The organism is Rhizobium sp. WCS2018Hpa-16 (genome assembly GCF_031843705.1).
GTDB lineage: Bacteria > Pseudomonadota > Alphaproteobacteria > Rhizobiales > Rhizobiaceae > Agrobacterium > Agrobacterium tumefaciens_C.
Genome location: NZ_JAVTIX010000002.1, coordinates 572,456 through 686,422, shown reverse-complemented (window position 1 = coordinate 686,422; position 113,967 = coordinate 572,456). Strand labels below are relative to the sequence as shown.

The 113,967-nt window shown below is 57.5% G+C and carries 112 protein-coding genes (2 of these 112 only partly in view); 52 read left to right on the top strand and 60 right to left on the bottom strand.

The genetic code is table 11. The features are described from left to right. From RQI55_RS09400 to RQI55_RS09390, 3 genes are all read right to left on the bottom strand, one after another. Window positions 1–262, bottom strand: partial view of a putative zinc-binding metallopeptidase gene (locus RQI55_RS09400; protein ID WP_311272509.1) — the beginning only. Its footprint begins 872 nt before the window's first position; the window shows 262 of its 1,134 coding nt (coding positions 1–262); the start codon lies at window positions 260–262; its stop codon lies off the left edge, out of view. Between the two features lie 145 nt (window positions 263–407). Then, window positions 408–599, bottom strand: a complete 192-nt coding sequence (locus RQI55_RS09395; protein WP_311272508.1) for a CsbD family protein — start codon at window positions 597–599, stop codon at window positions 408–410. An 82-nt stretch (window positions 600–681) separates the two neighbouring features. Beyond that, window positions 682–1,284, bottom strand: a complete 603-nt coding sequence (locus RQI55_RS09390; RefSeq protein WP_042618432.1) for a YqgE/AlgH family protein — start codon at window positions 1,282–1,284, stop codon at window positions 682–684. A 135-nt stretch (window positions 1,285–1,419) separates the two neighbouring features. Here RQI55_RS09390 and RQI55_RS09385 point away from each other — a divergent pair, with 135 nt between their 5' ends. The 5 genes from RQI55_RS09385 (at window position 1,420) to RQI55_RS09365 (ending at window position 5,708) form a co-directional block, all read left to right on the top strand. After that, the gene (locus RQI55_RS09385) at window positions 1,420–2,268 is read left to right on the top strand and encodes a protein-disulfide reductase DsbD domain-containing protein (protein WP_311272507.1); all 849 of its coding nucleotides are present in this window, start codon (window positions 1,420–1,422) and stop codon (window positions 2,266–2,268) included. Between the two features lie 79 nt (window positions 2,269–2,347). Further along, window positions 2,348–2,833 carry a peroxiredoxin gene (locus RQI55_RS09380; protein WP_042618183.1) on the top strand — a complete coding sequence of 162 codons (486 nt, stop codon included), beginning with the start codon at window positions 2,348–2,350 and terminating at the stop codon, window positions 2,831–2,833. Window positions 2,834–3,178: 345 nt separating this feature from the next. Continuing rightward, window positions 3,179–3,922: an ABC transporter ATP-binding protein gene (locus RQI55_RS09375; protein ID WP_311272505.1), complete on the top strand. Its 744-nt coding sequence runs from the start codon at window positions 3,179–3,181 to the stop codon at window positions 3,920–3,922. Beyond that, window positions 3,919–4,791, top strand: a complete 873-nt coding sequence (locus RQI55_RS09370) for a metal ABC transporter permease (protein WP_243256523.1) — start codon at window positions 3,919–3,921, stop codon at window positions 4,789–4,791. Before RQI55_RS09375 ends, RQI55_RS09370 begins: the two co-directional genes overlap by 4 nt. A gap of 17 nt (window positions 4,792–4,808) precedes the next feature. Beyond that, window positions 4,809–5,708 carry a metal ABC transporter solute-binding protein, Zn/Mn family gene (locus RQI55_RS09365; RefSeq protein ID WP_409233705.1) on the top strand — a complete coding sequence of 300 codons (900 nt, stop codon included), beginning with the start codon at window positions 4,809–4,811 and terminating at the stop codon, window positions 5,706–5,708. A 55-nt stretch (window positions 5,709–5,763) separates the two neighbouring features. On the opposite strand, the gene RQI55_RS09360 is transcribed toward RQI55_RS09365, so the two are convergent. The 12 genes from RQI55_RS09360 to coxB all read right to left on the bottom strand — a co-directional run bounded on the left by RQI55_RS09360 (window position 5,764) and on the right by coxB (window position 15,349). After that, entirely contained in the window at window positions 5,764–6,072 is a 309-nt protein-coding gene (locus tag RQI55_RS09360; protein WP_243256524.1) for a Dabb family protein, read from the bottom strand. A 120-nt stretch (window positions 6,073–6,192) separates the two neighbouring features. Next, window positions 6,193–6,633, bottom strand: a complete 441-nt coding sequence (gene rnhA, locus RQI55_RS09355; RefSeq protein ID WP_042618178.1) for a ribonuclease HI — start codon at window positions 6,631–6,633, stop codon at window positions 6,193–6,195. Further along, window positions 6,630–7,598 (bottom strand): homoserine kinase, encoded by a 969-nt coding sequence (locus tag RQI55_RS09350; RefSeq protein WP_311272504.1) that lies wholly within the window; start codon window positions 7,596–7,598, stop codon window positions 6,630–6,632. Before RQI55_RS09350 ends, rnhA begins: the two co-directional genes overlap by 4 nt. A gap of 39 nt (window positions 7,599–7,637) precedes the next feature. Further along, entirely contained in the window at window positions 7,638–8,684 is a 1,047-nt protein-coding gene (gene ispH / locus RQI55_RS09345; RefSeq protein ID WP_042618176.1) for a 4-hydroxy-3-methylbut-2-enyl diphosphate reductase, read from the bottom strand. A gap of 29 nt (window positions 8,685–8,713) precedes the next feature. After that, complete coding sequence (locus RQI55_RS09340; protein ID WP_243256994.1) at window positions 8,714–9,424, bottom strand: SURF1 family protein; 711 nt, start codon at window positions 9,422–9,424, stop codon at window positions 8,714–8,716. A 31-nt stretch (window positions 9,425–9,455) separates the two neighbouring features. Then, window positions 9,456–9,842 carry a DUF983 domain-containing protein gene (locus RQI55_RS09335; protein WP_243256526.1) on the bottom strand — a complete coding sequence of 129 codons (387 nt, stop codon included), beginning with the start codon at window positions 9,840–9,842 and terminating at the stop codon, window positions 9,456–9,458. A gap of 84 nt (window positions 9,843–9,926) precedes the next feature. Continuing rightward, window positions 9,927–10,802, bottom strand: a complete 876-nt coding sequence (locus RQI55_RS09330; protein WP_243256527.1) for a cytochrome c oxidase subunit 3 — start codon at window positions 10,800–10,802, stop codon at window positions 9,927–9,929. Between the two features lie 104 nt (window positions 10,803–10,906). Beyond that, on the bottom strand, window positions 10,907–11,509 hold the full coding sequence (locus RQI55_RS09325; RefSeq protein ID WP_243256528.1) for a cytochrome c oxidase assembly protein: 603 nt from the start codon (window positions 11,507–11,509) through the stop codon (window positions 10,907–10,909). Window positions 11,510–11,537: 28 nt separating this feature from the next. After that, window positions 11,538–11,669 carry a hypothetical protein gene (locus RQI55_RS09320; protein WP_274604068.1) on the bottom strand — a complete coding sequence of 44 codons (132 nt, stop codon included), beginning with the start codon at window positions 11,667–11,669 and terminating at the stop codon, window positions 11,538–11,540. Further along, window positions 11,669–12,622: a heme o synthase gene (locus RQI55_RS09315; RefSeq protein WP_311272565.1), complete on the bottom strand. Its 954-nt coding sequence runs from the start codon at window positions 12,620–12,622 to the stop codon at window positions 11,669–11,671. The genes RQI55_RS09320 and RQI55_RS09315 overlap by 1 nt, the downstream gene beginning before the upstream one ends. Window positions 12,623–12,740: 118 nt before the next feature. After that, window positions 12,741–14,435: a cytochrome c oxidase subunit I gene (gene ctaD, locus RQI55_RS09310; RefSeq protein ID WP_042618171.1), complete on the bottom strand. Its 1,695-nt coding sequence runs from the start codon at window positions 14,433–14,435 to the stop codon at window positions 12,741–12,743. A gap of 17 nt (window positions 14,436–14,452) precedes the next feature. After that, complete coding sequence (gene coxB, locus RQI55_RS09305) at window positions 14,453–15,349, bottom strand: cytochrome c oxidase subunit II (protein WP_243256529.1); 897 nt, start codon at window positions 15,347–15,349, stop codon at window positions 14,453–14,455. 324 nt (window positions 15,350–15,673) lie between these two features. Between coxB and RQI55_RS09300 the strand changes: the two genes are divergently transcribed. The 4 genes from RQI55_RS09300 to RQI55_RS09285 all read left to right on the top strand — a co-directional run bounded on the left by RQI55_RS09300 (window position 15,674) and on the right by RQI55_RS09285 (window position 18,973). Continuing rightward, window positions 15,674–16,195: an invasion associated locus B family protein gene (locus RQI55_RS09300; protein WP_042618169.1), complete on the top strand. Its 522-nt coding sequence runs from the start codon at window positions 15,674–15,676 to the stop codon at window positions 16,193–16,195. A gap of 104 nt (window positions 16,196–16,299) precedes the next feature. After that, window positions 16,300–17,715: a metalloprotease TldD gene (gene tldD, locus RQI55_RS09295; protein WP_311272503.1), complete on the top strand. Its 1,416-nt coding sequence runs from the start codon at window positions 16,300–16,302 to the stop codon at window positions 17,713–17,715. 144 nt (window positions 17,716–17,859) lie between these two features. Continuing rightward, window positions 17,860–18,297 (top strand): VOC family protein, encoded by a 438-nt coding sequence (locus RQI55_RS09290; protein WP_243256531.1) that lies wholly within the window; start codon window positions 17,860–17,862, stop codon window positions 18,295–18,297. Window positions 18,298–18,313: 16 nt separating this feature from the next. After that, window positions 18,314–18,973, top strand: a complete 660-nt coding sequence (locus RQI55_RS09285; protein WP_311272502.1) for an HAD family phosphatase — start codon at window positions 18,314–18,316, stop codon at window positions 18,971–18,973. A 2-nt stretch (window positions 18,974–18,975) separates the two neighbouring features. Here RQI55_RS09285 and pdxH read toward each other — a convergent pair whose 3' ends face one another. Beyond that, window positions 18,976–19,596, bottom strand: a complete 621-nt coding sequence (pdxH, locus tag RQI55_RS09280; RefSeq protein ID WP_243256533.1) for a pyridoxamine 5'-phosphate oxidase — start codon at window positions 19,594–19,596, stop codon at window positions 18,976–18,978. A 54-nt stretch (window positions 19,597–19,650) separates the two neighbouring features. On the opposite strand from pdxH, the gene RQI55_RS09275 reads away from it, so the two are divergent. The 4 genes from RQI55_RS09275 (at window position 19,651) to RQI55_RS09260 (ending at window position 23,161) form a co-directional block, all read left to right on the top strand. Then, window positions 19,651–20,103: an RT0821/Lpp0805 family surface protein gene (locus RQI55_RS09275; protein ID WP_243256534.1), complete on the top strand. Its 453-nt coding sequence runs from the start codon at window positions 19,651–19,653 to the stop codon at window positions 20,101–20,103. A gap of 218 nt (window positions 20,104–20,321) precedes the next feature. Continuing rightward, window positions 20,322–21,419, top strand: a complete 1,098-nt coding sequence (locus RQI55_RS09270; RefSeq protein WP_192063548.1) for a DnaJ C-terminal domain-containing protein — start codon at window positions 20,322–20,324, stop codon at window positions 21,417–21,419. 174 nt (window positions 21,420–21,593) lie between these two features. Beyond that, the gene (gene fabI / locus RQI55_RS09265) at window positions 21,594–22,412 is read left to right on the top strand and encodes an enoyl-ACP reductase FabI (protein ID WP_243256535.1); all 819 of its coding nucleotides are present in this window, start codon (window positions 21,594–21,596) and stop codon (window positions 22,410–22,412) included. Between the two features lie 146 nt (window positions 22,413–22,558). Beyond that, window positions 22,559–23,161: a histidine phosphatase family protein gene (locus tag RQI55_RS09260; protein ID WP_243256536.1), complete on the top strand. Its 603-nt coding sequence runs from the start codon at window positions 22,559–22,561 to the stop codon at window positions 23,159–23,161. A gap of 12 nt (window positions 23,162–23,173) precedes the next feature. Here the strand turns inward: RQI55_RS09260 and RQI55_RS09255 are convergent, their stop codons facing one another. Next, window positions 23,174–23,434, bottom strand: a complete 261-nt coding sequence (locus RQI55_RS09255) for a DUF1344 domain-containing protein (protein WP_042618162.1) — start codon at window positions 23,432–23,434, stop codon at window positions 23,174–23,176. A 287-nt stretch (window positions 23,435–23,721) separates the two neighbouring features. Between RQI55_RS09255 and RQI55_RS09250 the strand changes: the two genes are divergently transcribed. From RQI55_RS09250 to ribB, 3 genes are all read left to right on the top strand, one after another. Next, window positions 23,722–26,859, top strand: coding sequence for an EAL domain-containing protein (locus RQI55_RS09250; protein WP_243256537.1), 3,138 nt, complete (start codon window positions 23,722–23,724; stop codon window positions 26,857–26,859). 153 nt (window positions 26,860–27,012) lie between these two features. Beyond that, window positions 27,013–28,110, top strand: a complete 1,098-nt coding sequence (gene aroC / locus RQI55_RS09245) for a chorismate synthase (RefSeq protein WP_243256538.1) — start codon at window positions 27,013–27,015, stop codon at window positions 28,108–28,110. A gap of 9 nt (window positions 28,111–28,119) precedes the next feature. Beyond that, window positions 28,120–29,220 carry a 3,4-dihydroxy-2-butanone-4-phosphate synthase gene (gene ribB / locus RQI55_RS09240; RefSeq protein WP_192063543.1) on the top strand — a complete coding sequence of 367 codons (1,101 nt, stop codon included), beginning with the start codon at window positions 28,120–28,122 and terminating at the stop codon, window positions 29,218–29,220. Between the two features lie 46 nt (window positions 29,221–29,266). Here the strand turns inward: ribB and RQI55_RS09235 are convergent, their stop codons facing one another. Next, the gene (locus RQI55_RS09235; protein WP_243256539.1) at window positions 29,267–30,121 is read right to left on the bottom strand and encodes an alpha/beta fold hydrolase; all 855 of its coding nucleotides are present in this window, start codon (window positions 30,119–30,121) and stop codon (window positions 29,267–29,269) included. 161 nt (window positions 30,122–30,282) lie between these two features. Here RQI55_RS09235 and RQI55_RS09230 point away from each other — a divergent pair, with 161 nt between their 5' ends. After that, complete coding sequence (locus RQI55_RS09230; RefSeq protein ID WP_243256540.1) at window positions 30,283–30,831, top strand: TetR/AcrR family transcriptional regulator; 549 nt, start codon at window positions 30,283–30,285, stop codon at window positions 30,829–30,831. Here the strand turns inward: RQI55_RS09230 and RQI55_RS09225 are convergent. Continuing rightward, window positions 30,828–32,012: a winged helix-turn-helix domain-containing protein gene (locus RQI55_RS09225; protein ID WP_243256541.1), complete on the bottom strand. Its 1,185-nt coding sequence runs from the start codon at window positions 32,010–32,012 to the stop codon at window positions 30,828–30,830. The two genes, RQI55_RS09230 and RQI55_RS09225, sit on opposite strands and share 4 nt — an antisense overlap. Before the next feature lie 112 nt (window positions 32,013–32,124). On the opposite strand from RQI55_RS09225, the gene RQI55_RS09220 reads away from it, so the two are divergent. The 7 genes from RQI55_RS09220 to dxs all read left to right on the top strand — a co-directional run bounded on the left by RQI55_RS09220 (window position 32,125) and on the right by dxs (window position 38,279). After that, window positions 32,125–32,805 (top strand): energy-coupling factor ABC transporter ATP-binding protein, encoded by a 681-nt coding sequence (locus tag RQI55_RS09220; RefSeq protein ID WP_243256542.1) that lies wholly within the window; start codon window positions 32,125–32,127, stop codon window positions 32,803–32,805. Further along, window positions 32,802–33,422, top strand: a complete 621-nt coding sequence (locus tag RQI55_RS09215; protein ID WP_311272501.1) for an energy-coupling factor transporter transmembrane protein EcfT — start codon at window positions 32,802–32,804, stop codon at window positions 33,420–33,422. Before RQI55_RS09220 ends, RQI55_RS09215 begins: the two co-directional genes overlap by 4 nt. Before the next feature lie 18 nt (window positions 33,423–33,440). Next, the gene (locus RQI55_RS09210) at window positions 33,441–34,004 is read left to right on the top strand and encodes a biotin transporter BioY (RefSeq protein ID WP_192063854.1); all 564 of its coding nucleotides are present in this window, start codon (window positions 33,441–33,443) and stop codon (window positions 34,002–34,004) included. Between the two features lie 33 nt (window positions 34,005–34,037). Continuing rightward, a complete protein-coding gene (locus RQI55_RS09205; protein ID WP_243256544.1) occupies window positions 34,038–34,973 on the top strand; it encodes a histone deacetylase family protein in 936 nt (311 codons plus the stop codon). Between the two features lie 2 nt (window positions 34,974–34,975). Continuing rightward, the gene (locus RQI55_RS09200) at window positions 34,976–35,230 is read left to right on the top strand and encodes an exodeoxyribonuclease VII small subunit (RefSeq protein ID WP_042618153.1); all 255 of its coding nucleotides are present in this window, start codon (window positions 34,976–34,978) and stop codon (window positions 35,228–35,230) included. Between the two features lie 116 nt (window positions 35,231–35,346). Further along, the gene (locus RQI55_RS09195) at window positions 35,347–36,270 is read left to right on the top strand and encodes a pirin family protein (RefSeq protein ID WP_243256545.1); all 924 of its coding nucleotides are present in this window, start codon (window positions 35,347–35,349) and stop codon (window positions 36,268–36,270) included. 92 nt (window positions 36,271–36,362) lie between these two features. Further along, window positions 36,363–38,279 (top strand): 1-deoxy-D-xylulose-5-phosphate synthase, encoded by a 1,917-nt coding sequence (gene dxs, locus RQI55_RS09190; RefSeq protein ID WP_243256546.1) that lies wholly within the window; start codon window positions 36,363–36,365, stop codon window positions 38,277–38,279. A gap of 104 nt (window positions 38,280–38,383) precedes the next feature. Here dxs and RQI55_RS09185 read toward each other — a convergent pair whose 3' ends face one another. Next, on the bottom strand, window positions 38,384–40,408 hold the full coding sequence (locus tag RQI55_RS09185; protein ID WP_243256547.1) for a methyl-accepting chemotaxis protein: 2,025 nt from the start codon (window positions 40,406–40,408) through the stop codon (window positions 38,384–38,386). Between the two features lie 248 nt (window positions 40,409–40,656). Between RQI55_RS09185 and RQI55_RS09180 the strand changes: the two genes are divergently transcribed. Together RQI55_RS09180 and RQI55_RS09175 are read left to right on the top strand one after the other, a co-directional pair. Continuing rightward, the gene (locus RQI55_RS09180; RefSeq protein ID WP_042618426.1) at window positions 40,657–41,409 is read left to right on the top strand and encodes a TlyA family RNA methyltransferase; all 753 of its coding nucleotides are present in this window, start codon (window positions 40,657–40,659) and stop codon (window positions 41,407–41,409) included. Next, a complete protein-coding gene (locus RQI55_RS09175; RefSeq protein WP_243256548.1) occupies window positions 41,406–42,656 on the top strand; it encodes a class I SAM-dependent RNA methyltransferase in 1,251 nt (416 codons plus the stop codon). The genes RQI55_RS09180 and RQI55_RS09175 overlap by 4 nt, the downstream gene beginning before the upstream one ends. Window positions 42,657–42,659: 3 nt before the next feature. Here RQI55_RS09175 and RQI55_RS09170 read toward each other — a convergent pair whose 3' ends face one another. From RQI55_RS09170 to RQI55_RS09160, 3 genes are all read right to left on the bottom strand, one after another. Then, the gene (locus tag RQI55_RS09170; protein ID WP_243256549.1) at window positions 42,660–42,980 is read right to left on the bottom strand and encodes a hypothetical protein; all 321 of its coding nucleotides are present in this window, start codon (window positions 42,978–42,980) and stop codon (window positions 42,660–42,662) included. 95 nt (window positions 42,981–43,075) lie between these two features. Further along, window positions 43,076–43,834 carry a crotonase/enoyl-CoA hydratase family protein gene (locus RQI55_RS09165; protein WP_243256550.1) on the bottom strand — a complete coding sequence of 253 codons (759 nt, stop codon included), beginning with the start codon at window positions 43,832–43,834 and terminating at the stop codon, window positions 43,076–43,078. A 12-nt stretch (window positions 43,835–43,846) separates the two neighbouring features. Next, window positions 43,847–45,631, bottom strand: coding sequence for an acyl-CoA dehydrogenase (locus RQI55_RS09160; protein ID WP_311272500.1), 1,785 nt, complete (start codon window positions 45,629–45,631; stop codon window positions 43,847–43,849). A gap of 249 nt (window positions 45,632–45,880) precedes the next feature. On the opposite strand from RQI55_RS09160, the gene RQI55_RS09155 reads away from it, so the two are divergent. Next, window positions 45,881–46,876, top strand: coding sequence for a transporter (locus RQI55_RS09155; RefSeq protein ID WP_042618145.1), 996 nt, complete (start codon window positions 45,881–45,883; stop codon window positions 46,874–46,876). Between the two features lie 59 nt (window positions 46,877–46,935). Here RQI55_RS09155 and RQI55_RS09150 read toward each other — a convergent pair whose 3' ends face one another. The 4 genes from RQI55_RS09150 to RQI55_RS09135 all read right to left on the bottom strand — a co-directional run bounded on the left by RQI55_RS09150 (window position 46,936) and on the right by RQI55_RS09135 (window position 50,564). Beyond that, window positions 46,936–47,433: a BA14K family protein gene (locus RQI55_RS09150; RefSeq protein WP_192063852.1), complete on the bottom strand. Its 498-nt coding sequence runs from the start codon at window positions 47,431–47,433 to the stop codon at window positions 46,936–46,938. A gap of 224 nt (window positions 47,434–47,657) precedes the next feature. Continuing rightward, window positions 47,658–48,128, bottom strand: coding sequence for a BA14K family protein (locus tag RQI55_RS09145; RefSeq protein WP_243256552.1), 471 nt, complete (start codon window positions 48,126–48,128; stop codon window positions 47,658–47,660). A gap of 106 nt (window positions 48,129–48,234) precedes the next feature. After that, a complete protein-coding gene (locus RQI55_RS09140) occupies window positions 48,235–49,308 on the bottom strand; it encodes a hybrid-cluster NAD(P)-dependent oxidoreductase (protein WP_243256996.1) in 1,074 nt (357 codons plus the stop codon). A gap of 11 nt (window positions 49,309–49,319) precedes the next feature. Further along, the gene (locus RQI55_RS09135; protein WP_243256553.1) at window positions 49,320–50,564 is read right to left on the bottom strand and encodes an aromatic ring-hydroxylating dioxygenase subunit alpha; all 1,245 of its coding nucleotides are present in this window, start codon (window positions 50,562–50,564) and stop codon (window positions 49,320–49,322) included. Window positions 50,565–50,887: 323 nt separating this feature from the next. Between RQI55_RS09135 and RQI55_RS09130 the strand changes: the two genes are divergently transcribed. The 4 genes from RQI55_RS09130 to RQI55_RS09115 all read left to right on the top strand — a co-directional run bounded on the left by RQI55_RS09130 (window position 50,888) and on the right by RQI55_RS09115 (window position 55,041). Continuing rightward, window positions 50,888–51,496 carry a DUF6656 family protein gene (locus RQI55_RS09130; RefSeq protein WP_042618141.1) on the top strand — a complete coding sequence of 203 codons (609 nt, stop codon included), beginning with the start codon at window positions 50,888–50,890 and terminating at the stop codon, window positions 51,494–51,496. Between the two features lie 106 nt (window positions 51,497–51,602). Next, a complete protein-coding gene (locus tag RQI55_RS09125; RefSeq protein WP_243256554.1) occupies window positions 51,603–52,592 on the top strand; it encodes an L-threonylcarbamoyladenylate synthase in 990 nt (329 codons plus the stop codon). 9 nt (window positions 52,593–52,601) lie between these two features. Further along, window positions 52,602–54,029, top strand: a complete 1,428-nt coding sequence (locus tag RQI55_RS09120) for an FAD-binding oxidoreductase (protein ID WP_243256555.1) — start codon at window positions 52,602–52,604, stop codon at window positions 54,027–54,029. 445 nt (window positions 54,030–54,474) lie between these two features. After that, window positions 54,475–55,041 (top strand): DUF6101 family protein, encoded by a 567-nt coding sequence (locus tag RQI55_RS09115; RefSeq protein ID WP_042618424.1) that lies wholly within the window; start codon window positions 54,475–54,477, stop codon window positions 55,039–55,041. 60 nt (window positions 55,042–55,101) lie between these two features. Here RQI55_RS09115 and ubiA read toward each other — a convergent pair whose 3' ends face one another. Next, window positions 55,102–56,055 carry a 4-hydroxybenzoate octaprenyltransferase gene (gene ubiA, locus RQI55_RS09110; protein WP_243256556.1) on the bottom strand — a complete coding sequence of 318 codons (954 nt, stop codon included), beginning with the start codon at window positions 56,053–56,055 and terminating at the stop codon, window positions 55,102–55,104. A gap of 70 nt (window positions 56,056–56,125) precedes the next feature. Then, window positions 56,126–58,438: a Tex family protein gene (locus tag RQI55_RS09105; RefSeq protein ID WP_243256557.1), complete on the bottom strand. Its 2,313-nt coding sequence runs from the start codon at window positions 58,436–58,438 to the stop codon at window positions 56,126–56,128. Window positions 58,439–58,668: 230 nt separating this feature from the next. Here RQI55_RS09105 and purD point away from each other — a divergent pair, with 230 nt between their 5' ends. The 3 genes from purD (at window position 58,669) to RQI55_RS09090 (ending at window position 62,507) form a co-directional block, all read left to right on the top strand. Then, window positions 58,669–59,943 carry a phosphoribosylamine--glycine ligase gene (gene purD, locus RQI55_RS09100; protein WP_243256558.1) on the top strand — a complete coding sequence of 425 codons (1,275 nt, stop codon included), beginning with the start codon at window positions 58,669–58,671 and terminating at the stop codon, window positions 59,941–59,943. 115 nt (window positions 59,944–60,058) lie between these two features. Beyond that, window positions 60,059–60,505 (top strand): plant virulence effector HPE1-like domain-containing protein, encoded by a 447-nt coding sequence (locus RQI55_RS09095; RefSeq protein ID WP_243256559.1) that lies wholly within the window; start codon window positions 60,059–60,061, stop codon window positions 60,503–60,505. A 169-nt stretch (window positions 60,506–60,674) separates the two neighbouring features. After that, complete coding sequence (locus RQI55_RS09090) at window positions 60,675–62,507, top strand: methyl-accepting chemotaxis protein (protein ID WP_243256560.1); 1,833 nt, start codon at window positions 60,675–60,677, stop codon at window positions 62,505–62,507. Between the two features lie 56 nt (window positions 62,508–62,563). Here RQI55_RS09090 and RQI55_RS09085 read toward each other — a convergent pair whose 3' ends face one another. Both RQI55_RS09085 and glyS read right to left on the bottom strand, forming a co-directional pair. After that, window positions 62,564–63,049: a DUF523 domain-containing protein gene (locus RQI55_RS09085; RefSeq protein WP_243256561.1), complete on the bottom strand. Its 486-nt coding sequence runs from the start codon at window positions 63,047–63,049 to the stop codon at window positions 62,564–62,566. A 14-nt stretch (window positions 63,050–63,063) separates the two neighbouring features. Beyond that, window positions 63,064–65,406 (bottom strand): glycine--tRNA ligase subunit beta, encoded by a 2,343-nt coding sequence (gene glyS, locus RQI55_RS09080; RefSeq protein WP_311272499.1) that lies wholly within the window; start codon window positions 65,404–65,406, stop codon window positions 63,064–63,066. 201 nt (window positions 65,407–65,607) lie between these two features. Between glyS and RQI55_RS09075 the strand changes: the two genes are divergently transcribed. The 5 genes from RQI55_RS09075 (at window position 65,608) to RQI55_RS09055 (ending at window position 72,768) form a co-directional block, all read left to right on the top strand. Then, window positions 65,608–66,564: a glycine--tRNA ligase subunit alpha gene (locus RQI55_RS09075; RefSeq protein ID WP_042618133.1), complete on the top strand. Its 957-nt coding sequence runs from the start codon at window positions 65,608–65,610 to the stop codon at window positions 66,562–66,564. Between the two features lie 85 nt (window positions 66,565–66,649). Further along, window positions 66,650–67,201 carry a LemA family protein gene (locus tag RQI55_RS09070; RefSeq protein ID WP_311272498.1) on the top strand — a complete coding sequence of 184 codons (552 nt, stop codon included), beginning with the start codon at window positions 66,650–66,652 and terminating at the stop codon, window positions 67,199–67,201. 42 nt (window positions 67,202–67,243) lie between these two features. Next, the gene (locus tag RQI55_RS09065; protein ID WP_311272497.1) at window positions 67,244–68,506 is read left to right on the top strand and encodes a 3-phosphoshikimate 1-carboxyvinyltransferase; all 1,263 of its coding nucleotides are present in this window, start codon (window positions 67,244–67,246) and stop codon (window positions 68,504–68,506) included. Window positions 68,507–68,527: 21 nt separating this feature from the next. Further along, window positions 68,528–70,444 (top strand): DUF2207 domain-containing protein, encoded by a 1,917-nt coding sequence (locus RQI55_RS09060; protein WP_311272496.1) that lies wholly within the window; start codon window positions 68,528–68,530, stop codon window positions 70,442–70,444. A gap of 365 nt (window positions 70,445–70,809) precedes the next feature. Then, window positions 70,810–72,768 (top strand): methyl-accepting chemotaxis protein, encoded by a 1,959-nt coding sequence (locus RQI55_RS09055; protein WP_311272495.1) that lies wholly within the window; start codon window positions 70,810–70,812, stop codon window positions 72,766–72,768. 89 nt (window positions 72,769–72,857) lie between these two features. Here the strand turns inward: RQI55_RS09055 and RQI55_RS09050 are convergent, their stop codons facing one another. The 4 genes from RQI55_RS09050 to RQI55_RS09035 all read right to left on the bottom strand — a co-directional run bounded on the left by RQI55_RS09050 (window position 72,858) and on the right by RQI55_RS09035 (window position 75,055). Next, window positions 72,858–73,052, bottom strand: a complete 195-nt coding sequence (locus RQI55_RS09050; protein WP_243256567.1) for a hypothetical protein — start codon at window positions 73,050–73,052, stop codon at window positions 72,858–72,860. A gap of 14 nt (window positions 73,053–73,066) precedes the next feature. Then, complete coding sequence (locus RQI55_RS09045; protein ID WP_311272494.1) at window positions 73,067–73,924, bottom strand: S49 family peptidase; 858 nt, start codon at window positions 73,922–73,924, stop codon at window positions 73,067–73,069. A 95-nt stretch (window positions 73,925–74,019) separates the two neighbouring features. Further along, entirely contained in the window at window positions 74,020–74,865 is an 846-nt protein-coding gene (locus RQI55_RS09040; RefSeq protein ID WP_409233715.1) for a tRNA1(Val) (adenine(37)-N6)-methyltransferase, read from the bottom strand. Continuing rightward, window positions 74,825–75,055, bottom strand: a complete 231-nt coding sequence (locus RQI55_RS09035) for a DUF2007 domain-containing protein (protein WP_243256569.1) — start codon at window positions 75,053–75,055, stop codon at window positions 74,825–74,827. The genes RQI55_RS09040 and RQI55_RS09035 overlap by 41 nt, the downstream gene beginning before the upstream one ends. 115 nt (window positions 75,056–75,170) lie before the next feature. Between RQI55_RS09035 and RQI55_RS09030 the strand changes: the two genes are divergently transcribed. From RQI55_RS09030 to moaB, 4 genes are all read left to right on the top strand, one after another. Next, complete coding sequence (locus RQI55_RS09030) at window positions 75,171–76,187, top strand: polyprenyl synthetase family protein (RefSeq protein WP_192063512.1); 1,017 nt, start codon at window positions 75,171–75,173, stop codon at window positions 76,185–76,187. Window positions 76,188–76,466: 279 nt separating this feature from the next. After that, window positions 76,467–78,302, top strand: coding sequence for a tetratricopeptide repeat protein (locus RQI55_RS09025; protein ID WP_243256570.1), 1,836 nt, complete (start codon window positions 76,467–76,469; stop codon window positions 78,300–78,302). A 6-nt stretch (window positions 78,303–78,308) separates the two neighbouring features. After that, window positions 78,309–79,205, top strand: coding sequence for a 4-(cytidine 5'-diphospho)-2-C-methyl-D-erythritol kinase (locus tag RQI55_RS09020; protein WP_243256571.1), 897 nt, complete (start codon window positions 78,309–78,311; stop codon window positions 79,203–79,205). Continuing rightward, a complete protein-coding gene (gene moaB / locus RQI55_RS09015) occupies window positions 79,195–79,776 on the top strand; it encodes a molybdenum cofactor biosynthesis protein B (protein ID WP_243256572.1) in 582 nt (193 codons plus the stop codon). Before RQI55_RS09020 ends, moaB begins: the two co-directional genes overlap by 11 nt. Here moaB and RQI55_RS09010 read toward each other — a convergent pair. After that, complete coding sequence (locus RQI55_RS09010) at window positions 79,742–80,275, bottom strand: glycosyltransferase family 2 protein (RefSeq protein WP_243256573.1); 534 nt, start codon at window positions 80,273–80,275, stop codon at window positions 79,742–79,744. The two genes, moaB and RQI55_RS09010, sit on opposite strands and share 35 nt — an antisense overlap. 184 nt (window positions 80,276–80,459) lie before the next feature. Between RQI55_RS09010 and RQI55_RS09005 the strand changes: the two genes are divergently transcribed. Both RQI55_RS09005 and RQI55_RS09000 read left to right on the top strand, forming a co-directional pair. Then, window positions 80,460–81,617 carry a PA0069 family radical SAM protein gene (locus RQI55_RS09005; RefSeq protein WP_243256574.1) on the top strand — a complete coding sequence of 386 codons (1,158 nt, stop codon included), beginning with the start codon at window positions 80,460–80,462 and terminating at the stop codon, window positions 81,615–81,617. A gap of 251 nt (window positions 81,618–81,868) precedes the next feature. Continuing rightward, on the top strand, window positions 81,869–82,522 hold the full coding sequence (locus tag RQI55_RS09000; protein ID WP_243256575.1) for a ribonuclease HII: 654 nt from the start codon (window positions 81,869–81,871) through the stop codon (window positions 82,520–82,522). 415 nt (window positions 82,523–82,937) lie between these two features. On the opposite strand, the gene RQI55_RS08995 is transcribed toward RQI55_RS09000, so the two are convergent. From RQI55_RS08995 to RQI55_RS08940, 12 genes are all read right to left on the bottom strand, one after another. Continuing rightward, window positions 82,938–83,423, bottom strand: a complete 486-nt coding sequence (locus tag RQI55_RS08995) for a F0F1 ATP synthase subunit B (RefSeq protein WP_243256576.1) — start codon at window positions 83,421–83,423, stop codon at window positions 82,938–82,940. 1 nt (window position 83,424) lies between these two features. Continuing rightward, entirely contained in the window at window positions 83,425–84,063 is a 639-nt protein-coding gene (locus RQI55_RS08990) for a F0F1 ATP synthase subunit B (protein WP_311272493.1), read from the bottom strand. Between the two features lie 77 nt (window positions 84,064–84,140). Then, a complete protein-coding gene (locus tag RQI55_RS08985) occupies window positions 84,141–84,368 on the bottom strand; it encodes a F0F1 ATP synthase subunit C (RefSeq protein ID WP_027673924.1) in 228 nt (75 codons plus the stop codon). 71 nt (window positions 84,369–84,439) lie between these two features. Then, entirely contained in the window at window positions 84,440–85,189 is a 750-nt protein-coding gene (locus RQI55_RS08980; protein WP_311272492.1) for a F0F1 ATP synthase subunit A, read from the bottom strand. 64 nt (window positions 85,190–85,253) lie between these two features. After that, window positions 85,254–85,619, bottom strand: coding sequence for an AtpZ/AtpI family protein (locus tag RQI55_RS08975; protein ID WP_311272491.1), 366 nt, complete (start codon window positions 85,617–85,619; stop codon window positions 85,254–85,256). 269 nt (window positions 85,620–85,888) lie between these two features. After that, a complete protein-coding gene (locus RQI55_RS08970; protein WP_311272490.1) occupies window positions 85,889–87,058 on the bottom strand; it encodes a cell wall hydrolase in 1,170 nt (389 codons plus the stop codon). A gap of 180 nt (window positions 87,059–87,238) precedes the next feature. Further along, the gene (locus tag RQI55_RS08965; RefSeq protein ID WP_236727956.1) at window positions 87,239–89,077 is read right to left on the bottom strand and encodes a potassium transporter Kup; all 1,839 of its coding nucleotides are present in this window, start codon (window positions 89,075–89,077) and stop codon (window positions 87,239–87,241) included. Between the two features lie 93 nt (window positions 89,078–89,170). Then, window positions 89,171–90,148, bottom strand: a complete 978-nt coding sequence (locus tag RQI55_RS08960; protein WP_042618115.1) for a magnesium transporter CorA family protein — start codon at window positions 90,146–90,148, stop codon at window positions 89,171–89,173. Between the two features lie 392 nt (window positions 90,149–90,540). Then, window positions 90,541–91,674, bottom strand: a complete 1,134-nt coding sequence (locus RQI55_RS08955) for an Mrp/NBP35 family ATP-binding protein (protein WP_311272563.1) — start codon at window positions 91,672–91,674, stop codon at window positions 90,541–90,543. A gap of 95 nt (window positions 91,675–91,769) precedes the next feature. Further along, window positions 91,770–92,993: an ABC transporter substrate-binding protein gene (locus tag RQI55_RS08950; protein WP_311272489.1), complete on the bottom strand. Its 1,224-nt coding sequence runs from the start codon at window positions 92,991–92,993 to the stop codon at window positions 91,770–91,772. Between the two features lie 83 nt (window positions 92,994–93,076). Then, a complete protein-coding gene (locus tag RQI55_RS08945; RefSeq protein WP_042618114.1) occupies window positions 93,077–93,817 on the bottom strand; it encodes a LuxR family transcriptional regulator in 741 nt (246 codons plus the stop codon). Window positions 93,818–93,989: 172 nt separating this feature from the next. After that, window positions 93,990–94,787, bottom strand: a complete 798-nt coding sequence (locus RQI55_RS08940) for an IclR family transcriptional regulator (RefSeq protein ID WP_311272488.1) — start codon at window positions 94,785–94,787, stop codon at window positions 93,990–93,992. A gap of 121 nt (window positions 94,788–94,908) precedes the next feature. On the opposite strand from RQI55_RS08940, the gene RQI55_RS08935 reads away from it, so the two are divergent. Genes RQI55_RS08935 through RQI55_RS08920 form a run of 4 tightly spaced genes read left to right on the top strand, consistent with a single transcriptional unit; the run spans window position 94,909 to window position 98,127 of the window. Then, window positions 94,909–95,679: an SDR family oxidoreductase gene (locus RQI55_RS08935; protein ID WP_311272487.1), complete on the top strand. Its 771-nt coding sequence runs from the start codon at window positions 94,909–94,911 to the stop codon at window positions 95,677–95,679. After that, the gene (locus tag RQI55_RS08930; protein ID WP_311272486.1) at window positions 95,679–96,596 is read left to right on the top strand and encodes a 2-dehydro-3-deoxygalactonokinase; all 918 of its coding nucleotides are present in this window, start codon (window positions 95,679–95,681) and stop codon (window positions 96,594–96,596) included. Before RQI55_RS08935 ends, RQI55_RS08930 begins: the two co-directional genes overlap by 1 nt. Before the next feature lie 10 nt (window positions 96,597–96,606). Continuing rightward, window positions 96,607–97,236 (top strand): 2-dehydro-3-deoxy-6-phosphogalactonate aldolase, encoded by a 630-nt coding sequence (locus tag RQI55_RS08925; RefSeq protein ID WP_042618110.1) that lies wholly within the window; start codon window positions 96,607–96,609, stop codon window positions 97,234–97,236. A gap of 3 nt (window positions 97,237–97,239) precedes the next feature. Next, entirely contained in the window at window positions 97,240–98,127 is an 888-nt protein-coding gene (locus RQI55_RS08920) for an SMP-30/gluconolactonase/LRE family protein (RefSeq protein ID WP_311272485.1), read from the top strand. 49 nt (window positions 98,128–98,176) lie between these two features. On the opposite strand, the gene RQI55_RS08915 is transcribed toward RQI55_RS08920, so the two are convergent. After that, on the bottom strand, window positions 98,177–99,538 hold the full coding sequence (locus RQI55_RS08915; protein WP_042618108.1) for a bifunctional diguanylate cyclase/phosphodiesterase: 1,362 nt from the start codon (window positions 99,536–99,538) through the stop codon (window positions 98,177–98,179). Between the two features lie 130 nt (window positions 99,539–99,668). Further along, window positions 99,669–101,333, bottom strand: coding sequence for a response regulator (locus RQI55_RS08910; RefSeq protein WP_311272484.1), 1,665 nt, complete (start codon window positions 101,331–101,333; stop codon window positions 99,669–99,671). A 335-nt stretch (window positions 101,334–101,668) separates the two neighbouring features. On the opposite strand from RQI55_RS08910, the gene mutL reads away from it, so the two are divergent. The 3 genes from mutL (at window position 101,669) to RQI55_RS08895 (ending at window position 104,422) form a co-directional block, all read left to right on the top strand. Then, window positions 101,669–103,486: a DNA mismatch repair endonuclease MutL gene (mutL, locus tag RQI55_RS08905; RefSeq protein ID WP_311272483.1), complete on the top strand. Its 1,818-nt coding sequence runs from the start codon at window positions 101,669–101,671 to the stop codon at window positions 103,484–103,486. 72 nt (window positions 103,487–103,558) lie between these two features. Beyond that, on the top strand, window positions 103,559–103,795 hold the full coding sequence (locus RQI55_RS08900) for a DUF2093 domain-containing protein (RefSeq protein ID WP_243256588.1): 237 nt from the start codon (window positions 103,559–103,561) through the stop codon (window positions 103,793–103,795). Window positions 103,796–103,924: 129 nt separating this feature from the next. Further along, complete coding sequence (locus RQI55_RS08895; RefSeq protein ID WP_311272482.1) at window positions 103,925–104,422, top strand: ferritin-like domain-containing protein; 498 nt, start codon at window positions 103,925–103,927, stop codon at window positions 104,420–104,422. A 49-nt stretch (window positions 104,423–104,471) separates the two neighbouring features. Here RQI55_RS08895 and RQI55_RS08890 read toward each other — a convergent pair whose 3' ends face one another. The 10 genes from RQI55_RS08890 to RQI55_RS08845 form a co-directional block, all read right to left on the bottom strand. Next, window positions 104,472–104,795, bottom strand: coding sequence for a hypothetical protein (locus RQI55_RS08890; protein ID WP_311272481.1), 324 nt, complete (start codon window positions 104,793–104,795; stop codon window positions 104,472–104,474). Between the two features lie 115 nt (window positions 104,796–104,910). Beyond that, window positions 104,911–105,942 (bottom strand): tetraacyldisaccharide 4'-kinase, encoded by a 1,032-nt coding sequence (gene lpxK, locus RQI55_RS08885; protein WP_311272480.1) that lies wholly within the window; start codon window positions 105,940–105,942, stop codon window positions 104,911–104,913. A 94-nt stretch (window positions 105,943–106,036) separates the two neighbouring features. Beyond that, window positions 106,037–106,777, bottom strand: coding sequence for an HAD family hydrolase (locus tag RQI55_RS08880; RefSeq protein WP_243256592.1), 741 nt, complete (start codon window positions 106,775–106,777; stop codon window positions 106,037–106,039). Window positions 106,778–106,779: 2 nt separating this feature from the next. Further along, window positions 106,780–108,096 (bottom strand): lipid IV(A) 3-deoxy-D-manno-octulosonic acid transferase, encoded by a 1,317-nt coding sequence (waaA, locus tag RQI55_RS08875; RefSeq protein WP_243256593.1) that lies wholly within the window; start codon window positions 108,094–108,096, stop codon window positions 106,780–106,782. A gap of 309 nt (window positions 108,097–108,405) precedes the next feature. Then, a complete protein-coding gene (locus RQI55_RS08870) occupies window positions 108,406–108,642 on the bottom strand; it encodes a DUF4170 domain-containing protein (protein ID WP_042618099.1) in 237 nt (78 codons plus the stop codon). 68 nt (window positions 108,643–108,710) lie between these two features. Continuing rightward, window positions 108,711–109,514, bottom strand: a complete 804-nt coding sequence (locus tag RQI55_RS08865; protein ID WP_243256594.1) for a 3'(2'),5'-bisphosphate nucleotidase CysQ — start codon at window positions 109,512–109,514, stop codon at window positions 108,711–108,713. 96 nt (window positions 109,515–109,610) lie between these two features. Beyond that, a complete protein-coding gene (locus RQI55_RS08860) occupies window positions 109,611–110,957 on the bottom strand; it encodes a TldD/PmbA family protein (protein ID WP_243256595.1) in 1,347 nt (448 codons plus the stop codon). Window positions 110,958–111,047: 90 nt separating this feature from the next. Continuing rightward, complete coding sequence (locus RQI55_RS08855; RefSeq protein WP_197980137.1) at window positions 111,048–111,878, bottom strand: patatin-like phospholipase family protein; 831 nt, start codon at window positions 111,876–111,878, stop codon at window positions 111,048–111,050. Window positions 111,879–112,070: 192 nt separating this feature from the next. Beyond that, the gene (gene rsmD, locus RQI55_RS08850; RefSeq protein ID WP_243256596.1) at window positions 112,071–112,628 is read right to left on the bottom strand and encodes a 16S rRNA (guanine(966)-N(2))-methyltransferase RsmD; all 558 of its coding nucleotides are present in this window, start codon (window positions 112,626–112,628) and stop codon (window positions 112,071–112,073) included. Next, window positions 112,609–113,967: the 3' portion of a pseudouridine synthase gene (locus tag RQI55_RS08845; RefSeq protein WP_243256597.1), read on the bottom strand. 633 nt of this gene lie beyond the right edge of the window; only the last 1,359 of its 1,992 coding nucleotides appear in the window; its start codon lies beyond the right edge, outside the window; its stop codon occupies window positions 112,609–112,611. The genes rsmD and RQI55_RS08845 overlap by 20 nt, the downstream gene beginning before the upstream one ends.

Sequence of the window (113,967 nt, the reverse complement as noted above, 5' to 3'; positions counted from 1 at the left end):
GGTTATGGCTGCAAGCCGGACAGAAGTTGCTGTTACTGTCCGATGGTACCGACCAGTTGCAGATATCGTTGACTTCATTGGCGCAAAAACGGATCTGCTTTTCCGGATTGGAAACAAGCGACCAGTTCGGCTCACCGGCGGGCTCGATGGCTTCCATGGTCAGTGTCTGCGGGACGAACACCAGCCGATGGCCGCATTTGACGCATGAGCGGTTGTCGAAATGAACGGGCTGTCCGCACGCAGCGCAGGAAAATAGGCGCATAGGTCGCTCCTGGAAACGACGGCTTTGGGCCAGGGGCCGAGCCGCTTTGAGTGATGAGATGCTGACGATGAAAAAGCGCACGTGCTTTGAAAACACATGCGCCCATCGATAGAGTGTTCAACACTAGGGTTGAAATGCTGGCAAATTAAGCCCGGTCAATCGCGCCTTTGACGGCATCCTTGGCTTTTCCGATAGTGGACTGGATCTTGCCCTTGGTTTCCTGCGCAGCACCTTCGGCGCGCAATTGGTCGTTGCCGGTTGCGTTGCCCAGGCCCTGCTTGACCTTGCCTGCAACTTCGTTGGCCGTGCCAGAGATTTTATCGGATGTGCTACCCATAATATTTCTCCCTAAATTCTAAGCCAGACATTCAGCTGGCTGCGCAGGTAAAAACGTTGGGATCACAATTTTGTTCCCGCACTCAGGCGTGACCGGCTTCAGCGGATAACATACGCGGATCAACGCCCATCAGGCCCAGCGCCCGCTCATATTTGTTGTTGAGGGAGCGATCAAAGATCAAGTCCTCGGAGGCCGGGCAATTCAGCCAGCCATTGCTGGAAATTTCGTTCTCCAATTGGCCAGGCCCCCACCCTGCATATCCCAAAAGCAAGGTCGCCTTCTTCGGACCTTCGCCGCTGCTGATGGCTCGGACGATATCCAGCGTTGAGGTCAAGGAAATATCCTCGCTGACGGGAATGCTGGAATCACCGCTGTAGTCATCCGAATGCAGAACGAAGCCTCTGCCAGCTTCAACAGGTCCGCCGCACAAGACGGGGAACTGCCGCGTCTGGTCGGGCAGCATGATGGCATCAGTCTGGCTCAGCATGTTGAGATGCAGCAGCACATCGGTGAAGGTGATCTGTTGTGGGCGGTTGATGATGAAGCCCATGGCACCTGCGCTGGAGTGCGCGCAGATATAAACCACCGACCGCTCGAAAACACCGCCTTCCAGCCCCGGCATTGCGATGAGAAAATGGCCTTCCAGAAACCCGGTTTCATCCTTGTTCATCAGGGTGGCAAACATCGCGGTAGCCTCCTGTGCGAGATGCGCTGGCGTGCCCACAAAGATGCTGCATAGACGAGGATCAATCAACCGAAAATGATAACCTGCGTAAAATCGTAACTTTCCACTTCGGGGATGTTGGGTTAGACCGGACGCATGAACGCCAAGCTCTCCCTCTTCGCCCGCGCATCACTGCCGCTATTTGCTCTCACGCTTGCACTGGCATTACAGCCAGCCACCGCAAAAGCCGATATTACGGAGTGGCAGCAAAGCGAAGGTGGACGCATGCGGGTCGTAAGTCTGCCCGCCGATGCCGATGGCCGCATTCAGGCGGCTTTGCAGATCGAGCTCAAGCCGGGCTGGATCACCTACTGGCGCGAACCGGGGGAATCGGGCATCCCGCCCAAGATAACACTCGAGGATGCGAGCAAGGCGCGCCTCACATCACTGTCCTTTCCAGTGCCAAAGCTCATCAAGAACGAAGAGATCGAGGATATCGGATATGATGCGCCTGTTTCCCTGCCTTTCGAGCTCCAATCTCAACCGGGCATCGACAGCGGAAATGTGCGCCTCACGGCATTTATCGGCGTTTGCCTGAATATCTGCATTCCCTTCGAGGCGAGTTTCGACATCGACATGGGCAAGGGCGAGACCGCAACCGAGGAAGAAACCGAGGCTGTTGCGGAGGCCAAGACAAGCTTGCCAATGCCAGCGACAGACGACTTCAAAGTCCAGAGTTTCCACATCACGCCGGACAAGACCCTGCTGGGCGTGGAGTTGCGACTGCCGGAAGGCGCACCGAAAGAGACGGAAATTTTCGTGGCCGGTCCATCTGGCTACGCCTATTTCGAGCCGCAGAACATGGTGCGCGACAAGCGTAAGCTGGCCTTTTACATGAACATCAAGGGGCTGCCAAAGTCCTATAATCCGAAGGGCCAGCAGTGGACGATCCTGGTCAAATCCGGTGATCAGGTCATGGAAGCGCCACTGGATTTTCCTCCGTGAGGACAACCCAAAAATCGATGGAGACTTTGTAAATTCATCGACTATAGTCGCGCCGGATCATTGCCACAGGAGCGATATTATGACCATCAAAATCGGCGACAAACTCCCCTCTGCGACATTCAAGGAAAAGGCGGCCGACGGCCCGGTTGAAACCACCACCGACGCGCTTTTCAGTGGCAAGAAGGTTGTCGTTTTTGCCGTTCCCGGCGCGTTCACACCGACCTGCTCGCTTAACCACCTGCCTGGCTATCTCGAAAACCGTGATGCCATTCTTGCCCGTGGCGTGGATGATATTGCCGTCGTGTCCGTCAATGACTGGCATGTCATGGGTGCATGGGCACAATCGTCTGGCGGACAGGGCAAAATCCACTTCCTGGCTGATTGGGACGCATCTTTCACCAAGGCGCTCGGCCTTGATATCGACTTGTCCGCAGGCGCGCTCGGCGTACGCTCCAAGCGCTACTCCATGCTCGTTGAAGACGGCGTGGTGAAGTCTCTGAACGTCGAAGAAAATCCAGGCCAGGCCACGGTCTCCTCTGCAGCGACCATGATCGAACAGCTTTAATAGCCTATTGGATACCCATCCCCGGCCCCGCGCCGGGGATGTTTTCAACGACGTCCTTTCCACGTTTCGCATATTTGCGATCAGGCGTGTGCCATGACACCGCCGAGCAGCCCATGTTGCCTGCCCCCCCGATCTGGAACGTCGCACCACGCTAAAAGTCAGGACATTTTTCCGCCGCATTTGTTATATCATTACAGTTACTATATAACATTATCGTGAGCATGAAATGCTGGATCACTTCGCCCTCCACCGCCTGCTACGGCAATCCGTCGCTACCCGCCTTATCCTCGTTTGCACCCTGATCGCTCCTCTCTGGCTTGCCATCCGCTGGGCGGCATCGCTGTCATGAGCGGGGCTGCGGTACTCACACTCGATAATCTGACCGTGGCCTATGATCGCCATCCGGCGGTGCACCACGTTTCCGGCCAGTTTCTGGACGGCAGCCTCACAGCCATTGCTGGCCCGAATGGCGCGGGCAAATCGACGCTGCTGAAAGCCATGATCGGCGATCTGAAGGCCGCTGAGGGTCGTATAGCGCACAGCTTGACCCGTGCCGATTTTGGCTACCTGCCGCAAGCAGCCGAGATAAACCGGCGTTTTCCAATCTCTGTTCTCGAGACCGTTACGCTTGGCGTGTGGAAAACCGCAGGAGCCTTCGGCAGCATCGGCAGAGCAATCGAGAAACAGGCTCAAGAGGCGCTGGCGACGGTTGGACTTTCCGGCTTTGAGGCGCGGTCTATCGGCGCTTTGTCTGCCGGTCAGTTTCAGCGGGTACTCTTTGCTCGGCTGCTGATGCAGGATGCGCGGGTTATTCTTCTGGACGAACCCTTTACCGCCATCGATGCACGCACAACCCGCGACCTTCTTGAAATCGTTACGCGCTGGCATGGCGAGGGCAGAACGGTGATTGCCGTCTTGCATGATTTCGAGCAGGTGCGCGCGCATTTTCCCCACACATTGCTGATTGCGCGCGAATTGATTGGCTGGGGGCCTACAGAGGAGGTCATGTCGCACAACAATCTCCTGCGTGCCCGCACCATGGCCGAACGATGGGATGACAACAGCGAAATTTGCGAGGCTGCACAATGACCGCCTACGACATCTTTCTCGCTCCATTCCAGGATTACGGCTTCATGCGGCGCGCGCTGGTCGCGTGCTTTTGCCTCGCAGCCGGTGCCAGCCCCATTGGCGTATTTCTGATGCTGCGCCGCATGAGCCTGATGGGTGATGCACTTAGCCACGCCATTCTGCCGGGCGCCGCCATCGGCTACCTCATCGCTGGTTCCCTGTCGCTGACCGCGATGGGCGTCGGCGGGCTGGTTGCAGGCCTTTCCGTTGCGCTTTTATCGGGCATCGTCAGCCGCATCACGCCGTTGCAGGAGGATGCCAGTTTCGCGAGCTTCTATCTGGCCTCACTGGCACTGGGCGTACTGATCGTTTCCCTGCATGGCTCCAATGTCGATCTTCTGCATGTCCTGTTCGGCACGATCCTCGCAATCGATGCGCCCGCGCTCTACCAGATCGGCGCCATCACCTCGCTCACACTGGTCGTTCTCGCCATCATCTACCGTCCTTTGGTAACCGAATGCTTCGACCCCGGCTTTCTGAGAGCCGTCGGCGGGCGTGGCCATCTTTACCACGTCGTGTTTCTGGTGCTCGTCGTTATCAATCTGGTGGCGAGCTTTCAGGCTCTCGGCACGCTGATGGCAGTGGGACTGATGATGCTGCCAGCGGCTACCGCGCAATTATGGACCCGCAACCTACCCACCATGCTGGTTCTTGCAGCTTTGAGCGCAGCCGTTTCCGGCTATCTCGGTCTCGTCGTTTCCTACCATTTCGAGCTGGCCTCGGGGCCCACCATCATCATGGCTGCGACCTGCCTTTACGGCCTCTCCATCTTGACCGCACCGGCGGGGCTTGCCGGGCGCTATTTCACCCGCCCTCATCTGAAGGGCTAACCCCAGGAGACTACCCCATGTTGTCCCGCAAATATCTCATGACTGCCGCTGCACTGCCCGCACTTTTAGCGTTCTCCTCCCCCGTTTCTGCCGCCGAGTTGAAGGCCGTCGCCTCGTTTACGGTGCTGGCAGATATCGTCAAACAGGTGGGCGGCACGCATGTAACCGTGACCAGCCTCGTGAAGCCAGATGGCGACCCGCATGAATTCGAGCCTTCGCCATCAGACGCCAAGCACCTGAAAGCGGCGGATGTCGTTTTCGTCAGCGGTCTTGGCCTTGAAGGATGGATGGACCGGCTGATCTCCGCCTCCGGCTACAAGAGCACTCCGGTTACGGTTTCGCAGGGTATTACGACCCGCAGCATGGAAGAGGACGGCAAGACCGTAACCGATCCGCATGTGTGGAACAGCCCCGTCAACGTAAAGGTTTGGGTAAAGAATATCGAAACGGCATTGGCAGCGGCAGATCCTGCGGACGCTGCGGCCTTCAAGGCCAATGCCGATACCTATCTGAAAAAGCTGGATGGCCTTGATGCATTCGCCCACGAGAAGTTCGACACCATTCCGGCAGATCGCCGCAAGGTGCTGACCAGCCATGATGCCTTCGGCTACTTCGGGCGCGATTACAAGGTCACGTTCCTGTCGCCGCTGGGTGTTTCCACCGAAACCGAGGCGTCTGCGGGCAGTGTTGCCAAGCTGATCGAGCAGATCAAATCAGAGAACGTCAAAACCTATTTCTTTGAAAACTCGAACGATCCGCGCCTGGTGAAGCAGGTGGCAAAGGCCACGGGTGCCAAGCCCGGCGGCGAGCTTTACGTAGAGGCCTTGTCCAAAGCCAATGGCCCTGCCCCAACCTATGAGAAGATGTTCCGCTACAATGTCGAACAGTTGGCGGCAGCCATCAACAAATCAAGCTAAACACGCCCATGAAGTGGGGCGCAGATCTCATCGGTCTGCGCCTTTTCGATATGTGTCAGGTCGCCATGTCGAAAACGAGCAGGCCAGCTGCGCCGCCGTCCACAAGACCCATCAATCGCTGGCCAACATCAATATGTTGGGGATGGGCCAGATACTCGTCGCGCGCCTCAATGCTATCAAGCGTGACAATGAAGCCATCCATGAAGCCGCCATTGAGGCCCTCTGAGGATACATTCTGGCCGCATTTCACATCCGTGATGCCGGGGATGACATCCTTCAGCGCTGTGATGGCCTCATAGATGCCCTGCTTTTCAGCCGTTGCAGTCGCCGACTTGAAGCGTATGAATACGCAGTGCATGATCATGGAATGTCCCTCGCCTGGTTTGTATTTTCGCAGGAAGATAGGTGAGCACGCGCAATGCGCAAGTGCGAATGCGTGTGGGTGCGAAACGCAGTGGGGTTCGAACGCGCGTTCGCTTCACGGCTAGCGGCGCTTGAAGGGCTCCATGCCTCTCCTGGCAAGCTCGTCGGCGCGTTCATTTTCAGGGTGCCCGGCATGGCCTTTGACCCAGTGAAGCGTGACCTTGTGGCGTTCGCGCGCAAGCTCCAGCGCCTGCCAAAGCTCCACATTCTTGACGGGCTTGTTATCAGCGGTTTTCCAGCCTTTTTTCTTCCAGCCGAAAATCCATTTGGTAATGCCATCCTTCACATAGGCGCTGTCCGTATAGAGATCGACCTCGCAGGGTGATTTCAATGCATTGAGCGAGGAGATGGCGGCCATCAGTTCCATGCGGTTGTTGGTCGTTTCCGCCTCGCCGCCACAGAGCTCCTTCTCCGTCTCACCATAACGCAGAACCGCCCCCCAGCCGCCTGGGCCGGGATTGCCGGAACAGGCACCATCCGTGTAAATCTCAACATGCTTCATTGCGTAACCAGACCATATTCGCCGACATTGGAAATGGTGCGGTGGAAGCGCAACTTTTGCAGATATTCCAGCGGATCCTTCTTGACCACGAGCGCGCCTTCCGGCGTCGTCAGCCAGTCATAGAGGCGCGTCAGGAAAAACCGCAGCGCTGAACCCCGCGCCAGCAATGGCAGTGCGGTAAGTTCCGCCTCGCTCATGGGCCGCACGGACTGGTAGCCTTCCAGCAGCGCCTTGCCCTTGGTGACGTTATAGGCACCATCCTTCTCAAAGCACCAGGCATTGAGGCAGATCGAGACGTCATAGGCCAGAATATCATTGCAGGCGAAGTAGAAATCGATCAGCCCTGAGAGATCGTCGCCCAGGAAAAAGACATTGTCCTGAAAGAGATCGGCATGGATAACGCCATCTGGCAGATCCTGCGGCCAATGGACCGCCAGAAAATCAAGATCCGTGCGGATTTCCTGCTGCAGGCCGGGCTCGACCTCATCGGCACGGGCTTCAGACTTCTCCCACAGAACCTTCCACCCTTCGACAGACAGCGCATTGGGCCGCTTCAGCTCAAAGCCCTCGCCCGCCAGATGCAGGGCCGCCAGCGCCTTGCCAACTTCGCGGCAATGGCGGGCTTCAGGCTTGCGCAGCCACATGCCTTCCAGAAACGAGATGAGCGCGGCGGGGCGACCGGACAGTTCGCCCAGCAATTCCCCATCATGGCGCGGCAATGGCAGGGGGCAGGACAGCCCCTTTTCGAAGAGATGCTGCTTGAGGCCGAGGAAAAACGGCAGGTCGGCTTTCTCGACGCGCTTTTCATACAGCGTCAGGATCAGCGGGTCCTGCGTGGTGTGCAACAGGAAGTTCGTGTTTTCGACACCTTCGGCAATGCCCTTATAGGACGTCAGCTCGCCGACATCATATTCCGTCAGGAACTGCTTCAGATCGTCTTCGCTGATATCCGTATAGACTGCCAATTTGTGATCTCTTATGCGTAAAAATGGATTGTTGGCTTATCAAGGCTGCGATGCTGGCTTTGGTGGCAACGCATCGCTGGCGGTGCCATTAACGAAGGCCATATCCTGCGTTGTCAGCTCGATTTCGCGCAATTCCTTATTGACCAGAAAATGCTCGGTTTCCTCAACGGTCACCGCCAGATCAAGCGTGGTATCGTAGCGTGCCTTGAAGGCCTGGATAATCTCATCCACGATCACCTCAGGCGCAGATGCCCCCGCAGATAGCCCAACCGTTTCGACAGGCCCGATCTCGTCCCAATCAATTTCAGCAGCGCGCTGCACCAGAACTGAGCGTTTGGCACCAGCACGAAGGGCAACTTCAACCAGACGCTTGGAATTGGACGAGTTTGGCGCGCCGACCACGATGAAAAGATCGCAGCCGGGTGCTGCCTGTTTCACCGCATCCTGCCGGTTGGTGGTGGCGTAGCAGATACTGTCTGCTGCCGGGGCCTGCATGGCCGGGAAGCGTTCCTGAAGCTTGGCGATGACGCCAGCCGTATCGTCAACCGAGAGCGTTGTCTGTGTGACGAAGCCCAGGTTTTGCGTGTCTTCAGGCTCGTAGCGTGCGGCATCCTCGATGGTCTCGACCAGAGACACGGTGCCTTCAGGCAGCTGTCCCATGGTGCCGATGACTTCAGGATGACCGGCGTGGCCGATCAGGATGACGTGACGGCCAAGCCGCTGGTGGCGCATGGCCTGCTTGTGGACCTTCGACACCAATGGACATGTCGCATCCAGATAAAACAGGTTTCTGGCCTGCGCATCCGCCGGCACGGATTTCGGCACGCCATGGGCGGAAAAGACCACGGGCTGCTGGCGATGTTCGGCCGGAATCTCGTGCAGCTCCTCGACGAAAATCGCACCCTTGGCTTCAAGCCCTTCTACCACATAGCGGTTATGGACGATTTCATGGCGGACATAAACTGGCGCACCATAGGCCTTCAATGCCAGTACAACGATCTGAATGGCGCGATCAACGCCTGCGCAAAAGCCGCGTGGGCCGCAGAGCCTGATCGTCAGAGGCGGTTTGGAAACGGCGATATTCATTCCTTCTCCTTAAGCCTCCCGCTTGTTCATCAACCCGATTTTCTCAAGCCCCGGACATAGGCAAAACCGACAACAATGACAAGGGCGAGCGCCAATCCGTACCACGTAATCACATATTGAAGGTGATTATTTGGCAGATCAATCAGCGTTACGCCGCCCTTCGGCCAACCGCCGGGGTTGGGTGCGGCATTGACATCCACAAAAAACGGCAGGACTTGCGCCGGCTCTAGGCCCGCACGGCTCGTCATCGCCGTCAGGTCTTTCCAGTAGTAGATGTTTTTGGCCAGATCATTGTCCGGCAGCAGGCTGGAAGGCTTTGAGCCCAGCCGCGACCGCGCAAGGCCTTCAATATTGACGCTACCCGCAACCTCGCCCTCCTTGCGCGTGGCAGGCTCCTTCATGTCATAGGGCGCAAAGCCGCGATTGACGAAGATGGTGCGCTCATCGGCCAGCTTCAGCGGCGTATAGATATAATAGCCGGTCTGGCCCTGGAAGGTCGCGAAGAAATGTTGTTCCTTGGTGTGATCGAACGTGCCGGACAGTTGCACGGTTCGGTATTCTATATCACCGCCAGATGCTGCCAGCTTTTCGATGTCGGCCAGCGGAAGGGGTGGTGCCTGGGTGCGCTGCTGAATATCAGCAAGCAGCCCTTCCTTCCAATACATGCGCTTGACCTGCCATGTGCCCAGCGCCAGCAAAAGGACGAGCGCCAGAAGCACCAGCGGCGCTGCAAACCACATGCGACGATGACTGGCTTGAAGAAGGTTTTTGTCAGTCACTGTCAATCTGGCCTTCACTGGCTTTATAGCGATATTGCAAGGCGATCATCACGCCTTTCATCTTCTTCAAAAGAACAAGGGACAGAATGATGGCCGTGGGTATCCAGATCAAGGCATGGAGCCACACCGGCGGCGCAAAGCTGGCATCGAACCAGAGCGCCAGCCCGATGATCAGGAAACCGACAATCAGCATGACAAGGACCGCAGGTCCCTCACCCGCGTCGGCAAAACTGTAATCAAGGCCGCACGCGCTGCATTTCGGTTTCAGCTTCAGAAAGCCAGCGAACAGCCCGCCCATTCCGCAACGCGGGCAGCAGCTTTGCAGGCCAGCCTTTACCGGGTCGACCGGTGGGTATTGCGGCTCGTCGTCTTGGGTCATCATATCCTCCTCGACATGATTGTCCGTCTCACACAAAAACAAAGGGCGGCACGCGCCGCCCTTTGATCAACTTCTTATGTCGTTTCAGTGTGCGAGCGGTGCGCCCCAGCCACCCCAGACATAGATGGCGAAAAACAGGAACAGCCAGACCACGTCAACAAAGTGCCAATACCAAGCAGCAGCCTCGAAGCCGAAATGCTGCTTGGCCGTGAAGCCGCCAGCGATGGCGCGGATGAGGCAGACCATCAGGAAGACCGTGCCGATGAAGACGTGGAAGCCATGGAAGCCTGTCGACATGAAGAACGTCGCGCCGTAAATCGAGTTTTTGAAGTCAAACGGTGCTTCCATGTACTCATAGACCTGCACGAAGGAGAAGAACGCTCCCAGTGCAACTGTCAGTGCAAGTCCGCTGATGAGGCCCTTGCGATCATTGTGCAGCAGCGCGTGGTGCGCCCAGGTTACGCAGGTGCCGGACAGAAGCAGAATGACGGTGTTGTAGAGCGGCAAATGCCATGGATCGAGAACCTCGATGCCCTTTGGCGGCCACTGCCCACCGGTGTACTCGACACGCGCAGCCTGAATGGCCTCATGCGGGTAGAGGCTCGCGTCGAAATAGGCCCAGAACCAAGCCACGAAGAACATGACTTCGGACGCGATAAACATGATCATACCATAGCGCAGGTGCAGCGAGACGACGCGGGTATGGTGGCCTTCATTGCCTTCCTTCACCGTGTCAGCCCACCATGCGTACATGGTGTAAAGCACGATTGCGAGGCCGATATAGAACAGCCAGGGGTTTGCCCATTCCATGCCGAACATCTTCATGGAGCCGCCAGAAAGATAGCGCATGTAACAGACGCCACCAAAGGTCAGCACAAATGCGCCGATCGAGGCCAGAAGCGGCCATGGGCTGGGGTCTATGATATGGTAGTCGTGGTTCTTCTGATGTGTGTCTGCCATGTGATCGATCCCCGCAGGCTCTTCCCTAGTCTCACTCGATTAAGCAGCCCTCTGAACAAAGGCTACCCATGCAGCACGACCGAAACCGGCCGTGCCTCCCTCTCTCAAAGTTTCGCCTCGTCACGTTCAGCCTTTACCGGCAAGGACGCAACTGGTTTTTCCGTCTTGGACGGATAGAATGTGTAGGACAACGTCAATGTATGAACGTTTCTCGTTTCCCGAGCGTTGACGATCTCAGGGTCTATGAAGAACACCACCGGCATTTCCAAAGTTTCACCGGGCTGAAGTGTTGTCTCGGTAAAGCAGAAGCACTGGACCTTGTTGAAATAGGCTCCAGCTTCCATTGGCGTGACGTTGAAAACCGCCGACCCGGTGGTTGCGACAGCCGAACGGTTCGTCGCTCTGAACATGACCTGCACAGTCTCGCCAATCTTTGGCTCAACCATCTTGTCGACAGGGTGAAAATCCCAGTTCAAGCCGTTCGACGTATTGGAGTCGAACGTCACCTTCATCTTCTTGTCGAGAATGAAATCGGAATATTGTTCGACACGCTGAGTGGTGCCGTTATAGCCAGTGACCTGGCAGAAAAGGCGGTAAAGCGGCACCGATGCATAGGCCATGCCGACCATGCAGCAGACGAAAATCAGGCACAGAACAAGGATCGAGGCATTGCTCGTCTTCGCCGCGCGTGTGTCACTCACTGCCATGTCGCCTCCCCCTCCTGCCGCTCAGCGGTCAAAAATCGCCGATTTTTATGATGGTGATGATGTAGAAGAGAACCACGAGAGCGGCCAGAACAATTCCGAGTGCGATGTTGCGTCCGCGTCTCGACTTTTTCTGTGCCTCATTGAGCTTAATTGTTTCCATCAGGCGGCTCCTCCCACCAACGTCAGAAACGATGGCACCAGATGATCGGCCAGAAGGCCGGAGAAAATCGCAAACAGATAGAACACTGAATAGGCAAACATCTTCTTGGCCTGAACCATGCGCTCATCGCCATCCGGCATGCGCCGGACCGAGATGGAACACCAGATGAAGACGGCGCTCAGGACAGCGGCGAATATGCCGTAACCCGTGCCAGCAAGCCCGGTGAAATAGGGCGCGACCGCAGCGACCGCCGTCAGCAGCGAATAGGCGATCATCTGGTTTTTGGTTGAACGTTCACCCGCCACATTCGGCATCATGGGGATGCCGACAGAGCCATAATCGCGCATCTTGAAGAGAGCCAGTGCCCAGAAATGTGCAGGCGTCCACAGGTAGATGATCATGAACAGGATCGTGCTGTCGAGCGACACGCCACCGGTGACGCAGGCCCAGCCGAGCATGGGCGGGAATGCGCCAGCCGCTCCACCGATAACGATGTTTTGCGGTGTCGAACGCTTCAGCCACATGGTGTAGACGACGGCGTAGAAGAAAATCGTAAAGGCCAGAAGACCCGCGGCAAACCAGTTGACGGCAAGACCGAGGATGGCGACGGAAAAGACAGACAGCGTCATGCCGAAAGCCAGCGCTTCACGCGGCGCAATCCGGCCCGATGGAATAGGTCGCTTGGCGGTACGCGTCATCACGGCATCGATATCGGCGTCGTACCACATGTTCAGCGCGCCGGACGCGCCAGCACCCACGGCGATACAGAGAATGGCGATAACGGCCAGCACCGGATTGATGCTGCCTGGTGCGAGCACGAGGCCGGCGAAACCGGTGAAGACCACCAGCGACATGACGCGGGGCTTCAGCAGTTCAAAGAAATCGCGCGCACCCGCTTCAGACAGCCTGAGGCCATCCATATCCAGCGTATCGCTGTTGTCGATAACGGTCATATTTCCTGCTTTCATAGGAAACGCCGCGCAGAATGGCGGCGCTCCTTGATGTCTTTCGTCCAAGTGTGAAACTGACATTTATCATGTTCAGCTAAACGACACCCTTGGACAAAATGCCTCAGCGGATACGGGGAAGCTGTTCCCACTGGTGATATGGCGGCGGCGAAGACAGCTGCCATTCCAGTGTTGTTGCACCTTCACCCCAAGGATTGTCACCCGCAACGCGCTTCTTGGCAAAGGCTTCCCAAACACCGGCGAGGAAGATCAATACCGCGACGGCCGAGATGTAAGAGCCGTAGGACGATACAGCGTTCCAACCGGCATATGCGTCAGGATAATCGATGTAACGACGCGGCATGCCAGCAAGACCGAGGAAGTGCTGCGGGAAGAAGATGAGGTTCACACCGACGAACATGACCCAGAAGTGGAGGTTGCCGATCTTCTCGCTGTACATGTAGCCCGTGATCTTCGGGAACCAATAGTACCAGCCAGCGAAGATAGCGAAGACAGCGCCCAGAGACAGAACGTAATGGAAGTGCGCAACCACATAGTAAGTGTCATGCAGCGAACGGTCGAGACCTGCATTGGCAAGCTGAACGCCGGTCACACCACCCACAGTGAAGAGGAAGATGAAGCCGATTGCCCAGATCATCGGTGTCGAGAAGGTCAGAGAGCCGCCCCACATCGTGGCGATCCAGGAGAAGATCTTTATGCCTGTCGGAACCGCGATGACCATGGTTGCGAAGACGAAGTAGCGCTGCGCTTCCAGCGACAGGCCGACCGTGTACATGTGGTGCGCCCACACGATGAAGCCGACTGCGCCGATGGCGACCATGGCGTAGGCCATGCCGAGATAACCGAAGATCGGCTTCTTGGAGAATGTCGATACGATGTGGCTGATGATGCCGAAGCCGGGCAGGATCAGAATGTAAACTTCAGGGTGACCGAAGAACCAGAACAGGTGCTGGTAAAGGATTGGATCACCGCCGCCTTCCGGCGAGAAGAATGTCGTTCCGAAGTTACGGTCGGTCAGCAGCATGGTGATGCCGCCTGCCAGAACTGGCAAGGACAAGAGCAGAAGGAAAGCCGTGACCAGAACGGACCAGGCAAACAACGGCATCTTGTGCAGGGTCATGCCCGGCGCACGCATGTTGAGGATCGTGGTGATGAAGTTGATAGCACCCAGGATGGACGAAGCACCCGCAACGTGAAGCGCGAAGATCGCGAGATCCACCGCAGGCCCCGGCATACCGCTCGTCGAAAGCGGCGGATACATAGTCCAGCCGCCACCCACACCATAGGCACCTGCAGGTCCCTCAACGAAGAGCGAAAGCAGAAGAAGGATGAAGGCAGGAACGATCAGCCAGAAGGAAATGTTGTTCAGACGCGGGAACGCCATGTCAGGTGCACCGATCATGATCGGGACCATCCAGTTGGCAAATCCGCCAATCATGGCAGGCATGACCATGAAGAAGATCATGATGAGCGCATGCGCAGTGGTGAACACATTGTACATGTGCTTGCCGCCATCAATGGCAGCATCGCCTTCGAAACCATAGACCATGGTCGCGAGACCGTGGAAAATCTGAATGCCCGGTTCCTGCAATTCCATGCGCATGACAACGGAAAGTCCACCACCGAGAATACCGGCAATGATTGCGAAGATCAGGTAAAGCGTGCCGATATCCTTGTGGTTGGTCGATAGAAACCAGCGCTGAAAGAAAGTCGGCTTGTGCGCGTGGTGCGCGTGGTCGTCATGATGAACGTCATGGACGTGAGATTGGTGATTGTCGTGTGCGGATGGTCCAGCCATTGTGCCCACTCCCTACGTTACTTGGTTTCGTTTTCGGCAAGCTGAACGGTGCGCGATGCACCATCCACCGACGCCATGAGCGCCCGGTTCGCACCACCAAGATCTGAGGCGGCAGCAGCATACCAGGTTGCGTATTGCTCGTCGGAAACCACTCGTATGGCGATTGGCATGTAAGCGTGATCCTTGCCGCAAAGCTCGGAGCACTGGCCGTAATACAGGCCTTCTTTTTCAGGCTTGAACCACGTTTCGTTCAGGCGACCCGGCACGGCATCGATCTTGACGCCGAAAGCGGGCATTGCGAAGGCGTGAATAACGTCTGTTGGAGCTGCGGTAACGAGCAGGCGTACTGTTTTGCCAACAGGAACAACCATTTCGTTATCGACAGCCAAAAGGCGTGGATAGCGGGCCACATCAACCTTGCCAGCACTCGCACGGTCGGCTTCCTTCAGCATGTAGCTATCGAAAGCCAGGGGCTCGGCACCTTCGGCGGCTGTATACTCATAATTCCACTGCCACTGGGTCGCCGTCGCCTTCAGCGTGATATCCGGATTTTCCGGCTGGGTCAGCTGGGCGTTCAACAGGTTGAACGACGGGAACGCCAGGAACATGAGGATGAGAACCGGAGCCAGCGTCCAGACAATCTCAATCGCCGTGTTATGGCTGGTCTTGGAAGGGACCGGATTTGCCGATGCGCGGAATTTGACCGCGACGATAATCAACAATGCAAGCACAAACAGCGTGACAGGAACAATGAACCAAAGCGTATATTGTTCGAACCAGCGAATTTCATGCATGATGGGCGTTGCCGCCTCCTGCAAACCCATCTGCCACTCTTTCGGCTGATCGGCGCTTGCGCCGCCAGCCGTGAGCAGACAGATACCGCCCACCAAGCTTGCGTAAATTCTGTTAGTCACGGTACCTCTCCCTCACGCGTTTGATCATGATCAATCTCAAACGCAGAATCCATGCATATAGAGTAGACTTCAAATCATAGTTTGCCTGTCGCCGCAATATCGCCTTGGTTTGCAACCGAACCATTTTTAGCTCTATCCTGCTTCATCTTACCAGCGAAGCGCCGCCACCACCACTTGCAACGGTTGGTTTGCGATAAAGACTGCGATCAATGCGCCGCAAAGTCCTATTTTGGCCGTACTCGCTTGGAATTGAGGGTGGCGGCTCTTTTCTTTCCGCTGCGGGACGTCAAAATAGCCACACTGATTCGAATTCCTGAGGTATCCATGCGTCTGTCTCCGATTGCGCGCGGTTTTATTATCGCCGCCGGTCTTTCCCTTATCGTTCCGGCTGCGGGTTTTGCCCAGCAACAGCAGCCCGGCACGCCCAAATCGACGCATGGTGCGTGGTCCGTCATCTGTGACAAGCCTGCGGGCGCATCTGAAGAGCAATGCGCTCTGATGCAGAACGTGATTGCGGATGACCGTCCGGAGGTTGGCCTTTCAGTTGTCATTCTGAAGACGGCGGATCGCAAATCCCGCATTCTGCGCATTCTTGCCCCGCTCGGCGTTCTGCTGAAGGATGGGATGGAACTCTATATCGACAACAACAATATTGGCCGTGCCTATTTCACCCGCTGCTTTTCCGAAGGGTGCTATGTGGAAGTCGATATTGACGATGAATTGCTGAAAGTGCTGCGCGCCGGCAAGAACGCGGTGTTTGCCTTGCGCGAATCCGTAGATCAGGACCGCGTTGGCATTCCCATCGAGTTGCGCGGCTTTGCCGAAGGCTACGACACGCTTCCTTGATCAATCTTGCGCGGGCGCGTCCTAGCGCTTAAATGCGCTGAGACATCGGGTATTGCATGTGACCGCTATCCGATGCTCAGGAACAGCCAGAACCGGAGCCCGCGATGACCCAAGATCTCTTGACCCTTTTCGATTGCGATGAAGGGCAGTTGCGCGCCAAGGTCGCCGATGCGCTTTCTGGTGCTGATGATGGCGAATTGTTCGTTGAACACGCGCAGGCAGAATCGCTGACCTTTGACAATGGTCGCCTCAAGGGCGGCAGCTTCAACACCGATCAGGGCTTTGGTCTGCGCGCCGTTGCAGGTGAAACGGTGGGTTATGCCCATGCGGGCGAGCTTTCGCTTGGCGCACTCGGGCGGGCATCCGACGCCGTTGGCGCTGTGACGAAGGGCTATTCCGGCTCCTATGCGGCGGCACCTCAGCGCACCAACAAGAAACTCTATGGCGATGAAAATCCGATCGGCTCTCCGAGCTTTGAGGAGAAGGTCAAGCTTCTAACGGAGATCGATGCCTATCTACGCGATAAGGATCCGAAGGTTCGCCAGGTGACTGCAAGCGTTGCGGCCAGCTGGCAGGTGGTCGATATTCTGCGCGCCGATGGGCACCGGGTCAGTGATATCAGGCCCATGACACGCATCAACATATCTGTCGTAGCCGGTGAAGGCGACCGGCAGGAGAGCGGTTCCTATGGCATAGGCGGTCGCGTCGGTTTCGGTGATTTCATCACTACGGAAAACTGGCCGCGTGGCGCAGATGAAGCATTGAGACAGGCGCTCGTCAATCTGACCGCCATTGATGCACCAGCTGGTACGATGGACGTTGTGTTGGGCGCTGGCTGGCCGGGGGTCATGCTGCACGAAGCTGTCGGCCACGGGTTGGAAGGTGATTTCAACCGCAAGAAAACCTCGGCCTTTGCCGGACTGTTGGGAGAAATGGTGGCCGCCCCCGGCGTGACCGTGGTGGATGACGGCACCATCGATAATCGTCGCGGCTCGATCACGATTGACGACGAAGGCACCCCTTCGGCCTATAATGTGCTGATCGAAAATGGCAGGCTTGTCGGCTACATGCAGGACCGGCAGAACGCACGGCTGATGGGGCAGAAGGCCACCGGAAATGGCCGTCGCCAAGGCTATGCCCATGTGCCAATGCCGCGCATGACCAACACCTATATGCTGGGCGGCGACAAGACGCCGGAAGAAATCATCGCTTCGGTCAAGAAGGGTATTTATGCGGTCTCCTTCGGCGGCGGGCAGGTCGATATCACCTCAGGCAAGTTCGTCTTCGGCTGCACGGAAGCCTATCTCATCGAAAACGGCAAGATCGGCGCGCCGGTCAAGGGTGCCATGTTGATCGGCAACGGGCCGGACGCGATGAAACGCGTTTCGATGATCGGCAATGACATGAAACTCGATACCGGCGTCGGAAATTGCGGGAAAGCCGGTCAGTGGGTTCCGGTCGGTGTCGGCCAGCCTCATCTGCGGATGGACCAGATTACCGTTGGTGGAACCAAGGCTTAAATGCGGAAAGAGAAGCCCGACTTCAGAATGCTGATGCCGGGCTCAGGTTTTCTGCACTGCAACAATTCTACTCGTCTGACGTTATCATAGCTTATTGGAAAGACATCCAACGCAATTCATTTTCAAAAGGTGATACCCAGCCCAATGACATTTACTGCAAATGCTCTCGTGCCCGAACTTGCCGTCAGCGATTGGCCAAAGTCGCGCTCGTTCTACTGCGATCTCATTGGTTTTCATGTGGTTTACGAGCGGCCCGAAGAAGGGTTCACCTATCTTGCATTGGGCGATGCGCAACTGATGATCGACCAGCTGGGCGCGGGAAGAACGTTTGAAGACGGCAAGGTGCCGATCAATTATCCCTTCGGGCGCGGCATGAACCTACAAATCGTTGTGCCATCGCTGGAAGCCATTCTGGACCGTCTTGAGCGCGCCGGTATCGAGCTTTACCTGCCGCTTGAAGAGAAGTGGTATCGCCGCGGCGAGACGGAAATCGGCAACCGGCAATTCATCGTGGCCGATCCTGACGGATATCTTGTCCGTCCTTTTGAGAGCCTGGGCGAACGCCCGTTCCGATTTGGTTGAGCCGGTGGTGAAATTGTTGCGCAGGCCTAAGGCCGTCATCTTCGACATGGACGGCGTCCTCATCGAGAGCGAAAAACACTACCGGGATTCGTTTCTGGCCGCCTCGGATGAAGGTGGACATGGCATGGCGGTGGAGATCTATCAAAAGGTCTGCGGCAGTCCATGGAATGTGATCACGGCAACCATCCGTGCCGACTATGGCCAAGACTTCCCGATGGAAGAATTCCGTGACGCGTGGCTGCGGCATCTGGCCGTGCAGATGGCCGACGGGGTGGCGCTGAAGACCGGCGTTCTCGAAATTCTCGATCTGCTGGATGAGCTAGGATTGCCCCGCGCCATTGCGACCTCGTCCGGTCATGAGTCCGTCAACCGGCACCTCGGCCCCTTCGATATCATGAAGCGGTTCGATCATATTCTGGCACGTGGCGATTATGCCGAGCCGAAGCCATCTCCCCTGCCCTATCTCACCGCAGCGACACGTTTGAATTTTGCTCCGGAAGATTGTCTGTCGCTGGAGGATTCCTACCACGGCGTCCAGTCCGCCTGGAGTGCGGGCACACAAACCGTGATGGTGCCAGACGTCGCGCCTGCAACGGATGCGATGCGCGAGAAATGCGTTGCGATCTGCGACAGCCTTCTGGATGTCGCAGAGTTGTTGAGAGCAGCTTCACGCTAGCGTCAAGGATACATACGCACCTTCGCCCAGTCTCCCGCTGGCGTTTCCCGGCGAAATTCGACGCGGTCATGCAGGCGGAACTTGCCGTCCTGCCAAAACTCGATGGTCAATGGCTGGATGCGGAAGCCGGACCAGTGCGGCGGGCGTGGAATATCACCGATGGCATATTTTGCGGTATAGGCAGCCACGGCCTTCTCCAGCGCAAAGCGGCTTTCCAGCGGGCGTGATTGTTTGGATGCCCATGCGCCAATGCGACTGCCGCGTGCGCGCGTTGCGTAATACTCGTCCGCTTCCTGATCGCTGACGACTTCGACCAGCCCGCGCACGCGGACCTGGCGACGCAGGCTCTTCCAGTGGAAACACATGGCACCCTTGGGCTGGCCGAGCAGTTCGGTGCCCTTGCGGCTCTCGAAATTCGTGTAGAACACAAAACCGCGCTCATCGGCATGTTTCAAGAGAACCATGCGGACGCTGGGCATGCCGTCTTCGTCAACTGAGGCGAGCGCGACCGCGTTCGGATCATTGATTTCAGACTCCGTTGCGTCTTTTAGCCAATTAGCAAAAAGTGCAAAAGGTTCATTTTCCTCAGTAAAGTCACTGGATGTTAACCGACTTTCCGACATATTGAATTAAATGCTCCTGAGCTGATTTTCACACCAGAGATGGATTCTGGATTAATGATGGTGATCGTCATAGCAAAGTCGAACAGTCGAACAAAGCGCTTCCTGAGCTCTGTCGTCAATGTTTCCGCGACCTTGGGGATGCTCGGCATGTTGGCCGGTTGCGTCAGCCTTGATATTTTTGGTGGCGAGAAGGTCGACAAATCCTTGTCGACGGCTTCCGTGCCCAACCAGCAAAACACGCAGACTCTTTCCGATGACGCAACAATCCGCAATGCTGTTACCTCGGCGGACCTTGCCAAGATTTCAGATGCACCATTGCCATGGGCCAATGCGGCGACCGGCAGTGCGGGCGTTGTCACAGCCATTCGCGAAGACAGAAACACCGGCTTCGTGTGCCGGGAGTTTGACACGACCCGCCACTCCTTCGAGGGTGTGGCCAGTTACAGCGGCCAGGCTTGTCTCTCGGAGACGGGCGAGTGGTTGATGACCCGCTTCAGCCAGAAATAAAGCATTTACCCTGTCTACCATAAGGCCATGTGCATCAGCGGATGGCTTCGTAGCGTAAAGGTCTGGTTAGCAACTTCTTGCGACAGTCGAATCCAATTTCAAGATGAACGATGCAACGCAAAGAATGCCTGCACGTTCAAGATGGGTGGTTTTCGTGTTGCAGGCTTTTCATGACGAAAGAATACGGCCTGAACCGACATATTTAATTGGTGGTTCGGATGCGTGATCCCTACTCTATCCTCGGTGTTCAGAGAGATGCTGGCTCAGACGAGATAAAGGCTGCTTGGCGTTCGCAGGCAAAAGCCGTGCATCCCGATCAAAACCAGACCGACCCGGACGCGACAGCGCGTTTTGCGGAAATCGGTCAGGCCTATGATCTGCTGAAAGATCCGAAAAAGCGTGGCCTTTACGATCAGGCCAGACGCGCCGCCGAGACCAAAAAACGCGACCAGACCATTATGCAACAGCGCGCTGCCGCCCGCGAAGCTGCCGAGCGTGCCAAGGCTGCCGAGAAGCTCATGGAAGAGCTTGATAAGGCGCAGGCGCGTGCCCAGACCGAGCGCAAGCCGGAAAGTGCTAAACAGGATTCCGCAAAGCCGGAATCAGCCGAGGACATGCTCGAGCGTATTTTCGGCGAAAATGCAAAAGCCCATGCGGCAGCAGCAAAGCCTGAAGCCGACGATCCCAATATGACCAGCGAAGAAAATGCTGCTGCACGCAAGGAAAAAAGCGAAGCGCTCGCGGCACAGGTCGGCAGCTTTTTCAGCGGCCTGCTGCGTCGCATCCGGGGAACGGCACCTGCTGCAGAAAAAGCTCCTGATATCACCGCAGAAGCAATCGTCACCGTGTCTGATCTCCTGGAACAGAAGTGGGTGACAATTGGCATGCCGGAGGACAGGGAAGTTCGCTTCCAGCTGGAGCCGGGGATGACCGACGGCCATGTCGTTCGGTTGAAGGGCCAGGGGCTGAAACTGCCGGACACCGTTCGTGGCGATCTGGTGGTCACACTTCTTTCGTCCCGCAATGACACATTCTCCATCCGCAACTTCGATATTCACACGACCTTTTCCATCTCGCTTGCCGATGCGGTTCTGGGTTGCGAGGCGACCGTTCAATCGCCCCACGGCGAATTGAAAGCGACGGTTCCACCATGGTCCGGCTCCGACCGGGCGGTTCGCATCGAGGGCAAAGGCCTGAAGGATGCGTCCGGTGGTTACGGCGATTTTGTCGTTGAACTGCGCGTGGTGCTGCTGGATACGCCAGACGCGAAGGTCATGGACCTAATGCGGCATATGCGCGAAGGGCTCTATATCTAGCAGCTGCCCTGCCCTTTCGTGTGGAACAGTTGCACTTGCGTTGAAGCATACAGTTGAAAGAGGTGAACAACGCGCCCTTTGTTACGTTCGGTTACACGAGATGATCCCGCGCTGCTTGAACCTGCGTTCAGCCTATGCAATAGGCAGGTTTGATTTGTGTATAGGGAGCATCGAATGGCTCAGACATCCGGCCTCATGGCTGGCAAGCGCGGCCTCATCATGGGCGTCGCAAACAATCGCTCCATTGCTTGGGGCATTGCAAAGGCGTGTGCGGATGCAGGCGCTGAACTGGCTTTCACATGGCAGGGCGACGCCCTGAAAAAGCGTGTTGAACCATTGGCCCAGGAGCTTGGCGCATTTATGGCCGGCCACTGTGACGTGACCGATCTTGAAACAGTTGACGCCGTTTTTGCAAATCTTGAGGCGCATTGGGGCAAGTTCGACTTCGTCGTTCACGCGATTGCGTTTTCCGACAAGGATGAGCTGACGGGTCGGTATCTCGACACGAGCCGCGACAATTTCAACCGAACCATGGATATCTCCGTATATTCCCTGGCCGCCGTTGCAAAACGCGCCGAGCCGCTGATGAATGATGGCGGTGCGCTGCTGACGCTGACCTATTATGGCGCTGAAAAAGTCATGCCGAATTACAACGTCATGGGTGTTGCAAAAGCGGCTCTCGAAGCCAGCGTTCGCTATCTGGCGGTCGATCTCGGCAACCGTGGCATTCGCGTCAACGCAGTATCTGCTGGCCCGATCAAGACACTCGCAGCGGCTGGCATCGGCGACTTCCGCTACATTCTCAAGTGGAATGAATACAATGCGCCGCTGAAGCGCACTGTGAGCATCGAGGAAGTTGGCAAATCCGCGCTTTATCTGCTGTCTGACCTCTCAACCGGCGTGACAGGTGAAGTTCACCACGTCGATTCCGGTTACCACGCGATTGGCATGAAGGCCGTCGACGCGCCTGATATTTCCGTCGTCAAGGACTGACGAACGCTGCACGTCGCGCAAAAGTGTAAGGTGCTTTCGCGCGACGTGTGCCATCAACGCCTATGGGCCGGCATTGAGGCGACGGAGCACGCGGGTGTTCCGACGGGACTAGCCCTTAGTTTGTCGTTTGAGACAGGAGTGCCGCCTTGCTGGTCTACATCATCCGTCACGGACAAACAGACTGGAATGCGACGCGCAGGATGCAAGGCCGAAAAGACATTCCGCTGAATGATCTTGGCCGGTCTCAGGCTGTTGCAAACGGCATCACGCTCTCCAGCATTCTTGGGGAAACTGCCAGCGATTTCGATTTTGTCGCCAGCCCTCTTGGCCGTACACGCGAAACCATGGAATTGGTTCGTGGCGCCATGGGCCTTGACCCTCACGCCTACCGAACCGATGAGCGCCTTGTTGAAGTGTGTTTCGGTGATTGGGAAGGCCACACCCTTCCCGAACTCAAACTAACCCAGCGCGAAAAAGTCAGAGCACGCAAAGCTGCGAAGTGGGATTTCATTCCGCCCGGTGACGATGCTGAAAGCTATGAGATTCAATCCTGGCGGGTCGGTGCCTGGCTATCTTCCGTTGATCGTCAAACCGTCTGCGTCGGCCATGGCGGCGTTATCAGATCCGTTTTCCGCCTTGTCACCGATATGGAAAAGCAGCTTGCCGCTGATACGGCGATACCGCAGGATAGGATTTTGAAAGTCGACACTGAAAGCCGGACGGCTGAGTGGATGGACCCGGTTCAATAAGCGGCGAGACCTTTACTGGACAACCTCAAGGTCATCCACGACGCGTCTGCCATCGACTTCCGTGTAGAACACGACAACCTTCACACCAGCCTGCAAACCGTCGAAATTGAATTCCTCGGGCACTTTATAGCTCTTGCCATCAGCCAAGGTAATGGTCAGGCCCTTCACATCGACCTTACTGATCGTCGATTCGACATCGACGCTCTGGGCCGACGCGTTGAACGGAGCGAAAAGACCGGCGGTGGCCAAAAGTGCGGCAATCATCAAACGCATCGCTATTGCTTCCTTAAGGGTTCTGACGAGCTTCAAGTGCAACAAGATTTGCCTCCGGAATGTGGCGGAATTCGCCCACAAGCATGACATTTTCGGTATAATTGATGAACGGATTTTAACCTCTAATCAAGCCTTTAGGCAATGTTTCTTCTTGTGGAGAAATACTGTCATCACAAATTTCTTTAAATTACCATTTCTTGATACAAGAACTATATCGTCGGATTCAGACTATATTGTTTTTTCGTCTGTATAGCGGAAGAACGCGATGAACCCGAGGGATATGCAGAGTGAGTTTTTGGGCTGCGGCTGGGGACCGCCTTAACGAGTTAACGAAAAAGCGTGTCGCAGCGGCGCTGCTTGCTTTGGCCATGGCCGGCATCATGTTCAGTGCGTTCCACCTTGTGGACCACAAAAGTGCCAGCGCCCTGCGTGACGATCTTCAAGTCCGTGCCCGCTATGCGCTTGAGCTTTTGCATGACAGCCTCGTGATGCGTTTGCACAACGACGTCGCGACGCTGACCTCTCTTGGACATTTCGCCGTCAACTCGGCTGACGCGCCGCAAAGCCTGGACAAGCTGACGGACTATCAGCTGCAACATACCGATCATTTCATTGCCATTGGTTTTGCCCGCAATTTCCAGCTCCAGAAGATTTATGCGTCGCAATCGGCGCAGGATTTTCCGACCGACCGGCTGAACACGATGCTGAGCGACCAATTGGCCAAGCTGGCTGCTTTGCCGGAAAAAGATCGATTGCCCGAGACACATGTTTTTGAGGCATCGGAAGGCAGCACCATCATGATCGTCGTCACGGTGCCGCCTGCTGGATCGGTCGCCGCGGCCCAAAACGATCTCGTCCTTGCCGTCGTTGACCGGAAAAAGCTCCTCCGAACGATCGGATATGACACAGAGGTTCCGCTCGAAGTCCATGCTGACAATATCCGCTTCGAGATTCGCGATACCGTGACCAACGAAGTCGTGGGCCGGGCTCTGGAGCCATTGCACGAAGACCCGGTCGTCTTGCCCGTAGACCTGCCCGGTTCCAACTGGGAAATCCGCGCCACGCCCGCGACCGGTTGGGATGCGGTAAAGCCCTATTATCGCTCGCTGAGCACGATGCTCATCATCGCCGTCACATCGATGCTGCTACCGATCATCGTTGCGGGGCTGCTTCTTTCCGAACGAAACCGCAATATCAAGACGCTTCGCCAGCGTGAAGCCAAGCTCCTTGAGCTGTCACAGCGTTTCAAGCTCGCAATGGATTCCTCGAGCATCGGCATCTGGGAAATAGAGAACGACACATCGCGCTGCTATCTGGATGAGCGTGCGGCCAGCCTTCATGGTTTTCCGATGGTTGAGCAGCGCCTGCTGTTGACCGAGTGGCTGACGGCGCTGGTCGCCGAGGACCGGTCGAAGGCGGCTCGTTTCTTTTTCAACTGTTCCTCCGGTCAACAAACCACATCGGAAGTGTACAGAATTGCGCTGCCGGGCGGCGCGGTGCGTTATCTGCGCTCTGCTGGTTCAAGTTACATCAAGCCGGACGCATCGCACCAGACGACAGGCATTCTCTGGGATGTCACAGCTGACATGATCATGGCGCAGAAATTGCGCGAAGCAAAAGACACCAGCGACATCAAGAATGCTGAACTCGAACTTGCCTTGCAGGAAATTTCAAACCGGGAACATGAGCTGGAAGAGCTTTCCGGCCGCCTGAAACTGGCGCTGGAATCTTACAATTGCGGCATATGGGAATCGACAGACGACTATTCCCTGGCCATCTGGAACGAGCGCATGTGCGAGCTTTACGGGCTGCCGCCAGAGCCGGAAAAGCGCATAACCCGGCAAGCCTATCTCGACTGTCTTCACCCCGACGAGCGGTCTCGCGCACTTGGCGACGGAAATCGGGCAGCGGACGATCCCAACCGCCTGATCACCCAACGTATTATTTTGCCGGATGGTGGTATTCGCCACGTCAAAGTTGTCGGTCGCCTTAACACCAACCGGGATGGAACAAGAAAAATCGTCGGCATCGCCTTTGATGTGACGGCAGATGTCTTGCTCTCCGAACAGTTGAGCACCGCAAAGGACGAAGCCGAAGCCAGAAGCGCCGAGCTTGAGGAAGCCAAAAACAGCATCGAGCACAATGCGCTGCATGACCCCCTCACCGGCCTTGCCAACCGGCGCAAGCTGGATGGCGCACTGGACGCCCTGTCATCCGGTGGGCCTAAGCAATTTGCCATTCTTCATCTCGATCTCGACCGCTTCAAGCAGATCAACGATACGCTGGGGCATGCGGCCGGTGATGCCGTTCTTGTCCATGCGGCAAAGATATTGTCCAGAAACGTGCGCCAGGAAGATACCGTCGCGCGCATTGGTGGCGACGAGTTCGTGATCCTGATCTCTCCGCTGTCCGATAAGGACAGCATCAAGATGATAGCATCCAAGATCATCGCGGCTTTCAGCCATCCCTTCGATTTCGAAGGCTTTACCTGTCGGTGTGGTGTGTCCATCGGCATCGCCTTCTCGGACGGCGATGCGGCGGATCCGCGCCGTACGTTGATCAACGCCGACCTCGCGCTCTACCGTGCCAAGGCAACAGGCCGCAATCGCTATGAGTTCTTCACAGAAAACCTCCAGGCGGAGATTCTCAACCACAAGCGAACCGCTGACGAAATTCTGGCCGGACTGGAGCGTGGCGAGTTCGAAGCATGGTATCAGCCGCAATTCTGCGCCAATACGCACGCCTTGACCGGCGTGGAAGCATTGGTGCGCTGGCGCCACCCGGTGCGCGGCCTTCTAACACCGGACAAATTCCTGAAAATCGCTGAGGAACTGAACGTCGTATCGGCGATCGACCATATCGTTTTGCAACACGCACTGCAGGACAAGGAAATCTGGCGCATCAAGGGCATCGATGTGCCGCGCGTATCGGTCAACGTTTCGGTTCGCCGCCTGCATGACGATCACCTGATTGAAAGCCTCAAGCAATTGCGGATCAAGCCGGGTGAAGTTGCCTTCGAGTTGGTAGAGGCCATTTTTCTCGATGACAACGAGGACATCGCCACCAGCAACATCGAGCGCATCAAGGCGATGGGTATCGACATCGAGATCGATGATTTCGGCACCGGCCACACTTCGATCATCAGCCTTCTGCGCCTCAAGCCGAAGCGTCTGAAAATCGACCGGCAGCTGGTCATGCCCATCACAAATGCGGCGCAAGAGCGATCACTGGTGCGTTCGATTGTGGATATTGCCCGCTCGCTGGGCGTCGAAACGATCGCCGAGGGTGTCGAAACGCAGGACCACGCTCACATTTTGAGACAGATGGGCTGCGACATGCTGCAGGGCTACGCGTTTGCAAAACCGCTTGCGCCGGAGGAATTCACGAAATTCGTTAGCGCGGAAAAATGGAAAATGGTTTCCTGACGGGCTTGGCCGGTGACTACAAAGATTTGCAAACAGGCGAACCGCACTCGCGAAAGAAAGGCTTTTGCCTTTTCATGTTTTACCCTATGAAAAGGCCGCTTCTTTCTTAAAATGCGTTCCACCCGTGGAATGCCGCTGCTTCGGTTTGATCATATGTCGCATAATACGTTCGGTTATCTTTTCCGCGTTTCCACCTGGGGCGAAAGCCATGGACCGGCTCTTGGCTGCGTCATTGACGGCTGCCCGCCCGGCATTCGCTTCACGCTTGCCGAAGTGCAGACATGGATGGACAAGCGCAAGCCCGGCCAGAACCGCTTCGTGACCCAGCGTCGTGAAGACGACATCGTCAAGGTTCTGTCTGGCGTGATGCTGGACGAGGATGGTGAGACGATGATTACCACGGGCACGCCTGTGTCCATGATGATCGAGAACACCGACCAGCGGTCCAAAGATTACGGCGAGATCGCCCGCAGTTTCCGTCCCGGCCACGCCGATTTTACCTATGATCTGAAATACGGCATCCGCGACTATCGCGGCGGCGGACGGTCTTCCGCCCGCGAAACCGCCGCCCGTGTCGCTGCTGGCGCGCTGGCCCGTAAGGTCGTGCCGAGCCTCACAGTTCGTGGTGCGCTGGTGCAGATTGGCAAACATAAGATCAACCGTGCCAACTGGGACTGGCGCCAAGTCGACCAGAACCCGTTTTTCTGCCCCGACGCCGCCATGGTGCCCGTTTGGGAAGAGTATCTGGATGGCATCCGCAAGGCCGGATCATCCATTGGCGCTGTCGTGGAAGTTGTTGCAGAGGGCGTTCCGGCAGGAATTGGCGCGCCTATCTATGCCAAGCTCGATCAAGATATCGCCTCCAACCTCATGTCGATCAATGCCGTCAAGGGCGTGGAAATCGGTGAAGGCTTTGCCTCTGCCGAATTGACGGGTGAGGAAAATGCAGACGAAATGCGCATGGGCAATGATGGCCAGCGCATTTTCCTGTCCAACCATGCTGGCGGCATTCTGGGCGGCATCGCAACTGGTGAGCCCATCGTGGCACGCTTTGCCATCAAGCCGACATCTTCCATTTTGACCGAGCGCCAGTCCATCGATGCCGATGGTAACAATGTCGATGTGCGCACGAAGGGTCGTCATGATCCATGTGTCGGCATCCGCGCCGTACCGATTGGCGAAGCCATGGTGGCCTGCACGGTTGCCGATCATTATCTCAGGGACCGCGGCCAGACCGGACGTTTGAAATAGGAAGCAAGCATGGCATATGATCAGAAACGTGTCGTTGAAGCCATCAGGGCTTTCGAGGCTGGCGAAATCGTTGTGGTCATGGATGACGACGACCGCGAGAACGAAGGCGATCTGATTGTCGCCGCCGTGCATTGCACACCGGAAAAAATGGCCTTCATCGTGCGCCATACATCCGGCATCGTTTGCACGCCCATGCCTCGGGATGAGGCCAAACGCCTCAACCTCAACGCCATGGTGGCGGAAAACGACAGCGCCCACACGACGGCGTTTACGGTTTCAGTGGACTTCAAACACGGCACGACAACCGGCATTTCCGCCAGTGACCGCAACGTTACGGTTCGCAATCTTGCCAATCCGAACGCAAGCGCTGCCGATTTCACCCGTCCCGGCCACATCTTCCCGCTGATCTCTCGCGAGGGCGGCGTGTTGATGCGCTCCGGCCATACTGAAGCGGCTGTCGATCTGTGCAAGCTTGCAGGCTTGCCGCTGATCGGCGTCATCAGCGAACTCGTCAATGATGACGGCACTGTCATGCGTGGCCCGCAGGTTTCGGCCTTCGCCGAGGCTCATGGCATGAAGCAGGTGTCGGTCGCAGATCTCATCGCCTATCGCCAGCGCAAGGAAACGCTGGTCGAAATGGAATCGGAATTTACGCTCGATACGCCGTTCGGCCCCGCCAAGGTGCAGACCTACTCCCTGCCTTGGGACCCTATGGAACACATGGCTGTTATCTTTGGTGATATCAGGGATGGCGTCGATATTCCGGTGCGCCTGCACCCTGAAAATGTGGCCGGCGATGTGTTCGGCAAGAAGCAGCCTGTGCAGCACTATATGGAAAAGATTGCCGCCGAAGGCCGTGGCGTCATCATCTATCTTCGTGAGGGTTCCGTCGGTGTTGGCCAGGTATCCGGCCGCAGACGATCCCGCGACCCGGAGGAAGACCACGCTCAGGCCCGTACGCGCGATGATGAATGGCTGGAAATCGGCCTCGGCGCGCAAATCCTCAAGGATCTCGGCATCAGCTCGATCAAACTTCTGACGTCTAGAGAACGCCACTATGTTGGCCTTGAAGGGTTTGGAATCAGGATAAGCTCGACCGATATTGGTTGATATTCCTCGTATTCGACACCCCGCAGATGTGCGGGGTGTCGAGAGATCACAGAGCCCGCAAGAAGCTCTTGATGATCTGGGCAATTTCTTCGCAATGGGTTTCCAGCGCGAAATGCCCCGTATCCAGCAGATGAATTTCGGCATTCGGTAGATCCCGCTTATAAGCCAGCGCTCCAGCGGGAATGAACGCCGGATCGTGGCGACCCCAGACCGCAAGAAGCGGGGGCTGGTGTTTGCGGAAATAGGCCTGAAATTCAGGATAGCGCTCCAGATTGATGCGATAGTCTAGAATGAGATCAAGCTGGATATCCTCTGCACCCGGACGCGCCATCAGCGCGATATCGAGCATATAGCCATCCGGGCCCAACCGGCACGGGTTCGTGCCGGTTTTATATTGCCAGTTTTCGATCACATCCGCCGATAGGGATGCGCGGCAAGCCTCGCGGGTTTCCGGAGTTGGATTGCGCCAGTATGCCTCCCAGGCGCCCCACTCGTCACTGAACCCATCCATATAGGCATTGCCGTTCTGGCTGATGATGGCCGTGACCCTCTCAGGATGCGCCGCTGCGAGGCGATATCCTGTCGGCGCGCCGTAATCGAACACATAAAGCGCATAAGTCTTGAGCGAGAGGGCCTGTGTGAACTCATCGATGACCTTGGCCAGATTGTCGAAGGTGTAGTTGAAAGTGCCGCGTGCCGGAGCCTTGGTATATCCGAACCCGGGCAGATCTGGCGCGATGACGCGGAAATGATCGGCAAGCATCGGAATAAGCTCCCTGAACATGTGGCTGGATGACGGAAACCCGTGCAGGAGCAGAAGCACCGGCCCGTCCTTTGCGCCCGCTTCGCGGTAGAAGACATCCACCTCGCCCACTTTCTGGTTTTTGTAAGTGATAGCCATATTGGCCTCCAAAATCGTTTTGATGAAATCGACACGGACCGGCGATCCGCCTCTCGAATTCAAAATACTACCGATCGGTCGTTTGTAAATAGCGAAAATATGTGATACAGGATGGCGTTCGCTGCACCATGGCGGGCGGCGTGAGTGGAGTTGGGCAAGGCATGACAAAAGTCAGCAAGGAAAAGATCATTCAGGAAGCGCGGGAGCTGTTTCGGGAGAAGGGTTATGTCGGCGCGTCCATGCAGGATCTGGCCGATAAGGTCGGCTTGCGCAAAGCCTCGCTCTATATGCGATTTCCCAACAAGGAAGCGCTGGTGCCCGAGGTTCTCAGCCTGACTCTGGAGGAGACATTTGCCCAGCCGGAGATTGCCAGTTCAGATTGGTACACGGCCTATGAGGCTGTTGTGCGCGCCATTGCCGGCAGCCTCATGGACCGCAAACGCTGCGTCGGATTTCATCTGGCCTATGGTGTTGGGGACGACACGCCGGTTGCCAAGGAAGCCGTGCGGACCTTTTTCCAGGCTCACCGGGATCGAATGACCGACATATTGGAAAAGGCAATGCCGCGTGACGCTGCATCCATCCTCGCCACGGATGCCCTTGTCAGCCTGGAAGGAGCAACCTTGCTACTCGCCGTGTTCGATGATCCGGCTGCCATGGAGCGTGCCATCGACGCCGTTCTGGCTGCGGTCCGAAAAGAGGCGATTTAACCTAGCCAGCCATCCAGATAGCGGACGGTTTCCACGCCGGCAAATTTCGCCAAGCGGTTCAGCTCGGCATCCAGCTTTTCCAGCCTGCCGGTTGATGCGCGCACCCCTTTTTCAAGCCACAGACGCCTCACTTCCAGCGTGCCGTTCTTGCGGTCTGCCTTCATGTCGATGCGACCAATCAGCCTGTCTCCTTCCAGCAGCGGGAAGACATAATAGCCATATTGCCGCTTGGCTTCCGGCACGAAGACTTCGATGCGATAGAAAAAGCCGAATAGCCGTTCCGTGCGGGCACGGTCCCGCAAAAGCGGATCAAAGGGGCTGAGTACGCGGATGCGCTGGGGTGGCGCCACAGCATCATCCCCCGTAAAGCCTGCGAAGGCGTAGGAGGCGCGGTCCTTGCCGCCATCGGAATGGGCAAGCGTGACCTCGCAGAGTTCATCGCGGTGGTTCGCGACCCATTCTCTGGCTTCCTGCGGCGTGATGATGTCGAAAAATGCTGCGATTTCCCCCGATGTCGCAAAGCCGAGCCGCGACAGCGCCTGACGGCAGGCCCAGTCGATAAACTCGTCGTGGTGGACTTCACGGTCGCGATGTTCTGGCGGAATAACACGCTCGGCAAGATCATAGACCTTCTGGAAATTCACCCGCCCTGAGACGGCGAGCTTGCCCGTGTGCCACAGGAATTCCAGCGCAGTCTTGGATGGATGCCAGTTCCACCAGCCGCCGGACTGATGCCCCTCAGCCTTCATGTCCCGTGACATGACGGGACCACCTTCCGCTATGCGCCGATAGGTTTCCTGGAAAGCAGAATCGAACCCCTCCCCGTGCCATTTGCGCCATCGCTCCAGAATGACAGGCTCGCGGCGGCGGAAGCGGTGCTTCCAATAGGGGTAAAACGCTGTTGGAAGGATGGATGCGTCATGCGTCCAATGTTCGAAAAGCGCACGGTCTTTTTCGAGAAGGTCTGTCAGGTGCTGGCGCTTGTAGGTCTGGTTGCGGGAAAAGATGATCTGGTGATGCGCACGCTCGACCGTGGCTATGCTATCCAATTGCACGAAACCGAGATCGGTGATCAGATCCAGCAGATCAGCCTTGTCCATGGCGCGGCCTGGTGGCCCCGACAGCCCCTGACGGGACAGAAAGATGCGTCTCGCTGCTTCGTTCGAAATCAGAATCGCCATGGCAAAAGCCTAGGGTCGCGCCGCTCGAAAATCAACGTTCTTTTTTTGTTCCTTATTTTGTTTGTCGGGGCATATGGTTATAGAACGATGCTTGGAATTTTGAGGATCGGTTTTGGATATAGGTTTTCACGATGCGGGTGTGTCCTTTGAGGGACGGGTGGCGGTGCAGCCGCTGTCGCTGCTGCTGACCGAGCGGCGCATCGGCGTTATCGGGCTGAATGGTTCGGGCAAGACCACCTTCGCGCGGATGATCAACGGCCTGACGAAGCCCACGTGTGGCCGGGTCAGCGTCAACGGGCTGGATACGGTGGCCGATGGCCCTGCCGTCCTGCGCGATGTCGGCTTCATTTTTCAAAATCCGCAAAACCAGATCATCCTGCCCATCATACGTGACGACATCGGCTTCGGGCTGAAGAACCGGGGCATGAACAAGGCCGCCATTGATGCGGCAGTGGATGCCACGCTGCACCGCTTCGATATTCAGCATCTGGCGAAGCGGCGGGCGCATGAGCTTTCCGGTGGCGAATTGCAGCTTTGCGCTTTGGCGGCGCTGACCATTACCGGCCCCAAAATCCTCATCATGGACGAACCGACAAACCAGCTCGACTTAAAGAACCGGGCGCTGGTGGAGCGCACGATGGCTGGGCTGGAACAGGATCTCATCGTCATTACGCATGACCTGCCCTTGTTGGAAAGTTTTGATCGCGTTGTCGTGTTTCATCAAGGCAAGCTTCACGCTGACACATCGCCTGCAGACGCCATCCGGCTTTATCGCGAACTGGCCCTGCCATGAAAAGCCTTCACGTTGAAGGAACGGGGTGGCTCTACCGTCTCTCCCCACGCATCAAGCTGATTGCCCTTGCCGGTTTCAGCATCGCGCTGTTTATGACGCGACAGCCGTTGCTTCTTTTGGCAGCCCTGTGCATGGCAACTTTCGTTCTGGCCCAGGCCGGTCTCGGCTGGCGAGAAACGGTGGCCAGGCTGCGTCCGGTCTTGCTCACCATTGCCGTCATCGCACTCGTCAGCTTTGCGCTGATTTCGCCGCTCGATGCGACGATTACGCTGTTGCGGCTCACCGCCTTGACGCTGCTCGCAACGGCGATCACGGCCAGTGTCAGCATTTCGCAGTTCATGGATGAAATCACATTTGCGCTTGCCCCTCTCGAAAAGCTGGGGCTGGCCAATGCAGCGGATGTTGGGCTTGCCGTGGGCCTCGTCGTGCGTTTCGTCCCGGAAGTCATCAGCCGCTACCATACATTGCGCGACGCGCATCGGGCTCGCGGAATAGAGACGAAGCCACACTTAATTCTCGTTCCGCTTATCATTATGACGTTGAAGGACGCGGATGCGATTGCCGATGCCATTGACGCACGCGGTTTCAGAGGCCAAACCTCGTTTTCTGATTTATAAAGAGAGAGCCTGTTGAGAATGAAGACCCGTGACCTCGTTCTGATTTCGCTGTTTTCGGCCATCATCATCGCACTTGGCCTGTTGCCGCCAATTCCGCTCGGCTTCATTCCCGTGCCCATCACCGCGCAATCGCTTGGCGTGATGCTGGCGGGTGTCGTGCTGGGCGCCAAGCGCGGCGCGCTTGCGGTTCTCCTCACCATTCTCATCGCCGCTATCGGCCTTCCGGTTCTGTCGGGCGGTCGCGGTGGTCTGTCGATCTTCTACACGCCGACAACCGGCTATCTGATTGGCTGGGTGTTCGCAGCGCTGGTAACCGGTGCATTGGCGCAGCGCCTCGTCAACAGGGATCAGTCGGCTCTCGCGCAGCTCGGCGGCTTCTTTGTCGCGAGCACTGCGGGCGGCGTGGTTACGCTTTACGCCTTCGGCATCACCTATCTCGCATTCGCCACCGGCATCGGCTTCGAAAAAGCCTTCATCGGGTCGATGGCCTTCATTCCGGGCGATATCGTCAAGGCTGTGCTGGCAGCGCTCGCAGGCCGGGCCGTTATGGCCGGATACCCATTGTTGCCGCAACGCGCCTAACGCTTCCGTTAGGGCTGTTCAGGAGTTCCCGCCATGGCCACACGGCTTTACGAGCACCCGATATTCCTGGAACACATCACGCCGCAGGGGCACCCTGAACGCCCCGACCGGTTGCGCTCGCTCAACATTGCGCTTGAGCACCCCAATTTTGAACGACTGGAGCGCCGCCAAGCGCCACAGGCCAATGAAGATGCCATTCTGTTGGCGCATCCGGAAAGCCATCTGATTTCGATCATGCGGCAAATTCCGGAAGAGGAAGGCGAGATCAACCGCATCGAGGCCGATACCTATGCCTCACCGAAATCGCTACAGGCGGCGCTGACCGGCATCGGCGCGGCCATGGCGGCTGTCGATGACGTGTTTTTAGGCGCGGCAGACAATGTTTTCGTGGCCAGTCGCCCGCCGGGCCACCATGCGGAAACTGAAAAGGCCATGGGTTTCTGCCTGTTCAACAATGCCGCCATTGCTGCCCGCCACGCCCAAAAGACCTATGGCGCAGAGCGTGTCGCCATCGTGGATTGGGACGTGCACCACGGCAACGGCACCCAGGATATTTTCTGGAACGACACATCCGTGCTGTTCTGCTCCACCCACCAGATGCCGCTCTACCCGTGGAGCGGCGACAAGCGCGAGACGGGCATCAAGAACAATATCGTCAACGCTCCACTTTCGCCCAACACCGGCAGCGACCATTTCCGCGAGGCTTTCAAATCTCGCGTGCTGCCAGCACTCGCAGATTTCTCGCCTGATCTCATCATCATCTCCGCGGGTTTTGATGCGCATCACCGCGATCCGCTGGCGCAGATCAATCTGGTGGGCGAAGATTTTGACTGGGCGACGGGCCGAATTCTAGAGATGGCAGACAAATTTGCCTCCAACCGGGTCGTCAGCCTGCTTGAAGGTGGTTATGATCTGGAAGGTTTGGCGGAATCGGCAGCCATGCATATTTTGAGAATGATGAAGGGTTGAACATGACGGAAAATGCCAACACAGCCGATGTCAGCGGTTATTCTTTTGAAAAGGCTGTCGCCGAGCTGGAAAGCATTGTCGCCCGTCTGGAACGCGGCGATGTGGCGCTGGACGAATCTATTGCCATTTATGAGCGCGGCGAAGCCTTGAAGAAGCATTGCGAGACGCTGCTGACGGCGGCTGAAAAGCGCATCGAAAAAATCCGTCTGGATCGCGCAGGCAAGCCGGTTGGCGTGGAGCCGCTGGACGGCGAATAGGCTCCCCTCCCCAGTTCTCGGCTTCGATGGACGGCACGAAAACAGACCGTTCATTATTGATTCCTCACGAACGCCTTGAATCATGGTAAGCTAGCGCCTGATCTCAGGAGATTGCCATGTCATTTTTTCCGGGAAGAGACCCAGCAGCAGGCGATGCTTTTGCCTGTGACGCCATCGAAAACCTGATCATTCCGCGCTCCAGTGATATTGGCGGGTTTGCCGTGCGGCGTGCCCTGCCAACGCGGGACAGGCGGCTGGTTGGCCCCTTCATCTTCTTTGACCGTATGGGCCCGGCCATTCTCAGGGCGGGTCAGGCACTGGATGTAAAACCGCATCCGCATATCGGGCTTTCGACGGTCACTTACCTGTTTGATGGCGAAATCAAGCATCGCGATAGCCTCGGCACCGAACTGGTGATCCGCCCCGGCGATCTCAATCTGATGACCGCAGGACGCGGCATTGTGCATTCCGAGCGAACGCCGGAAAACCTGCGCGGTCACCCGCTTTCCATTTCCGGCCTGCAAACATGGCTTGCCCTGCCGGACGGCAGTGAAGAAATCGCACCGGATTTTTCGCATACGGGACGCGAGGCCATGCCCGTGATTGACATCAAGGGCGCGACTGGCCGGGTCGTCATCGGGGGATTTGCAGGCGCTGCATCGCCGGTCAAGACGTTGACAGATACGCTTTACGTGGATCTGACGCTGGAAGCCGGGGTAAAGCTTCCCTTTCCAGCAGACCACGAAGAACGGGCGATCTATATTCTCTCCGGTTCACTGGATGTGGCGGGCGATGTTTTTGCTGCCGATCAACTCATCGTATTTCGCGCGGGCGATGATATTACGTTGAAAGGCGGCAACTATGGTTGCCACATCATGCTTTTCGGGGGCGCGGCGCTGAATTCGAAGCGCTATATCTGGTGGAATTTCGTGTCATCGTCCAAAGAACGCATCGAAAAAGCGAAGGATGAGTGGAGAACCGGTCGCTTCGACATCGTACCGGGGGATGAAGAAGAGTTTGTCCCTTTGCCGCAGGGTTGAAATTCGTTAAAACAAAATAAATCTTGCCCAAGACGGATCTACACACCATCTGAAGCGGCGGATTCACCACAAAAAAAGCGAAGGCCGAACGATTGACCGGAATGCCAGAGACACCATTGCTTGACCGTGTGAAGTTCCCCTCTGATCTCAAGTCGATCGAGGATCGCGATTTGCCGCAGCTTGCGCGGGAATTGCGCGACGAGATGATCGATGCTGTCTCGACCACGGGCGGGCATCTGGGCGCAGGGCTTGGCGTGGTGGAACTGACCATTGCCATCCACAAGGTGTTCAATACGCCGGAAGACCGTCTTATCTTCGATGTTGGCCACCAATGTTATCCCCACAAGATCCTGACCGGGCGCCGCGATCGCATCCGCACGCTTCGGCAGGAAGGTGGGCTTTCCGGCTTCACGCGTCGTGCTGAAAGCGAATATGACGATTTTGGCGCGGGTCATTCCTCCACATCGATTTCCGCTGGCCTCGGCATGGCGGTTGCCGCCGAGCTTGATGGCAGTGACCGCAAGGTGATTTCCGTGATCGGCGATGGCTCCATGTCCGCAGGCATGGCGTTTGAGGCACTGAACAATGCTGGTGCGCTCGACGCACGCCTGATCGTCATCCTCAACGATAATGATATGTCGATTGCCCCGCCAACGGGTGCCATGAGCGCCTATCTGGCGCGCCTCGCCTCCGGCCGCACCTATATGGGCTTTCGCGATCTTGGTAAGAAACTGACGGCCTATCTCGGTAAGTCGATCGACCGGGCTATTACCCGCGCAGTCACGCATGCACGCGGCTATGTGACTGGCGGAACGCTTTTCGAGGAGCTAGGCTTTTACCACATCGGCCCGATCGACGGTCACTCCTTCGAGCATCTTCTGCCGGTGCTGCGCAATGTCCGCGACAACCAGAAAGGCCCTGTGCTGATCCATGTGGTCACGCAAAAGGGCAAGGGCTATGCGCCCGCCGAAGCCGCAGCCGACAAGTATCACGGCGTCAACAAGTTCGATGTCATCACCGGCACACAGGCGAAAGCCAAGCCGAATGCGCCGAGCTATACCAGCGTGTTTGCTGAAGCGCTGGTGCAGGAAGCGACGCTGGACGAGAAGATCGTTGGCGTCAGCGCCGCCATGCCGAACGGCACGGGCCTGGACAAGTTGGCCGATATTTTTCCGAAACGAAGCTTCGATGTCGGCATCGCCGAGCAACATGCCGTTACCTTTGCGGCGGGTCTGGCAGCCGATGGCTACAAACCGTTTTGCGCGCTCTACTCCACCTTTCTGCAACGCGGTTACGACCAGCTGGTGCATGACGTGGCGATACAGTCCTTGCCTGTGCGCTTTCCGATTGACCGCGCTGGTTTCGTCGGCGCGGATGGACCAACCCACTCAGGCTCGTTTGACACAACATTTCTCGCCACCCTGCCCGGCATGGTCGTTATGGCGGCTGCGGATGAAGCGGAACTGAAGCATATGGTGCGCACAGCCGCCGCCTATGATGAAGGTCCGATTTCCTTCCGTTATCCGCGCGGTGAAGGTGTTGGTATCGAAATGCCAGCGCGCGGCGAAATTCTGACTATTGGCAAGGGCCGGGTCATCAAGGAAGGCAGCAAGGTCGCATTGCTTTCTTTCGGTACACGCCTTGCAGAATGTCTGGCGGCAGCAGAAGATCTGGATGCCGCTGGCCTCTCCACCACTGTTGCGGATGCCCGCTTTGCAAAGCCGCTGGACATTGATCTCATTCGCCAGCTTGCCAGCCACCATGAGGTGCTGATCACCATCGAAGAAGGTGCGGCAGGCGGGTTTGGAGCTCATGTGCTGCATTTCATGGCCAGCGCCGGACTTCTCGATACGGGTTTTAAGGTTCGCACACTGACCCTGCCGGACCAATGGGTCGAGCAGGCGAAACCGGAGGTCATGTATGCCAATGCTGGCCTCGACCGGGCTGGCATCGTTTCCACCGTCTTTGATGCCCTCGGCCAGAAGCGTGCGGGGCTCGGCGTGGCCTGAACCATCGGTTCATTCACACGTCAGAAAGTCCTGCCATCTGACAGGCAATAAAAAACCCGCCGGATTTCTCCGGCGGGTTTTTCGTGTCAGTTTGTGCTGATCTCTTAGAACTCTTCCCAATTCTGCGCGGTTGGTGTGGCAGAGGTATCGGGGGCAGCAGCAAAGGCTTTTTCGAGGCTTTGCCCGAGTGCGCGGGCCGGCGACGGGACCGGGCGGGCCGTTGGCTTTGCGATCTTCGCGGCCGGGCGTGGCGTTGGCGAAAAAGCAGGCTTGGGCGCGGATGCAGAAGCGGTGCGCGGTGCGCTGTGGGGCACCGGAGCAACGGTTTTGGCGACGGCCGCGCCGTTGCCAAGATTGAACTGCCCGATGAGTTCGTTCAGGGCCTGTGCTTCGCGCGCAAGCGTGTGGCTGGCTGCGGTCTGCTCCTCCACCATGGCTGCGTTTTTCTGCGTGCCCTGATCCATCGTGTTGACGGCGGCGTTGATCTCTAGCAAGCCCGTTGCCTGTTCGCGGGAGGCCGTAACGATGGTTCCGACGTGGGCGTTGATTTCCTCAACTTCAGCAATGATCATTTCCAGAGCCTTGCCGGTTTCGCCAACGAGGTTCACACCGTTCTCAACCTGCTGGCTGGAGGCGCTGATCAGCACCTTGATCTCCTTGGCTGCCTTGGCTGAACGCTGCGCCAGTTCACGCACTTCCTGCGCGACAACAGCAAAGCCCTTGCCAGCTTCACCAGCACGCGCCGCTTCAACACCCGCATTCAGCGCCAGAAGGTTGGTCTGGAAGGCGATATCATCGATAACGCCGATGATGCTGGTGATTTCGCTGGATGAATGCTCGATGGCCTGCATGGCGGAAACGGCATTGCGGACAACGGTGCCGGACTTTTCAGCGCCAGAGCGTGCACGCTGCACCAGTGCGCTTGCCTCTTCGGCACCCTTGGCGCTGTCATTGACCGTCGTGGTGATTTCTTCGAGGGCTGCCGCCGTTTCTTCGATAGAAGCCGCCTGCTGTTCGGTACGGCGGGAGAGATCATCAGCAGAAGACAGCATCTCAGCTGCGCCAGCATTGATGGCCGACGCGTTTTCGCCAACCTTGCGCAGTGCGCCCTGAAGCTTCTCCAGCGAGTTGTTGAAATTGATGCGAAGTGGCTCGACGAACTCCGTGAATGGCGTCTCAATCCGGTAAACCAGATTTCCATCCGCCAAAGCCTCAAGACCCTTGGCAAGCTCATCGCGAGCAAATGTCTGCTCGGCCTCCATCCGCGACTTTTCGAGTTCGTCGCGGCGACGGTCCGCTTCTGTCGCTGCGCGCATTCTGTCAGTTTCACCCGAAAGGCGGGACTTCTCGATTGCGGCTTCCTTGAAGACCAGAACGGCCTGCGCCATCTTGCCCACTTCATCGCCCCGGTCCAGTGCTGGAACCTCGACGCTCATATCACCGCTAGCAAGACGCCCCATCGCGTTGGTCATGCCAACAATCGGGGAAACGATGACGCGTGAAAGACCCCAAATCAACAGCACGGCAATAGCACCGGCTACGGCACCACCGCCCAGAAGGGCAAGACGAATATTGCTATGCGCTGCTGCCTCTGCTGCCGCTTTCGCTTCGGACGCCGCTGCAAGCTCAGACTTTATCTTGGTTGCCGCAGCGCGGAAGCCATCCAGTTGCCCCTTGCTGTTGTTGCGACCGATTTCAATCACGTCTGCAATCGAGGCTTCGGTGTTTTTGCGAGCTGCCATCTGGGGCTCGATCAGCTGCGTATAGAATATGTTTGCTGCGCCCTGCATGTCGTTGATGGATTTCAAAACGTCCGGCTGGCCAGCAGCAAGGTCGCGCGCTTCATCCAGCTTTTTCAGCATCAACGTACGCTGAGCAAACACGTCATTATAGGTGCTATCGGTGCGAAACAGGATATAGCCGCGTTGATCGACTGCCTGTTCCAGCATTGCAGCCTGAGCAGCGTCAACCGCAGACACAATCCTGTTGATGTTTGCCTGCTCGTCGGAAACGCGTTTGGCTTCAAGCGTTTGCCAAAACACGACAGCCGTTGCGACAAGGCAGACAGCCATCAAGGCGAGGAAGGTTGCGACAAGCTTCAGGATGATAGGTAAATTTTTTAAAGACATCACGAAATCTCTCGATACGTCAGGAGTGACGCAAGGCCAAACGGCCACTGACGTCACGTCATTTGTTCGGGAATGCCATCATGGCAGTAATGGTGCGCCGGAACTCAGCTTCGCGCCAACATTGCACCAAGCCGTTTATTTTCGCTTAAACCAGACGTGTCACCCTGTGGACAAACCAGTGCAGCCCGCACCGGCATGACATCACAAAATGCTTGCTTTCCGGGCTTTTGACAGTCATTGACACGGCTATGTCTCATTCATCTGAAAATCACCGGCTGGACCAGCTTCTCGTGTCACGCGGTCTGTTCGCCAGCCGCTCTCGCGCCCGCGACGCCGTTGCGCGCGGAACCGTGCGTGTCAACGGCAAGGTCGTGACCAAGCCAAGCCTGACATTTCCCGGAAATGTCGTCTTTGAGATCAGCGATCCTGCTCAGGATTATGTCTCACGCGGCGCCCTGAAGCTGGTTGCTGCGCTGGACCATTTCCAGCTCGATCCACGCAATCTCGAATGTCTTGACGTCGGCGCGTCCACTGGCGGCTTCACCGAAGTGTTGCTGAAACGCGGCGCGTCCCACGTCACGTCTATCGATGTCGGCCATGGCCAGATCCACCCCCGCATTGAAAATGACCGGCGCGTGACCAGCATTGAAGGCTTCAACGCACGTTTTCTGACAAGCGATGATATCGACAACCGTCCAATCAGCTTCATCGTTTCGGATGTGTCTTTCATCTCGCTCAAGCTGGCACTGGCACCCGCGCTGGAACTGGCAGAGCCGGGTGCGCTCGCCGTTCTCCTCGTCAAGCCACAGTTTGAAGCAGGACGCGACGCGATCAGCAAGGCCGGCCTTCTAAAAGAACCTGAAACGGCACCTGCCGTTGCCGCAGAGCTTGAACGTTGGCTGGTGGAAGATATGGGCTGGGTCAGCCTTGGCCTTATTCCCTCCCCCATTGCCGGTGGCGATGGAAATGAGGAATATCTTCTCGGAGGCCGCAAGCCATGACAACCCAGACGGTCACAATACAAAGCCTTGGTGCACAGGGCGACGGGATCGTGCATGGTTCCGACGGTCCGATCTACGTGCCGTTTGCCTTGCCGGGCGAAACGGTAGCGATTGCCCGGGTCAAGGATCAGGGCATGGTCATGTCCATCACCACGCCAGCACCAGAGCGGCGTGAGCCCGCCTGCCGCCACTTCGGTCCGGATGGCAAGAACGGCACCTGCGGCGGCTGTTCGCTGCAGCATATGGCCGATGAGCCCTATCACGTGTTCAAGCGCAGCCTCGTGGTCGCGGCATTGAAGTGCAAGGGGCTCGATGTGCCGGTGGAAACGCTTGTGCACTGTCGCCCGGGCGAGAGACGCCGTGTCGTCTTTACCGCCCGAAAAACTGAAAAAGGCATGCTTCTAGGCTTCAGCCAGGCCAACAGCCACCATATCGTCGCTATCGAGGAATGTCCCGTCAGCTCGGATGGTATCATCTCGCGCCTCGATGCCATCAGAGCCATCAGCCTTCCGCTTGCATCCAATGCGGAGCCCTTCAGGATCGCCGTGATGGAAACGCTGTCCGGGTTGGATATTGCGTTTGAGGGCATCAAGTCTGCCAATGACAAGCAGCGCCGGGCCGTGACCGAAACCGTGCTGTCCATGCGCGGTATCTCGCGTGTGTCGCTTTCGGGTGAAATCCTGATCGAGCCGCAAAAGCCGATGATCGATTTCGATGGCATTGCCATTTCTCCGCCATCCGGCGGCTTTGCACAGGCCACACGGCAGGCAGAAGATGCCATGGCGGCACTCGTGCTGGAGCATGTGGGCAAATCCAAACGCATTGCCGATCTGTTCTGTGGCTCCGGCACGTTTGCGCTTCGCCTTGCGCGTCTGGGCAAGGTGCACGCGGTCGAAGCCGAGGAAAAGGCGCTGAAGGCGCTGGATCTTGCTGCCCGCAATACGCAAGGCCTGAAGCCCGTGACCATTGAAAAGCGCGACCTGTTCCGCCACGCACTGACAGCCAAGGAACTGAAAAACTACGACGCCGTGGTTTTCGATCCACCACGTGCAGGCGCGGAAGCCCAGTGCAAGGAACTGGCGCGCAGCACGGTCAAGAAGATTGTTGCCGTCAGCTGCAATCCGCTATCGCTGGCGCGGGATCTCGCCATTCTGGTCGAGGGCGGATACCGCATCACCAAGGTGACGCCTGTTGACCAGTTTCTATGGTCGCCGCATGTGGAAGCGGTTGCTACGCTCGAAAAATAGGCTTTACCAGGCCGTATCGATATTGCCGCTGCCAACCACGCCGTTGCAGCGGCAACGTCCGCCCACGCGGCCCTGCTGGACCGGGCAGACGTAAGGGCGGGAGCGATTGGCGCTATCTGGTGGCGTCACCACGCAGACGAAGCGCTGATAGCGGCGGTCGGAATTGTTGTTTCGATCAGGCCGCCTGGACTGGCTGTTGTAGTTCTGGACCTCGATCACATCGCTCTGGCGCGCCTGCGGCACTTGCAGTGGCAGAACGCTTGCCGTTTGCGCAACGCTGGAGAGAGACATGAGGGCGAGCGTGGCAAGCACGATGGGGCGCATGTTACAGGCTTTCTTGAAAGACAGGCAGTTTGCGCAAAGACTAAACTGCCTTTGCCAGCAATTCCATAAGACCCGCCTATTTTCAACGTCCACGCTTAACGGCGCATGAATGCCTCAAAGGCGGCTCTGGCTTCAGCGCTTTGCAATTGTGCTGCAAAATGCACGATCTCGGCATCGATGCGCGCGCGTACCTCGGCCACATCTCCACGCAGCAAATCCCGGGCGATTTTTAATGCCTGCGGAGGCTTTGCCGCAAGTGACGACGCGATCTTCAGCGTCTCGCTCTCGACTTCAGCCTCGGGAACCACTTTCCAGATCAACCCTGCGGCAAGCGCCTGTTCCGCAGAAAAGCCCTCCCCGGCTGCCAGCATCGCAAAGGCGCGCTGATGCCCCATGATGCGCGGCACCAGCAGACTGGAGGCCGCTTCCGGCACCAATGCGAGATCCACGAATGGCGTCTTGAACAGGCTGCGGCTGGACGCGACGGTCAAATCGCAATGCAAATGCAGCGTCGTTCCGATGCCGATGGCAAGGCCATCGACGCCCGAGACGATGGGTTTCTGGACGCCGACCAAGGCGTGCAGAAAATCTGCAGCCGCCAATCGTCCCTTGCCGCCGGACATGGCGAAAGCCATGAAATCGGCCATATCATTGCCAGCCGAAAAGCAGCCATTGGAGCCGAGAAAAGCGATAGCGCGAATATCGGCATCCTCATCCGCCGTTTGCAAAGCGTCGATCATGGTGCGGTACATCGCATCCGTGATCGCGTTTTTCTTTTCGGGCCGGTTGAAGCGAATGACCTGCACACCGGGTGCGGCCTGCGGACGTTCAACGAGAATAGGATCGGCAGCCATGGACAGCACTCCTTAACCCAGCACGGTGCGGGCGGCTTCAAGGCTCGCGGCACCAGAGATCACGCGGTCCTTCAAGGCAGATGTTTCCGCCAGCAGGTTTTCAGCGGTGAAGCGGCATAGGGCAACACGCTTTTCGCCTTGCCCGTCATCGACTGACACCAGCGCACCCTTGGCCAGATAAGCACCGGTCAGCGCCAGCCCGAACAAACGCTGGTAAGGCGTGGCACCGGCAAGAACAGCCGCTGTTTCGCCCTTGCCAAGCGTTGCGAGCAACCACTCCGTTGCGTCCTCAAGATCGCCAATGCCTCTATCGAGATAGCGGGCTGTTTCACCAAGCTCAGGATTGTTGGCGGCGCGCACGGCCTGTGACTGCTCTTTCAGTTCCGCAATGAAGCCACGCACGTGGCTGCCTTCGGACAGCGGCAACTTCCGCATGACCAGATCGATGGCCTGAATGCCATTGGTGCCTTCATAGATCGGGGCGATGCGTGCATCGCGCAGATAGCGGGCAGCACCGGTTTCCTCAATAAAGCCCATGCCGCCATGCACCTGTATGCCAAGTGACGCGACGTCTACCCCGGCATCGGTCGAAAAGGATTTGGCAATCGGCGTCAGAAGTGCCGCCCGCTCCTGCCAGAATTTCCGCTCAGCCGGTTCTGTCCGGGCGTGGCTCATGTCTGTGGCATGGGCGCAGGAAAAGGAGATGGCCCGCGAACCTTGCGTCAGCGCCTTCATTGTCAAAAGTGTTCTGGCAATATCGGGATGCTCGATGATCGGGCTCATGCCCACGGCTTGGGTGCCGGTAGCCTTGCCCTGTGTGCGCTCTTTTGCGTAGGCGATGGCCTTTTGCGTGGCCGCCTCGCAGATGGCAACGCCCTGCATGCCAACCGCCAAACGCGCATTGTTCATCATGGTGAACATGCAGGCCAGCCCTTTGTTTTCCTCACCGACGATCCAGCCGATTGCGCCTTTTTCAGCACCATAGCGCCCGTCACCAAAAATCATTGTGCAGGTAGGAGAGCCGTGAATGCCGAGCTTGTGCTCCAGCGCATGGCAGAAGAGGTCGTTGCGCTCACCCGGCTTTCCAGCCTCGTCGGGAAGGAATTTCGGCACCAGAAACAGGGAAATGCCGCGTGTTCCCGCAGGCGCATCCGGCAGGCGGGCCAGAACCAGATGGATGATGTTTTCGGCAGCGTCGTGCTCGCCCCAGGTAATATATATTTTCTGGCCGAAGATACGGTAGCTGCCGTCATCGGCGCGTTCTGCCCGGCTTTTCAATGCGGCGAGATCAGATCCGGCATGCGGTTCGGTCAGGTTCATCGTGCCGGTCCAGGTGCCGGACACCAGCTTTTCGAGATAGGTTGCCTTGAGTTCGCTGCTGCCATGGGCCGCGATGGCTTCGACAGCACCCATGGTAAGCGTGGGGCACAGAGCAAAGGCCATGGAACCGGAGTTCCACATTTCTAGCGCGGCGACATTCAGAAGATGCGGCAACGCTTGCCCGCCAAACTCTTCCGGCGCGGTCAGGCCGTTCCAGCCACCTTCCGCCCAGCGGCGGTAAAGATCGGCCCAGCCATCGGGCGTGCGCACCGCGCCATCCACGAGCTTTGAACCCTGCTTGTCGCCAATATCGCCAAGAGGTGCGACCTCATCGGAGGCAAACCGACCCGCCTCATGGAGAATGGCGTCAACAGTGTCCTCGTCGAGATCACCGAAGGCGCCCTCTTCGAGCGCGGCTTTGAGACCTGCCACATGTTTCAGCGTAAAAGCGATATCGTCTACCGGTGCGATATACATCCTGCCTCCTCCCGAAGCGTCAGCTTGCAATGCGATAGCCTCTGGGGCTAATTGATTTTTACGTAAACGTCAATTTGAAAAATCTGAGAGATGTTCAACTTCTCGCTCTCAGCCAAAATCGGCGCTTGTCTGGCCCTCGGCAACGATAGCCGTAATCAGGCCGTCGCAAAACTCTGGTCTGCATGATATGTCGCACAGGCGGATTAAGCTCCGCTGCCCGCCCGCGATTGCGTTTCAGGATTTACGACCATGGACATTCCCCATCCAGCCATACCCGGTCTCGTCTGGGCCTATCGCTTCAGCCCCGGCGCGCAGACATGCACGCGATTGCCGCCGGATGTCGCATTTAGCGAATTGCAAACCGAAGACGGGTTCTTCTGGCTGCACCTTAACCTTGCCGACTCACGCGTCACGGGCTTTCTGGAAACCCTGCAGGGCCTTGATGAGAGCATGAAGGCGAGCCTGACCACCCATGAAACGCATCCTTCCATTGTGGTGGATGATGGCGCGCTGCATGGTACGCTGGTCGATTTCCAGCGTGAATTCGATCAGGAAACGCGTGACATTGGCTGGCTGCATTTTGCGCTGGGCGAGCGTTTCATCATCACCACTCGGCTTCAGCCATTGCGGTCAGTGGACCGGCTGCGCGCCGCGATCGACAAGAACCCGAAACGCTATTCGACGCCATCGCATGTATTTGAGGGACTGGTTGCCGAGTTTCAGCGCAGCCTGATCGCGCTCATCATGGAAACAACGGAAGAGCTGAATTCCATCGAGGACATCGTCTACGACTCCACGCCACGGGATGAACGGCGCAGACTTGCACCCGTGCGCCGCACCGTTGTGCGCCTTCACCGGCATCTGCGCACCGTTCTGACCCTCATGCGCCGGGCTTCGGCAGCAGATGAAGACGAAATGCCACCCGGTTTCGAAGATATTGCCGCACGGCTGACGGGCCGGCTGGAGGCCATCGATCATGATGTCTATGCCTTGCAAGAGCGGGCAAGGCTTTTGCACGAGGAAGTCGATTCCAAGCTTTCGTCCGAAACCAACCGCCATCTCTATATTCTATCGTTGATGACGGCATTTCTCTTGCCACCAACGCTGGTGACAGGCTTTTTCGGCATGAACACGTCAGCCCTACCCTTTACCGAGGGCGCAAGCGGCACATTCTATGCGGCCAGCTTCATTGTCGCATCCATTTTGCTGGCATGGGTGCTGATACGCCGCGTGGGAATTCTATAAATGCAAAACGCCGCCCCGAGGCATCGGCGCGGCGCTTTCAAGATCGGCACTGTCAGCAATCAGCTGTAAGGCGAATAGCAGGTCTGACGTGGGCCGTTATACGGCTGGAAGGTGTTGCTACCGGCATCGTAAGAGCGGTAACGGCCAAAGCACCAGTTCACGTGGCTCTGGCTCACGCCATAAGCGCGCGGTACTGGGCGGTAAACCGGACGTGGGCGATATTCAGGCACCGGACGGTAGACTTCGCGAGGCTGCGCGAGCGCACCGCCGATGATCGCACCGGCACCGAAAGCTGCCAGCGGGAACCAGTATCCGTTGTGATGGCGATAGCCCGGGCGATATTCGCGGTAGCCACGGTGGCCGCGATAATAACCGCCGCCATAATCGCGCCGGTATCCACGGTCGCGCCAGTACTGAACGTTGACAACGCCGTCATCGGCTTTTTCCACGGCTGGTGGAGCAACCTTGATTGGCATGGCCTGCGCGGGAACGATTGAGCCCGTTACAGCCAGAACAGAGAAGCCTACGGCCCAAACTGTTTTCATATAATTTTGCATCTGATTTCCTCCATCCACGACCGGTTACTCTGCCGGTGCATTGTGAACAACGATGTTTTCTTCTTGGTCTTATCACCCGCGATGCGGGCTGATTTTATATGTTACTCAACTTATAAATACTTAGCTGAACCCAGCATTAACAGAGCATTCACAGTCAATTGATGGGGTCTCATTAAATAAATTGCGAAAGGCCCGACATTTGCCGGGCCCTTTCAAAAACACTGTTAGTTGGATACGCACTGTCTGCGTGGGCCATTGTTAGGCTGGAATGTATTGTCGGATGCGCGATACGAACGGTAGCGGCTTGCGCAATATTGCTGATGGCTGTTGCCATAGGCAGGACGGCCCTGCGACATTGCGCCGCCGATAATTGCGCCTGTGGCAAATGCTGCAAGCGGGAACCACATGCCGTTATGCTGACGGTAGCCTGGGCGACGGTCACGGTAGCCACGGTGGCCGTTGTAATAATCGCGGCGCGCCATGGAGCGGCGATAGTCGCGATCGCGACCACGGAAGCTGCGATCCCGGTAGATGCGGCGCTCGTCGCGACGGTACTGGACCTGAACGACATTATCGGCCATCGTCGTCTGTGCAGGCTTCTTCATTGGAACGGGCACCTGGAATGCCTGCGATGGCGTGAAGCTCGTCATGAGCATGATGACCGCTGTCGCGATGCTCGTTTTGCGCAAATTCATTTTGGATGTTCTCCGTATTGTGATGCGCGTTAAGACCGCGCTTCCATTGTCACAATAACGGAGAAGGTTGCTTTTGGTTCCATTGCGCAAAATGGAACAAGTATAATCAGGCCTCTACTTGAACATCTGTGAGGGGCCTCGAACAACAGGCGAGAATATAGCCTTCCTCGATTTCCTCATCCAGAATGCCGCCATTGTGGTTCATCTCAACCTCGCCGGAAAGCTTCAGAACACGGCATGTGCCGCAGATACCGGACTCGCAGGCGGCACCGATGCGCACGCCCGCCGCACGCGCCGTCATCAGAATCGTCTGACCTGATTGGCATGGCACGTCCTTGCCGGACAGTGTGAAGTTGATTTTGGCCAGCACCTCGCCATCGTCAGGCAAGTCGCTTGCGCCGACAGCAACGGGAGCCGCGGGAGAAAAGCTTTCCTGATGATAACGCGCCATATCGAAGCCGGATGCTTCCAGCATGGAGCGGATGGCCGCCATGAAGGGTTCCGGCCCACAGCAAAACACCGTGCGATCCATAAAGTCATGCGACAGCAGCGCAATCTTGGCCTTGTCCACCATGCCCTTCAGACCGGACCACAGATCCGTGCGCCCGCAGTTTTCAACGATGAAGCCGAGCGACAGGTTGGGCATGAAGCGCGCCAGATATTCCAGCTCATGGCGGAAGACGATATCGGAAGGAGAGCGTGAGCAGTTGATGAAGGAAATATCGCTTTGCGGTGCGCGGTCACTCATGTCGCGCACCATCGACATCATCGGCGTCACGCCAGAGCCTGCTGAGATGAACAGATATTTGTCCCCGGGGTGGCGCACATAGGAAAAGTCGCCCAGCGGCCCCAACGCACGGATCTTCATGCCGGGCTTCAGGTTGTTGAACATCCAGCGCGTTCCGATGCTCGTGGCCTGCGCCTTCACGGTCACCGCAAGCGCATAAGGACGCGACGGGCTGGAGGAGAGCGTGTAGGTTCGGAACAGCGGCTCCGGGCCAACAGGCAGTTCCAGCGTCACGAACTGGCCCGGCAGATAGCGAAACCAGTTGGTGCCTTCGGAGCGAAACAGGAAGGTCATCACATCTGGTGTTTCAGGCGTGACGGAGATGCACTCCAGCAGATGAAGCTTGTCGCTCCAAGGCTTCATCTCATCAATATGCTTGTATGTCGTTGCCATGCTGGAAAAGGTCATGCGACAGCCGACAGTTTTTGTTTGTCGCCGGTCAGGCGGTCGATCATGAAATCCGCATACCAATTGACGAACTGCATGACGCCGCCCTCATCTTCCATGGAGTAAGGACCCGGCTCATAGGCAGGGGAGCGAATGCCGAAGGCATTTTCCTCGACAATGCGGCGGTCCTGATCATTGGTCTCGTTCCAGACATGGGTCAGGTTTTCGATATCGTAATCGACCCCTTCCACCGCATCCTTATGCACCAGCCACTTGGTTGTGACCTGCGTTTCCATTGGTCCGAGTGGCAGCACTCGGAAGGAAATCAGGTGGTCGCCAAGGAAATGGTTCCAGGTCGTCGGGTAATGGAACAGAAGCAGCGTGCCAATATGGTCAATCGTAACATCATCCGACAGCGGGCGACGCACGGCGCGCTTGCCGGACATGGTGTAGCTCTCGGCATCACCAATCAGCGGCATACGCGCCACACGGAACTGACCCTTGGGATCGATCTTGAAGCGGCTTGGCAGGCCGGCTGCCTCGCAGCGTGCCCAGTGGCCGCCGATTTCAGGATCGCTCGCGCCGCCGTCAGTCCCGGTCACGCTCGGGTTTTCAGGATAGGTGCGGCACAGTTCCGGGTGGTTGGCGGCGCAATGGTAGCACTCGCGGTTGTTCTCCCAGACGAGCTTCCAGTTGCCCTTTTCGATGATGGTGCTCTCATGGGCGACCTTTGCCTCCCACACGCGGTGCGGTGCCATATAGCCCTCGATTTCGGCACGAACCGGCGCGAAATCGGCAGGCTTTTCGGCCAGACAGATGAAGACGTAACCGGCCACCGTCTCACAGGCGATGGGCTTCAGGCCAAACTCGCCCTTGTCGAAATCATCGCCCATATGGCGCGCAAACAGCAGCTTGCCATCCAGATCATAGGTCCACTGGTGGTAGGGACAGACCAGACGGGCCGACTGGCCCTTGTGGCTGGTGCAGACGCGTGAACCGCGATGGCGACAAGAATTGTGGAAGGCGCGGATGGCACCATCCCGGCCGCGCACGATGACCGCGGAGTAGTCACCGATCTGAACCGTCATATAGGTACCCGCCTTCGGCACTTCACAATCATGGGCCACAAACAGCCAGTCGCGGTACCAGATGTTTTCCATGTCCAGCTGGAAATAATCCTGATCCACGTAGAAAGGCTGCTCAAGGGTAAAACCCTCACGACGGTTTTTCAGTTGCCGCAATACGGTGTCGCGCAAATCCATGGCCACGTCCTCGAAAAGTCGCGGCAAGCCTTCAAGGGGCCATCTCCCGCGTGTGATGGCGATTATCTAACCATTCACGCGCATCTTCAGCACCACATACAGCGACATCGGCTTCCGCATTGGCGACAATTTGCGACATGGACGATATCGGCCTTGGCCCGTGATTTTGGTTCTGAAACAGTGGCTTATAGATCGATCAAACGAAAATCCGTCGCAATGTGACGCGGGATTGTGCGCCATAATCTTTAATGGCGACAGTGTCGCGAAAAGGAATTTTTAACCTCCTTCACGTAAAACAATTCAATCGGCATAGGAGTTCTCCGATGGAAAAGAGCACGCAGATACGCTATTTTGATGCGAGCGCGCTCAAGCCCGCGCCTCCCCGCACGAAAACAGCCCATTCCGATTTCCTTCGCACCGGCAAGATCGCCCGTTACGAAGAGAAATGGGTTCCGCGTGAGCATCGCTATCTGACGCATGAGCAGGTGGCCGAGATTACCGGACGCAAGCTTCAGACGGCTGGCGAATTGACCTATTCACGGCTGAATTCCTTCCACCAGTCCATCCGCTTTCCCAACATGGTGTTTCACCGCACCATCGAAGAGAGCCCACATCTGGGCTATTGCCATGTCACGGCATCGCGCACCAGTTTCGACCTGCGCAACCCCGTCATCTGGTCGTTCTATTTCGCCAATTTCTTTGCCGAACTGTGCGGCGACGACCAGTTCTTCGAGAATATCGATGCGCGACATCCCCGCATGTATTTTGCCGTTGCAATGGCTGTGGCCGGTGACAGGTCGGTTAAAATCGACAAGACCATTCACCGCGATGGACTGCTGTTTCGCACCCATGACCCCAAGGTTGCACTGAAGAACGTGCTGATGCTTGGCACGCGCTCCAGTGAGATGCGCAAGTTCATCCGCACACTTTGAAACTGACGCCGCAAACAGCTTTCCAACCCGGCTGAAAACCTCTAAAGCATGCCGCGCGAAACTGTGCGGCGTCAAAGGCCGCGCGCCCCTGGAAGGTGCAGCATTCATGGCGCGTCATATCGACATTGAAAACGACCGGGCAACGGCGCTTAGCGACGCCGTTGAGGTGTTGTCGTCAGGCCATCCCGTCGCCATTCCCACGGAAACGGTCTATGGCCTTGCCGCAGATGCCACCAACCCTGTTGCCATTGCCCGCATCTATGAAACCAAGGGGCGTCCGCAGTTCAATCCGCTGATCTGCCACATGGCAAGCATTGCGATGGCGGAAGATTATGCGGTGTTTGATCCCATCTCGCGAAAGCTGGCAGAGGCGTTCTGGCCGGGTCCTCTCACGCTCATTCTGCCATTGAAGCCGGGTGGCGCAATCCATGCGCTTGCCACAGCCGGTCTGGATACTGTCGGCATTCGCATTCCCAAGGGCTTTGCCAGTGCTCTGATCGAACATTTCGGCAAGCCGCTCGCCGCACCCAGCGCCAACAGTTCCGGCAAGATCAGCGCCACCAGTGCCGCCCATGTGGACGCTGACCTCGGTGAAAAAATCAGCCTCATTCTGGATGGTGGCTCGGCTGATGTCGGCGTGGAATCCACCATCATCAAGGTCGAGCAGGACGGCACCGTGCGCCTGCTCCGTCCCGGTGGATTGGTGGCGGAAGAGATTGAGCGCGTTGCGGGATCGAAACTCGTGCGCCCGGAAAAGGCGTCTGCCACCATAGAGGCTCCCGGCATGCTCGCCTCGCACTACGCGCCCGGCGCGGCGGTGCGGCTGAATGCCGCTTCCGTTGAGCCCGGCGAGGCCTTGATCCGCTTCGGTGACATAGCCATTGTTGGCGAAGACAAAGCCGCGATTGTTCTTGATCTCAGCCGCAGTGGCGATCTCGCGCAAGCGGCAGTCAACCTGTTCGACCATCTGAAACAAGCCGATGCCAGCGGTGCAACCAGCATCGCTATCACGCCCATTCCGGTTACGGGGCTTGGCGAAGCCATCAACGACCGGCTGGCGCGTGCCGCTGCCCCCCGCCCTGACGAAGCTGATTGAGGACCGATAATGATGACCGCCTTGCCCGATGACCTGATCCAGCGTTTCGTAACCATCGTTGGCGACAAGAACTCCATGCGCGACCAGGCTGATCTTGCCCCGCATCTTGTGGAAAATCGCGGGCTCTACAAAGGCGCTTCACCATTGATGCTGAAACCGGCCTCGACCGAAGAGGTAGCGGCGATTATGAAGCTAGCCAGCGAAACCGGCACGGCCATCGTGCCCCAGACCGGAAACACCGGCCTTGTGGGAGGCCAAACGCCGCGCAGCGGCGCAAGCGACATCATTCTCTCACTGGAGCGGATGAGCCGCGTGCGCGATATCGATCCCGTCGCCAATATCATCGTCGTGGATGGCGGCTGCATTCTTGATACGGTCCATGCGGAAGCGGAGAAGGTCGAGCGGATGTTTCCGCTGTCACTCGGTTCTCAAGGCTCCTGCCGCATCGGTGGAAATCTCGCCACCAATGCGGGCGGCACGGCGGTGCTTGCCTATGGAAATATGCGCCAGCTTTGCTTAGGGCTGGAGGTGGTTCTACCAACAGGCGAAATCTGGAACGGCCTGCGTCGCCTGAAGAAAGACAATACGGGTTACGATCTGCGGGACCTTTTCATCGGCTCGGAAGGTACGCTTGGCGTGATCACCGGCGCTGTGCTGAAGCTGTTTCCCAAGCCTAGGGGTCATCAGGTTGCCTTTGCCGGTCTCAACTCACCTGAAGATGCCTTGAAGCTGTTTGATCGCGCCTCAACGCTGTGTGGCGCGGCGCTCACGGGCTTTGAGCTCATGCCCCGCATCGGTATCGACTTTACCACAAAGCATATTCCAGGTGTCCGCGACCCGCTGGATACGGTGCATCCATGGTATGCGCTCATCGATATCTCCACCTCCGACACGGCGGAAACCGCGCAGACCATGATCGAGGACCTGCTGGAGAAAGGGTTTGAGGCTGGTGTCGTGCAGAATGCCGTCATTGCCTCATCGGACGCGCAGCGCACGGCGCTGTGGCACATGCGCGAAAGCATGTCGGATGCGCAAAAGCCAGAGGGCGGGTCCATCAAGCATGATGTTTCCGTGCCGGTCTCCAAGATACCGGTGTTCATGGCAGAGGCGGAGGCCGCCGTCATGCAGGCACTGCCCGGTGCGCGCATCTGTGCTTTCGGGCATCTGGGCGATGGCAATATTCACTACAACATCTCCCAGCCCGTGGGTGCCGATAAGGCTGAGTTCATTGCCCGCTGGCGCGAGATCAACCACATCGTCCACGGCATCGTGCTTTCCCATGGTGGCTCGATTTCCGCCGAACACGGCATTGGACAGTTAAAGCGTGATGAGCTTGCCGATATCCGTCCGGGTATCGAATTGGAACTGATGCGCCGAATCAAGACAGCTTTTGACCCGGCGGGCGTGATGAACCCCGGTAAGGTTGTAAGCGTCTAAAGGGGTTTCGCCGCCTCAGTCCTGCAATGGAGCGCACTGAAACACCAGTGGGCACGCGCATTGCGTGCCCTTTTTTGGGCTCCGCACCCATCATCCCCGCCCATTTTTGGCTTTGGTGTTTTTCACCATTGTCGGAACCGATTTGTCCTGCGCACCCTGTTTTTCAGGGCAATGGGCGCGGGGGCGGCACAGGTGCATTTCGATAAAATCACGGGATCGGATAGCGCAGGCTTGCGCCAGGCATTGGCATGATTGTGGCCTGATCAATTCAGGATTTCGAAACCCTATCGGTCTGCCTTTTGCTAACCATTTGGGAATGCAAAGTTTTCTTAACCTCGATTTTTAAGCTGTCTCGAAGATGCGGCGGCTATCTTCACCCTATCAGAGGACGAAAAGTCCCAGACGAGGCCATGAAACGGCTCTCAGGTAAAACAAGGATAGCATGATGACCAACACTGTTCTGAAGCCCGACTGGGCAGGCGCGACACTCCGGCTCGACCCAACGCGGTTCCCGCAGCAGCTGACGTATGGCAAGGACAAGAGTTCAACCGATATCGCTATCACGCTCGATGAACGCGGTGCTGTGCTTCGCAAGGTCCTCCACTCCAGTGGCCTTCCGCTTTCCTTCGCGCTTCCTGCCCGCGCCTTCAAAGGTGTCGCCGCCCGCGCCATCGACCATGGTGATGGACAGGTGACCGTGACGCTCGAACTTCATCATGACGATCCAGACCTTTGCATTCCTCTTCTGGTGGCGCACGACCTGTGTGACATTGCCGCGGATTGGCGCAGCTGGTCTGAAGCCTATCGGATTCCCATGCTAATGGTTGAGGCCGATGGCATTGCCCGCCCGCTGGAAGACCATCTCGGCCAGGTGCGCACCAAGACCACGCGCCCACGCCGTCGCCATTCCTATTTCGCAGAACGCCGTCCGCGCTTCCTCGTGCGTCGCAACACCGGCTCGCTGGGCATGACCATGCGCATCCAGGGCAAAGAAATCATCGCCCGCAGCTGATCCAAGAGTTTCCTCCGCGCAAAGCCCGGCACGTTTCAAGACGGAGCCGGGTTTTTCGTATCAACGCAAGATCAGCGGCAAGAGGAGACCGACGAAAATCAGAAGCCCAACCCGATTGTTGGATTTGAAGAGAGCAAGGCACTGCTCAACATTGTTGATATCGAGCATCCTGACCTGCCGAAACAGCAGGAAAGCCGCAGTTGCAAGGCCGACATAGCCAAGCCAACCCACACCGGCTGTGGCGAAAGCCAGAAAAATGAAGACCAGCGTGGCACCATAAAGGCCGACAAGCCATGTGCCTGTCTTTTCCCCGAACAGAAGTGCTGTGGAGCCGATGCCCACGGCGGTGTCGTCCTCCCGGTCCTGATGGGCGTAGATCGTGTCGTAACCGATTGTCCAGGCAATGGCGCCAAAATAGAGCAGAAACGGCGAGATCGAAAGCGATCCGAATTGCCCGGCCCAGCCCATCAATGCACCCCAGGAAAAGGCAAGGCCGAGGAAAAACTGCGGCCAGTTGGTCACGCGCTTGGCAAAAGGATAGATAGCGACGAAGATCAGCGACGCCAGACCAACGAGAATGGCAAATCCGTTAAAGCATAAGAGGACCACTAGGCCGACGAGCGCCTGAAGCACGATGAAGATCTTGGCCTGTGTGCGGCTGACCCTGCCGGACGGAAGCGGGCGGGAACGGGTTCTCGCCACCGCCATATCGATCTTATGATCGGCAAGGTCGTTATAGGTGCAACCGGCGCCCCGCATGGCGACCGAGCCCGCGAAGAACAGGAAAAGATGGAACAGCAGAGTGCCCCAGGAAAAGGTACCGAGGTTCTGCGCCGCATTGGCCGCCATGGCCGCCGACCAGAAACAGGGCCACATCAGCAATTGCCAGCCGATGGGGCGGTCCCAGCGGGCAAGCTGCGCATAGGGCCAGAGGGTCCTCGGCAATATCCGATAGACCCAATTGTTGGATGGCGCGTCGGAAACGCGACCGGAAAGATCACTTTGGTCAGCCATATCTGCGTTCTACGCCTCACATTTACGAAGCGTCAAGCACAAGACTACCAAAGCAATGCCCGGCCTGCGCCTAGCGTTTTTTCATGGCCTCTGCCAAGGCTGCCGCCAGTGCTCCGCCCGCCGGCGCAGCCTCAGCGCGGGGCTGCGGTTTGGCGCTTGCGTGGCGCATGGCACCGGCATTGCCTTTTTCCCGCATGGGCTGGGGTGCGGCCTCGCCACCATCCTTGCGCATGGTCAGAGCGATGCGCTTGCGCTTCACGTCCACCTCAACCACGCGCACCTTGACCACATCACCGGCCTTCACCACCTCGTGCGGGTCCTTGATGAAACGATCCGCCAGCTGCGACACATGGACGAGACCATCCTGATGGACGCCGATATCCACGAAGGCACCGAAGGCGGCAACGTTTGTGACGGTGCCTTCCAGCAGCATGCCGGGTTTCAAATCGGTGATTTCATCGACGCCATCGGCAAAGGTCGCGGTTTTAAAGCTTGGACGCGGGTCACGACCGGGCTTTTCCAGCTCGGCGATGATATCCTTGACGGTGGGCAGACCGAACTGCTCATCAATGAACTGCTTGGGATCAAGCGACTTCAACGCCGCACTGTCGCCCATGACAGAGCGCAGGTCGCGACCGCACGCGGCAACGATCTTCTTGGCGACGCCATAGGCTTCAGGGTGAACGGAGGATGAGTCGAGCGGCTCCTTGCCATTGGGAATGCGCAGGAACCCGGCGCATTGCTCGAAGGTGCGCTGGCCAAGGCGTGGCACTTTCAGCAATTCCTTGCGGCTGGCAAACGGGCCCGTCTGGTCGCGGTGCAGAACAATAGCGTCCGCGATGGAGGCACCAAGGCCCGATACCCGCGACAGAAGCGGTGCAGACGCTGTGTTGAGATCAACGCCAACAGCATTCACCGCATCTTCCACGACGGCATCCAGCGAGCGCGAAAGCTTGCCCTGATCAACGTCATGCTGGTACTGGCCAACGCCGATGGACTTGGGCTCGATCTTCACCAGTTCTGCAAGCGGGTCCTGCAAGCGCCGAGCGATGGAGACCGCTCCGCGCAGGGAAACATCGAGATTTGGGAATTCCGCCGCAGCACTTGCCGAGGCCGAATAGATCGAAGCCCCCGCTTCGGACACGATGACCTTGGTCGGCTTGGGACCGGTCAGCTGGGTCAACATATCCGCCACAAGCCGTTCTGTCTCGCGGCTGCCGGTACCGTTGCCGATGGAAATTAGCTCGACATTGTGTTTGCGAATGAGGGCCGCAAGCTCGGCCTGCGTTCCGCGAATATCGTTCTTGGGCGGGAATGGATAGACCGTGGTCGTTTCCAACAGCTTGCCGGTGCCATCCACAATCGCCACCTTGACGCCGGTGCGAATGCCGGGATCCAGCCCCATGGTGGAGCGTGAACCGGCAGGTGCAGCCAGCAGCAGATCCTTCAGGTTGCGCGCAAAGACGTGGATTGCCTCTTCTTCCGCCCGTTCCCGCAATTCGCGCATCAGATCGAGAGATAGAGACATGGAAAGCTTGACGCGCCATGTCCAGCCCGCCACCTCCATCAGCCAGGCATCCGCCGGTCCTGCGCTCCGAATATCAAACGCGCTTGCGATGGTGCGCTGTGCTGGCTTGACCGGTGAGGGATCATCCGCATCCACATCGATTGTCAGCGTCAGAACTTCCTCGTTCCAGCCGCGGAGCATGGCAAGCGCGCGGTGGCCGGGCACGGTGGCCCATTTTTCGGAGTGGTCGAAATAGTCAGAGAATTTCTCACCCGTCGCCTGCTTGCCATCGACAACCTTGGCGCGGAAAATGGCGTTGTGGCGCATGTAATCACGCAAGCGACCCAAGAGATCGGCGTTTTCCGTCATGGTCTCGGCAACGATATCGCGTGCGCCCTCAAGCGCCGCCTTCACATCCGCGACATCGCCTTGAACATAGGCCTGCGCCAAAGTGGCGGGATCGGCGCTGCGATTGTCCCAAATCGCTTGCGCCAGAGGGCCGAGGCCCTTTTCGCGAGCGATTTCGGCGCGTGTGCGGCGCTTGGGCTTATAGGGCAGATAAAGGTCTTCCAGTTCCGCCTTCGTCGTGGCCGATACGATCTTGCGCAGCAGATCGTCGGTCATCTTGCCCTGCGTGGTGATGGAATCGGTGATGGACGAGCGCCGGGCATTGAGTTCGCGCAGATAGGATAGCCGTTCCGCCAGCGTGCGAAGCTGGGTGTCATCAAGGCCGCCGGTGACTTCCTTGCGGTAACGGGCGATGAAGGGAACCGTTGCCCCCTCATCCAGCAGCGCAATCGCCGCATTCACCTGTTCGGCGCGGGCATTGATTTCGGAAGCGATCAACGGGGCAATGCGGGAATTATCTGCGGCCATATGGTTCTCTGAACTTTCTTAAAATCTGCCCGAACATAGATGCTGATTACGGCATGACAACAGGCAGCTTGATCGATTCCACAGAAAAGCCAAATGAGCCCATGATCCGACGCCATAGCGATCCGGGCAACAAACAGGCGACCAATCAGCGCTTTGACCTTGACCTTTCAGCCCCCTGCCCTTAACGCCCCAGCAATACGTTAAAGCGCGAGATGACAGGGGTGTTGACCATGAAAGTTCTGTTGATCGGTTCCGGCGGACGCGAGCATGCGCTGGCCTGGAAAATTGCCCAGTCCCCCCTGCTCACCAAACTTTATGCCGCACCCGGCAATCCCGGCATCGCCGATCACGCCGAGCTGGTGACCGTCAATGTGGAAGACCACGCAGCTGTCATCGCTTTTGCCAAAGATAACAATATCGATTTTGTCGTCGTCGGCCCGGAAGCACCGCTGGTATCAGGTCTTGCCGATGATCTGCGCGCCGCAGGCATCGCCACATTTGGCCCTTCCAAGGCAGCATCCCAGCTTGAGGGCTCCAAGGGTTTCACCAAGGATCTCTGCGCCCGTTACGATATTCCGACCGGCGCTTACCAGCGTTTCAAGGCGGCGGAACCGGCCAAGGCCTATGTCCGCCAGCAGGGCGCGCCCATTGTCATCAAGGCCGATGGCCTGGCCGCCGGTAAAGGCGTGACCGTTGCCATGAGCGAGGCTGAAGCGCTTTCAGCGATTGATGATTGTTTCGACGGCGCATTTGGTGCGGCCGGCGCTGAAGTCGTTGTAGAGGCATTTCTCGACGGTGAGGAAGCCAGTTTCTTCTGCCTTTGCGATGGCAAGACGGCCTTGGCGCTGGCAACCGCACAGGATCATAAGCGCGTGGGCGATGGCGACACCGGCCCCAACACCGGCGGCATGGGTGCCTATTCCCCTGCCCCCGTCATGACACCCGACATGGTCGAGCGCACCATGAAAGAGATCATCGAGCCGACGATGACAGGCATGGCGAAGGACGGAAACCCGTTTGCGGGCGTCTTTTTTGCAGGGTTGATGATCACGCAAAAAGGTCCCGAGCTGATCGAATACAATGTTCGGTTCGGAGACCCCGAATGCCAGGTTTTGATGATGCGCCTGAAAAGCGACCTGCTTCCGCTGCTTTACGCGACCGCCACCGGAACGCTTGCCGAGGTGAGTGCTGAATGGCGCGATGATGCGGCGCTGACCGTGGTTCTGGCGTCCAAAGGCTATCCCGCCACATACGACAAGAACACACCCATCGACCACGTTCCAGATGCGCGCGAGGACGCCAAGGTGTTCCACGCTGGCACAGCGCTGAAAGACGGCCAGCTGGTCGCCACCGGCGGGCGGGTGTTGAACGCGACAGCATTCGGCACCACCGTCACGCAAGCCCAGAGCCGCGCCTATGCCTTGGCGGCCGAGGTGAAATGGGACAATGGCTTCAGCCGCAGCGATATTGGCTGGCAGGCCGTGGCCCGCGAAAAGGCGCAGTGAACAGCCGCCCGGCTTCGTTCAATATTTACCAAAGTTCCTGACCGGATGGAAAGGAAGTCGCAGTAAAATCCGCCCCGTTGAAGCAGCAGAATGGCTGCACGGAACGGGAGATTTCATGCGCAAGACGTTGCTGACGGTCGCACTCGTGCTGGCAAGCGGTTCTGCCATGGCGTCATCCATTGAAATCATCGGTCAGAACCGCACGTCAAACGGCAGCGTTGTGTCGGTGATCTGCGCGGCCTGCCCGCCTGCCATCGTCAAATCAGACTCGGTGGCAGCGCCAACTCTGGCCGCTGGCACTCAGGATGTTTCCATTCGTGACGTTGATGGAAAAAAGCAGGTTGTGCGCACCGAAGCATGGCTTGGTGGCTCGCCCGTTACATTCGTAAGCTCTAATGCTCTATGGCTCCCTGAAGACACTTCGATCCCAAACATTGCAGAGCACCCATTGCCGGGAACCGACGCTGTGCAGACATCCGCCGTGTCATCCACAGAGCCGAAGGCGCAAGAGCCTCAAACCGCACCTCTGTTTTCAGACGCACCTCTGCGTCCGACCCTGTGATGTCTTTTCACACACGCCCCACGGCAAGAGAATCACGCACCGTTTCTTAACAAACATCTGCTAATTAGTCTGTGATGCGATCAAGCATTGGCGGAGCACCGTCTGCTGTCATGGGGGAGCGTCCATTAGGATGCTGACAGCCGTTACTCGTACGAGTCCGCAGGTTCTTATGAAGAGTTTCAAGATTTCGGTTCAGCTTGCCGTTTTGGTAGGTTGTCTGGTCGCTGCCTTTGCCATCGCCACTTTCCTCCAGATAAGGACCTCGTCCGAGACGATTTATCAGCAACGTTACGAGATGCTGAGAACAGAAACGGAAACAGCAATTTCCGTTCTTAAAATTTACGATGACAAGGTGAAGGCTGGTCAGTTGACCATGGAACAGGCCCGCAAGCAGGCCTTCGAACTCTTGGCTGCCGTGCGCTATGAGCCTGACGGCTATTTCTTCGGCTACGACTACGACATCAACACGGTGTTTCATTACGACACCAAGCGTGTCGGTCAGAACTCCAGGAACAAGCCAGACCCGACTGGAAAGCTTTTCCGCGAAAATCTCGTCGAACTCGCGCTCAAGGGCGGCGGGCGCGTAGACTACATGTCCAGCAAGCCAGGTCTGGATCCGGGCCTTTACTTCCGCAAGACCGCCTATGCAGCCGAGTTCAAGCCCTGGGGCGTCATCGTCAACACGGGCCTCTATATGGATGACCTCGACGCCGAAGTGAACAGCGCCATCTGGAAAGCAATCAGCGCCTGCATCGGCATTCTCATTTTCGCAATCGCAGCCTCGGTCGTGATCATCAGAGGCATCACCAAACCATTGAGCGAAATTCACATGGCACTGGGCGAAGTGGCCAACGAAAACGTAGCGATTGGCATTCCGCATACCAGCATGAAGAACGAAGTCGGATTGATGGCCAAGGCAACGGAAGCGTTGCAACGCAAGGTGCGCGAGCGCCACGCCATGCAGCTACGTGAGGAAGAACAGCAGCAGCAGCTGGACAGCGAACGCCAGACCAATCTCGAGACGCAGAAAAGCGAAGCGGAGCTTCAGGCCCGTGTCGTCAGCACCATCGGCAATGCGCTGGAAAAGCTGGCACAGGGCGATCTGACGGTTCGGTGCGGCGATCTGGGCTCTCGTTATACGGGCCTGCGGACCAACTTCAACGAGGCGCTTTCGCAGCTTGATGCGGCCATGGCGAAGGTCAATATCAAGAGCATCGATATTGGCGGCTCCAAGGATGAAATCCGCAATGCTTCCAACGAGCTGTCCCAGCGCACCGAGCGCCAGGCTGCAAGTCTGGAAGAAACATCTGCGGCGCTGGACGAACTCACAGTTGCGGTTCGCCTGACGGCGGATGGCGCATCGGAAGCTGCAAAGAAGGTCACATCGATCAGCACCGATGCCAACCGCAGCGACAAGATCGTTGAGCAGGCCATCGGCGCCATGAGCGGCATCGAGCAATCCTCGCAGGAAATTACCAAGATCATCGGCGTTATCGATGGCATTGCCTTCCAGACCAACCTTCTGGCGCTCAATGCCGGTGTGGAAGCAGCGCGCGCGGGTGAAGCTGGCAAGGGCTTTGCGGTTGTTGCGCAGGAAGTGCGTGAACTGGCGCAGAAATCCGCGGCAGCGGCCAAGGAGATCAAAGACCAGATCGCCCGTTCGTCTACACAGGTGGAAAATGGCGTGCGCCTTGTGGGTGAAGCGGGCGATGCGCTGAAGCGCATCTCCGATCAGATCAAGTCTTCGAGCGAGATCGTCAACAAGATCGCCCATTCGGCAGCCGAACAGGATACGACGCTGCGCTCTATCTCAAGCTCGTTGAACCAGCTGGATGCCGCAACCCAGCACAACGCTGCCATGGCCGAGGAAACAACCGCACTGGCGCAAACGCTGGCCGCCGATACGGAAGAGCTTCTAAACCTCATAAGCACCTTCCGCGTTTCCGGCTCGCAGAGCGGCAGCCTTCAGGGCATGGCGCAGCAAATGCGCCGCGCAAGCTGATCTGCAGCTCTAACATCACTGGATGACACAAACGCCGGGGAGAAATCTCCGGCGTTTTATTGTGTAAGCCGATCCAGCGCATCAATGTTAGCGGGTGAGAAGACGGTTATTCCTGCTTGGCTGAGCAGCGCAGCCGTCACGCCATTGCCCGCCTGTTTGCGGCCCGAAAACGAGCCATCATAGATGGCCACGGAACCACAGGATGGGCTGCCGTCAATTAGCAGGGCGTAGGCGCAGCCATGGTCTTTCGCAAAAGCCAGCGCCTTTTGCGCACCGTCTATGAATTGCGAGGTCACATCACCGCCGGTGATTTCGATGACACGCGCCCTTCCCTGAAGCACGTCGAGCCCGGACGCACCGCTCTCGATTTCCGCTGGCGGACGCGGAACAGCCATACCACCAGCCATTTCCGGACAGATCGTCACCAACCGACCCTCCTGCTTCCAGCGTTCGATGGCCGGATGCGCAAGCGGCTTGCCCTTGCCGTCATAGCGAACGGCATGGCCGAGCAGGCAGGCGCTGATCAGGATTTTGCCAGTCAACGCCACCGACCCTATCACCCCGTGATTTTCGAGAAGTCCGCAACGGTGCCAGTGGCTTCACGAATGGCCTTCAACAGTGCCAGACGATTGGCGCGGATGGCATTGTCTTCATCGTTGACCAGCACATCTTCGAAGAACTTATCGACCGGAGCGCGCAGGGTGGAGAGCGCCTGCATGGCCGAGCGGAAATCTTCGGTTTCAACGGCCTTGGCGGCATCGGCAGAGGCCGTCTTGATGGCTGCATACAGCGCCTTTTCGGCATCGAGCTTCAGCAGTTCTTCCGAAACGCTGTTCGCAACCACAGTGCCCTTCTTTTCTTCTGCCGCCAGAAGCTGCGTGGCGCGCTTGGTGCCCGCCAGAAGATTGATGCCATCCTGATCCGTCACAAAAGCTGTCAGCGCTTCGACACGACGCGCGACCATGAGAAGATCGTCAGTTGTAGGCGTTAGCACAGCTTCGATTAGATCATAGCGTGCTCCAAGGTCGCGGAGATAGACTTTGAGGCGGTCGTGGAAAAAGGACAGGAGGCTTGAAGCAGACTCCCACGCCTCAAGCGCTATTTGATCCGCAAATTGCTCGACTGAAGCTCTGTTGTAATGTCTCTCTTTAATTGTCTCTGCCAGCTCATCGGTCACGTAACCGCCGGCGGTGAGGGCTTCAGCCTTGACACTCGCGTCGCGCAATCCACGCTCGCGTATATCAGTATAAAGCGTAACAAGAGTCGGCATAGATGCTGTGAGCAACCGGAGCCGAACATTTCGCTCCAGGATAATCCGCACAACACCCAATGCCGCACGGCGTAGCGCGAAGGGGTCTTTTGAACCTGTCGGCTTTTCATCGATGGCCCAGAAGCCCACCAATGTGTCGAGCTTGTCGGCCAGGGCGACGGTCAAGCCGACCTTGTCTTGCGGCAGACGGTCGGACGGGCCATTCGGCTTCCAGTGGTCTTCAATGGCGGCGGCAACGCTTTCGTTTTCGCCCTGAAGCAACGCGTATTTGCGGCCCATCAGGCCCTGCAATTCGGGGAATTCGCCGACGGCTTCCGTGCGCAGATCGGCCTTGGCGAGAACCACGGCGCGGTCCACCAACGCCGCATCGGCACCGATGACGGGCGCAAGCTGTTTGGCCAGTTTACGGATGCGCAGCACGCGCTCACCCTGTGTGCCGAGCTTGGCGTGGAACGTCACGTTCAACGCATCGAGCTTGGCCATGCGCTGATCCAGCGGCTTGGTCAGATCGAGGTCGAACTTTGCAGCGGATGCCTTGAGTGTCTCAAGGTCCGGCAGGTTGCCCTGATCGCGGGTCCAGAAGTGCTTGGCGTCTGACAGGCGCGCGCGCACGACCTTGCCGTTGCCGTGCATGATTTCCTTGCCGCCATCAATGGCCTGAATGTTGGACACCAGAATGAAACGGTTGGAGAGGCCCTCTGTCGCACCCTGCGGGCGCGTCACGAAACACTTCTGGTTGGTCTTGATGGTGAGGCGGATGATTTCGGCGGGGATTTCGAGGTAATCTTCCTCGAATGTGCCGATCAGCACCTGCGGCCATTCCACAAGGCCGGAAACCTCTTCCAGCAGGCCTTCATCTTCCACGAGGTCTAGGCCATTCGCGAAAGCCAGATCCTTGGCATCATGCAGAATGATGTCCTTGCGGCGCTCCGCGTCCAGAATGACCTTGGCCTTTTCCAGGCTCGATACATAATCTTCGAAGCGGCGCACGGTGATGGCGTCAGGCGCGTGGAAACGGTGGCCATAGGTCACGTTTCCAGCCACGATGCCGTCGATCTCGAAGGGAATGACCTGCGTTTCATCATTTTCAGGGCCGAACACACAGATGATGGATTGCAGCGGGCGAACCCAGCGCAGGCTTTCCGAACCCTTGCCCTCGATGCCGCCATAGCTGGAACCCTTGGGCATGGAGGCCGGGCCGGAGCGCATGGATTTCGGCCATGCAAACCCCTTGATGATGCCGGGCATGACGCTGGCAATGATCTCTTCCGCCGGGCGGCCAGGCTTATTGATAATGGCGATATAGAAATCACCCTTTTTCGGATCAGACACGACCTGCGCTTCCGCCACGGAAGACAGGCCGGCACCGCGCAGGAAGCCTTCGATCGCCTTTTCATTGGCGTCGGTGCGCGGACCCTTCTTTTCTTCCCGCACATCGGCAGAGCGGGCATTCAGGCCGCGAATATCCAGCGTCAGGCGGCGCGGCGTCCAGTATTCGCGGGCACCCTCATAGGTCAGGCCTGCTTCCACCAGCGCATCGGTGACAAGCTTCTTGAGATCACCCGCCGCCTTGCGCTGCATGCGTGCGGGGATTTCTTCGGAGCGAAGTTCGAGCAGAAGATCAGGCATATCTGTTTTCCGGTGTCATGGATTTTTCGTTGGCCTCTGCTAGCAAAATTTGGGGCCGATGCACAATGTAAATATCGGGTGCCACCGTGCGGGCGGTGCGTCTCAAACAGAAGTTCTTGACCCGCAGGCCCTTGCCATGGCACCTGTCCGCATCCAAAGTCAGTGCATTCTGACTATCCTCTTTTGACCGTGAAGACTGCAATGACCGACGTTCCAGACCATATGAACCCGAAACGTTCCTTTCAGGCGTTGATCCTGACGCTGCACAATTACTGGGCGGACAAGGGCTGCGCCGTGTTGCAGCCTTACGATATGGAAGTGGGCGCGGGCACGTTTCATCCGGCAACCACGCTGCGCGCACTCGGCCCCAAGCCGTGGAAGGCCGCCTATGTGCAGCCATCACGCCGCCCTTCCGATGGTCGCTATGGCGAAAACCCGAACCGTTTGCAGCATTATTACCAGTATCAGGTCATTCTGAAGCCGAACCCTTCCAATTTGCAGGAGCTTTATCTCGGCTCGTTGAAGGCCATTGGTCTTGATCCGCTGTTGCATGATGTGCGCTTTGTGGAAGACGACTGGGAAAGCCCGACGCTGGGCGCCTGGGGTCTGGGCTGGGAATGCTGGTGCGATGGCATGGAAGTCTCGCAGTTCACTTACTTCCAGCAGGTTTGCGGCATTGAATGCTCGCCTGTTGCGGGTGAGTTGACCTATGGTCTTGAGCGTCTGGCCATGTATGTGCAGGGCGTGGATAATGTTTACGACCTGAACTACAACGGCCGTGAAGGCGACGAGAAGATTTCCTATGGCGATGTGTTCCTGCAGGCAGAGCAGGAATATTCACGGCACAATTTCGAATATGCCGATACCGCCATGCTGCATCGCCACTTCATCGACGCCGAAAAAGAGTGCAAGGCACTTTTGGATGCCGGTGCGCCCGGTGAGAATGCCAATCAGGTTCTGCACAAATGCGTGTTTCCGGCCTATGACCAGTGCATCAAGGCATCCCACGTTTTCAACCTCTTGGATGCGCGCGGCGTTATTTCCGTGACCGAGCGTCAGAGCTACATCCTGCGCGTTCGCACACTTTCCAAGGCCTGCGGCGAAGCATTCCTGATGACGGATGCCGGTGGCGCAAACTGGAATAAAGACGCAGCCTGACGGCATGACTGACAGGCGATGACATGGATGGCCGGAACGCAAGTTTTCCGGCCAGACCAGAGAGTTTCACGAGGGGGAACGGCACATGTATATCGCACTGGCCATTTTGGCGGCAATCGCGCTCTATGTCGTCTTCATCTATAACGGCCTCGTCAAATCCAGACAGATGACCGAAGAGGCATGGTCGGGCATCGACGTTCAGCTGAAGCGTCGCGCCGATCTCATTCCCAACCTCATCGAAACCGTGAAGGGCTATGCCGCTCACGAAAAAAGCACCTTCGAAGAGGTGGTCGCCATGCGCAACCGCGCTCAGGCCGTTCCATCAGGTGATGTTGAGGGCCGTGCGCAGGCGGAAGGTCTTCTCTCCCAGGCGCTGGGTAAGCTGTTTGCTCTGGCGGAAGCCTATCCCGATCTCAAGGCCAACACGGGCTTTCTGGAACTGCAAAAATCACTTGAGACCATCGAGGGTGAAATCCAGATGTCGCGCCGGTACTATAATGGCTCTGCGAGGGATCTGAACGTGAAGGTGGAGAGCTTCCCTTCCAACCTTGTTGCGCGCAATTTCGGCTTTATAAAAGCCCCCTACTTCGAAATCACCAACGAGGCGGATCGCGCCGTTCCTGCTGTCAAATTCTGATGTGATAACCGGCATTGGCCGGTTGAGAAAAACGATAAAGCCATGATCGAACTGACCATTACCCCACCAAACCACCCGCTTTCCGGCAAGGTGGAGCCACCCGGCTCCAAATCCATCACCAACCGCGTGCTGCTTCTGGCAGGCCTTGCCAAGGGCCGCAGCCTTTTGACCGGCGCGCTGAAAAGCGACGATACGCTGTTCATGGCACAAGCACTGCGCGCCATGGGCGTTGATGTAACGGAACCGGACGCGACGAGCTTCGTGGTTGAAAGCGATGGCGTGCTGAAAGCGCCCACAGAACCGCTTTTCCTCGGCAATGCTGGAACGGCCACCCGGTTTTTGACGGCGGCGGTTGCTTCGGTTGATGGCACTGTTGTGGTTGATGGCGACGAACATATGCGCAAGCGCCCGATCCAGCCGCTGGTGGAAGCCTTGATCGCGCTTGGCATCGACGCACAAGCGCCGACCGGCTGCCCGCCTGTGACCGTGAAGGGCAATGGCCTCGGCTTTGCCAAGGACAGCGTCACCATCGACGCCAATCTTTCCAGCCAATATGTCTCGGCGCTTTTGATGGCAGCCCCCTGTGGCGCGAAGCCGCTGGATATCGTGCTGGCCGGTGAAGATATCGGGGCGAAAGGGTATATCGATCTGACAGTGGCGGCTATGGAAGCCTTCGGGGCCAAGGTGGAGCGCGTTTCCAACGCCGTCTGGCGCGTGCAGCCTACGGGCTATACCGCAACGGATTTCCACATCGAACCGGACGCATCTGCCGCCACCTATCTGTGGGGCGCAGAATTGCTGACGGGTGGCAAGATCGATATCGGCACGCCAGCGGAAGCCTTCACCCAGCCGGATGCCAAGGCGCATGCCATCATGGCGCAGTTTCCCAACCTTCCCGCCGAAATCGATGGCAGCCAGATGCAGGATGCCATTCCGACCATTGCCGTGTTGGCAGCTTACAACACCACGCCGGTGCGCTTTGTCGGCATTTCCAATCTGCGCGTGAAGGAATGTGACCGCATCCGGGCTATCTCGCTCGGCCTCAATGCCATCCGTGACGGGCTGGCGCATGAGGATGGCGATGATCTGATCGTTCACGCAGATCCGGCTTTGGCAGGTCAGACGGTGGCCGCCTCCATCGATACGTTCCACGATCATCGTATTGCCATGAGCTTTGCGCTGGCGGGCTTGAAAACCAGCGGTATCGCCATTCAGAACCCTGTTTGCGTGGGCAAGACCTATCCCGGATACTGGAAGGCGCTTGCCTCTCTGGGCGTCCAATACAGCGAAACCGGACAAGACTGATTGCAGAGAAGGACGCCGCCCATGAAGACCCAAGCCGCCAGATATCTCGCGCTTCTCGTCTTCCTGCTGGCGGCCCTTCCGGCTGCGGCTGAAGAATTCATCAGCTCCTATCACTCGGTTGTCGATGTCGCCAAAAGCGGGCAGCTGACGGTGACCGAAACCATCACGGCCCGGGCGGAGGGCAACAGGATCAAGCGCGGCATCTTTCGCGATTTTCCACTTTACGCGCTGGACGCGAATGGAAACCGCACCAAGGTCGGCTTCAATGTTTTATCCGTGGAACGGGATGGCTCAAAAGAAGACTGGCGCACCGAAAGCATCGATGGCGGCATCCGCATCTATACCGGCAATGCCGACCGCTTCCTCTCCACCGGCGATCACATCTTCCAGATTACCTACAGCACCGACCGGCAAATTCGCTATTTCGATGGTTATGATGAACTGACCTGGAACGTGACCGGCAATGGCTGGCAGTTTCCCATGCGCGAGATTTCGGCAACCGTTTCCTTGCCGCAGGGCGTGGCACCAACAGACACCGCCGTTTTTACCGGACGCCTGGGCGCGAAGGGCAAAGATGCCCGCGCCCTGACGGAAGGCAACGAGGTGTTCTTCGCCTCCACCCGCCCCTTCTATCAGGGCGAAGGCATGACGATTGCGGTGAAATTGCCCAAGGGCGCTATCGCCGCACCATCGGCTGCGCAGGAACGGAGCTGGTGGTTGCAGGATCATCTGGGATCGATTCTGGGTGTTTCCGGCTTCATCCTCATCCTGATTTATTACTACAGGGCGTGGTCAGCGGTTGGCCGTGATCCCGCGAAGGGCATCATTATTCCGCGCTGGGATGCGCCGGAGGGTTTATCGCCTGCTCTTGTCAACTATGTCGATAATAATGGCTTCTCCGATGATGGCTGGACGGCGTTCTCAGCCGCATCGCTGAGCCTTGCCGTTAAAGGCTATGTGGTGCTGGACGATTTGAAGTCGTCCCTCGTCATCCGCCGCACCGAAAAGCCTGTAGAGGGCAAGTTACCTCCTGGGGAAGCAGCCATCATCAACACGGTTGATGAGCCCGGTATGTCCTTTGAAATTAACAAAAAGAATGGGTCACGGGTCGTTTCGCTGGGCAATGCCTTCCGCAAAGCCATCGAGTCCGAGCACAGCGGCAAATATTACCGCGACAATTTCGGCTTCATTACCCTCGGCTTTATCCTTTCGATTGTCGTCATTCTTGCTGTCGCCGTGTTCGGGAATTTTGAACCGGACGCCTATATAGCCATGTTCGTGATTGGCATCCTCACCTTCATCGGCACCATCTTTGCCTTCGTCTTCGGGAAATCCTTCACTCGTGGCGGGTCCCTGCTCAAACGGATCGGCATGATCGTCGTGCTTGCGCTGGTGGGATCCATGCTCATATCCGGCATTGGCGGCGCGATCACCGTCATCTCGCTTGAAAAGCTGGAAGCACTCCAACTGCCCGCGATCATGTCAGTCGCCGGCATTATCGCGACAAACCTAATTTTCTTCATGCTGATGGGCGCGCCGACGCCACTAGGCCGCAAGCTGATGGACGGCATCGAAGGTCTGCGGCTGTATCTGACGGTTGCGGAACAAGACCGGATGAACATGCAGGGCGCGCCGCAAATGTCGCCGCAGCATTTCGAAACGCTGCTTCCCTATGCTGTCGCGCTGGGTGTCGAGAAACCGTGGAGCCAGGCGTTCGAGACATGGCTGGCCAATGCGCAGGCGGGCGAGTATTCGCCGGGATGGTATAGCGGCAACTACAACAATTTCTCGGGGCGCATCGGTGGTTTTTCAACCTCCATGGCTTCCACCATCGCCTCGACCATACCCGCACCCGTAAGCTCATCGTCATCAAGCTTTTCGGGCGGCGGCGGTTCGTCGGGGTCCGGCGGGGGTGGCGGCGGAGGCGGTGGCTGGTAGGCCAAGACGCCAATTGGCTCGAAGTAGTCACTGGTCCCCCCCAAACTTCAGCACATTGAGGCGAAACAGAGCATGCATCCGTCAAGGATCGTGACCCGAGCGATGCTGCGAGAGCAATCATTCGCGTAAAAATGTCGGCATCCATACACGATACCTCTCAGGTTGCAGCTACGCCCGTAGTGGCAATCCAAGTAACCTTTTATACCTTCTGAGAAGGTTGATAATTTTCAAAGCATATGCGAATACTTGTAATTAAAATTAATCTATTTTTCTCATTTGACATAATAAAAATGTAGGTGAGGGAGTGCAACATGATCACCGCAAGCCCGAAGGAACCAACCAGACCCAACTTCGGGAGAGTAGTCATGAAAAATCTTCCCATACTAACAAAATTTCTGATCATTATGGCAATAAGCACCGTCTTTTGCCTCGGTGTAGCAATCTATACTTCGGAACAGATACGAAGCATCGATACGGCCTACAGCGGCCTGATCGATGAAGAGGCCACCGCCTCGATTGCAATATCCCGAGCGAACCGCAGCATGCAGGGCATGCGCGCCACCATCAGCGAAATACTTGCGGCAACGAACCCGGAAACATTGAAACGCACAAAGGCTGAGTTCGATGATGTCCGTGCAAGATTCGTCGGTTTTATGGATACTTCAATAAAGGCGTTACCAAGCAAAAAGTCGCTTGTTGATTTGAAAGCTGAAGGCTTGCGCGTCGTAGATGTGGTTTGCAACGAGATAATTACAGCGGGCATGGCCACGACCGATGCTGCGGCAAGCCAGAGACTTCAAGACAAATATTTTGAGACATGCCAACCCGCGATCGCGAATTTTGCTGCTGCAATGACGCAGAACGCGAACCAAATCATCGGGGCAACGGAAGAAGAAAGCACGCAGTTATCTGCAAATTCGGTGTCCATCGTCATGTCTTCGATGGCCGGCATCGTCCTTGGTATGGGGGTCGTCCTGGCGCTGGGGATTTTTCTTATTCGTTCGTCGATCTCTAACCCGATCCGCCAGCTGGCATCCACCATGGGCGTTCTCGCCAATGGCAATCTCTCCGCCGTCGTAGAGGGTACGGACCGTCGCGATGAAGTGGGCGACATGGCCAAGGCCGTGCAGGTGTTCAAGGATAATGGTCTCAAGGCCCGCGACCTGGAAACACAAGCCGCCAGCCAGCGTGACATGTCTGAAGCAGAACGCGCCCGTGCCGTGGAAGCCGATCGCCAGCGCGCCGCCGAAATGGCAGAAGCCACCTCCGGTCTTGCAGAAGGCTTGCAGCATCTGGCCAGCGGCAATCTCGGTTTTGAGCTGAGCCAGCCCTTCGCTGCCGATTTCGAAGGCCTGCGCAGCAACTTCAACGCCGCTGTTGGGCAATTGCGCAACACACTCTCTTCCGTCGCCGAGGCCACCCGCGCCATCGACAGCGGCTCGCGAGAACTGTCTGCAAGCGCCAACGACCTGTCCAAGCGCACGGAGCAGCAGGCCGCAGCACTGGAGCAGACCGCAGCCGCTCTCGACGAAATCACAGTCAACGTCAAGAACTCGTCCCAGCGCACCGAGGAAGCCCGCGAGATGGCGGTCGATGCCAATAAATCTGCGCGCCAGTCTGGTGATGTTGTGGCCAATGCCGTCAACGCCATGCAGCGCATCGAGACCTCATCCAGCCAGATCTCCAACATCATCGGCGTGATTGACGAGATCGCGTTCCAGACCAACCTGCTGGCGCTGAATGCAGGCGTGGAAGCAGCACGCGCCGGAGAAGCCGGTAAGGGCTTTGCCGTCGTTGCGCAGGAAGTGCGCGAACTCGCCCAGCGCTCCGCACAGGCGGCCAAGGAGATCAAAGAACTTATCCGCACCTCTGCAGGCGAGGTGGAGAACGGCGTCAAGCTCGTCACCGCGACCGGCGACGCCCTGAAGGTGATCGACGATCACGTGGCGGCGATCAACGGCCAGCTGGACGCGATTTCGACATCGGCACGTGAACAGTCTGTCGGTCTTACCGAGGTCAATACGGCCGTCAACCAGATGGACCAGACCACGCAGCAGAACGCTGCCATGGTTGAACAGGCCACAGCCGCCAGCAGCACGCTGGCCAACGAAGCCGAAAAGCTTCGCCAGCTCGTCAGCCGCTTCCAGCTGAACAGTGGCTCTAAGGGCAGCGTCAGCGCAGGCTATGGCGCAGGTCCGATGGCTGTTGCCTCGGCCAACCACGCGCCAGCTCCATCGCCAGCACGCAAGCTGGTCAGCAAGCTCTCCCGCGCTGTCGGCGGCGGTTCCTCCGCAGCAGCAGCCCAAAGCTGGGAAGAGTTCTGAGACTGAGACACTCCTAAACCCGTGCAAGAGGCCCGGCGGATTGCTCCGCCGGGCCTCTTGTTCAGTTCTTGCGCGTGTGACGCAATGGATCAGACCTCGTCTTCTCGCTTCACGCGGTATTCACCTGTTGCGGGGTCCTTGATCAAGGTTCCGGTCGCGCCAGTCTCGCGCTCTTTCTCCTGCCGCTTGGTTTTCTCCGACAGTCTTTTCGCGTCATTCACAAAACGCTTGTAAAGAATGATCGCCCCGAACACGAGCAGGGCGAGCGTAATGATCTGGGCCATCTATTGTGTGTCCATCAAAATCCGTAACGCGCCCACACTGCCTTTTCTTCGGCCACATCCGCAAGCCCCGATGCAGCCGATGCGGCGATGGAATGGGCATGAAGATCGACGCCGGGCAGTTTTTTGCCAAAGAAATTGCGCGCACCCGAGACCAGCTGGAGCTTGACCTTATCGCCGTAGCGTCTGCGCAAGACCTCGCGCATATCGCCGAGACCATCGATGAGGCCAAGGTCGAGACCGCGCATGCCGCTCCAGAACAGGCCGGAGAAAATCGCCGGATCATCCTTCAGCTTGGAGCCGCGACGCATCTTGACCATATCTATGAAAACATTGTGGATTTCGAGCTGAAGCGATTTCAGATACTCGATATCGCCTTCCTTCTCGGGCTGGAACGGATCAAGGATCGCCTTGTTCTGCCCGGCGGTATAGACGCGCCGCTCCACACCGATCTTTTTAAGCATTTCCGGAAAACCAAAACCGCCTGAAACGACGCCGATAGAGCCGACGATGGAGGTTGGGTCAGCGATGATTTCATCACCCGCCAACGCGATCATATATCCGCCTGATGCCGCGACATCCTCAACGAAGATGATGACCTTCTTGTTCTTTTCCTCGGCAAGCTGGCGGATGCGGTTGTAGATCATGCGCGACTGCACCGGTGAGCCACCCGGCGAATTCAACGTGATCGCAACGACCGGAGATTCCTTCATGCCAAACGCCTTGTCCAGCAGCGGGCCATAACCCGCAATGTTCAGCGCCGGACGAAACTGACTACCACCCGCCATAATCGCTCCGTGCATACGCACCACGGGTATGACCAGCTCCTGCTTGCGAAACCGCTTGGGCACCAGTCGCTTCAAAAATCCAGCCATTTGCATCCTCATCATCATCACTATCTGTGGTTCCGATGTGGGTATCTGCGTGGCAAACGCAATGGGGCGCGGAATGATAATCTGGTGAGGAGTGGCTAGGCCTGCGTTCGCTTTTGCCCGTCATTGCGCCTGTAGGCCACCCGGCCATTGCTCAAATCATCGACCTCGCGAAGAAACGCGTTGCTGCCATGGTCATGCATCGTCAAGGCTGCGCGAAATGTGAGCCTTGCGCGAGAACCCTTGATGCCGGTGACCAGCATGCGCACGGCATCTTCGCCTGAGCGCGGGTAAATCAGGGTGATTTCCAGCCCGCCGAAGCGCTTTCCGCAGGCGGCAATAATATCGGCGATGGATTGCGGCCTTGCGATCAAAGACATCTGCCCGCCGGGAACCATGATGGCGGCGGCGGTTCTCAACCAATGTTCAAACAGATCATCCGTCATGGCGTGGGCCGCAGCCTTCAGCGCGTCAGGTGTTTTGCGGTCGCCTGCGTCATTATAGGGCGGGTTCATGATGACGTGATGGAAATATCCATCCACCAAACCGGCCTCTATACGCGCATTAGCCCGCAAGGTGACATCGGCCTGCCGCGCGGACACGCGCTGAGCAAAGTCGGCATTTGCAGGAAGTTCAAGGCTGCGGCTGGCAAAATCCACCATTTCCGCAGACAGCTCAAACAGTGTCACCTCAGCCTTTTCCAGACGGGAAGCGACCGCCATGCCAGCCGCACCGGCGCCCGCACCAAGATCGGCAACGCGGCACGGCGCATCATCCGCCACAAGCGAGGCCAGCAACATGGCGTCCATACCGGCCCTATGGCCCCTGCCCTTCGGTTGAAGGATCTGGAAGCGGCCGCGATGGAATGCGTCGACTGTTTCGGAAACGGTATCCGTCACGGGATCAAGCCTGATCTTCGCGCAATTCGTCGGAAAGTCCGGCATCGACCAGAATGCGCCGCGCCTCATCAGCCCGGTCTTCCTCCACCAGAAGCCGACGCGGAAGCAGGCCAAGTGACCCTTCGAGAATGCTCATGCCCTGATCGGCAATAAGACTGTGAATGCCAGCATCCTTCATCAGACTCTGTGAGAAGGACAAAAGAACGGCGTCATTTGTTCGTATCAGTTCACGCATTGGTCAGTTTCCACCCGAATCCCGTCTTTTTGAACGGTGTGAGGCAATTCGCCCCTTGCCGCTTTCGTTCACGCTTTCTATTGTCGGCCCCAAAAGTGAACAGGAGTCCGTATCCTTGGGCGTCGTCATACCGCTTGAAGAAAGCAAAAACAAACTCGCATCCGTCAAGCCGCTTGTCGACCTGACACGGGCAGACATGGAAAGAGTGAACCAGCTTATTCTTTCCAAGGCCGGTTCAGATGTCCAGATGATTCCCGAAGTGGCCAATCACCTGATCTCATCCGGTGGCAAGCGTCTGCGGCCGATGCTGACACTCGCCTCCGCTGCGATGTTCGACTATCAGGGTGACCACCACATCAAACTGGCCACCAGCGTCGAATTCATGCACACCGCCACGCTCCTGCATGACGATGTGGTGGATGAAAGCGATCTGCGCCGCGGAAAATCAACGGCACGCACCATCTGGGGCAATCAGGCCAGCGTTCTCGTCGGTGACTTCCTGCTTGGTCAGGCCTTCCGCATGATGGTGGAAGTCGGCTCGCTGGATGCGCTGGATGTGCTTTCCACCGCAGCCTCTGTCATTGCCGAAGGTGAAGTTCTGCAGCTTTCCGTCGCAAAAAATATGGAAACGACCGAGGATGACTATCTACAGGTCATACGCGCCAAGACCGCAGCCCTTTTCGCAGCGGCGGCAGAGGTTGGACCCATTGTTGCCAAGACGGACAAGGCAACCCGCAGCGCGCTGAAATCCTACGGCATGAACCTTGGCCTCGCCTTCCAGTTGGTGGACGACGTGCTGGATTATGGTGGGAAAGCCGACGAGCTGGGCAAGAATACGGGTGATGACTTCCGCGAGGGCAAGATCACGCTGCCGGTGATTCTCTCCTATCGTCGCGGCACAGCGGAAGAGCGTGCGTTCTGGAAGCGCGCCATTGAGAACGGCGAGAGCACGGATGAAAATCTGGAAACGGCCCTCGGCCTCATCAAGAAATACAACGGCCTGACCGACACCATCGCCCGCGCCAACCATTATGGCACAATTGCCCGCGATGCGCTTGCGCCGCTGCCACAGAGCCCATGGAAAAAGGCGCTGATGGAAGTGATCGACTTCTGCATCCAGCGCGTCAACTAGGTTCCTGGCTGGGTGGAGTTGTTCAGGCGCGGCGTATCACAGTCGGTGGTTGCGTTCGTTGCGGTTTCACAAATCTTGGTGCTCGGGCAGAATTTCTTGCAGGCGTGCTCCAAAAAAGCCATTCTATCGTGACGAGGTATGTGACCGTCTGAATCGTTTTCGGTTCAGACGTCACGGTCCAGTTGAAGCATGAAGGCGTTCAGGTGCAACCACTTTGCCCGCGCTCTCATGTAGCAGACTGATTTTTCGGTGCAGATGCACAAAAGCAAAGGTTCCTTTATGCGGCGCAACCCAGCATTTCGTCTTCTCTGCGGCGCGGCCTTTATTGCCGGCCTTTCCATCGGCGCGGGTTCGCCTGCTTTTGCCGAGACGAAGCCTGCAGACAAGGTGGCCGAGACCGTTACGTTTGATCCCGCAAAGGTCAACACCTTCTCCGGTGCGTTTCTGGCGGCTCGCACGGCGGATGTGGATCAGGATTTCAAGACCGCTATCACGCTCTATCAAAAGGCCCTGGAGTTCGACACCGCCAATGTGGAGATACGCCAGCGCCTGATGATCGCGCAATTGCTGAGCGGCGATTTCGACGCTGGCGCAAAAATTGCCGACAGCCTGAAGGGCGATTCGTCGGTAGAGCGCGTCACAACCATCATTCGTGCGCTTGCCGCCATCAAGGACAAGGAATTTTCCGGCGCGGAAAAGGTCCTGAAATACACCGGCCCCAATGATCTGGACCGCATGGTCAACACGCTGTTGACGGCCTGGGCCCGCGCTGGTGCCGGCAAGAGCAAGGAAGCGCTCGCGCTCGTCAATGGCATGAAGGGACCGGGCTGGATTTCCATTTTCCAGAAATACCACGCTGGCGCGATTGCACTGGTGGCAGGAAACATGGAAGCAGCGCGCAAGAGCCTGAACGACGCAGTGGCAGACCGTGAGGGCGGCGCAACAGCGACCGACACCTATATGCGCGCCGTGATGGCGCTGGCACGGCTGGAAGCCAATGTCGGCAACAAGCAGAAGGCGCTCGATACCATCGCTGTCGGCGATACTTTTGCGCCGAACTACGCGCCTTTGAAGGCGCTGCGCGAAAGCATCGAAAGAGGCGAGAAGCCACAGCAGCAGGTGCAGACCCCCATCGAGGGCGCGGCAGCTGTGATGTTCTCCATTGCCGGTGCCTTGAACCGCGAAGGGGCCGAAGAAATTGTCACGCTCTATCTTCAGACCTCACGCGCTCTCGACCCCAAAAGTGCAGACACTCTGATTCTGCTCGGCGGACTGGCTGAAGCACAGAAGCAGCCGGACCGCGCCATTGCCTTCTACCGCGAAGTGCCTCTGGATTCACCGATGCACCGCATTTCCGAGCTGCAACTTGGCCTGACGCTGGCGCAGACGGACAAGGTCGAAGAAGCGCGCAAACACCTCAAATCCCTGCTCGATTCGGATCCAAGCGATATTCGCTCCTATCTTGCCTATGGCTCGGTGCTTTCAGATGCCAAGGACTACAAGGCCATGGCGGCTAATTATGACAAGGCTGTCGAGGTCATCGGCGCTGTCCCGAAGAAATCCGACTGGACGATCTTCTTCCAGCGCGCCATCGCCTATGAGCGTTTGAAGCAGTGGGACAAGGCAGAGCCGAATTTCAAGCGCGCTCTGGAGCTTAACCCGGAGCAGCCGCAGGTGCTGAACTATCTTGGCTATTCGTGGGTCGACAAGAATATGAACCTCGATCAGGCAATCGGCATGATCCGCCGGGCCGTGGAGCTTCGCCCAAATGACGGCTACATCGTCGATTCTCTAGGCTGGGCGCATTTCCGACTGGGTGCTTTCGATGAGGCTGTCGAGGAGCTGGAACGCGCCATCGAGCTGCGCGCTGGCGATCCCACGATCAACGACCATCTTGGCGATGCCTATTGGCGCGTTGGCCGCAAGATCGAGGCTGTCTATCAGTGGAACCGCGCGCTCATCGGCGAAAGCGAAGAGGTGGACAAGTCCAAGGTGAAGGAAAAAATCGCTAACGGCCTGCCGCCGCTGGAAAAGGATGCGCAGAATACGGCCAAGAAAGATCAGGCGCCTCTGCCGCCTGTCGCGCCTGCGCCAGCGCCGGACAAGAAATCCTGATCCTTCATGTCCTCGCCTGACACTCAAGGAGCGGTCCGAACGACGGAGGCCGCTCCCGCCAAGATCAACCTCGCTTTGCATGTCACAGGCCAGCGCACAGATGGCTATCACCTGCTGGAAACGCTTGTTGTGTTCACGCAAGCGGGCGACGTGATCAGCATCGAGGATACAGAACAGGATAGCTTTTCGCTGACCGGCCCCTTCGCGAGCGTTCTGCAGCAAGAGAATGCGGGCACCAATCTGGTGTTGAAGGCGCGTGATCTGTTGCGCGAAGCTGTTGGGCCTCAGCCACGACCTGTCACGATCCATCTTGAGAAAAACCTTCCGGTTTCCTCGGGCATTGGCGGCGGATCTGCCGATGCGGCCGCCACCTTGCGGGGCCTGTGCCGCCACTGGAATATCGCGGCTTCAACCGTCAAGCTGGATGAGATCGGCCTGAAACTGGGCGCTGACGTGCCGATGTGTCTTTCCAGGCAGCCGCTGATCGCGCGCGGTATTGGCGAGAGGATCGAAGCCGTTGGCGACATGCCCATGCTGCATCTGGTGCTCGTCAATCCTCTCAAGGGTGTTTCGACACCGGAGATTTTCAAGCGGCTGACGACCAAGACCAATCCGCCGCTTTGCGACCGCTCCAACCTCGACTGGATGGATTTTATCAGACAGTGCCGCAACGATCTTGAGACACCTGCGCGTGAGGTTCTGCCAGAGATCGGCGCTGCACAGACTTTGCTTTCTGACGCGGGTGCAGCGCTAGTGCGCATGTCAGGCTCTGGCGCGACATGTTTCGGGATCTTTGAAACAATGGCGGACGCAACTTCGGCCATGGCAAGCCTTCGCCAAAAGCGTCCCGACTGGTATATTCAGGCAACAAAAACCATAGGTGGACTTCGAGATGAATGCTGAAAGAGCTTTTATACCGGTTGGCATCGCGGTTTTGACCGTTTCCGACACGCGCACGCTGGCAGACGACAAATCCGGCGACACGCTGGCCGCCCGCATCGTTGATGCTGGCCATATGCTTGTGGACCGTGCCATTGTGCCGGATGACAAGGTCGCCATTCTTGACCAGGTACGCAGCTGGACTCTATCCGACGCGATTGATGTCGTGATTACCACTGGCGGGACCGGCTTTACCGGGCGCGATGTCACGCCAGAGGCGCTGGAGCCCCTGTTTGAAAAGCGTATGGACGGCTTTTCCGAGGTCTTCCACCGCATTTCCTATGACAAGATCGGCACATCCACCATCCAGTCACGCGCAACAGCCGGACTTGCCAATGCCACTTTCATTTTCGTCCTGCCGGGTTCTCCCGGTGCCTGCAAGGACGCGTGGGATGGCATCTTGAAAGCGCAATTGGACTACCGCCACATGCCCTGCAATTTCGTGGAAATCATGCCGCGCCTGGACGAGCATTTGAAGCGGCGCTTAGAAAAAACGTCTGCTAGGACGCTCTGCGCAAAGCCCAGGCTGGAATGAGTTCTGCGCTCAGACGCCTCGCCTTCTGTCCCTTCAGGAAAATATCCAGTCCGATGCGACCCAGCCTTCCGCTGGATTGCGTCATCGCCAGAGCATCCGCCTTCCTCAGTAGCAGACCGTACTCCAGCAGGCGGCGGCGATGCGTAAGGCGTGATAGCAATGATGGACGGTAGTGGCGGGATGGCGCAAATCTGGCGGGGCGCGTGTTCAGCGCCGTATATTCCATAATGTCCTCAATCCAGCCGCTTTGTGGGCGGCTGCCGGGTTCCATCAGCAAAATCCATTCACCGCGCGCCGACGCTATGATCTGGCCCATATCCCAGTCTGTTTCAAACCGGCAACCTGCCGCCTCCGCCACGCGAGACGAGCCGTCCGTCGAGCCATGATCAAGGATGATCACGTCGCTCACCAGCCCCTCCACCGCACCGGAAACAAGCGTGGACAAGGTATGCGCAAGTTCCGGCTCCTGATCCCGGCATTCCATAATGACTGTCAGCATGTCTTAGGCAAGCTTGTAATCCCCAGCTTCGGAAACACGATCTGATTTCCTCATTAAAATTTTTAACGCAAGGCAGAGCAAATTGCTATCGAGTCTTTCGGTATTTTGTTCTTGTCTTGTTCTCCTTCCTGCTTTATGAATCAGGTCATCCACCAAGCCGGTTCGCCCGGTCAGGAGTATCCAGATGAGACAACATGTGCTTTCGGGGCAGGCTGCTTTTCAGCCGGGCCATACGCCAGATATTGCCAATGCTCTGGCCGACGCATCGGGTCTACGGATCGAGATCGACCGTCGGCGCGGGCGTGGGGCGGGTATCAATCCGGGCGGACGTTTCGAGACCTTGCAGCACGAGGCCGTGGATGACGGCTGGCAGATCATCGAGGAACTGCCGGAGTTTCGCACTGAGGTTCAGGTCGAAAAGCCACGCAGCATCATCACGCGCAATGATTCGCCGGACATTCCCTTTGATCGCTCCATCAATCCTTACCGTGGCTGCGAACATGGCTGCATCTACTGTTTCGCCAGACCCTCGCACAGCTATATGGGGCTGTCGGCAGGGCTGGATTTCGAGGCAAAGCTGTTTGCCAAGCCGGACGCTGCGAAACTTCTAGAACGAGAGCTCGGCAAACCGGGATACAAGGCACGCGTCATCGCCATCGGCACCAATACCGATCCTTACCAGCCGATCGAGCGGGAATGGCGCATCATGCGCCAGATCCTCGAAGTGCTGGCGAAGGCCGAGCATCCGGTTGCTATTGTCACCAAGTCCGGCCTGATTACCCGTGACATCGACATTCTCGCACCGATGGCCGCCAAGGGCCTGGTGAAGGTCGGCATTTCCGTCACCACCCTCGACCGCAAGCTTGCCCGCAGCATGGAGCCACGCGCATCGACACCGACCAAGCGTCTGGAGGCGATCAAGACGCTGACAGAGGCTGGCATTCCTGTGGCCGTAATGATGGCACCCGTCATCCCGGCCCTGAACGACCATGAAATCGAACGGGTGCTGGAGGCTGGAAAGGCGGCCGGGGCAACGGAAGCGTCCTATGTTCTCCTGCGCCTGCCGCTGGAGGTGAGCCCGCTGTTTCGCGAATGGCTACTCAGAAACTATCCGCACCGCTATCAGCACGTCATGTCGCTGGTGCGCTCGATGCGTGACGGCAAGGATTACGATGCTGAATTTGGCAAGCGGATGAAGGGTGCCGGTCCCTATGCCTGGCAGATTGGACGGCGATTTGAGATGACGACCAAAAGGCTCGGCCTGATCCGGCGCGGCATCCAGCTCCGTGACGATCTCTTCATCGCGCCGGGTGGAGCCGGTGTGCAGCTCTCCCTGCTCTGATTATTGCTGGACCTGAGAGGGAAACCAAGCAGGTCTATCGCTGAAGAATACCCGTCAGCGTCTATGCCCTGCGCTGCGGGTTGTGCCCCCGGTAAATTGCCGCCTCGCAAGGGTTTTACTCTTTCAACTCCGCCGAAAGAGTTCTGGAGGTCATGATGCCTCAAACAGCACCCCTCCGCCCCGTCGGTTGCTGTACACACCCTGCGACCGGGGGCTTGCAGGAGATCGGTTGCCTGTGCGAGTTTCGCCCTATGAAACAACGCACAGCATCCGATTCTCCTGCCCTCTTTGATTTGATCGATAAGGGCCCGGATTTCAGCCTGGAACTTGAGGCAAAGAAGCGCGGTGAATGGCCGGTTGCCGGTACGGATGAAGCCGGACGCGGCCCGCTGGCTGGCCCGGTTGTCGCCGCAGCTGTCATTCTCGATCCCGAGAATATCCCTGACGGTTTGAATGATTCGAAAAAGCTCTCCAAGGCGCGCCGTGAGGTGTTGTTTGAGCAGATCCTCGCCACATCGATTGTGTCCATCGCCTCATCGGGACCTGTCCTTATCGACCGCATGAACATCTTGCGTGCGAGCCTCGATGCCATGCGCCGCGCTGTGTTGGGGCTCCAAACCACGCCCGCTCTCGTTCTTGCGGACGGCCGCGACGTTCCACCGGGGATTCCCTGTCTCGGAAAAGCAGTGATCAAGGGTGATGGCCGTTCCGTCTCGATCGCCGCCGCGTCAATAGTCGCAAAGGTCACGCGTGACCGAATGATGGAGAAAGCAGGCCTGCTGCATCCTGTCTACGGTTTTGAATCCCACGCGGGCTACGGTACGCCGACACATCTGCGCGCCATCGAGGCCAACGGCCCCTGCCCTCTCCATCGCATGAGCTTTCGTCCCATGAGGGTGGAGTGATGGCCTTCCGCTAGGGCCTAGCGGGTTAACGTCGACGCCGCCCCCTCCCCCACATGTGCATGTGAGGTTCCCTCGGCATGAAGAGTCAACACTAGCGAGCTTCGGTTGTGCAGCAGACTCTCGCCGCGGCGGGAAAGCCATGAAGGGCCGCAACGGCTTCAGAGACAATGGTTTCATCCGGCCCAAGAGGTGCACGACATCACGCGATTGACGGAAACAAAACCAAGGCAGCGCTCGCGCGGAGCAAAGCGCCATGCTTTTTCAAGCGAGTTTATCCGGTTGGCGTTTGACGAAAGGCGTGCCAACGAGGCGCTTCAGCCGACTATGCGCACGATATTCAAAAACAAAAAAACCGCCAATCGCTTGGCGGTTTCAGAATGCTTAACCTCAAAACGCAATTGCTTGCGCTGGCGTCTCAGTTAAGGCGCGTCTTGGCTTCGTTGACAGCAGTGTTGAAGAGCTGTGTCTTCACGGCTGCTGTCATCTTCTCAGCAATCAACTTCTCGCTCGCAGCAATCGCCAGATCAACAGCTGCGGCACGAACGGCACCGATTGCGTCGGTTTCGGCCTGCTTGATCTTTTGCTCAGACAGAGCGTTGCGGCGTGCAACGAATTCCTCGGTCTTGACCTTGGCTTCTGCCGTTAGGGCTGCAGCTTCACGTTCAGCCGCTGCGATGATGTTCGCGGCGTCCGCTTCGGCTTCCTTGCGCTTGCGCTGATATTCAGCCAGCAGGTGCTGAGCCTCTTCACGAAGGCGCTTGGCTTCTGCCAGCTCTTCCTTGATGTTGCCGGCACGCTCATCGAGCGAGCTTGCCAACATGCCGGGAACCTTGAGGTAGGCAATCAGAACGAAGAAGAGAACGAGACCGACAAGCGCGAAAAATGTTGCATCAAACGCCATGTTAAGCTCCCTTCAAAACAGATGCGGCAGCAACAGCGGCCTTGGCATCCGTATCCGAAACCTTGACGTTGATCAGCTGATCAACGATCGCGGTCGCAGTTTCTTCAGCGATTGTGCCGACATCCGCAAAAGCCTGGGTCTTGATCGTCTCGATCCGTGCCTCGGCTGCCGCCAGTTTCTTGGCAAGGTCTGCCTCGATAGCGGCGCGATCTGCATCGGCCTTGACCTTCGCTGCGTCGCGAGCAGCGGCTGCAATGGAGCCTGCCTTAGCGCGAGCCGCGTTCAATTCTTTTTCGTAGGTTTCGATGGCGGCATCTGCCTCAGCCTTCAAACGGGCTGCTTCATCGAGGTCCTGTGCGATACGGCCGTGACGGTCTTCGAGAATTCCGCCGACGCGTGGCACGATGACCTTCTTCATCAGCACATAGAACAGGCCAAATGTAATGGCCAGCCATAGAAGCTGTGATGCGTAGGTGGACTGATCGAATGGGGGAAACACACCGGATGTGTGACCGGCATCGTGTGCCACGCCTGTCTCGGTATGCGTTGCTTCCGGAGCCGTCTGACCGACAGCCGGCGCTCCCGTATTCGTTTCACTTGTCGCGGGTGCTGACTGGGCAAAAGCCTCGGTCACGAACATACTCACCTCCAGGGGTCGTGCAAATGCGAAGGATCACGGCACGCGCTGCGAGCCGTGATCCAAACCTGATGCTGATATTAGACAGCGAACAGGAGAAGGAGAGCTACGAGCAACGAGAAGATGCCCAGAGCTTCCGTAACGGCGAAGCCGAATACCAGACGGCCGAACTGGCTGTCAGCGGCAGACGGGTTGCGCAGTGCGCCCGACAAGAAATCGCCGAAGATACGGCCGAGAGCGAGGGACGTACCAGCCATGCCGAGGCATGCGAGACCTGCGCCGATGTACTTTGCTGCTTCCGCTTCCATGTTAAGCTCCTTAGAATGGTTGTTTGCGGCTATTTTTGACACCCGATTGTCGGGGCCAGCGACTTTACTTCTCAGTGACCGCCATGCACGGCATCGTTCAGGTACATGCAAGTCAGTACCGCGAAGACGTATGCCTGCAGGAAGGCGACGAGAAATTCCAAACCGGTCATTGCGACCGTCATGATGAGGGGCAGAATTGCGCCACCGATACCAAGAGCACCGAGCGCACCCATGGAGGCAACGAAGCCCGAGAAGACCTTCAGCGTGATGTGACCTGCCAGCATGTTCGCGAAGAGACGAACGGAAAGGCTGATCGGACGCGACAGGAACGAGATGATTTCAATGGACGACACGAGCGGCAAAAGCACCGCAGGCACACCAGATGGCGCGAAGATGCCGAGGAAGCTCAGACCATGCTTGTAGAAACCGTAGACGACGACCGTACCGATAACGAGGCAGGACAGAGCGAAGGTAACGATGATCTGGCTGGTCACCGTGAAGAAATACGGGAACATGCCGAGCAGGTTTGCCGTCAGAACAAACATGAAAAGCGAGAAGACCAACGGGAAAAACACCATTCCCTTTTTGCCAGCGCCTTCGCGCAGCATCGAAGCAATGAATTCGTAGGACATTTCAGCAACGGACTGCATGCGACCTGGGATCAAGCCACGGTTGGACGTTGCGAAATAGAGGAAGCCCGATGCGGCTGCGACCGTTGCGACCATGAACAGAGACGCATTGGTGAACGAAAAATCGACGCCACCGATCTCAATCGGGATGATCGGCGTTACCATGAACTGATGGGTCGGATCGTTTGCCACCGTATGCCCTCTTTATCTTTTGCCGCGAAACACGACACTTTAATTCTATATGGAAGGTAAGCGACTACTCGCCCTGCGTTCCACTCTTGTCTTTTCCGAGCCCACCTTCGAGAAGCGGTGGCTTCGCCACAACGCCCGCAGAACGCAGAACATTCAGAACACCTGCACAGAAGCCGAGAAGAAGAAGAACAATCATCCCCCACGGCGACGTACCAGCAAAATGATCCAGTAGATACCCCAGCATCGCGCCAACAACGATTGCAGAGATGAACTCGGAGGAAAGCTTGATCGCCATGGCGAAACCCTTTCGGGTCTCTGCTGCGTTCTGCTCCGTCCGGCCCTGCGCGTCGTCTTCCGCCTTCACCTTTGCCAGCTCATCGGCAAGGCGCCTGCGGCGCTCATCCAGACTATCGTTACGGTTGCCAGTCATTGCCAAATCCCACCCTTTTTCTCCATTCCGGCATTGCCAGAACTCATTGGAGTTGTAAACGGCAGGGCATCAAGCCTGTTCCAGCCCGCTCTGAAGTCGCGCGCAACATAGTTTTAGGGACTTCGCTAGTCAAGGCACTGACTGCGCTTGACGGAATACAAAATTGTGATTGAAAGCAATGACTTAAGCGATACAGGCAGATTAATTGCGTCGCTGATGCACAGAATTGGCCATTTTGGCAGGTTTATCCCACGGAAAAGCCCGAAAAATCAGCTCCAGCCGCCGCCATAGGTGCGGTAGAACACGTGCAGACCGATTCTGCCGACTTTTTTCATGCTTCTGCCCCAGGCGGGGCGTACGTAGACAGCGTGATAATGCGTTGCGGAGCCGACTTCCTTCAGCCAAATCTTGCCTGCCGTGGTCGCCAATGCCACTTCGCGGGCCATTTTCCAATGGCGCTCGGAGTTTACACGGTCCTTGATATTGTCGCAGGCGAAGGAAAACTGGCAGCGATTGCGCCAATCCTGGTTCTGATAGACCACGCCACAGATCGTGTTGGGGTAGGTCGGGTTGCGCACCCGGTTGAGAATGACCTGCGCCACGGCGGCCTGACCCTTAACCGATTCGCCACGCGCCTCAAAATAGATGCCCGACGAAAGGCATTGCTGCTCGGCTGCGGAAAATGCCTCGGCTGGAAGCGGTTGCGCTGCCCAGGCGTGGTCGTCTGCTGCGATCTGGGGAATGAAACGACCGGCATCCGGCTTTTTCAGAATGGCGTCGAAGGGTGATTCGCGCGCGAAATCCGGTTCTGCCGGTGCATAGGCGGTGGCCAGCACATCGGGTGTTCGGTTTGTAATCAGCTCTGCCAGCATGGGCGAGACGGTCTTTTCGGCCTTGCTCTCATCCCGACGGAAATAGAAGGAGGCCAATTCGATGTCCTTGGTCTTCTTCTGCTTCACGAAAGCGGTTCGATCCTTCCGCTTCAAAGGTTCGATATCCAGCATGCTCGTGCGACGCAAAACGGAACCTGCGGTGAATTCCTTCGGTGGCTGCATGATCTCAGTCGAGACGATGCGGCCCTTCTTGGCGGCGCGATTGACGCGGTCGCTATCTGGCGTCGTTTCCTTGCCGCTCTTGGATGTGACGAAAGCAACCTTGCTTCCATCCGGCGTTATCATTCCAGCCCCGGTCAGCACGGAGGCGGGATCAGCCTGAGCAAAAGAAAGAGACGCATTGTGAACGGAACCTGCCGGAGAGCTGGTAAGGACCATGCGCCACTGCTCTCCCCCGGCATCGAGCCCAGCCAGCAAAGAGGCGAGATCCGCACGGGCGGCAAGGGTGGGAAAGGCAAGCCATGCGGCCAAACCGAAAACAACGGGCGATGTCCATGTCTCGAACGAGAGGAAGAACCCGCGACGCGATACTTTTTTTGAACGCAAAACCAGCACTCCAGACACGAACGCAACTCACTGCTACAGGTCTGGATAATCTCTCATTAACCTTGATGCTTGGTTAACAGCATAGGTGCGCGCGGCTTCACGTTAACGTGTCGGATGCAAAAAACGCCACCCGGCTTCCGCAGGATGGCGTTCGAGAAGATCGGCACGGCCAACAATCGATCAGATGACGACGTGAGAGCCAAGCTCCACAACGCGGTTGGCGGGCAAGCGGAAGTAATCGGATGGATCGGCCGATGTTTCAGCAAGGGCAATGAACAGCCGGTTCTGCCATCCCGGCATGCCAGACTTTGGATCTTGCACCAGCTTGCGTCTGCCCAGATAGAAGGATGTGGACATGATATCGAACTTGTAGCCGGTGCGGCGCAGATATCCCAAGGCCTGCGTTACATTCTGCGTTTCCATGAAGCCGAAGTGAAGTTCGACAACGACGAAGCGTTCGCTGACCTTGGTGATCGTGTATCGCCGATCAGGATGGACGCGGGGCGTGTCTTCGGTGCGTATCGTCAGGATCACGTTCTTGTCGTGCAGGACGTGGTTATGCTTGAGGTTGTGAAGCAGCGCGGCAGGGGCCGTCTCCGGGTCGCCCGTCAGGAAAATCGCCGTGCCGGGGATACGAACCGGGCCATGGGCACTCTCTTTTTCAACTGAGGAGACGAAAGCCTTCAACGGAACGTCCGTGCGGCGTGTCTTGGCGAAGAGAATCTTCGATCCGCGCTGCCATGTCATCATGATAATGACGAAGGCGACGGCCATCAGCACCGGAACATAGCCGCCGTCGTGGATTTTTAGAAGGTTTGCACCCAAGAAGATCATCTCAAGCGAAATGAACGGCAAAATCACGAGAAGGGCGAGCGATTTCGACCACTTCCAGTGCGTGCGGGTAAACTGGAAGAACAGCAGGCTGGTGACGACCATCGCGCCAGTCACAGAAATACCATAGGCCGTGGCCAGAGCGTCCGAGCTTTTGAATGTCAGCACCAGCGCAACGACGCCAAACAGCAAGACGGTATTGACCGATGGCAAATAGATCTGCCCGGTGTTGGTTTCAGATGTGAACAGAATTTCCATCCGCGGCAGGTAGCCCAGATGGATAGCCTGGCGAACGAGCGAAAAGGCACCCGTGATAACCGCCTGGCTGGCGATGATGGTGGCCGCCGTTGCCAGAATAACCGCTGGAAGCAAGGCCCATTGCGGAAACATCAGGTAAAACGGATTGGACATGGCCGAGGGGTCTTTCAGCACAAGCGCGCCCTGCCCCAGATAGTTCAACGTGAGAGCCGGAAAGACAAGCACGAACCATGCCCATTGAATGGGTCTGCGACCGAAATGCCCCAGATCCGCATAAAGCGCCTCTGCACCGGTGATGGTCAGGAAGACAGCGCCCAGCACGACCAGACCGTAGAAGCCTTCCGCAAGCAGAAACTCGACGGCATGCCATGGGTTGAAGGCATAGAGAATATTGTAATCATCCGAGATATGGATGAGGCCGACGAAGCCCATGACGAAGAACCAGACGGCGGTGATGGGGCCGAAGAACTTCGCGACAACTTCGGTGCCATGCGACTGGATCGCGAAAAGCCCGACCAGAATGACGACCGAAATGGGGATGATGAACGAATCCATCTGCGGGGTGACGAGCTTCAGGCCCTCGACCGCCGACAGCACTGATAGTGCCGGGGTGATCATCGCGTCACCCATGAAAAGGGCGGCGCCGATGAGGCCGAGCATGATGAGCACGCTTCGCTTGCTTCCGGCAGATTTCATCAAAAGAGCCAAGAGCGACAGGGTGCCGCCTTCGCCATCATTATCCGCACGCAGCAGAAAACAGATGTATTTGATGGTGACGATGATGGTGAGCGCCCAGATCATCAAGGAAATTAGGCCGATCACTTCAGCCTCGGTGACGCCATCGTGCGAAATAGGCTTCAAGGCTTCACGAAAAGCGTAGAGCGGGCTGGTGCCGATATCGCCATAGACGACGCCGACCGAACCCAGCATGGCTGCAAAAAAGCCCGTCGTGCGGCGATCGTCCGCCTCCGGCTTTTCGGAGTTATCCTTATCCAACGCGTGAGACATGGTGTTTCTGACCGGTTAGAGCCAGCCCTTCCAACGGAAAATGATGAATGGAATGATGGCCGATATCAGCATGATGAAAATTGCCAGCGGATAACCGTAGGTCCACTGCAACTCCGGCATGACGTTGAAGTTCATTCCGTAGACGGATGCCACAAGTGTTGGCGGCAGGAACACGACAGACGCAATGGAGAAGATTTTGATAATCGCGTTCTGTTCGACATTGATGATGCCAAGCGATGCGTCCAGTAGAAATGTCAGATTGCCGGAAATGAACGATGCGTGTTCCGACAGGGACTGAATATCACGGCCGATGGAGCGACCTGTTTCCTTCGCTTCCTTATCCTGCTGAACATTGGGCGTTGCTTGCAGAAAAGACTGTAGGCGGGCCAATGATGCGAGGCTATCGCGCACTTTTGAAATGAGACGGTGATAGCCCGATATATCGGCAAGCTTGTCTTCCAGATAGCGAGGCGCCTTGCGCTTGCTGCGAGCCTGATCGCCGAAAATTCCGGCAGCAACCGTATCGATGCGGATCACGGAGTTTTCGATAATCTCCGCCGTGCGGTCCACGATGGTTTCGAGAAGCTTCAGCAGCAGAGCCGCACCGCTGCGCATATCGTGGGGCACACGGGTAATGGCCGCAATGAAGAGATTGAAGGATTTTGGTTCGGCATATCTGATGGTGACGAGCCTGTTTCCGACAAGGATGAAGGCAACATCGGTCAGGCGTGGATCTTTTGAATCCGCATTCCAGACCAATGAACCCGTCATAAAAACGTTTCCATCTTCCACGTAAAGGCGGCTGGAGGGCTCGATGTCCTTGAGATCCTCGCGGGTCGGCAACTCGACGCCAAGCAGTTGCTCGACGCGAATTTCTTCAGCCCGGTCAGGGTTGATCAGGTCAATCCAGACAATATCATCCGAAATCTGCTGAACCGATGGGTCCGCCGACAGGCTGATTGCCTCGCAATTGGAGCGATAGGCCTTGATCAATCAGTTTCTCCGGTCAGCATCCCGACGAATGCCGGAAGGCTGCTCTAACACAAACCGTATGCCTTCCGCAAACGCCCGGAATGGGCGGCGGACCAAACGGCGCGGCCTATGCTCTGAATACCCATAAGAATCAAGGAGTATTTTTCACAGGGCCAAAGCCGCCAGACCGGAATGGCCGTGCGGCTTGCTGGGGCACTATCGATTGCAGATCGGGCCGCACGCCGTTACTAAGCATTCGTATAAGCTTGCAGAATCAGTGGCTTGATCGAATACAACGGCCTTCAGCGACTTCACGCGAAAACAGAAACTCTAGCTCCACGCAACCGGAGCGAGGGGCTGTCAAGCTGCACCACAGACCAAGTGCTATGCGCCGGGCGCATCGGTAGTTCACCTTATTCGAAGACGATACGCGGTGCGGGTTTGCTGAGGCCAGCGCCCATCTGGGTCCAGACGCGCTGTGCAATCTCGCGGTAAATCTGCGCCTGGGGTCCGTCTGGCTCCGCCACGACAACGGGGGTTCCGGCATCGGACAATTCACGAATGGAGATTGTAAGCGGCACTTCTCCCAGAAATGGAACGCCGATGCGCTCTGCTTCCGCACGCGCCCCACCATGGCCAAAAATATCGTACCGCGCACCGGTATCGGGGGCGATAAAGTAGCTCATGTTTTCGATGACGCCTAGGAGAGGCACTTCCACCTTCTGAAACATGGTGATGCCTTTTCGAGCATCGATCAGGGCCATATCCTGCGGGGTAGATACAATAACCGCGCCAGCCAGCGGCACTTGCTGGGCAATGGTTAGTTGCGCGTCACCCGTGCCCGGCGGCATGTCCAGCACCAGCACATCAAGCTCACCCCAGGCCACTTCGCGCAGCATCTGCATCAGCGCAGACTGGACCATCGGCCCACGCCAGATCATCGCGGCTTCTTCATCCACCAGAAGGCCCATCGACATGACCTTCAGGCCGTAATTTTCCATGGGGATGATGGTGCGCCCTTCACCCTGCTGCGGGCGACCGGAAAGTTTGAGAAGCCGAGGCAGGGATGGTCCGTAGATATCAGCATCCAGAATGCCGACACTCAGGCCAAGCGTTTGCAGCCCCAGCGCCAGATTGACGGCTGTGGTGGATTTGCCGACGCCACCCTTGCCGGATGCAACAGCAATGATGGCGCGGATGCCGGGAACGCCCGTTTTGACGCGCGGCTGTGCGGCACCTGCCTGTGGAGCTGGCGAGGGCTTTGGGACCTTTGGCTGGGCGGGAGCAGAACCGGGTTTTCGGTCGGCGGTCAGCGTTACCATCGCCGCCTTGATGCCGGATACGCCAAGGGCGGCTTTTTCGGCTGCAAGCCGCAGCGGCTCCATACGATCGGCCTCTGCTGCAGGAACGGTAATCGAAAAATAGGCCTTGTTATCGGCAATGAAAATTTCCGACACCATGCCAAGCGCGATGATGCTTTCATTACCGCCCGGATAGGCGATGCTTTTCAACGCTTGCTCGATCTCGTTCTTGCCGGCCTGTGCCATATCAGTTTCCATTATGCTGCATCCGCAGCCTTCCATAACCAAGTGCTTCCGTTTCGCCAATGATAAAGCGTAACCGCTCTTGCGATCCTGGCCGGTCACATCTTCGTATCGGCACCAAGATTCTCGGGATCGAAGATGCGCCCGTCGAAAAAGGCGTCAGGCCCGAGCACGAGGCCAGACCGGGATGCACCCACGATGACAGGCACTTTCAGCGTCCCCTCCAACTTCATATTGGCAGAGGGAACCGGGACAAAAAGCGGCTTGATCGCCTTGCGGAAAATATCGGGGCGATAGGCGCGCGCAGCAGCGTCATAGGCGCTTTCATCAGCGGCGGCATCCGGGGCAAGATCGTTGGGCAAATCCATCTGACTGAAGAACCACAGCGCCTGGCTCTGCCATGGGAAGTTGACGGCTTTGCCGCTTGTGGCAAAGAAGCCGGAGCATTCCAGCATGCGCGTAGGGGAGTGAGAGATAAATCCTGTCAGGGCGGGAAGAATGAACTCCTTATCCATATCAAGGCATTGAGGCGCACCCAGAATACCCGCGAGCTCCTGAATATTGGCATGGCTGGAGCACCATTCGCCCGCCCGGTAAAGCGCACGGATCATCGCCTCTAATGTGTCAGGCTCAGACCGTGCCCAAGCGTCTGACACGGCAAGCACCTTCTCCGGCGCGTTCTGCCAAATATGCGACTTGGTCGTGAGAATGCGGGCCGATCCGCGCAAGACAGCAACGGTTCCATAGGGTTCTGAACCGTAAAAGCCATCGATCTGCCCGGTCTCCAGCATATCAGGCATTGCGCCCGGCGGCGCCTCGACAAGGGTGATGTCGTCGCCGATACGCAAGCGGGCGCTGTTCAGAAGATAATGCAACTCCAATGCAGATGCAGAGAGCGGATGTTCGACAGCCAAGGCCAACGGCTTCAACCTCGCTGACTGGCGGGACGCGGCAACGCGGCCGAGAGCACGGGCCAATGTGGCTGGGTCTGGTATCTTCATACCCTGCTCGACCAGATCGTCATGCAAATCCTGGGCGGCGGCAAAGGTGGCACCACCTGTGGCCAGCACGAAGGGAGCTGCAAATCCGGCTGGAATATCGCCAAGACCAAGCGCCGAAGCCACCGGAAGGGATGCAGACAGATGAAGGCCCTGCAGATCGCCGTTGCGCCATTCGGCAAAAAGGTCATTCACGGAGGGTTTTTTGACCAGATGAAGAGACACCCCTTCATCTGCGGCAAAGCCTTTTTCAGCGGCAACGACAAGCACCGCGCAATCGATCGTCGGAGAAAATCCAGCCTTGAAGCTTCTCGAAGCTGCCAAACGAATCTTATCTCCTCTGCCACCTGCAACAGCAAGAATTGCCTACGTCGATGCAGATAACAATCCAGAAAATAGAAATATTTCTACTTGATCAAACCGACGCGCAAAGCCTTTGCGACAGCTTGCGTCCGGTTGACCGTGTCCAGCTTTTTCGTCGCGCGATTTAGATAGTGATTGACGGTATGCTCCGACAGAACCAAGATTTCCGCAATCTCTGCGCTGGTTTTTCCCGCCGCCGTCCAGTTGAGACAGTCGATCTCGCGGTCCGTCAAGGTACCGGTCACGCGGGAATCAAGAGTTCTCACATGCGCAAGGCGGCTGAAAACATGAGCGCACACATAGGCAATCTCTGCCACGAATGCCGGTGGAAAGTCCGTGCGGCTGCCGTGGAACGAGATTGCGCCTCTCTGCCCCGTGTGATCCTGCACCGGGCACCAGAGCGACTTGACCATATCAAAGCGGGTGAAGAGATCGAGAATGGTCTTGCCGACCGTGTTATCGTGGCCGCTTTTCAAAAGCTCGGCATCGACAAAAAACGGTACGCTGGTCCGCTTCAAGGCACGCAACACATTGCTGCGCGGCAACAGGCCTTCATGGTCATATTGGTGCAACAATTCAGCTGGCCAGTTTGTAATGACCGTGTATTGCGAGAGATCCAGAGCAATATGATCTGGAAGATTGACAACCATAAATGCTTTCATGCCCCAGGCTTCAGTTGTCTTTTTAAGAAAACGAAATATATCGAACTGAGTGCTCAGCTCTGCTACTTCTGCCGCGCTCTCCGCCCCAGGCTGCGCGTCGCAGGAAATCTTTGGTTCCAACATTTTTTTGGTTCTTTATGCGATAGACTTAAATGAATGAGACTCGATAAGATAAAATAACACTACATCAATAGCAGCGCATTGTTTTTTTGCACACAAAAGTTGATATTTACAAATTATCGCAATTTTCGCGCATGAATATTGTTAATGCCTATTCGCCCACAATTTTAAGTATTTACTCGCTTACAGGCGGTAGGCGCACCATCAAATCGGCCGAAATATTCTTCGCTGCTTCACGGACAAGGTCTGCCCATCCTTCAAGACGCGGCCTGCTGAGCCGATAGGCGGGTCCGGTGACCGAAATAGCCGCATAAATGCGCCGTCCCGGCAGTGGCACCGGCACCGCGATACACTGTATTCCGGCCTCGTGTTCTTCCAGATCAAAACCAAAACCCTGAGAGGCGATGTCACCCACTGCCTGCTTCAGATCCTTTGCCGTGACAATGGTATTGGACGTGTAGGGCTGAAACGCCATGGTCTCAATGATAGTGTCGAGCTCCGCCTGCCCTAAAAGCGAAAGCGCTGCCTTGCCGACACCGGTGCAATAGGCTGGTGAAACACGACCGATCTGCGAATACATGCGCACCGCCTGCTTGCCATCGATCTTGTCCAGATACACGATTTCCGCGCCTCTCAGCACACCGAGATGGACCGCTTCCTGCGTCTTTTCCTGCAGGTCTCGAAGATGAGGTGCCGCGACAGTGCGCAGGTCGCTGCTGCTCCACGCCTGGGAAGCGAAACTCAGCAATCGAAGGCCAGCCACATAGGTCTGATCGCCTCTCTGCTCCAGCAAACCCTCATCCAGAAGATGCACAAGTTGACGGTGCAGCGTGCCACGCGGCTGGCCGCTGCGCTGCAAGATATCGGTGAAACGAAGCGGCTGTGGCGACATCACCACCAGCTCCAGCAGGGAAATCGCCTTGCCGAGTGTTCCCGTGGTACTTTCAACCGTCGTGTCACCGCTTCGAGGCATGATACTGGTCTCCCCGTGCGCTATTGTCACGCTTGACAGACACCAAGCGGACAGCGCACTATTCCGATTATTGAAACTTAGTTCCAAATAATGGAACGCGCAATCCTTTCCGAGTGATATGTTGAGCGAAAATTTCTTACCCACTTCTGAATTTGTAGATGACGGCATTCTGATTACGGGCGGTGGCTCTGGTATCGGGGCGTCGCTGGTGGCAGCTTTTGCCGATCGAGGAGCAAAAGTTGCCTTCATCGATATCAATGAAACTGCAGGCACACAGCTGGCTGAAACGCTATCTGCACGCACACGCCACCGAGTTACATTCATCAAGGCTGATTTGCGGGACCAGTCGCAACTGGCGCGGGCCGTGACGGATGCGGCGCAAGCGACGGGCGGCATCAAGGTGCTGGTCAACAATGCTGCATGGGATGACCGCCACGATATCGATACGGTCACGAGCGAATATTGGGATCAAAACCAAGCGATCAATCTGAAGCCGGTTTTCTTCGTCACTCAGGCGGCCCTGCCCTATCTGCGGCAGGCCCAAGGTGCGTCGATCATCAACTTTTCCTCCATCTCCTATCTCTTGAACATGGGCGAACTACCCGCCTACACCGCCGCCAAGGCAGGCATCATCGGCATGACGAAAAGCCTTGCCGGGCGTCTGGGTCAGGAGAACATCCGCGTCAACGCGATTTTGCCGGGCATGATCGTGACCGAACGCCAGAAGAGCCTTTGGCTGAGCGATGACACCATCTTGCAAACGGTGGGCAGACAATGCCTCAAACGCACGCTCACGGCAGAGGATCTTGTCGGTCCCTGCCTCTTTCTGGCCTCTTCAGCATCCGCTGCCATGACGGCCCAAACCATGATCATTGATGGAGGTCTTTTATAATGTCTGATGCCGCATATGTTGCAGTGGACTGGGGTACGACCAGCTTTCGGCTCTGGCTGATCGGCCAATCGGGCGAAGTGCTTGGCGAGCGCCGAAGCAACGAGGGCATGACAACGGCAATGCAAACCGGCTTTTCGCATGTGCTTGCATCCCATCTCTCTGCTCTTTCCGCGCCATCGGGCCTGCCGGTGATCATTTGCGGCATGGCGGGTGCGAGACAGGGCTGGGTCGAAGCGGGCTATGTCGATGTTCCCGCGAATTTGGCGCAGGTGCTTGATGGCGCTGCCCGGGTGCCGGGCGAAACGTCAGATGTACGCATTCTGCCGGGCCTTGCGCAGCGCGCAGCCGACAAGCCGGATGTGATGCGCGGCGAAGAAACTCAGCTTTTGGGCGCGCTTTCTGCCGATTACAGGTCCGGGGAGCAATTGGTTTGCATGCCGGGCACCCATTCCAAATGGGTCAATGTCGCCAATCTTGAGGTTACAGGCTTCTCCACATTCATGACCGGAGAGCTGTTCGATGTCATATCGAAACACTCCATCCTGTCCCATGCGGTTGCCGATGCCGGGAGCTTCACCGGTGACAGCGAAGCCTTCCGAACGGCTGTATCGCAAAGCTATTCCAACCCGCAAATGGCGACGAACCACCTGTTCACGGTGCGGTCTGGCCAATTGCTGCACGGCCTGTCTGCGACAGATGCCAAGGCGAAACTGTCTGGCACGATGATCGGGCTGGAAATTGCCGGCGCGCATTCCGCAGCCTCGAAAATGGCACAGGTCGTTCTCATCGCATCCGGGTCACTCGGTGCGCTCTACGAAGCAGCGTTCAATGCGCTTTCCATTGATTTCGTCACCATTGATGCAGATGAAGCCGTGCGTCGCGGGCTTGTTGCAGCTGCAAACGCCATTTGGCACTGAGGAGTTTTCCATGCGTATTCCCTTCCCTTCCATGAAATACCCGCTTGTCGCAATTCTGCGCGGCATTCGCCCTGAAGAAACCGAGGGTGTGGTAACAGCACTTCTGGAAAGCGGCCTGCGAGCCATCGAAATTCCGCTCAATTCACCAGACGCCTTCCGCTCCATCGAAATGGCCGTCAAGCTGGCGCCAAGTGACGCGCTTATCGGCGCTGGCACCGTATTGACCGTCGAAGACGTGGCAAAGGTGGACGCCGTTGGCGGAAAGCTGATGGTCAGCCCGAATGTCGATGTGGATGTCATCACGGCTGCCAGAGAAAAAGGCATGGTCACCATGCCGGGTGTGCTCACGCCAACAGAGGCGCTTCTGGCGCTCAAGGCAGGCGCAACCGGGCTCAAATTCTTCCCCGCCAGCGTGCTCGGACCATCCGGTCTCAACGCTATCAGAGCCATTTTGCCCAAGGATACGCTCGTTGCGGCAGTCGGCGGTGTATCGGACAAGAATTTCACAGACTACACCAGCATTGGCATCACGGCCTTTGGCCTTGGAACCAGCCTCTACAAGCCCGGCATGACCGTCGATGATGTGCGCGCCCGCGCCATCGCCACCGTCACGGCCTATGATCTAGCAATCGGAGCTTAAGGCATGGCAGACATTCATGACTTCAAGGGAAAGGTGCTTGACCCAACACAGATGATGCTGGGCGAAGGGCCGAGTTTTGATCCGACCACCAACACATTGTGCTGGCTGAATATTCTGGGCAAGGAGCTTCACGCGCTTGACCTGACAAGCAACACCAAAACGATGCATGCCCTGCCCTTCATGGCAAGCGTCGTTGCCCGTATCGATGATAAGCGTCAGTTGCTGGCCTCCGATGAGGGCCTCTTCATTCGGGACCGCGCAACAGGGGAGCTGACGCTCCACGTCGATTTTGAACCCGGCAAGCCCGGCAACCGCTCCAATGACGGGCGCATTCACCAGAGCGGTGCATTGTGGATCGGCACCATGGGCAAAAAGGCCGAGGATGGCGCCGGATCGATCTATCACGTCGCGGGCGGCAAGGTGACGCAGCTGTTCGACAAGATCAGCATCAGCAACGCCATCTGCTTTTCCCCTGACGGCGCGACCGCGTACTATGTCGATACGCGCGTGAACCAGTTGATGAGCCTTCCCGTTGATCCGCAAACAGGTCTGCCGACCGGCGCCACTAAGGTGTTCATCGATCAGGCGGGCCAGAAGGGCGGCATTGATGGCGCGATCTGCGACGCGGATGGCAATATCTGGAATGCGCGCTGGGGCGTCGGCGCGGTGGATCAATATTCGCCAAACGGACAGCACCTGGCACGCTACGAAGTTCCGGCAGCACAGACGACATGCCCGGTGTTTTTCGGCGCATCGGCAGACCGCATCGGCGTGACCTCGGCCTGTGAGGGCCTTGATGATGCGACTATCAAAGCCAATCCTCTCTACGGCGCGACTTTCGATCTCGGCATCGAGGTCAAAGGCATGCTGGACGCCGCCTATCGGCTCTAAGTCGATTGAAGTAATGACTTTTAAAGGCGCCTCACGGGCGCCTTTTTCGTCAGCCGAACTCGCGGGCGGAGTGGTTTATGTCGCGGTAGTTTTCCTGAAGGTAGCGTTGCGTTGCGGCGGCATCGACCGGGCGACCATAAAAATAGCCCTGCCCCATGCCGCAGCCGAGGCACCGCAGTTTCTCGGCTTCCGCCTTGTCTTCAATGCCTTCTGCCACAACCTGCAGATCCAGCCCGTCACACATGGCAACGATTGCCTTGATGATGTGCTCTGACGGTCTATCGGTTGTGATGCGCGACACGAAAGCGCGGTCGATCTTGACCTTGTCGAAAGAAAAATCGCGAAGCCTGCCAAGGCTCGACTGGCCCGTGCCAAAATCATCCAGAGAAATGCGAATACCGGCATGTTGAAGGTCGGTCAGGATGCGCTGGGCCGTATCGGCCGAGGTCATGACCGCAGTTTCGGTAATCTCAAGCTCCAACCGCCGTGGATCAAGCCCGACTCGCCTCAGAATGCTGAGAATATTTTCAGCGGTACCGGGGTCCATCAGTTGCGCGGAAGAGAGATTGAAGGACAGAAACAGTTCTCGCGGCCATGAGAGCGCGGCTTCCGCTGCCTTGCGCAACAGCAGTTCCGATAGCGCATCGATAAAGCCACGCTCTTCGGCCAGAGGCACGAAGACGGCGGGAGAAACAAATCCAAGATCAGGATCATTCCACCGCGCCAGGGCCTCGAAGCCGATGACAGTGGCATCGCTGAGCCGAACGATTGGCTGGAAATGCACATCAAGCGTGCCGCTAATGATGGCATGTCGCAATGCCTGCTCAAGCTGCGTCGCGCTCTTCATCTCCTGAGCAATTTCACGCGAATAGACGGTGATCTGGCCGCGGCCACGCCGCTTGGACCGATAAAGCGCGGTTTCCGCGCTTTTGAGAAGATCCTCGAACTCATTACCGGCAAAGGGATGGATCGCAAAGCCGAAGGATGATGACAGCCTTACGTTTCGGTCTCCCAGATCGTAGGGGGCGGAAAGCACGTCCTTGATCATTTGCCCAACGCGCTCGGCTCCGGTGCGTTCGAAAACGAGCGGCAATACGAATGCGAATTCGTCACCATCATGGCGGGTGACGATCGCCCCATCCGGCACACAGGCTCTCAGGCGATGCGCGACCTGACACAGGATTTCATCGCCCGCTTCGGCGCCAAAAAGGTCGTTGATCGGTTTGAACCCATCGATATTCGCCACGCCAATCGTGAAGGGTGCGGGGTCACTTGCCCGCTCGGCTGCCAGCATCACAATTTTGTCGCGAAGCCTGTAGCGGTTTCCCAGTCCCGTCAACGGGTCGCGGTAAGCCATTGCCTGCAATTCATGCTGGCTCACCTGCGGCGCATTTCGCTCTGGCGATTTCATTCGCGCGTCCTGATCGAGGGAGTGCGGGTTATCTTGCAATATGATTTGGTCTCACGAAACATTAGCGCGGAAATGTGCGAAATAGCTATCAATATTCAGGGTATCTTCTTCCGCAGTGACGGTACGGCGTCTAAATACTGGCACGGTGCTCTCGCTGGGGCAGATAACGCTTCAACATCAGTTCGATCATATCGGGACTGATAGGTTTGAGCAGCATATCATCCATGCCGGCATCTAGGCAGGCTTGCCGATCACCCTCGAACGCCTGGGGTATGACACCGATAATCGGGGTGCGCCCACGCTCGCCCCCAACCATGCCACGCACGCGTCGTGCCGCTTCAAACCCGTCGAAATCCGGCAAGGTGGTGTCCATCAGAATGAATGCGGGCTTTTCCGTTTCAAACAACCTGAGGGCATCACGGCCCGTGGAGGCGATCCGGTAACTCAGGCCAAGACCATCCATGATCTGCGAAAACACGATCTGATTGATGCTGTTGTCTTCAACAACGAGAACATCGAGCCCGCTCTTTTTGGCCGGCGCTGGAGGCTTACCCGTAGAGATCTCCCAGCCAGTATCGGTTTGGACAGGTGAAAGGGTGCGGCTTGCGAGCCGGAAATGGCGGGAAATCTCTGTGATCAGCGAGCTTTCCAGCAGATAGTCATCCACCGTCACGGCATCGACACCATAGGTCTGGGGCAGATCCAGACAGGCAATATCCATTTGCACATCGACAATCACAAGATCGATGCGCACTCCGGCAGAGGTGGCATATTCCATGAACGCCTTCTGCTCGTGCTGAGTCGACACCATGGCGCAATCCACACCCACAGCGGTCATTTTTCGCATGGCCAGATCGCCCAGTGAGGCATTGGGTGTGACCAGCAGAATACTGCGGCCCTTCAAGACCTGCGATGCCTGATGATGCTCATCGTCCATGTAGGATGAGGCCACGAACGACATGTGCTCCAACCCGCGAATGACGCTCTTGCCATCCGCGCCTGCACTCGCAAAGGCGGTCACGTCATCCATGGTCGTGACAAGGAAATACCGGCCGGGCTTGCCGACCCTTTGCTTTCTGGTGATGACCAGTGCTTCTTCACCGGTCAGACGCGTGACGCGCTCCGGCAGAATGGCGGGTGTGCCGGTTTCCAGAACATGGCGGTCCATAGCGTCGATGCGCGAGGCAAGCGGATCGGAATGGATATCGGAAACCGTCCGGCCCAGAATAAGATCGGCTGACGTTTCCAGAAGGGCACAGCCAGCCTTGTTGACGCCGACATACGTTGTGGTGTGATCCTTGACAAAAATAGACAGGGGCAGCGTATCGAGAATTTCTTCTGTCAGCTGCACGCGCTCTACATCCAGGCGCCACTGGTCCTCGCGCTTCTTCTGCTCGGTTATTTCACTGATGACGCAAATGCCGAGGCCAGAGGGAAAGCGCCGTTTGACGAAGCGCAGCCACCTGCCACCGGCACGCGGCTCCACCGTTTCCGAACGCTCTTTCCAGTGCGAAGACAATTGTTCGGCAATCCACTCGTCGCGTTCGATATTGTGCGCAATCGAAGGGCCGTCCACTTCGCGCCGACTGTCGTACAAAGCAGCGAGCAAATCCCGAAGGCGCGTGCCTATGCCTAGCTTCAAGTCAGGGATGGGTAGATGTGCGGGAACACGGCTGTTGATGAAGATGATCCGATCATTGCGATCATAGATGACGATAGCAGCAGAGATCGCATCGCAAACGGCGTCGAACATGGCAGTTTGAATATCTGCGCAGACCGACACCTCATCCTTCATTGCATTTCCTCACAGGCACTTCTCAAGGCAAAATCAACTCACAAAAAACCGGCCACGGACCGTGGATAAATGGATAAAACGAAGGACATGCGGGATTTTGACTTGAAGCAGACTGGACAAGATGCGACGGCCCCAGCTTTCCGTCGCACATCCGCTGGCAATGCCAGAGGAATATAGTTGCTGAACTCATTTCAAGCAGTTTCGACTTTAGAAGCTTTCCCTTAAGAGGCGCTTAACGGTGTCGCTTCGAAAGATTTAGCGGGACAAGCAGGCGATTGGCCGCGTCTTGCATGATTTTCCTTTCATAAGACGGGCGAATCCTCGAAAATAGATCGATGTCCATCAAGCAACTATCCGAAACCCTGATCAACCAGATTGCCGCAGGCGAGGTTATCGAAAGACCCTCAAGCGCCGCCAAGGAGTTGATCGAAAACGCAATCGACGCAGGCGCCACGCGCATCGAGATTGCGACGGCTGGCGGCGGCAAAGGTCTGGTGCGCATTTCCGATAATGGTTGCGGCATGTCCCCCGCCGATCTCGAGCTGGCGGTACGGCGGCACTGTACGTCCAAGATTTCCACGACGCTGGATGATATCCGCACTCTGGGTTTTCGCGGGGAAGCGCTTCCGTCAATCGGTTCGGTTGCCAGATTGACAATCACCAGCCGCCAGCAGGGTGCCGCCGAAGGCGCAATCATTTCCGTTGCGGGCGGCAAGCTCTCAGCCGTCCGCCCTGCCCCGTCCAACACCGGCACCATTGTCGAGGTGCGTGACCTTTTCTTTGCCACACCGGCCCGGTTGAAATTCCTGAAAACCGAACGGGCGGAAGCTGCGGCGATCACGGAAATCGTCAAGCGCATGGCGATTGCCTTTCCGCATATCCGGTTTGTGCTGTCTGGGACGGACCGCTCGACGCTGGAGTTTGCGGCCACGGGTGACGACCATCTGGCCCGCATGGCGCAAATCCTCGGCATGGATTTCAAGGATAATGCCATCGAGATCGATGCCGGGCGGGAAGACGTGACACTGACCGGATTTGCCGGTGTGCCGACTTTCAATCGCGGCAATTCCGCCCACCAATATATGTTCGTGAATGGTCGGCCGGTGCAGGACAAGCTGTTGCTGTCCGCCATTCGCGGGGCCTATGCGGAGACAGTGCCGCACGGGCGCTATCCGATTGCGGTCTTGTCGCTGCAACTTGATCCGGCGCTTGTCGATGTTAACGTGCATCCGGCCAAATCGGATGTGCGCTTTCGTGACCCCGGCTTGGTCCGGGGCCTGATCGTGGGCGCCATTCGACAGGCGCTGACCCGCGAGGGCGACCGCGCCTCCACCACGGGCGCTGCGCAAATGATGAATGCATTTCGTCCCGGCTACAGTCCCTCGACCATGCGTTCCCAGCCAACGCAGGCATGGTCACCCGCAAACTCACCGTCGCGCCCCCTTTCCGTGCAGGATGGTCTGGCGCTTCGCGAGGCGGCGCAATCTCAGTTCACCGACATTACCGTGCCAACGGCTCGCGCCGACGCCGCAGAGCAGGCAAACAGCATGGACACAGGCACAGAACCCACCCGTTTTCCGCTGGGAGCGGCCCGCGCGCAGGTTCACGCCAATTACATTGTCGCGCAAACGCAAGACGGCCTTGTCATCGTGGATCAACATGCAGCCCATGAACGTCTTGTGTTCGAGGAAATCCGAAAAGCCCTGCATTCCAAGCGCCCGCCTTCGCAAGTGCTGCTGATACCGGAAATCGTCGATCTACCGGAAGAGGATTGTGATCGGCTGATGGACCACGCCAGTGGGTTCGACAGCATGGGCCTTGCCATCGAACGTTTTGGACCGGGCGCCGTGGCGGTGCGCGAAACGCCCGCGATGCTGGGCGAAGTTAATGTTCAGGGACTGGTTCGCCAATTGGCCGATGAGATAGCCGAATGGCACACAGCCACCAGTCTCGCCAGCAAGCTGGAATATGTCGCGGCCACGATGGCCTGCCACGGCTCGGTGCGGTCTGGCCGTCGCATGCGCCCGGAAGAGATGAATGCGCTTTTGCGGCAAATGGAGAACACGCCGGGGTCAGGCCAGTGCAATCATGGTCGCCCGACTTACATTGAGCTCAAGCTAGCTGACATCGAAAAGCTGTTTGGACGAAGTTGAGATAGTGAAGTGTTGAGGCTGGCATTTTGGCCATTGCATCTTTAAAAAGATCCGACGTCAGGAGACAGGCAGATGAACAGATTTGAAGGCGGCAGCAACCGCGAAGCGAAGGTCGAATATCGCGATGGCGATATGCGTATCGTGCAGACAGGTTCGCATGTCGTCTGCGCCATGACGGGCAAACATATACCGATCGATGAGCTTCGTTACTGGAGCGTCCTGCGTCAGGAAGCCTATGCAGATGCAGCAGCATCGGTTGAAGCGGAAAAGCGCGCCGGAGCATTGCCGAATCAGCGCCGCAACGCCTGATTCCGGCCACTCAAGACATCCGTCTCCCAAATTAATCGATGATTCGCCCTGCCCGGCAGGAACGATCGCACCCAACGCCGGTTAGCCGGGGGTGTGACCAAGATGCACGATTTTCAATAGGAGACTGACATGGCCGAGAAGACACTCGACGATCTTTTCTATGACACGCTCAAGGACATCTATTATGCCGAGCGTCAAATCCTGAAAGCCCTGCCGAAAATGGCCCGCGCCGCCACGGATAAGAAGCTGAAGGCCGCCTTCGAAAAGCACAAGGAAGAAACCCAGGGGCAGATCGAACGCCTCCAGGAAGTCTTTGAAATCATCGGCAAGCGCGCGCAGGGCAAGACCTGCGAAGCCATCCAGGGCATCATTGCCGAGGGTGAAGAAATCATCGAAGATTACAAGGGTTCTGTGGCGCTCGACGCCGGCCTGATTTCGTCCGCGCAGGCCGTGGAGCACTATGAGATCACGCGCTACGGCACTCTCAAGGCCTGGGCTGAAAAGCTCGGATATACCAAGGCCGTTGCGCTGCTGGATGCCACGCTGCAGGAAGAATCCACAACGGATGAAGACCTGACCAAGCTTGCGGGCTCATCCGTTAACGCCGCAGCCCAAAAGGCGGCTTGAGCTTCCCACCACGCATGAAAAAGCCGGGCATATCGCCCGGCTTTTTTCGTTATGGTGCGGTCGTGTTAGTCGAGCTTGGATTTCTATCCGTGCCTTCTGTCGGCGGCGTGGTACCGGAAGGCGTATTGTTGTCGAATGTCTGAGTGCCCTGCGCACCCGGGTTCGGCGTGGCCGATGGTGAGGTAGAACTGGTGGCAGGCGCTGTTTCAGTGGTGGTAGGTGCCGTGCTTTCTCCCCAGCTTTCCGCAACGATCCAGACCGCACCGGCAAGCACGAGGCTGATGACGAGAATGATCAGAACAGGGCTGCCCTTGAACCCCTGACGGCTCTCCTTCGGTGAAAAGACTTTCTTTTCCGTATTTTCCTGCGGCATGAAATCCTCCTGAAATCGTGGAGCGACCAAATGTGGCGCTCACATCATCAAGGAAAGCCCGCCAAAGGGAGATAGTTCCAGCAGGCCCGGATATTCGCCCTGCACCTTTGCGTCCCTAAGCCTCTCGCAGCTTTCTGTTCCGGCAATTCTGAAGAGCCGCGTCGATGATACCGCGCGCCACAGCTGGGTCATCGAAGACCATATCGATATCGATGACCAGCGTCTGGCTCAGCAGATTGGCCGCGCTGCCATGATGACCTTTCAATCGCACCGCATCCTTGGCGGTGGTGACCAGCGCCACACCCAGCCTGTCCGCCTCAGCCATGAGATCGCTGATTTCCTCGTCGCTGAAATGATGATGGTCGGGGAAGGATCGCCTCGCAACGATCTCTCCACCGAGATCTTCGACGGTGCGAAAGAACTTGGCAGGATCGGCAATGCCCGCATAGGCAAGCACCTTTGTGCCCGCAAAGTTGGGCTGGGGCCGTGGCCGGATGGAGGAAACAAAGACCGGCTTTCCAGCACGCGCCGCCGTTCGAACGATGGTCTCTGCCGCTTTCCCGTTGCCGACCTTCAAAAGCCCTGTCAGTTGACGCATCTGCTCATCCAGCGGCGCACGCACGGGACCGCCGGGCACAAAGTGGCCGTTGCCGATACCGCGCTGCGTATCGATGACGACGAGCGCATAATCCAGCGTCAAACGCGCGCTTTGGAAACCGTCATCCATGATGATGAGATCGATGCCTTCTTCGACCAGACGTCGCGCACCCTCCACCCGCTTTCGGGAAATGACCGTGATTGCCTCACGCGCCAGCAACAGGGGTTCATCGCCCACATCCTGAGAACGGTGGTGTCCGGCCTCAACCAGTGTCGTCACATCCAGCGTGCCGCCATAACCACGGCTTAGGAAACCGGGCTTCAAGCCCATCTCCAGCGCGGCCTGGGCGATGGCGATGGCAGTGGGGGTCTTGCCCGCACCGCCGACCGTGAAGTTGCCAATGCAGATGACCGGGACAGGAACGGAGGCCCGCTTTACCGTCCGCATGCGTTTTCCTGCCACCTTGCCGTATACGAACGAGAAGGGTGACAGTGCCCAAGCCTGCCAACCGGATTTTTCCCACCAGAATGGCGGCGCTTCCGAAACCATGCGTTCCCAAACTCCCGCGTTTGCCTTTGGTAGAAGCAGCTATCTGCCAGAAAGGTGAGGAATTTGCAAAGAGGGCGGCTTTCAGATCGGCCAGTCAGCTCGTCGCTACGGATGGTAGGAGCGTTTCAAGGCCGGTAATATCGTCGAAACAATAGTCGCAATCCGCAGACAGGCTTGCCTTCGAGCCGGTGCCGGTCAGCACTGCGATGCAGAGGCCCGCGCCCGCGTTTCTACCCATGTGAAGGTCGTGATTGTTGTCACCCACCACAGCCACACAGTCCGGAGAAAGGCCGACGGCCTTGCAGAAACCCAGCACCATGCCCGGCTCCGGCTTGCTGCCATGGCCACTGTCATAACCCGCCACGAAATCAAGATCGGCCTCGAAACCGAAACGACGGGCAAGCTCACGGATCGATGCTTCGTTGTCGCTGGAGGCGATGCCAAGCCTGTAGCCGCGGCCCTTCAGCCGCGCAAAAAACGCCTTGAGATCGGTAACGGCGACGGATTTTCCGGCTGCCTGTGTGAAAAGCTGATCGAGGCGCTTTGTGAGGTCTGATAGATCGCAGGGAGACCCTGCTGCCACAAGCCCTTGCGCAATCTGCACCGTATTGCCAGCGGCCAACAGGCTATCGGGTGTGACATGGCCGGATACCGGGTCCATGCCGCAGGCCAGAAGCAGCCGATCCGCCAGCACTGCATCGCCATTGGCGGCAATCGCCGCAAGCTCGCGATTGACCGGGCCCCAGCTGGCATCATAGCCGATGAGCGTTCCATCCTTGTCAAACAGGATTGCCCTGATGGATGCAGGCGACTTTCCAGCGGCGTCCGTCGGCATGATCAACCAGCCGCACTGCGTGGCTGGAGTTTTGCCGTCACCGTCAGGGGATTGATGTAGGGCTCAAGCGCCTTCACGGTCAGCGAAAGAGCTCCGCGCATATCCTCGATGACCTTGCCACCTGCATCGATCATCTTGTAGCGCTCATTGTCGTTGACCAGCAGATAATGCACGGCTTTCGCCAGCATTTCCACGTCTTTTATGATACGGCCACCGCCTGAGCGGAGCAGCTTCTGATAGGCATCACGGAAATTCTGCACATGCGCACCGGACAAAACGGCGCAATCCAGCATGGCTGGCTCCAGCGGGTTCTGCCCGCCCTCCGCCGTCAGCGAGCGACCGACAAAGGCAAGCTCGGTCAAGCGGAGATAAAGCCCCATCTCACCAATGCTATCGCCCAGAAAAATATCTGTCTGCGGCGTAATCACATCGCCCCGGCTTCTGCGGGCGACAGTCAGGTTCATGCTTTTCAGCATGGTCTCAATCTCATCGGCGCGTTCGGGATGGCGCGGCACGATGATGGTGAGCTGGTCATTGCGCGACTTGATGGCCGCGTGCACGGTGGCTGCAGCCTTCTCCTCGCCATCGAATGTCGAGATAGCAGCCCATGTCTTGCGCGTGCCGATCTGGCGTCGGTAAGTTTCAAGAAGTGCTGGATCATGCGGCGGCGGGTCGGTGTCACCTTTGAGATTGCCAGACACAAGCACAGGCCACGAACCCAGATCGCGGAACCGTTCCGCATCGACATCGGACTGCGCCACGACCAGAGCCAGCTTGCTGAACAGCGCCTCGGCCAGATCCGGCCGGTTATGCCAGCGTCCAAAAGAGCGATCGGACAGGCGGGCATTGACGCGGATCTGCGGTATGTGCCGTCGCTCTAGCTCCATCATCGTAACAGGCCATATCTCGGATTCGGCAGTAATGGCCGCATCCGGTGTCCAGTAGGTCAGGAAACGGTTGATCGAGATTTTGATATCCAGCGGAACATATTGGTGGATGACGTCATCGCCCAGACGCGCCTTGCTGACCTCAGCCGAGGTCACCGTTCCGGTTGTCAGCAGAACATGGATATCGCGTTTGCGAATTTCACGGATGAGTGGAATGAGCGCCAGCGTTTCACCGACGCTTGCGGCGTGAAACCAGACGAGCGGGCCACGGGGGCGATCTGCGCTTGGAAAGCCGAAGCGCTCCATGCGGCGGCGCTTGTCTTCCTTGCCCTTGGCAGCACGATACATGAGGTAAGGACGGGCGAAAGGATAGGCGGCGACGCCAGCAATTCTATAACCCGAAAGGGCGAAACGTGCGATACGGCTGTTCATGACATGCTGCCTTCGATCATTTCGCGCAATGCTTTCCCCTATGATCCCTGCCAGAGTGTAGAGCCAAACAGACCGGCCGCTCACAGTCGCCGTCTTTTCTGGCTAGACATCGAAACGACCCGAAAACGCGCATGCGCTTCTCGCCCATCGCCTGAAGGCTATCTCATACAAAAATGCGACTTTTTTGTTTCAGAGCCGACATTGCCTGCGGAAATATGCCGCTACCCCAGATGTTGTGCGTGCCCTAAGGGGACTCGCACAATTTTTCCCTGCATCTGGTATAATACAAACCAAGTCGGAAACCAGTGGTTATTTGCTGTCAGGCTCCAGCAAACGGTGCATATGCACTATAAAATAACGCATATGGGCGTTGTCCACAGTCTGCTGCGCTTTTGACTTCCACGCTGTCAGCGCCGATGCATAGTCAGGAAAGATACCAACGATATCCAGTGCCTTCAGATCACGAAACTGCACTTCCTGAAGATTTTCGAGTTCGCCGCCGAACACAAGGTGAAGAAGCTGTTTCTGGTCGCCCGCTACAGTCATTTTTTCTCTTCTTTCTAATCGTCCATTTGTCCCAAGAGTGTTTCATCTGCGGGATTTCGCCGTAAAAATCAACCTCTGTCAGACAGGTTGAGCGGCCCCAGCAAGGCCGGAAGAACATGGTTGGCCGCTGCGCACAGTTGCGGGTGCGTCACCTGGCGCCTGTTGTAGATCAGGGTGTTGCCATCAATATCCACAAGGCTGCCACCCGCCCGCTGCAAAATGAGATCGGCGGCGGCAAGATCCCAGTCATGGGAATGGGGCTTAACCAATGTGCCATCAATGCGCCCATCCGATACCATGGCCAAGCGGTAAGCCAGCGATGGCACGTGGGGGATGCGGTGAACCCTCGCTTTCACGGCGGGGTCAAGACGGGCGATCACATCTTCCGGTGCTGCCAAGTGAATGTGTTCACCGCCAGCAGAGGTGACAGAGAGCGGCTGTCCGTTTTTGAGCGCAGGGCCGACCGTCAGGGCGCTGAACTCTTCGTCAAAGGCTGGTGCGACAAGCGTCGCTGCCACAGGTCTGCCGCGATGAACGACTGCGACGCTGACGCACCAAGTGTCCTTGCCGCCAATAAAGGCGCGTGTGCCGTCAATGGGATCCACAACGAACACCGTCTCTTTCGACAGCCGATCTTCGTCATCATCCGTCTCTTCCGAAAGCCAGCCATAATCAGGCCGAGCCTTGCGAAGCACGGTTTCCAGAATCTCGTTGGCAGCATAATCAGCCGCACTGACGGGCGAATGGCCCTGTTTCCACCAGACCTCTGGGTCTTTGCGGAAAAACGTCATGGCTACGCTGCCAGCCTGTCTTGCGGCATCTACGATGAGGTCAAGGTCGGAGCGCCAGTCTGCTCCTGTTGCGTCGTTCATATGCTCGTCGTTCGTTGCGCGGTCCGCGGGTGGGACTGTTTCCATGCCCGAACATGCGCATGACACGGGCCTCATTGCAACCGCTGTCAGGGTAAATCAGCGTCCCGCTATCGTCATGCCTTCGATGGCAAGCGTCGGCGCGACCACGCCGTACTTGCGGTCAATGTCATCTGCGGGGGTTATCCGCATGAACATGTCCTTGAGGTTCGAGGCGATTGTAACCTCAGAAACAGGAAACGCTTTTTCACCATTCTCAATCCAGAACCCGCTTGCGCCGCAGCTATATTCACCCGTCAGCAGGTTGGCGCCATGGCCGATGAGTTCGGTGACGTAGAAGCCTGTGCCAACATGGGCAATCAGGTCTTTCGGCGAAATCTCCCCCGGCTCCAACATCAGGTTGGTCGAGGCGGGAGACACGAGATTGCCGCCGCGAACGCCACGGCCATTGGTTTCAAGTCCCAATTCGCGCGCCGTGGAGGTCGACAGGAACCAGTTTTTCAACACGCCATCTTCAATCATGACCAGCTTTTCACCGCGCACGCCTTCTCCATCGAACGGGCGGGAGGATGGTCCGCGCATGATCTGCGGATCGTCAGTCAGAACGAGGCCTTTCTTCAGCACCTGCTGTCCCATTTTATCCCGCAGGAAGCTGGTTTTGCGGGCCACGGATGCGCCGTTGATGGCACCGGCAATGCTGCCGACGAAACTGCGTGAAATGCGCGGATCAAACACCACGGTTACGTTGCTGCCAGTATCGACCTGACGGGGATTGGTGCGTGCCACAGCCTTTTCGCCAGCACGGCGGCCAATATCCTGTGGGTCATCCAGATCGGCGAAGTAAAGACGGCTGTCATACTCGTAATCGCGCTCCATCTTCGTGCCTTCACCGGCAATAACGCTGACGGAACGACCAAAGCGGCTGCCCATATAGCTGCCGGAAAAACCATGCGAGGTGACAAGCACCAAGCCGCCCATGCCGCTGGATGCGCCAGCGCCGGAGGAATTGCTGACACCTGCGACACCAAGCGCTGCTTCTTCAGCAGCAAGGGCTGCATCCCGAAGCTCGTCGGTGGAAACCACTGTGGCGTCGAAGAGTTGAAGATCGTCATAGGAGCCAGCCAGACGCGATTTGTCAGCGAGGCAGGCAAAGGGGTCTTCGGGTGAGACTTTTGCCATGGCCACGGCGCGTTCAGCCAAAGTCTTCAAATCGAAGCCGGGATTGGCCGAGACACTGGCCACACGCTTGCCGACGAAAACGCGCAGGGAAAAGTCATCACTTTCTGACGATTCAGTGCTTTCCACCTTGCCCAGACGCACGCCCACGGATTGCGACCGTGAGCGGATGATGACGGCATCCGCCTCATCTGCACCCGCGCGCCGGGCGAGTTCGACCAGTTCGCTTGCACGGTCTAGAAGCTTGGAAGAATCGATTTTTGAGGACATGAGGTGGGCCTTTCGTTGACCTTCATTTATTGCGCCACACCTGCCGCATCAAGGCCAAAGCGGAACTTCACCTGCTTTTGAGTGGCTTCGTCACGATTCAACGCCGTGGCCGCGATGATAAAGCTCCACCTGCATCTCGATCTGCCGTTTCAGCTCATCCTTGGTCACTTCGGATTCGGCCAAGATCTCTTGGGCCTTTCTGAAATCCAGCACACGGAAACGGTTGACCGGCGGGCGCAGGAAAATATGTGGCGGGTGCAAGCGCAGTTTCAGCGAAATGGCAGATTGCATCATCAACTGGCTGGCGCCGAACAGGCTTTCAAAGCGGCTCGGCATTGTGGTGCCATCACCTTCCGGCCCGCCGACGACATCCACACCGATGACAATATCGGCCTTATCAAGCAGATGATCATAGGGAACAGGATTGAAGATACCACCGTCAATCATGATCCGGTCATTCATGCGAATGGGCATGAACAGCGCGGGAATGGCGGATGATGCCGCCAGCGCCTGATGCAAGCTGCCGGTTTCCACAATGACTTCGCATTGCGCATAATAGTCAGTCGCAGTGACCTTCAGCGGAATTTGGAGGCCTTCGAATGTCTTGGGCAGCGCTGATGGCAGGAGGGCATCGAGAATAAGCTCGAGATTGAACTGGCCGAAGCGAAACCCGAACGCGCTGTGGCGCATGGCAGCGGGCCCAAGGCTCCATAGCTTGTTGGCCACGCTTCCCTTTTTGCCCATAAGCTCAAGCGTATAATCACGGATATCACGGCCACGCATTCCAGCCGCCATGCCAGCACCAATGATGGAGCCGATGGAAGACCCTGCAATGGCTGTGGGGCGAATGCCGAGTTCATCCAGTGCTTCAACGATATTGATGTGGCAGATGCCGCGTGCACCGCCGCCACCCAATGCCAGCGCAAATGTTGGATCGCGTGTTTCTCTGGCTGCTTCTTCGCGCTTGCGCTTTTTACCAGAGAGTTTCTTTTTCTTCGCAGCCACGGGTGCAGGCTCTCCTTCACGTCAATTCGCTTCCCGCTCTATGACACAAAGACGACAGGAGAGTGACGCGCACGGCAACGGTGCGCGTCATCCTGATCAATTCCGTACTTATGGCTCGTAACGGTAGAAATGCATCTTCGAGTCGCCGAAGACGCGGCTTTCGAGAAGCTTGAAGGCGGGATCGACAGTCACAAGCACATCGGCTCGCTCTTCGAGAATGGCCAGCGCCCCTGGCACCAGCCACCCACCCGCATGGGCTGCCTCAAGTGCCTTTTCACCCTGGCCAAGGCCATAAGGTGGATCTGCAAAGATCACATCGAAGGGCTCGATATTATTGACACTGCCGAGCTTGGTGGCATCGCGCCGCAGAATACGGGCACGGCCATGCAGGCCCAGCGCATCGATATTTTCCCACAGAAGGCCCCTGCCCTCAATGCCGTTTTCCACAAACAGCGCAACCCGACAGCCGCGCGACAGGGCTTCAAGCCCCACCGCGCCGGTGCCTGCGAACACATCGAGAATCCGCGTGCCATCCAGACTTTCCGGATAGGCGTGGCTCAATATGTTAAAGAGGCTTTCACGTGTACGGTCGATTGTGGGTCTGATTGTATTGGATTTCGGAGCGGCAAGAGACCTGCCGCGAAACTCACCGCCTACGATCCGCATTACGCGTCATTCCCCTGCCACCAGAAGGTTTTCCACCGGGGCCTCGGCCACCGGAACCATTACCCGGACCCTTGTTGTCTGGGCCCCTACTATCTGGGCCTTTGCCACCGGGACCCTTGCCCGAATAGCCACCCTCGGAACGCTCGCCGCGCGGCTTGCCGAATGAGGGCTTGCCAGCAAAACCACCCGGCTTGCCGCCAGAAGGCCTGCCTTCGCGAGGCTTGTCGCCAAAGGGTTTTGCACCGCGCGGCTTGTCACCGAATGGACGCTCGCCGCGTGGGCGGTCTGCACCGTCGCGAGGCTTGCGGTCGCTGAAGGGTCGTTCGCTGCGCTCGCCGCTACGGGCCGGGCGATCACCAAATGATGGACGCGCTGGCCGGTCACCACGGTCTGGACGATCCCCGAAGGACCGTTCGCCGCGTGGACGCTCACCGCGTTCGCCAGCATCACGAGGCTTGCGGTCGCCATAGGGGCGATCTCCAAAGGATGGGCGGGCGGGACGGTCACCACGGTCCGGCCGATCCCCGAAGGACCGTTCGACACGGGGGCGGTCGCTGCGTTCGCCAGCATCACGGGGCTTGCGGTCGCCAAATGGCTTGCCGCCGCGATCACCACGGTCGCCTTTACCGCGTCCACGGCTTTCATCCTGCGCAGGCTTGTCAGCGCGGATCCAGTCACCCTCGGAATCCCTGTGCTTCACAATACCCCGGCGGGACTCTTCCTCAGCCGACGGTCTCTTGAAAGCGGTATCAGCCTCCTCACGGTAGGATTTACGCTCCTTGCCGTCACGGGTTGGCTTGGCGCCGGGTGCCATCCACACATTGGCTGTGCGGTTGCTGCCCATGGGTGGGCGCTTGGGGCGGTCTTCCTGTCCCTCTTCACGACCCTTGCCGAATGGCTTGGCGCCGCGTTTGGCATCAGGGCGACCCTGAGCGCGCTCGCGGGGTGCGGCCTCGCGCTTATCGTCGAAACGTGGTGTACGCGGGTTCTGCTCTGGAGCACCGCGCTTGGACCACTCAGACTTTACAGGACGCTGAGGTGCTGCTTCCTCATCCTCGGAAACAGCATCATAGATCGGCGCATCGAAATTCGCACCGGCTGCCTCGATGAGACGTGGGCCCAACTGATCGCGCAGCATGCGGCCACGCACTTCAACGACCTGGCCTTCCGGCAGGTCGCCGAGCTGGAATGGACCGTAGGAGATGCGGATAAGGCGGTTAACCTCAAGACCAAGCGCGCCAAGCACGTTCTTGATTTCCCGGTTCTTGCCTTCGCGAAGACCCATGGTGATCCAGACGTTGCGGCCCTGGGTACGATCCAGCGTTGCTTCGATGGAGCC

Excerpts from the sequence above, each read along its gene's own strand:
- RQI55_RS09330 (WP_243256527.1), bottom strand. The coding sequence starts at position 10,802 with ATGGCAGACACACATCAGAAGAACCACGACTACCATATCATAGACCCC.
- RQI55_RS09325 (WP_243256528.1), bottom strand. The coding sequence starts at position 11,509 with ATGGCAGTGAGTGACACACGCGCGGCGAAGACGAGCAATGCCTCGATC.
- RQI55_RS08915 (WP_042618108.1), bottom strand. The coding sequence starts at position 99,538 with ATGAAATCGCCAGAGCGAAATGCGCCGCAGGTGAGCCAGCATGAATTG.
- RQI55_RS09210 (WP_192063854.1), top strand. The coding sequence starts at position 33,441 with ATGAAGACCCGTGACCTCGTTCTGATTTCGCTGTTTTCGGCCATCATC.
- RQI55_RS08965 (WP_236727956.1), bottom strand. The coding sequence starts at position 89,077 with ATGCTGGGTTCGGTCGGCGTCGTCTATGGCGATATCGGCACCAGCCCG.
- RQI55_RS09390 (WP_042618432.1), bottom strand. The coding sequence starts at position 1,284 with ATGTTTGCCACCCTGATGAACAAGGATGAAACCGGGTTTCTGGAAGGC.
- RQI55_RS09225 (WP_243256541.1), bottom strand. The coding sequence starts at position 32,012 with ATGGCGATTCTGATTTCGAACGAAGCAGCGAGACGCATCTTTCTGTCC.
- ubiA (WP_243256556.1), bottom strand. The coding sequence starts at position 56,055 with ATGGCTGACCAAAGTGATCTTTCCGGTCGCGTTTCCGACGCGCCATCC.
- RQI55_RS08860 (WP_243256595.1), bottom strand. The coding sequence starts at position 110,957 with ATGTCCTCAAAAATCGATTCTTCCAAGCTTCTAGACCGTGCAAGCGAA.
- RQI55_RS09335 (WP_243256526.1), bottom strand. The coding sequence starts at position 9,842 with ATGACCCAAGACGACGAGCCGCAATACCCACCGGTCGACCCGGTAAAG.
- lpxK (WP_311272480.1), bottom strand. The coding sequence starts at position 105,942 with ATGGTTTCGGAAGCGCCGCCATTCTGGTGGGAAAAATCCGGTTGGCAG.
- RQI55_RS09180 (WP_042618426.1), top strand. The coding sequence starts at position 40,657 with ATGTCTCATTCATCTGAAAATCACCGGCTGGACCAGCTTCTCGTGTCA.
- mutL (WP_311272483.1), top strand. The coding sequence starts at position 101,669 with ATGTCCATCAAGCAACTATCCGAAACCCTGATCAACCAGATTGCCGCA.
- RQI55_RS08955 (WP_311272563.1), bottom strand. The coding sequence starts at position 91,674 with ATGGCACAGGCCGGCAAGAACGAGATCGAGCAAGCGTTGAAAAGCATC.
- RQI55_RS09340 (WP_243256994.1), bottom strand. The coding sequence starts at position 9,424 with ATGTGGTTTGCAGCGCCGCTGGTGCTTCTGGCGCTCGTCCTTTTGCTG.
- RQI55_RS08920 (WP_311272485.1), top strand. The coding sequence starts at position 97,240 with ATGGCAGACATTCATGACTTCAAGGGAAAGGTGCTTGACCCAACACAG.
- RQI55_RS08975 (WP_311272491.1), bottom strand. The coding sequence starts at position 85,619 with ATGACTGGCAACCGTAACGATAGTCTGGATGAGCGCCGCAGGCGCCTT.
- RQI55_RS08895 (WP_311272482.1), top strand. The coding sequence starts at position 103,925 with ATGGCCGAGAAGACACTCGACGATCTTTTCTATGACACGCTCAAGGAC.
- RQI55_RS09035 (WP_243256569.1), bottom strand. The coding sequence starts at position 75,055 with ATGCGTGAACTGATACGAACAAATGACGCCGTTCTTTTGTCCTTCTCA.
- RQI55_RS09230 (WP_243256540.1), top strand. The coding sequence starts at position 30,283 with ATGACAAAAGTCAGCAAGGAAAAGATCATTCAGGAAGCGCGGGAGCTG.
- RQI55_RS09065 (WP_311272497.1), top strand. The coding sequence starts at position 67,244 with ATGATCGAACTGACCATTACCCCACCAAACCACCCGCTTTCCGGCAAG.
- RQI55_RS09025 (WP_243256570.1), top strand. The coding sequence starts at position 76,467 with ATGCGGCGCAACCCAGCATTTCGTCTTCTCTGCGGCGCGGCCTTTATT.
- RQI55_RS09075 (WP_042618133.1), top strand. The coding sequence starts at position 65,608 with ATGACCGACGTTCCAGACCATATGAACCCGAAACGTTCCTTTCAGGCG.
- RQI55_RS08995 (WP_243256576.1), bottom strand. The coding sequence starts at position 83,423 with ATGGCGTTTGATGCAACATTTTTCGCGCTTGTCGGTCTCGTTCTCTTC.
- RQI55_RS09290 (WP_243256531.1), top strand. The coding sequence starts at position 17,860 with ATGACATTTACTGCAAATGCTCTCGTGCCCGAACTTGCCGTCAGCGAT.
- RQI55_RS09095 (WP_243256559.1), top strand. The coding sequence starts at position 60,059 with ATGCGCAAGACGTTGCTGACGGTCGCACTCGTGCTGGCAAGCGGTTCT.
- RQI55_RS09140 (WP_243256996.1), bottom strand. The coding sequence starts at position 49,308 with ATGGCAACGACATACAAGCATATTGATGAGATGAAGCCTTGGAGCGAC.
- RQI55_RS09320 (WP_274604068.1), bottom strand. The coding sequence starts at position 11,669 with ATGGAAACAATTAAGCTCAATGAGGCACAGAAAAAGTCGAGACGCGGA.
- RQI55_RS09050 (WP_243256567.1), bottom strand. The coding sequence starts at position 73,052 with ATGGCCCAGATCATTACGCTCGCCCTGCTCGTGTTCGGGGCGATCATT.
- RQI55_RS09045 (WP_311272494.1), bottom strand. The coding sequence starts at position 73,924 with ATGGCTGGATTTTTGAAGCGACTGGTGCCCAAGCGGTTTCGCAAGCAG.
- RQI55_RS09130 (WP_042618141.1), top strand. The coding sequence starts at position 50,888 with ATGGAAAAGAGCACGCAGATACGCTATTTTGATGCGAGCGCGCTCAAG.
- RQI55_RS09165 (WP_243256550.1), bottom strand. The coding sequence starts at position 43,834 with ATGGCTGCCGATCCTATTCTCGTTGAACGTCCGCAGGCCGCACCCGGT.
- RQI55_RS09235 (WP_243256539.1), bottom strand. The coding sequence starts at position 30,121 with ATGGCTATCACTTACAAAAACCAGAAAGTGGGCGAGGTGGATGTCTTC.
- RQI55_RS09135 (WP_243256553.1), bottom strand. The coding sequence starts at position 50,564 with ATGGATTTGCGCGACACCGTATTGCGGCAACTGAAAAACCGTCGTGAG.
- RQI55_RS09175 (WP_243256548.1), top strand. The coding sequence starts at position 41,406 with ATGACAACCCAGACGGTCACAATACAAAGCCTTGGTGCACAGGGCGAC.
- RQI55_RS08990 (WP_311272493.1), bottom strand. The coding sequence starts at position 84,063 with ATGTTCGTGACCGAGGCTTTTGCCCAGTCAGCACCCGCGACAAGTGAA.
- RQI55_RS09040 (WP_409233715.1), bottom strand. The coding sequence starts at position 74,865 with ATGCCGGACTTTCCGACGAATTGCGCGAAGATCAGGCTTGATCCCGTG.
- ispH (WP_042618176.1), bottom strand. The coding sequence starts at position 8,684 with ATGAATATCGCCGTTTCCAAACCGCCTCTGACGATCAGGCTCTGCGGC.
- RQI55_RS09200 (WP_042618153.1), top strand. The coding sequence starts at position 34,976 with ATGACGGAAAATGCCAACACAGCCGATGTCAGCGGTTATTCTTTTGAA.
- RQI55_RS09255 (WP_042618162.1), bottom strand. The coding sequence starts at position 23,434 with ATGCGTTTGATGATTGCCGCACTTTTGGCCACCGCCGGTCTTTTCGCT.
- RQI55_RS09380 (WP_042618183.1), top strand. The coding sequence starts at position 2,348 with ATGACCATCAAAATCGGCGACAAACTCCCCTCTGCGACATTCAAGGAA.
- RQI55_RS08870 (WP_042618099.1), bottom strand. The coding sequence starts at position 108,642 with ATGACTGTAGCGGGCGACCAGAAACAGCTTCTTCACCTTGTGTTCGGC.
- glyS (WP_311272499.1), bottom strand. The coding sequence starts at position 65,406 with ATGCCTGATCTTCTGCTCGAACTTCGCTCCGAAGAAATCCCCGCACGC.
- RQI55_RS09315 (WP_311272565.1), bottom strand. The coding sequence starts at position 12,622 with ATGACCGTTATCGACAACAGCGATACGCTGGATATGGATGGCCTCAGG.
- RQI55_RS09115 (WP_042618424.1), top strand. The coding sequence starts at position 54,475 with ATGACCAACACTGTTCTGAAGCCCGACTGGGCAGGCGCGACACTCCGG.
- aroC (WP_243256538.1), top strand. The coding sequence starts at position 27,013 with ATGTCGCATAATACGTTCGGTTATCTTTTCCGCGTTTCCACCTGGGGC.
- RQI55_RS09105 (WP_243256557.1), bottom strand. The coding sequence starts at position 58,438 with ATGGCCGCAGATAATTCCCGCATTGCCCCGTTGATCGCTTCCGAAATC.
- tldD (WP_311272503.1), top strand. The coding sequence starts at position 16,300 with ATGACCCAAGATCTCTTGACCCTTTTCGATTGCGATGAAGGGCAGTTG.
- RQI55_RS09300 (WP_042618169.1), top strand. The coding sequence starts at position 15,674 with ATGCGTCTGTCTCCGATTGCGCGCGGTTTTATTATCGCCGCCGGTCTT.
- RQI55_RS09010 (WP_243256573.1), bottom strand. The coding sequence starts at position 80,275 with ATGCTGACAGTCATTATGGAATGCCGGGATCAGGAGCCGGAACTTGCG.
- RQI55_RS09370 (WP_243256523.1), top strand. The coding sequence starts at position 3,919 with ATGACCGCCTACGACATCTTTCTCGCTCCATTCCAGGATTACGGCTTC.
- RQI55_RS09385 (WP_311272507.1), top strand. The coding sequence starts at position 1,420 with ATGAACGCCAAGCTCTCCCTCTTCGCCCGCGCATCACTGCCGCTATTT.
- RQI55_RS09120 (WP_243256555.1), top strand. The coding sequence starts at position 52,602 with ATGATGACCGCCTTGCCCGATGACCTGATCCAGCGTTTCGTAACCATC.
- RQI55_RS09195 (WP_243256545.1), top strand. The coding sequence starts at position 35,347 with ATGTCATTTTTTCCGGGAAGAGACCCAGCAGCAGGCGATGCTTTTGCC.
- RQI55_RS08930 (WP_311272486.1), top strand. The coding sequence starts at position 95,679 with ATGTCTGATGCCGCATATGTTGCAGTGGACTGGGGTACGACCAGCTTT.
- RQI55_RS09365 (WP_409233705.1), top strand. The coding sequence starts at position 4,809 with ATGTTGTCCCGCAAATATCTCATGACTGCCGCTGCACTGCCCGCACTT.
- RQI55_RS09150 (WP_192063852.1), bottom strand. The coding sequence starts at position 47,433 with ATGCAAAATTATATGAAAACAGTTTGGGCCGTAGGCTTCTCTGTTCTG.
- RQI55_RS08865 (WP_243256594.1), bottom strand. The coding sequence starts at position 109,514 with ATGAACGACGCAACAGGAGCAGACTGGCGCTCCGACCTTGACCTCATC.
- RQI55_RS08925 (WP_042618110.1), top strand. The coding sequence starts at position 96,607 with ATGCGTATTCCCTTCCCTTCCATGAAATACCCGCTTGTCGCAATTCTG.
- RQI55_RS09055 (WP_311272495.1), top strand. The coding sequence starts at position 70,810 with ATGAAAAATCTTCCCATACTAACAAAATTTCTGATCATTATGGCAATA.
- ribB (WP_192063543.1), top strand. The coding sequence starts at position 28,120 with ATGGCATATGATCAGAAACGTGTCGTTGAAGCCATCAGGGCTTTCGAG.
- waaA (WP_243256593.1), bottom strand. The coding sequence starts at position 108,096 with ATGAACAGCCGTATCGCACGTTTCGCCCTTTCGGGTTATAGAATTGCT.
- RQI55_RS09000 (WP_243256575.1), top strand. The coding sequence starts at position 81,869 with ATGAAACAACGCACAGCATCCGATTCTCCTGCCCTCTTTGATTTGATC.
- purD (WP_243256558.1), top strand. The coding sequence starts at position 58,669 with ATGAAAGTTCTGTTGATCGGTTCCGGCGGACGCGAGCATGCGCTGGCC.
- RQI55_RS09155 (WP_042618145.1), top strand. The coding sequence starts at position 45,881 with ATGGACATTCCCCATCCAGCCATACCCGGTCTCGTCTGGGCCTATCGC.
- RQI55_RS09185 (WP_243256547.1), bottom strand. The coding sequence starts at position 40,408 with ATGTCTTTAAAAAATTTACCTATCATCCTGAAGCTTGTCGCAACCTTC.
- RQI55_RS09395 (WP_311272508.1), bottom strand. The coding sequence starts at position 599 with ATGGGTAGCACATCCGATAAAATCTCTGGCACGGCCAACGAAGTTGCA.
- RQI55_RS08940 (WP_311272488.1), bottom strand. The coding sequence starts at position 94,787 with ATGCCTCGAAGCGGTGACACGACGGTTGAAAGTACCACGGGAACACTC.
- rnhA (WP_042618178.1), bottom strand. The coding sequence starts at position 6,633 with ATGAAGCATGTTGAGATTTACACGGATGGTGCCTGTTCCGGCAATCCC.
- RQI55_RS09170 (WP_243256549.1), bottom strand. The coding sequence starts at position 42,980 with ATGCGCCCCATCGTGCTTGCCACGCTCGCCCTCATGTCTCTCTCCAGC.
- RQI55_RS09070 (WP_311272498.1), top strand. The coding sequence starts at position 66,650 with ATGTATATCGCACTGGCCATTTTGGCGGCAATCGCGCTCTATGTCGTC.
- RQI55_RS08900 (WP_243256588.1), top strand. The coding sequence starts at position 103,559 with ATGAACAGATTTGAAGGCGGCAGCAACCGCGAAGCGAAGGTCGAATAT.
- RQI55_RS08890 (WP_311272481.1), bottom strand. The coding sequence starts at position 104,795 with ATGCCGCAGGAAAATACGGAAAAGAAAGTCTTTTCACCGAAGGAGAGC.
- RQI55_RS09090 (WP_243256560.1), top strand. The coding sequence starts at position 60,675 with ATGAAGAGTTTCAAGATTTCGGTTCAGCTTGCCGTTTTGGTAGGTTGT.
- RQI55_RS09060 (WP_311272496.1), top strand. The coding sequence starts at position 68,528 with ATGAAGACCCAAGCCGCCAGATATCTCGCGCTTCTCGTCTTCCTGCTG.
- RQI55_RS09145 (WP_243256552.1), bottom strand. The coding sequence starts at position 48,128 with ATGAATTTGCGCAAAACGAGCATCGCGACAGCGGTCATCATGCTCATG.
- RQI55_RS08910 (WP_311272484.1), bottom strand. The coding sequence starts at position 101,333 with ATGAAGGATGAGGTGTCGGTCTGCGCAGATATTCAAACTGCCATGTTC.
- RQI55_RS09205 (WP_243256544.1), top strand. The coding sequence starts at position 34,038 with ATGGCCACACGGCTTTACGAGCACCCGATATTCCTGGAACACATCACG.
- RQI55_RS08880 (WP_243256592.1), bottom strand. The coding sequence starts at position 106,777 with ATGCCGACGGACGCCGCTGGAAAGTCGCCTGCATCCATCAGGGCAATC.
- RQI55_RS09270 (WP_192063548.1), top strand. The coding sequence starts at position 20,322 with ATGCGTGATCCCTACTCTATCCTCGGTGTTCAGAGAGATGCTGGCTCA.
- RQI55_RS09005 (WP_243256574.1), top strand. The coding sequence starts at position 80,460 with ATGAGACAACATGTGCTTTCGGGGCAGGCTGCTTTTCAGCCGGGCCAT.
- RQI55_RS08985 (WP_027673924.1), bottom strand. The coding sequence starts at position 84,368 with ATGGAAGCGGAAGCAGCAAAGTACATCGGCGCAGGTCTCGCATGCCTC.
- RQI55_RS09275 (WP_243256534.1), top strand. The coding sequence starts at position 19,651 with ATGATGGTGATCGTCATAGCAAAGTCGAACAGTCGAACAAAGCGCTTC.
- RQI55_RS09215 (WP_311272501.1), top strand. The coding sequence starts at position 32,802 with ATGAAAAGCCTTCACGTTGAAGGAACGGGGTGGCTCTACCGTCTCTCC.
- moaB (WP_243256572.1), top strand. The coding sequence starts at position 79,195 with ATGAATGCTGAAAGAGCTTTTATACCGGTTGGCATCGCGGTTTTGACC.
- pdxH (WP_243256533.1), bottom strand. The coding sequence starts at position 19,596 with ATGTCGGAAAGTCGGTTAACATCCAGTGACTTTACTGAGGAAAATGAA.
- RQI55_RS08945 (WP_042618114.1), bottom strand. The coding sequence starts at position 93,817 with ATGTTGGAACCAAAGATTTCCTGCGACGCGCAGCCTGGGGCGGAGAGC.
- RQI55_RS09360 (WP_243256524.1), bottom strand. The coding sequence starts at position 6,072 with ATGATCATGCACTGCGTATTCATACGCTTCAAGTCGGCGACTGCAACG.
- RQI55_RS09160 (WP_311272500.1), bottom strand. The coding sequence starts at position 45,631 with ATGTATATCGCACCGGTAGACGATATCGCTTTTACGCTGAAACATGTG.
- rsmD (WP_243256596.1), bottom strand. The coding sequence starts at position 112,628 with ATGCGGATCGTAGGCGGTGAGTTTCGCGGCAGGTCTCTTGCCGCTCCG.
- RQI55_RS09375 (WP_311272505.1), top strand. The coding sequence starts at position 3,179 with ATGAGCGGGGCTGCGGTACTCACACTCGATAATCTGACCGTGGCCTAT.
- RQI55_RS09020 (WP_243256571.1), top strand. The coding sequence starts at position 78,309 with ATGTCCTCGCCTGACACTCAAGGAGCGGTCCGAACGACGGAGGCCGCT.
- ctaD (WP_042618171.1), bottom strand. The coding sequence starts at position 14,435 with ATGGCTGGACCATCCGCACACGACAATCACCAATCTCACGTCCATGAC.
- fabI (WP_243256535.1), top strand. The coding sequence starts at position 21,594 with ATGGCTCAGACATCCGGCCTCATGGCTGGCAAGCGCGGCCTCATCATG.
- RQI55_RS09125 (WP_243256554.1), top strand. The coding sequence starts at position 51,603 with ATGGCGCGTCATATCGACATTGAAAACGACCGGGCAACGGCGCTTAGC.